Raw genomic sequence first — 115343 nt, 5'->3', positions numbered from 1 at the left:
ATTCACATCGACACCAGTGTCACGACGACCGAGGATGCTGCGAGCGTCATTGTCGACTATCTCCGCGCCCGCGGAACCATTTCTTGACCCGCCTGAACATGAGGAGCCTTCATGCCTGACAGGGCTGAAATCATTTCTGTCGTAGAAGATTACGTCAAGTATCTCGGAAGTCACGATGTTGACAATCTGGTTGCGCTGTTTGCCGCCGACGCCGTTCAACACGAACCGTTGGGTGTCAAGACCTATCGCGGGGTCGACGAGATTCGCGCATTCGACACGGCAAACGCGCAGGTCGACTTCACGGTCAGCCTGCTCGGTCCGATTTCGGTGACGGGAAAGTACGCAGCAATGCAGCTTCGGGTGCAGCGCGTCGGTATGGCCGACTTCGCTGCCTCCGACCTGTTCGAATTCGACGACAACTGCAAGATCGTCTCGTTGAGTGTGGTTCTCGATCCGCAGGCACTGTGTTGAGCGCTCAGGGCCTGCTGGCCGGCAAAGTAGTCGTGGTCTCGGGAGTCGGCCCGGCACTGGGTCGTTCGATCGCAGTTCAGAGTGCGGCGGCCGGTGCGAAGGTTGTCTTGGCCGCCCGCACGTCCGAGCGTTTGGAATCGGTGGCAACCGAGATCCGTGATCGCGGCGGAATCGCTTTGGCGGTACCGACGGATCTCACCGACGTCGATTCGATTGCGTCGCTGGCGCAGACTGCCGTTGCCGAGTTCGGTGCCGTGGATTGCCTTGTGAACAATGCCTTTGTCCAACCGGCGCAGGTCCCATTGCTTGAAGCCGACATGGCTTCCATCCAGTCGGGCATCGACATCAACTTGCTTGCGGCGTTGAACGTCACACGCGCATTGGTGCCGGCATTGACCGAGGCGCAGGGGTCCGTCGTGATGGTCACGTCCATGGTGCTGCGCAATCAGCTTCCCGGGTTCGGGGCATACCGCGTGATGAAAGCCGGACTTCTGGCAATGGCCCGCAGTCTGTCGATCGACCTCGGTCCCAAGGGGATTCGAGTCAACTCCGTTGCCCCCGGCTATATCTGGGCGGACTCGGTCAAGAACATGTTCGAGAAGAAGGCTGCGGCCACCGGAGTCGACCCCAAGGTCATTTACGACGAGATCGCAGCGGGCGCCGATCTGCGCCGGCTACCAGAACCCGATGACATTGCCAACGCTGTCGTCTTCCTCCTGTCCGATTCGGCCAGGGCCATCGCCGGGCAATGTCTCGACGTCAACTGCGGTCACACGCACCACTGATCAACTCATACAAGACCGATCAATTCTCAAAGGACGTGTCATGACACAGGATTACGACGGCATTGGTTCCATCGAGGACTTGCACCAGGCTGCGCGCGAGGTGGCCGGTTACGAAGATTTCGGCAGTGACGGTTACCTCGATGGCCTTCGAGTTCTGCTCGAGTCGTTCCAGCAGGAAGCCGACCTCACTCCGCACGGCAAGGTGATTGCTCGCAAGATGATCATCGGAGCGCTCGCGGGACGACTGACCAGCGAGGCCGGATTCGCGAAATACCCCGAGCACGTCGATGTTCCGATCGAGCGTCCGATCTTCGTAGTCGGGTTGACTCGGACCGGCAGCACCGCGCTACACCGGTTGCTGGGCGCTGACCCGGCGCATCAGGGTGCCGAGATGTGGCTTGCCGAGACGCCGCAGCCGCGCCCCGAGCGCGACAAGTGGTCGGAGAACGAAGATTACGTTCGCTCAGACGCTTTCTACCGAGCCCGTCAGCGCAACGAGGCTGACCTGATGAAGGTGCATTTCATGGGGGCGGAGGAGGTCGAGGAATGTTGGCGCCTGCTGCAGCAGACGATGCTCTCGACCGCGTTCGAGACCGTTGCGTACGTACCGAGTTACACCCGGTGGCTGGCGAAGCAGGACTGGACCGAAACGTATGCGCGGCACAAGAAGAACCTGCAGCTGATCGGGCTGCACGATTCGGATCGACGATGGGTGCTCAAGAGTCCGAGCCACGTCTTCGCGATCGACGAGATCATGTCGGTCTATCCGGATGCGTTGTTCGTTCGCACATTCCGGGACCCGCTGACATCGATGGCGTCCACTTTCAGCCTTGCGGAGCAGGGCGGACACGATATGTCGAAGGCCTTCGACCGTCCGGCCATCGGACGCACCCAACTCGACCTGTGGGCGCGCGGTAACGCGAACTTCAACAATGCCCGTACCCGTTACAACTCCGATCAGTTCATCGACGTCGACTACAAGGACTTCATCTCCGATGCGGTCGGCACTGTCGAGAAGATCTACGCGCAGTTCGACCTGCCCTTCACGGACGAGGCTCGGGCCGCGGTGGATGCGTCGCATCAGGCGAGCCTCGCAGAACACCGTCGTCCGTCACACCGCTATTCGCTCGAGGAGTTCGGCGTGAGCGCCGCCGACGTCGAAGCGAAGTTCGCCGCCAGCTGATTGCTCGAAAAATCTACTAGAACAAGGAGACTCATATGAACGCTACTTGGGAAAAGTTCTGCGCAGATCTGCTCGAGGTCGGGAAGGTCCTCGAAGACGAGATCGTTCCTCAGGATCCGCTGACGCAGGCTGAGGGCGTCCGCTACCTGAGTCGGTTGCTCCGCTACGGCACAATCAACTGTGTCGAGTACACCGATCCGCGGTGGCCGCAGTTCACGTCCGCACCGAACCCGAACATGATGACGAAGATCGGTGCCGACAACCCGGACAACGTTTACATGCGCGCCAACATTTCCGGTAAGTACAGCTACCGGATCATCGGCAGTCGGGGCACGGTTCCGCTGATCACGTTCGGTTCACGCATCAATCGGTACCACATCGACGGCACGATGCTGCAGACCGGCGACCTGCACATCCACGACCTCGAGGTTGACGAGAACGGCCGTTTCGAGTTCATCGCGAGCGTGGACAAGCCGGCGGAAGGTGCCTGGCTGCCGCTGGCGGCCGACAGCAATCTCATCTCCGTTCGACAGACGTATCGGGATCGACGCAACGAGGTACCCGGTGAGCTGAGCATCGAGTGCCTGAACCCGGACGGCGACTTCGAGCCGCTGAGTCCGGAAGAGTTGGGCGTGCGCCTGAGCAAGTCGGTCGGGATCGTGAAGGGGATGGCGGAGACCTTCCTCGAATGGTCGCGCAAATTCCAACCGCACACCAACGAGATCTTCGACTGGGGACAGGACTACTTCCAGAACGCCGGCGGCGATCCGACGATCTTCTACTTGCACGGGTACTGGAAGCTCGCCGAGGACGAGGCGTGGGTCATCGAGACCGAAGTTCCGAACTGCGAGTACTTCAACTTCGTGCTGCAGAACTTCTGGGTGGAGTCGCTCGACTACAACCGGACGAACATCTACATCAACAACCACACTGCAAAGCTCAACGACGACGGAACCCTGACAATCGTGGTGGCGGCAAAGGATCCGGGTTACGGCAACTGGATCAACACCGATTCGCACGCGGAGGGGACCTGGGCGATGCGCTGGATCAAGGCGGACTCCCACCCGATTCCGAAGTCGAAGGTAATCAAGCTCTAAGGCAGGCGACTCACTCGGTCCTGTGTGAACAGTCGTACTACGTGGTCATATCGGCCGCGTAGTACGACGTTCGCCGCGCGGGATAATGTCACTGGTTCATCTTCAGCAGGGGAATCGTATGCACACCACAGTAATTCGGTCCACTACCCGCCTGGTTGCGCTCGGTATTGCCGGCGCGCTTCTGTTGACCGGCTGCGCGTCGAGTAGCGGCGACTCCTCGGATGCGAATCCCCAGACGCGCAGTGGTGCAGCTGGGTACGTCGGCGCACAGGACGCCGGGGAGCCGATAGGCGGGGGTGCTCTCACCTTCGGGTCCTATTCGTTCCCTTCCTCGCTGGATCCCACCAAAACTCAGGCTGCCGGCTCGACCGGCGGGACCGAAATGGCCGCAATCTACGACACGCTTGTGCGCAGCGACTCCGCAAGCGGGAGCTTCGTGCCACAGCTGGCGAAGTCGCTGACGAATAATGCCGACTTCACCGCGTACACAGTCACCCTGCCCGAGGGCTTGACCTTCAGCGATGGAAGCCCGCTCAACGCGGAAGCGGTGAAGTGGAGCATCGATCGATTTGTGGCGGGCAAGGGGGATGTATCGCAGTCTTGGCTGAACATTGTGGAGCGAGTCGATACGCCGAACGAGACCACTGTCGAGTTTGTGCTCAAGCGGCCGTGGCGTCAATTTCCGGCACTGTTGTCGCTCGGCCCCGGAATGATCGTTGCGCGAAGCTCCGACGCAGGGGGAGCGTTCACTCCGATCGGGGCCGGGCCGTTCACCTTGGCCAAGTTCGCGCCGCACGAAGAGTTGATACTCGCAGCGCGCACGGACTATCAGGGAGGTAAACCTCCGCTGGACACGGTGCGTTTTGTTCCCACCTCTGGCGCCCAGGCTCAGTACGAATCGCTGAAGAGCGGTCAGATCGACATGACGTACATCCTTCGCGACGAGGCCGTAATCAAACGTGCTCTCGACGACGGATACTCCGGCTATCTCAGTCCCACCGGTCAGAACGGGATCGGCACGATCAACAACCGCGAGGGCAGGCCAGGAGCCGACGTCCGCGTCCGCCAGGCAATCGCGTACGGGGTGGACCCGGAAGCCGTCAATACACGTGCGAACAACGGATTAGGCACTGCCAGTTCCGAACTGGTACCGGTGTCGTCGCGGTGGTTCAACAACACCGAAGGCATACCGTTCGATTCGTCGAAGGCAAAGACCCTGCTCGATCAGGCGAAAGCAGACGGATACGACGGCAAGCTCCGCTACCTCACGACCTCGGAACCCGGCCAACAGGCCACCGCATTGACGGTGCAGGCGTCGCTGAACGCCATCGGTTTCGACGTCACCATCGACTACGCAACCGACGTCACGGATCTTGTTCGCCGGGTGTACAAAGACCACGATTTTGACATGACCAGGGGCGGCGCTCCGGTCGGGGAGGAAGCGCCGTACATCAATTTGTACAACAGTATGGCCAGTGATTCGAAGAACAATCCTTCCGGTTTCGCAGATCCGGAAATGGACACGCTGCTCACAGCCGTGCAGACTGCGCCCACCGACGACGCTGTCCGCGACGCCATCAGCAAGGTGCAGGAGTACGCCAACGCGGCTGTGCCCTACGTAATCTGGGGCCCGGCAGCGGTATTGACGGCGTGGGACGACAACATTCACGGCGTCACACGCAACATCACGGACATCATGTTCTTCGACGAAGCCTGGATCTCACCGAAGTGAGTTGACTGTGCGAGACGATCCGGATGGCCGTCCCGGTCATCAGGATCAGTCGAGTGATTGCCTGCTGCAAGGCATTACGGTCGGGTCTGACATGTCAGTCGAGTAGCGATGAAAATGGTGGAACGATGAAGTGGTCGTTGGCGGGCGCGATGATCGACGCTCTGGAACTGTGCGAGTTGGCTCAGGTTACCGAAGAGGCGGGCTTCGACGGTATCGCAATGCCGGATTCCGTGTTCTATCCGGAGCAGGTGTCGGCGCCGTATCCGTACACCGCTGACGGCAAGCGGATGTGGGCCCCCGAGACGCCGATGCCCGATCCTTTCATAGCGATGACGGCAATGGCTGCGGTGACGTCTCGAATTCAGTTTTACACCAATGTATTCAAGCTTCCGCTTCGTGATCCGTTGTTGACGGCCAAGCAGGTTTCGACCATGGCGGTGATGTCGGGAAACCGCATCGCGATCGGCGTCGGGTTGTCGTGGATTCCCGAGGAGTTCACCTTCACCGGTACGGAGATGCGTACCCGTGGCGCGCGGACCGACGAAGCGATCGAGATCATCAAGGCCGTATGTGCCGGTCGTGGTCCGGAATGGGTTGAATACCACGGCAAACACTACGATTTCGATGCTCTGATGATCAGTCCGGCTCCGGAGATTCCCGTACCGATCTACATCGGCGGGCACAGCGAACCGGGATTGCGCCGCGCCGCGAGGCTGGCTGACGGGTGGATGTCGGTGAACACCACCAAAGCTGAATTAGCCTCTGCCATCGACCGTCTGACGAAGTTGCGGGCCGAGTTCGGCCGTGCCGACGTCCCCTTCGAGATCAACGTCTCGCCCACCGACGTACGCGACATCGATGGATACCGCGAACTCGAGGAGTTGGGCGTCACGGAAATCAGAGTGTCGCCGTGGTATCGCTACGGCGTAGACCCCGGAGATCGTCAGGGAAGACTCGACTCGATTCGACAATTTGCCGACGAGGTCATTTCCCAGTACTGATCTGCTCAATACTGATCTATCAGCGTCTGCATCGCCCGGCCGTAGAGTTTTGCCACCTTGTCCCGATCTGCGGTCGGCGCGATGCTCTCGGTGCTGAGCGCGCTCAGCAACCCCGACACCTGGGCGGAGACGAGCAGTGCCCGGGTGTAGGCGTCGTCGCCCGGTAAACGGGCGGCGAGGTTGGTGGCAAATGTGCTTGTCATTTCCCTCAATCGTCCGCGGATGCGGGGACTGTCGGATGCGCGTGTCAGCGCCGTGAACACCGACAGCATTCGGGCGTCTGCCTTGCCGAGGAGAAACGATGCGATCTGCTCGCCGAGTGTGTCGAGCGGGCCGTCGAACTGGCCCTCGAAGTAATCCTCGACCGGTGTGGTTTCCAGGAACAGTGCTTCCTTGGATCCGAAGTGTCGGATGACCAGAGCCGGATCGACACCGGCAACCTTCGCGATTGCCCGAACGGATGTGCCGCCGAACCCGTGCTCGCCGAACAGTTGGAATGCTGCGGCGCGAATCGCCTCGGGCGTCGAGGGATGATCCGCCTCAGGCGTCTGTCCACTGGGTGTCACGCTATCGACCTCTGTGCTCGCTCTCACGCCGACCTCGTTGTCAACGCTGTTGACTCTATCGTGTCAACGGTGTTGACTGTTGAGTCTGTCAACGGTGTTGACAGCTAGATGCGGTTAGCGAAAAGAGTGTGAAATATGACAGATACCGACGTCAGGGTCCCGAGCGAAGCGGCGAAGACGACTGATCCACCCACAAACTGGAAGATGGTGGGCGGCGGACTGGCGTTTCCGCTTTTCTTCGTCATCATGTTCTGCCTGTGCTACGTCAGCGCCTTCCACTCGCCGACGCCGAACAACGCGCCGATCGTGGTGGTGGGACCAGCGTCGGTGACCGCGCCCTTGATCGACGGAATCGAAAAAACGTCCGGCGGCAAATTCGACATCGTTGCCACGGATAACGCAGCCGATGCGATCGCTCGGATCGGCAACCGTGACGCCATCGGCGCCATCGAAATCGGTGACACCGTGACCGCGCACATTGCAACCGGTGCCGGTGCCTCCACGGTGTCGGTAGTGACGGGGCTGGCCCATTCCATCGCGGATCAGACGGGGCAGCAGGTGACCTCGGTGGACTCGGCTCCGGTCACCGCGCGTGATTCCTCGACCGTCGGACTGTTCTACTTCCTGATCGTCTGCACCCTCGGTGGTTACCTGACCATGACTGTGCTCAGTCAGGTCGCGCCGAGAATGCGACTGAGAGAGCAATATTCGATTCTCGCCGGCGCGGCAATCCTCACCCCGCTCATCGCCTTCGGAATCACCAGCATCTTCATGCATGCATTTGGCGCGTCGTTCGGTGAGATCCTGCAATTGCTGGGGATTTCGATGGTCTACACCTTCACCGTGGGTGCAGTGTGCATTCTGCTCAACAAACTGCTGGGTCAAGCCGCGATCTTTGCGGTGTTGACGGTACTGGTCTTCATCAACTTCCCGAGTTCGGGCGGCGCTATTCCGGTGTCGTTCCTGCCGGGGTTCTGGCAGCACATTCATTCGTTCTGGCTCGGATCGGCGGCTATGGAGCCCATTCGGTCCGTCATCTACTTCGACGGCAACGGCGCCGGCCAGCACCTGATCGTTCTGGGTGTCTGGTTGGTTGCGGCTCTCGGGTTGACCGGCCTGGTCGCTGCCCGTCAGTCGAAGAAGGCGGCAGCGCAATAAAATTGGTGGGGCCGGGTGCTCCCGGCCCCACCAGATTTCTACTTCAGTCGTACTACGTCCGTGCCGTCTCCGTCGAGCATCGCCGAACCCAGCAGAGATTCCGGGATTCCGAACCCGTCGATCAAGGTTGCGACATGCGGGCGCAGGGTGCGGCAGCGTTCGTTGATGCCGCGCGTGACGGCCTTCGAGCGCTCGACCGACAGATGCCGGTGCTCCATGAACCAGGCTTTGTCTGCTTCGATGACGGAGAGCGCGTAAAGGTCGCACACCTCGCCGAGAAGATCCTTTGCTGTCTCGTCCTCACATGAATCGATGCCGGCAACAAAGGCTTCCAGGATGACGCGCTCGATGTGCGCCTGCGCGGCTTTCAGCACGTGGTCCTGCACGAAGTTGAAGGCGTCGAACGGATTCTCCTCCCTCTTCTGTGCGGCCTGCAATCTCCGTGCGGCGGTGGAAAGCAGGTACTCTTCGCGGTCCTCGAACATCTTCATCTGAGTGCCGCGATTGAAGAGGCTGCCGTCCTCCTCGTTGTCCTGCCGAGTGTCGACAATCGTCTGCAGGATCTGTTGGGCCGCAGTACGTTTCTTGACCACATCGGAGACCGTCGTAGCGGCGAAACGCATCCAGTCGACCGGGCTCATGCCGCGAACTTCGTCGGCGTAGGACGTGAGCAGTTCCTTGGCGACCAACTGTGTCAGCACATGGTTGTCGCCCTCGAAAGTCGTGAAGACGTCGGTGTCGGCTTTCAATGCGGTGAGACGGTTCTCCGCGAGATAGCCTGCGCCGCCGCAGGCTTCGCGTGTCTCCTGAATAGCGCGAGTGGCATGCCACGTGTTGGCGGCCTTGAGTCCGGCGGCGCGACCCTCGAGTTCACGCTGCTCCTGAGGGTCAGGGTTCTCGCTGCTCTGGATGTCATGCATCGCGGCCACCAGTTCGTTCTGTGCGAACTGCAATGCGTACGAGCGGGCGATCAGCGGCAGCAGGCGCTTCTGATGGACGAGGTAGTCCATGATCAGGACTTCATTGTCACTCTTGGGGGCGCTGAATTGCCTGCGCTGCAGGGCGTACCGACCCGCGATGGCCAAGCCGACACGTGCTGCCGCTGCTGCGGAACCGCCCACGGTGACGCGTCCGCGAACCAACGTGCCCACCATCGTGAAGAAGCGGCGGTTCGGGTTGTCGATTGCGGAACTGTACGTGCCGTCCTCGGCAACGTCGGCGTATCGATTGAGTAGGTTGTCGCGAGGGATACGCACGTGATCGAACATGATGCGCCCGTTGTCGACTCCGGGCAGTCCGCCCTTGAAGCCGCAATCCGACGTCGTGACGCCAGGAAGGTCGTTTCCGGCGGCATCGCGGATCGGAACGACGAAGCAGTGCACGCCCTGGCTTTCGCCTCCGGTGATGAGTTGCGCGAACACTGCTGCGACGGTGGCATGTTCAGCGGCCCCGCCGATGTAGTCCTTACGTGAGGACGGAGTGGGGGAGTCGATGACGAATTCGCCGGTGGCCGCGTCGTAGGTCGCGGTGGTCTCGAGTTCCTGGACATCGCTGCCATGACCGGTTTCGGTCATGGCAAAACACCCGAGAAGTTCCAGGTCGATGAGGGGTTTGACGTAAGCCTGGTGGTGTCGTTCGGTGCCGAGGTTCTCGATGGCTCCGCCGAACAGTCCCCACTGGACGCCGGCCTTGACCATGAGAGACAAGTCGGACATTGCGAGCATTTCGATACTGGTGACGGCGCCGCCCGCATCTCCGGTTCCGCCGTGCGCTACCGCGAAACCGTTTGCGGCATAACCGAGATCGGCAAGAACTCGCATCTGTTCGAGGGTCTTGGAGCGGGCGATGGCGAGATTCGGAGTGAAATGCGGAGCAAAACGCTCGTCGGACAGTTCGCCGCGAACTCGCTCCCGCACCTCCCGCCAGCGTCCGTCGAGAGTATTCCTGAGGTGGTCCGCTGTGGTGGCCATGGGATCGACCCTAGCGCGAGGGTGCGACCTGTCAGCAGTTTCCTCAGCAGTTTCCAGCGGCGCCGGCTTCGATTCCTTCTCGGAACAGTTGTTTGTCGGCTTCCGGCATCGCTTGATACGACGGGTCGTTCTCCACGATTTTCAGGAAGTCCGCCGCAGCGTCCGCCGGGGCTCCGCCGCTCTGCGTTTGCTGCGTGACGTAGACCGACACAGCCGAGCAACCACCGAGAAAGGCAGGCTCGGTCCGGGGCACGGCGGGGACCGAACTGACGGACGAATTGGCAGCGGAAGTCACCGTCGTAGCGCTCGGGGCCTCGGTTTCCCCGTCGGAGCTGCAGGATGTGACAAGAATCGCAACTGGAATCAACAGCGTGGTCAGCAGTCGCCTCATAGCCCAAATAGTCCCATAATTGGCCTGTTGGGGCCGGAAAACGCACTTCGGCGCCGTAACTCCTACACCCTGTCGTTGTCAGATTCGACAGAACTGGGACACTGGAGGTCGTGACTGTGTCTTCCGGTGATTTCGACGTGCATGCAACGAACTCGGCTCGGCTCTTCGAGCGTGCCGGCAAGGTTATTCCAGGCGGCGTCAATTCGCCGGTCCGAGCGTTCGGTTCGGTGGGTGGAACACCCCGATTCATCCGTGAGGCGTCCGGTTACACGCTGACCGACGTCGACGACAACAAGTACGTCGATCTCGTGTCGTCCTGGGGGCCGATGATCCTCGGACACGCCCATCCCGCAGTCGTGGAAGCCGTCCGCGAGGCAGCCCTCGGCGGACTGTCCTTCGGTGCTCCCACCGAAGGTGAAATCGCGCTGGCCGAAGAAATCGTTGCCAGGGTCGCCCCCGTCGAGAAGGTTCGCCTCGTCAACTCCGGCACCGAGGCCACCATGAGCGCCGTGCGCCTGGCTCGCGGATTCACCGGTCGCACCAAGATCATCAAGTTCTCCGGGTGCTATCACGGTCACGTCGACGCATTGCTTGCCGACGCCGGATCGGGTCTTGCCACCTTCGGACTGCCCACATCACCCGGTGTGACCGGCGCACAGGCCGAAGACACCATCGTGGTCCGCTACAACGATCTCGACGCCGTCGCCGCGGCATTCGCAGCCAACCCGGACGCCGTCGCGTGTGTCATCACCGAGGCCGCTGCCGGAAACATGGGTGCCGTCGCGCCGCTGCCCGGTTTCAACGAGGGACTGCGCGCGCTCACCCGCGAGCACGGCGCTCTGCTGATCATGGACGAGGTGATGACGGGATTCCGCGTCAGCGCGTCCGGTTGGTACGGCATCGACAACGTCGCCGGCGACCTCTACACCTTCGGCAAGGTCATGAGCGGCGGTCTTCCGGCCGCGGCATTCGGCGGTCGCGCCGACATCATGGGCCACCTCGCACCGGACGGCCCGGTCTACCAGGCAGGCACCCTCTCCGGTAACCCGGTTGCCGTCGCTGCCGGTCTCGCCAATCTTCGCGCTGCCGACGCCGAGGTGTACGCCAAGCTCGGAAAGAACGCCACCACCCTCGGCACGCTCATGTCCGATGCGCTCACCGCAGAAGGCGTCGTCCACCAGGTGCAGTACGCGGGCACACTGGTCAGCGTGTTCTTCTCCGAAAACACCGTCACGAACTACGACGAGGCGAAGGCCGCGCAGACGTGGCGGTTCCCCACGTTCTTCCACGAACTGCTCGCTCGCGGTGTGTACGCGCCGCCGAGTGCGTTCGAAGCGTGGTTCGTCTCGGCCGCGCTCGACGATCGGGCATTCTCGATCATCGCCGACGCTCTGCCGCACGCAGCAAAGGCTGCCGCAGCAGCCGTCAAGCCCTGAGACATGCACGATCCCGCTATTCCTTCAGCCCGTACCTACTTCAGCTAGGACTCTCGACTGTGACCGACGTCGACCATCCAGACCACACGTCCACCCGCACGATCGTGCATGTGCTTCGCCATGGTGAAGTGCACAACCCGCGCGGGATCCTGTACGGACGGCTACCGGGATTCCGGTTGTCGGTGGCGGGTGAGGCGCAGGCACGGGCGGTCGCGGCTGTTCTTGCCGATCACGACATCACCCATGTTGTCGCGTCGCCGTTGCAGCGGGCACAGGAAACCGCGACTCCGATCGCCGAGGCTCACGGCGTCGACATCACGACCGACGACAACGTCATCGAAGCCGGCAACGAGTTCGAAGGCCTCAAGGTTGCCGTCGGTGACGGCGCACTCTCGCGCCCGCGGCACTGGTGGAAGTTGCGCGATCCGTTCACTCCGTCATGGGGCGAGCCCTACCTGCAGATTGCGCATCGCATGCTCGCTGCCGTGAATGCCGCTCGCGTTGCTGCCGTCGGACACGAAGCTGTCATCGTCAGCCATCAGTTGCCGGTGTGGACCTTGCGACGGTTCCTGCAAGGCGAGCGCCTGTGGCACGACCCGCGTCACCGCCAGTGCGGCCTGGCGTCGCTCACATCGCTCGTCTACGAAGGCGACACTCTCGTCGACATCATCTACTCCGAGCCGGCAGGCGCATCCGATCCGAGAGTGACTGGAGCATGATTTTCCGCAAGGTCGCAGTAGCAGTCGCCACGGCTGCTGCAGCGATGCTCGTTCTCTCGTCCTGCGCGACCGGCGACGACGCCGTCGCAACGGGCGGCACGTTCGACTTCGTCTCGCCGGGTGGCCAGACGAAGATCTTCTACGATCCGCCGTCCGATCGCGGCACCATCGGAAAGCTCACCGGGCCGGATCTGATGACTGAAGACGCAACTGTCGCCCTCAGCGATTTCGAGGACAAAGTTGTCGTCCTCAATGTCTGGGGCCAGTGGTGTGGCCCGTGCCGCGCCGAAGCCGACGACTTGGAGCAGGTCTACGAGCAGACGCGTGATTCCGGAGTGCAGTTCCTCGGCATCAACGTTCGCGACGACACCAAGAACAAGGCACAGGACTTTGTCGTCGACAACAAGGTCTCGTACCCGTCGATCTACGACCCGTCGATGCGATCGCTGATCGCGCTCGGCAAGGGATACCCGACATCGGTCATCCCGACCACCATCGTCCTCGACCGCCAGCACCGCGTTGCCGCTGTGTTCCTGCAGGAATTGCTTGCCGAGGATCTTCTGCCCGTGGTCGAACGAGTGGCAGCGGAAGAGCCTGCGCAGCAATGACACTCGCAAGTACTGAAACACTCGGCGCCGGCGTCGGTGAAGCATTTCAAAATGCCGCCTCGTCCGGGCCGCTATTTCTTGCACTGGGAGCCTGCCTGCTCGCCGGTCTGGTCTCGTTTGCCTCACCGTGCGTAGTGCCGCTCGTTCCCGGTTACCTGTCCTACCTGGCCGGGGTGGTCGGTGCGGACGCTCCGGCAATCACGGCAGACGAAGCCAGGACGCGAACCATTGCCCGCAGTAGCCGTCTGCGAGTGGCAGGCGCCGCCGGACTTTTCGTGGCCGGCTTCACCGTCGTCTTCGTGTTGGCGACGGCTTCCGTGTTCGGGGTCATCTCCACCCTGCTGATCAACCGCGACGTGCTGATGCGCGTCGGCGGCGTAGTGACTATCGCGATGGGTCTCGTGTTCATCGGCCTGGTGCCCGCGCTGCAGAAAGACGTCCGCTTCGAGCCGCGTCGAGTGTCCTCCCTGGTGGGCGCTCCGCTACTCGGGGGTGTTTTTGCGCTCGGCTGGACGCCCTGCCTTGGCCCGACGCTTGCCGGTGTGATGTCCGTGGCCGCCGGAACCGAAGGTATGACCGCGGCTCGCGGTGTCACGTTGATCGTGGCGTACTGCATCGGGCTCGGCTTGCCGTTCATCATTCTGGCTCTCGGGTCGGCTCGCGCCTTGAACGGTGTCGGTTGGCTGCGCCGCAACGCGCGAACAATTCAGATTTTCGGCGGAATCATGTTGGTGGCGGTGGGTATTGCCCTCGTCACGGGCGCGTGGGACCAGTTCGTCGGCTGGGTTCGTGACGCATTTATCTCGGAGGTGACGCTGCCGATATGACAGCTGACGACAATCACGACAACTCGACTTCGGCATTGCCTCGGCAGTCGACGATCGGCCGAGTGATCGCGCTCGGACGCAACACGTGGCGCGGTCTCACCTCGATGAAGACGGCGCTCGTGCTGCTGTTCCTCCTCGCAATCGCCGCTATCCCCGGCGCGCTGTTGCCACAGCGTTCCCTCAACGAGGGCAAGGTAGCCGAATACATCGCCGCGCGGCCCACCTTGGGTCCGTGGATGGACAAGCTCGAACTGTTCGACGTGTTCAGCAGTTTCTGGTTCACCGCGATCTACGCCCTGCTGTTCATCTCACTCGTCGGCTGCATCCTGCCGCGCTGCGTCGAACACGCAAAGGCCCTGCGTACCCGCCCGGTGGCGGCGCCGCGCAACCTCTCCCGCTTGCCGCACCACACGTCGGCCGTCGTCCCTGGCGAGACGCCCGAACAGTTGGCGGCGCGTCTGTCCAAGGAACTCAAAGGATGGCGCGTCGAGACCCGCACCGACGACGCGCGGTCGAAGCGCGACGGTGAAATCACGATCTCGGCGGAGAAGGGGTACCTCCGTGAATTCGGTAACCTCGTATTCCACCTCTCGCTCGTCGGGCTCCTGATTGCCATCGCCGCCGGAAAGCTGTTCGGCTACGAGGGCAACCGCATCGTGATCGCCAACGACGGACCGGGATTCTGCACGACGTCGCCTGCCGCCTTCGACTCCTTCATCGCCGGACTCGAGCTCGACGGCACCGGGATGACGCCGCTGTGTTTACGGGTCAAGAACTTCGAGGCCGACTACCTCGAAACCGGACAGGCCGAGATGTTCACCTCGGACATCGCGTACCAGTCGGGCGATGACATCGACTCCGACACTTGGCGCGACACGACCATCGCGGTGAACCACCCACTGCGCATTGCCGGTGATCGCGTGTACCTGCAGGGCCACGGTTACGCACCGACCTTCACGGTCACTTTCCCCAACGGGGAGACCCGCACCGAGACTCTGCAGTGGCGACCCGACGATGCCGTCACCTTCCTGAGCAGTGGTGCGATGCGCTTCGACCCGCCAGGCGGCATGTACCCGGATGCCGACGAGCGACGCAAGAATCAGATCGCCATCGAAGGACTGTTCGCGCCGACGGCACTGTTCCACGGAAATCTGCTGTCGTCGAGCTTCCCGGCGATGAACGATCCGGCCGTTGCCATCGACATCTACAAGGGTGACACCGGACTGGACACCGGTAATCCGCAGTCGCTGTTCGAGCTCAACACCGAACTCATCAATCAGGGCCGACTGGTCAAGCAGGAACGTGTCAACCTGATGCCCGGCGAGAGCGCAACATTGGCGGACGGCACGCAGGTACGATTCGACGGCGCCGTCGACTTCGTCAACCTGCAGGTTTCGCACGACCCGGCTCAGCAGTGGGTCCTGGTCTCGGCACTGACGATGATGGCGGGGCTACTGGTTTCCCTGCTGATCAAGCGTCGCAGAATCTGGGCCCGTATCTATCTCGACGACGAACGACGTACGGTAGTAGAGCTCGGCGGACTTGCCCGTACCGACCACGCCGGCTGGGGCGACGAGTTCGATCGTCTCGCAGAACGACTACTAGACAGCAACTCGACTAACTCGGTGACCACACCGCACGTGCAGGAGAATGCCCGATGACAACCAACGAGACTCTCGCTCAGTACAGCGACTGGGCCTTCAAATCAGCCTTTACGGTGCTGGTTCTGGCGTTTGTGCTGCTGATCGTCGAGTACGCGTCGGCTCGCGCCAAATCCGTTCAGGAGAAGGAACTGGTTGCCGCAGGTGGTGGGGACGCCCTCACTCCGGGTCGCGTGACCGAGCAGCCGGTCAAGCCGCTCTCCGAGCGCTTCGGCGGGATGGGCCGCGCAGTCCTGGTTGTCGGCACCGTTCTGATCATCGCGTCGATCGTGCTCCGTGGATTTGCCACCTCGCGATTCCCGCTCGGCAACATGTACGAGTTTGTTGCCATGGCGTGTGCTGCCGCGTTGTTGGTCGGTCACGTTCTGCTGGCCAAGGCAACGTACCGATCGATGTGGGTCTTCCTGCTCGTACCGGTGCTGATTCTGATGTTCCTTGCCGGAACAATCCTCTACGCCGACGCCGCTCCCGTGGTTCCCGCACTGCGGTCATACTGGCTGCCGATTCACGTGACCATCGTGAGCGTCGGATCCGGCATCTTCATGATCGGTGGCATCGCCAGCATCCTGTTCCTGCTGCGCCTCAAGTTCCCGCCCGGTGAAGAAGGTTCTGGCATCGGTGGCCGGATCGCCGAGCGGCTTCCCGACGCACAGACACTCGACCGCCTGGCGTACAAGAGCACCATCATCGCCTTCCCGCTGTTCGGTGCCGGAGTCATCCTGGGTGCTATCTGGGCGGAAGCGGCCTGGGGCCGGTTCTGGGGCTGGGATCCCAAGGAAACGGTGTCCTTCATCGCCTGGGTGATCTACGCCGCGTACCTGCACGCCCGCGCAACATCCGGTTGGCGTGAGACGAAAGCCGCCTGGATCAACATCGCAGGTTTTGTGGCAATGCTCTTCAATCTGTTCATCATCAACATGGTCGTGTCCGGCTTGCATTCCTACGCGGGGCTGACCTGAGTCGATCCGGTACGGTGGGTTGTCGCCGACCGGTCGGGTTTTGTGCCCGCCCAGTGCAGCTGCGGCAGGGTACACGGTAGCCGGGTACCAGCCACGAAACTAGCTACGCGATAGCTGTATGGTCGTGTCTGTATCGGGCTGGGTGATCGACACGGAACAGATTTCGACAGGGGCGGACATGGCTGACAAGAAGGACGACGCGGGAGCGGGGATCTGGGAACCGGTGCGTCCGGCGCCTGCTCCGCATCAGCAGGCCGCACCGAAGCCTGTTCATGCACCGACTCCTGCATCGCCGAAGGATGTCGATCCGGGAATGCGAAGCTTGTTCGTCGCGCCGACGGACAACACAGCGCCGCGCCCCAACGGCCATGACTCCGTACCGATGTACCCGGCGCCGCCGACGCCCCCGCCCGCTACTACTGCCCCGCCCGCTACTACTGCCCCGGCTGCAGCGTCGAATCCGATGCCGGCCCCGAACTCGATGCCTGTCCCAAATTCGACGCCTGCCCCCAACGCGGGGCGTGTGCCTGCTATTCAGTACCCCGGTGGGCCTCCCGGGCCGGCAAATGGACACTTTGCGTCCGGGCCATTCGCGGCCTCACTGCCGCCGCAAACCTATGAACCGTCGCCTGGGGTCGGCCGGACGAATGGTGCAGGCAATCCGGGTGCGGTGAATCCTGTTGCGGCGCAACAAGCTCCGGCGCCCCGACCGCAGTTTCCGGCTGCGCCCGCACCTTTGGGGCAGATGCCGCCTGCTGCTCGGGTTCCTGTTTCGCCACCCGTGCCCAACCCTCAGATGCCCAACCCGCAGATGCACGTCCCGCGTCCGCCTGCTGCGGGGCCGGCGTCGATCGTGGGAACGCAGCCCGCGCCCGGTCGGCCGGAATCATCGCTGCCGATGTCGGCGCAAGATCTCTCCAACGCGCTGTTGCTCAAGCCTGTGAAGCCCGCTCCGGTCGGCGGGTGGCGCAAGGCGGTGTACACGTTGTCGGGACGGAGTCTCAACCTCGGTAACGGCGCCAAAGATCAGCAGATGCTCGAGTTGACTCACAAGATCAATCAGCCCATGCAGGGCTGCTACAAAGTTGCGGTACTCAGCCTCAAAGGCGGAGTTGGGAAGACAACGACAACAGCGACTCTCGGCTCGACGTTTGCATCCGTGCGCGGTGATCGCGTCATCGCAATCGACGCGAATCCGGATCGTGGAACGCTCAGTCAGAAAGTTCCTCTCGAAACCCCGGCCACAGTCCGTAACCTTCTGCGTGACGAAGCGACCATCGAGAAGTACAGCGACGTTCGTGGTTACACGTCACAGAGTCGGCACCGTCTGGAAGTGCTTGCCTCCGACAGTGATCCGGCGGTTTCCGAAGCATTCAGCGGGGAGGACTACACCCGCACCGTCACCATGCTCGAAAAGTTCTACAGCATTGTTCTCACCGATTGCGGAACCGGATTGATGCACTCGGCAATGACAGCGGTTCTCGAGCAGGCAGACTCGTTGATCGTCGTCAGTTCCGGTTCGGTCGACGGCGCTCGTAGTGCCTCAGCCACCTTGGACTGGCTCGACGCACATGGACACAGCGCGCTGGTCTCCAACGCCGTCGCCGTCATCAATGCGGTACGGCCTGGTTCGGGAAAGGTTGATCTACCCCGGGTAGTCGAGCATTTCGAACAGCGGTGCCGCACCGTTCGGCTGATTCCGTTCGATCCGCACCTCGAAGAAGGCGCCGAGGTTGACCTCGATCGACTTCGGTCCGGGACCCGTGACGCTCTCTTCGAGCTTGCTGCCGCGGTTGCCGACGACTTCCCGCGTTCGCACTACGGACGTCCGCTGCAGCGCTGAAACTTGCACAGGGCGGTGACCCTACAAGCTGCACAGGGCGACCGCCCTACTGCTGTAGGGGCGATCGCCCTGGCGTGGGACCTACAGTGACGAATAGGACCTACTGCGACGAATAGGGCCTACTGCGACGAATCAGTCGGAGCGCCGTCCTGGCCTCCCTGCTGCTTGCGTCGAGTTTGCTGATTTACGTTCCACAGGAACTCGGGATCGTCGTCAGGTCCCTTCACGCCGCCACCCGAGGCTCGGGAAGTGGGGGACGGTCCGAATGCTTTCCACATCAGGACGACCAATGTCACCAAACCTACTAACGCCAACAGATACAGCACGGCGCACCTCCTTCAAGTACAAGGAAGAGCCTACTCAGTCTCGGGTCTGGATCACCAGAATCCCTGGGACGTGGGTGCGGCTTGGTGCGCCGTGCTGTATTCGGGTAGAGCATTTGGGTAGAGCGCGAGCTCCGGTATTCAGTTGGCTTCGGTGGTCAGCGAGCGCAGAAGCTGCATGACCTCGGTCTCGCGGAAGCGACGGTGTCCGCCCGGAGTGCGAAGTGATCCGAGTCGGCCGGCGTGCGCCCAGCGGGTCACGGTCTTGGGATCTACGTGAAACAGAGCCGCGACCTGGCCGGGTGTCATGAGTGCGTCTGCGGCTACGTTGTATGTTGGTGCGCTCATCTGATGTTCCTCCGTCTTGGCGTCGAACATGTGTTTCGAAACAGTAGCTCAAAACCTACGCCGAGTTTGTTTCGGCGGCCCCTGTGCACGTTCGACCTTTTTTGGATTGGTAGCGCAATGTTTGCACAGAGTTGCCCAGTTAGTCGATCCTTAATATTTAGGTAAAGAAAAAGTAAAGGACAAACCGGATAAAGCGGGCCGATTATTTTAGTCGCCCGGAGTAGGTAACCTTGCAGTGTGAGTAAGTTGCCTGAACGTCCGGAAAACCAGCCTTCTACGCCCGACCTGGCCAAGTCGGAGCCCGTTAACTCTGGGCAAGCAATTGCCTCTGGTGGGGTTGTCACGAAGGGGCAATTGGCGAGAGATGTCGTGCTGTACTCGGTTGCCCGACTCGTGCTGGTAGTCGTAATCGGTGCCGTCATCATGTTCGGTGGAAAGGCTGTCGGTGCAGAGGTTCCCCTGCTCGTAGCTGCCTTGTTTGCCGTGTTGATCGCGCTTCCGCTCTCGCTTCTGCTGTTTGCCAAGTTGCGTAAGCGCGTCAATGTCGGCATTGCCGCAGTTGACGCTCAGCGTCGCGAAGATCGCGACGATTTGCGCGCCAAACTGCGTGGTGACCAGCGGTGACGTCGGAGGTGGTCGACGTCTCGCGCCGTAGTGCGAGAGGTTGGGTCGACAACGCGGTCCGACTGATCGAAGCCGACGCTCAGCGCAGCGCCGACACCCACCTCCTGCGGTACCCGCTACCGAACGACTGGCCCGTCCAGCTCTATCTCAAAGACGAGTCGACGCACATCACCGGCAGCCTCAAGCATCGTCTCGCGCGCTCGTTGTTCCTGTATTCCATCTGCAACGGTTGGGTTACCGAACACACGCCCGTTATCGAGGCTTCGTCCGGATCGACGGCCGTCAGTGAGGCGTACTTCGCGAAGTTGCTGGGGCTCGAATTCGTGGCTGTGATGCCCGCTCACACCAGTCCCGCGAAGATCGCCCTTATCGAGGCGCACGGCGGACGTTGTCACTTCGTCACCGACCCGTCGTCGATCTACTCAGAATCCCAGCGGCTCGCGCGCGAGTCGGGTGGGCACTACATGGATCAGTTCACTCATGCCGAGCGCGCAACGGACTGGCGTGGAAACAACAACATCGCCGCGTCGATCTTCACTCAGCTCGAACGTGAGGAAAACCCGGTCCCGGAGTGGGTTGTCGTCGGCGCAGGCACCGGTGGAACGGGCGCGACCATCGGTCGCTTCCTGCGCTACGGCAAATTCGACACCGGGCTGTGTGTCGTCGATCCCGAACACTCGGTGTTCTTCGACGCCTGGCGGGCCGGTGATCCGTCCATAGTCGGTACTCGCGGCTCGCGAATCGAAGGCATCGGTCGACCTCGCGTCGAGCCTTCGTTTGTCGGTCAGGTCGTCGATCGGATGATCAAGGTGCCCGACGCCGGCTCCATTGCTGCCGCACGTCACGCCAGTGACGCGTTGGGGCGCAAGGTCGGTGGTTCCACCGGAACAAATCTGTGGGGCTCCTTCGCCTTGATTGCGGAGATGATGGCGGCAGGACGAAGCGGCAGCGTCGTCACCTTGCTCTGTGACGGCGGAGAACGCTATTCGGGGACGTACTACAACGATGATTGGGTTGCGTCCGAAGGTATTTCACTCGAGACGCCGACAGCGGTTCTGGACGAGTTCATCCGATCCGGGGCGTGGACGGCCGGCGCCTGAGCGTTGGACGGCTCATCGTGATCCTGGGCCATGAATCGAGTCCGGCCGCTTGCTCGTGCGTGCGGATCCGGATGAGATCCGGGGACATCGTGCTCTCGGGTATGCGCTCGAATCCGAGTCGCTCGTAGTAGGGCGCGTTCCAGGGGACGTCGGCAAACGTAGTCAGGGTCACCACGTGGTGATGGTGTGCTCCAGCCCAGTCGGCGATGGAGTCGATCAACTGCGCGCCGAAGCCTTTGCGTGAGTGCAGGGGGTGCACTGATACCTGCTCGATATGAACCCCGACGTCGATGATGTCGACAAGGGCGTATCCGAGAATTGTGTTCGCGGCATCGGTCATCACCCAGATGTGATCGGCTTCGAGGTACTTCGTGAGTTCGTCGAGAGTCGGGGGCGGATCGTCGGCAATGGCGTCCATTCCAACGTCTCGGAAGGGCTCACCCGCGGCTGTTTCGATCAGTTGCAGTGCAGGTAGGTCATCTGGGACAGCCAAGCGAATCACAGAATCCGTTGTACCTCGAGTGTCGAATTTCGCCCAACCGAGTCGCCCGGAATCCCAAACCTACGCAACCGTAGGTTGTGTATCGTTTGGCCTATGGACGCTCCCGAGGTTTCGCTCGACAACTACGAGGCTGTGTACGAGTACTACCGCGGTCACCAGCAGAATCGGTTCGTGGCCAAGCTTGCCTATGCCGCGCTGGCACTGAAATATCGTCCGCGAATTGCTTATGCACCTGGCGCGGAAGCCGCGTTGGCGGCTCTACTCGGGCGTGGGACGCAACTGGTGGTTGCGGTCAATCACCTTACGGAGAGTGACCAATTCACGCTTGCGGCGACGGCGTGGCGCACCCCACTGCGGCGTGTGATCGGGCGGACTCGCGTGCTGGCGAAGGATGAGCTCTTCGTTGATCCAGCTCAGCGCAAGAAGGTCGACATGATGGGCAGCATTCCGGTGTTCCGCAGCAAGAATCACGGACTGCGGGCCGTGTCGGACGCGGGCCGCGTGATGATGGACGTTGCGGCGCAGCGCTTGAGCAAGGGGGACTGTCTGGCGATTTTCCCCGAGGGAACCTGCAATACCGAGGATCCCCGGACGCTGCAGCACGTCAACAGCGGAATCGGCCACATCGTTTCGCGCGCAGAGAAATTGGGATGCTCGCCTGCACTCCTGTCGGTTGGAATCAGCTACGGGCCGGAGGCGGGTCAGGTCAAGAGCGCCCGGGTTTTCATCGGCACTCCGGTAGTCGACCTGGGTGGAAAACCGATGGACATCGCTCGCGTCGTACAAGCTGATCTGCAGCGTGCCGTGGACGGCGCCGTGGCGAGTTACTGATTACTGCCCGTCATTCACCCCAATATGTCAACTTTGGTTGACGCCTGCCGGCTGTCAACCTATATTGACACCATGACCGAAGCGACCTCACTCGCCACCGCCGCGGGCAGTCCCGATCCAGCCGAGGGCTTGCGGGCCGTTCGGGCGCTGCGACGCCTGCTCGAACGACTCGAAGCCATCCAGGTTGCCAACGCGCGCAAGCAGGGATGGTCCTGGCAAGCGATTGCCGAGACTCTCGAGGTGAGCCGTCAGGCCGTCCACAAGAAGCATGCAAGCGCAGAGTCGCAACGAGGGAAAGGCAGGTAGGGAAATGTTCGAGAGGTTTACCGCAGACGCACGCGCGGTTGTCGTCGACGCGGTCGGCAGTGCCGATCAGGTGACTCCCCAGGAATTGTTGGAAGCACTATTGGCCACCGACCGTGGCATCGCCACAGCGACCCTGCGCGAGTGCGGTGTCACCGCCGAATCGCTGCACAGCGAGACTCCGACGAACGATCTTGATCAAGACGCCGATGTGCTGGCGTCGATAGGCATCGACCTGGCCGCCATTCGGGAGAGCCTCGAGCAAGCGTTCGGGAAGGGAGCGCTCGACGAGCCTGCCGTGCCTGCCGGGATCGGTTCGCGTCGTGGCAGATTCGCCTTCCCGCGCTCGAGATTCGAGAAGGACGCGAAGAAGGTTCTCGAACTGTCACTGAGGGAAGCGGTTGCGCACAAGAGCAACCACATCGGCGCCGAGCACATACTCCTCGGCATCCTGCGTGTCGCCGATGGTCCGACGCGCACGGCACTCGAAGCGCAGGTCAGCATCCCCGAGATCCGTAGCCGGCTGGAATCGGCGATGCGCCCAGCGGCCTAGACGCCACGACATGACGGGATCATGTGCCAGCATTCAGACATGACATTTCTGGCACGTCTCATAGTCAACGGAATAGCTATCTGGCTCGCCTCCATGTGGGTCACCGGAATCACCATCGACAGCAATCAAGACGATACGTGGGGAAACATCCTGGTCATCGCCATAATTGCGCTGATCTTCACCGTCGTCAACGCGTTCATCAAGCCGTTGCTGAAGCTACTGTCCCTCCCGCTGTTGATTCTCACGCTCGGGTTGTTCACGCTTGTCATCAACGCGCTCATGCTGATGTTGACGGCCTGGATCTCGACGTCGCTGGACGCCGGCCTGACCGTCGACGGATTCTGGACCGCTGTCTGGGGCGCACTGATCATCTCCGTCGTGAACTTCGTCCTCAGCGCGTTTGTGCCCGAGAATCGCTGATCAGGGCCTTCGCTGATCAAGCTTTCGCTGATCAGGCCAGGCTGAGCGCAACTGCCGTCGTGGCACCCCAGACAAGCATTGCAAGTCCGGTGTCGCGCAGAGCAGGAATGAGAGCCATGCCCTGACCGCCCGAGCGCAGTGGTGCGTTGGCTCGGACTGCAAGTGGCAACGCGAGCAGTCCGAGCAGCGCCCACGGTGTTCGTAGAACAAGCAGCAGTGTTGCGATGAACGGAACAGCCAGCAGGACGACGTGCAACGTGCGGGTCTTCGCGTCGCCGAGGCGGACGGCGAGTGTGATCTTGCCGGATTCGGAGTCCGTCGGGATGTCTCGTAAGTTGTTGGCCACAAGAACCGCACTAGAGAAGGAACCGATGGCAACGGCGCCGGCAAGTCCGGCAAGATCAATGCGTTCCGCCTGCACGAATTGAGTTCCCAGAACTGCGACCAGGCCGAAGAACACAAACACGGCGATCTCGCCGAATCCGCTGTACCCGTACGGCTTCTTGCCGCCCGTGTAGTACCAGGCGCCGATGATGCAGAACACGCCAACCGCGACCAGCCACCACGCCGTCGTAGCGGCCAGGGCAAATCCGGCAACAGCCGCGACGGAGAAGCAACCGATGGCTGCGGCCTTGACGGTGCCGGGGCTGACCAGCTTCGATCCGACCAGGCGAATCGGCCCGACGCGATCGTCGTCCGTCCCGCGAATTCCGTCGGAGTAATCGTTCGCGAAGTTCACCCCGATGATCAAAGCCAGGGAAACGATCAGCGCGAGGAGCGCCTTCCACCACACCGCGTGATCCAGTGACGCTGCTGCTCCGGTGCCGACCAGCACCGGGGCAATCGCATTCGGGAGGGTGCGCGGTCTCGCGCCTTCGATCCATTGAGCAGCTGTAGCCATACAACGATCTTTGCACTGTGCAATACCATCGAACGCGGTGGATCAGGACAAGACTCGAGACGTGACTGGCATAACTCTGCTCGGCCCCGTGTCGATCGGGGCGGTAGATCGGTGGGTCGGAGTGCCCGGGCCGCGAGCGCGCGCCCTGCTCACCGCGTTGGCGCTCGATCCGGGGCATCCATGTTCGCCGCAGAGCCTGATCTCCGACATCTGGGGGTCGGAGCCGCCGCGCTCACCGACCAATGCTCTACACACTCAGGTGTCCAGGCTGCGATCCGCGCTCCCGGAAGGCGCCCTGGAGGTGACGTCGGCGGGCTATCGGCTCACGGTGCCACGAGATCAGGTTGATCTCGCGCGAGCCGAAGACGAGGTTCGAGCGCTTCGCGGTGCTGACGTCCACCCGCGCGAGTTGCTGACGAGAGTCACTGCAGCTCTGAATCTCTGGCGGGGGAGCCCGGGCGACGATGTTGTCGGGCCGGCGGGTGAGCAGTTGGCTTCGCGTGCCAAGAGCCTGCGCCGCGAACTTGTCACACTGCGACTGCGCTCGCTGCTCGAGCTCGGGGATTTCTCCGAGGCACTTCCTCTTGCGCGAGAAGCTCACGCCGACAATCCTTTCGACAACACCGCTGCCGGGAACCTGATGCGATCGCTCGCAGGCTCGGATCGTGTCAACGAGGCGCTCGAGATGTTCGCGGTGCACCGCGAGCGCCTGGCTGACCGGTTGGGCGTTGATCCGTCGCCGGCTCTGGTGGCGCTGAACGCGGACTTGCTCGCTGCGCCGACTGCGTCGACTGCGGCAGCCCGGAGTTCCCGCGCGATCGGTTTGCGCGCGGCACCCAACGCCATGTTCGGCCGCCGAGACGATATCGAGAGAATCGAGGCACTCCTCGAACGGTCTCGCGTCGTCACGATCCTCGGACCCGGCGGCGCGGGAAAAACCCGTCTGGCACACGAATTGGGGTCGCGGGCCTCGGCCCGCACGTCCGTTGTTCTGGTCGAACTGGCGTCGTTGCGAAGCAGCGACGACGTGATCGCGGCGATCGGTAGCACCCTCGGAATCAGTGAAGCCGATCTGGCACCAGGTCGCCTGACAGTCGGGCGAACGCACTCCGCCCGCGAGCGGTTGGTCGAGGTTCTTTCGGCCGGTCCGATGATGTTGATTCTCGACAACTGTGAACATGTACTCGGGGCCTGCTCGGACATCGTTGCCGAGATGATTGCAGCCAGTGCTCAGTTGACCGTTCTGACGACAAGTCGATCACCGCTCATGCTCAGTGCAGAGGTCGTCTTTCCGTTGCCTCCGTTGGAGATTCACGGTGATTCCGGGTCTGCGGTGGAATTGTTCACGGCTCGGGCCAGAGCCGTGCGACCGTCCGTACATCTCGATTTGGTGGCCGTCGGAAAGCTGTGCGCGACGCTCGACGGCTTGCCGTTGGCCATCGAACTCGCGGCGGCCCGCGTGCGGACGATGAGCGTCGAGGAAATCTCGGCGCGCCTGAGTGATCGCTTCGCGCTCTTGCGATCCGGTGACCCCACGTCGCCGGATCGCCATCGCACTCTGCACGCGGTGATCGACTGGAGTTGGAATCTGCTCGGCCCCGAGTATCGAGTGGCACTAGCTCGATTGTGCCGATTCCCGGCAGGTTTCACATTGTCTTCGGCGCGAGCGGTCGCCGAGTGGGACGGCGTGGATGACATAGCCGACGCGATCGAGGCTCTGGTCAACCAGTCGTTGCTTACCGTCGTCGACGGGCCGGACGGGTTGCGCTACCACATGCTCGAGACGGTTCGCGAATACGGCGAGGAGAAACTCGGCGATCTCGGTGAGGGGACGGAAGTTCTTCGGAGACTTAGTGGCTGGGCCGTCGCGATCGCCGGGGACGCTCGCCGACGGGCTCGTTCCGATCAGCTGCGCCTTGTGGGCGAGATCGACGCCGAACATGACAATCTCCTTGCTGTGCTGCGTTGGGCAGTCGACGGCAAAGACGGCGTGACCACAGCGAGTGTCTTCCCGGTTCTCGGAGTGCTCTGGTCGATTCGGGGTGCACACACGGAAGTAGCGAACTGGGCACCGAAGGTGATCGAAGCAACTCGAGATCACGACCTACGTGACGTAGACGGCGACTTGGCGGCCACGACGTTCATGTTGGTGGCGATGCATCTACTGTTCGCCGAACTCAGTCGCGATCACGTTCGAGCAAGGGTTCGCCTCCGAAAGATGCTGCGCGAGCGCGGCGATCTGCGGCCGATGTTCGTGTTTTTCATCCGATTGCTGAATAGTCCCCGCTCCGGGTACGGCGTTGCGCGGTTGTTGGCGGAAGGAGTCCGCAGCGCTGACACCGAGACCCGGACGGCGGCGTTGTTCGCGCGGTCGAACTTGCGCGAGAACATCGGCGATGTGCGGGGTGCACGTAGTGATGCCGAGGATCTTCTGCGGTACGCCCGAGAGATCGGAGACGAGTGGGGCGTCGCGATGGCCGCTCAACACGTCGGCTCGGTCCACAGTCAATCGACGAGATATGCCGAAGCTGCCGAGTACTACGCGCTGGCAGCGGCGGCCAGCGAAAGTCTGGGAGCTCACGAAGAAGCGGTGCAGCTCATCGGGTTTCAGGCAAGCGCGTTGATCGCCGACGGCGATTCCACGGGCGGGCGCGCGTTGCTGGATCAACTGCGGCCCGCGCTGGCGCAGGTCGGCGCCAACTCTGCGATCGAAAATCATCAGCGGCGGTCGGCGATGTCGGCCAATCTTGCCGAGGCAGATCTGGCAGAGGGTCATGTCGAACTGGGTCTACGCCAATACCGAGAGGCGCTGGATCTGCTCGGCGACGCGATGGGCAATGTGTACGGAGATCCGTTTGTCATCCTGCTCAGCGCTGCCGCGGTATGCGCGCATGCACTGGCCGGGCAGTCGGCGAAGGTTGCGGATCACGTACACCGGATGGTCGAGTCGAGTCTGATCAAGTTGCATCCCAACGGATATACCGATCTGCCACTGACGGGTTCGGTTGCGGCGGCCGTCGGTGCCTACGATCTGTCGACCGGGAACGTCGGGCCCGGTACTGAACTGTTGGCCCTCGCCGTCGTGATGCGGGGACGGCAGGATTTTGCCTCGCTGCAGCATGAACGGCTCATCGCATTCGCGCGCGGAATTGTCGGTGACCAACAGTGGTTTGACGCGGTGAACACGGTTTCGAGATACCCACGCGCCACGACCCGCGAAGCAGTTCTTGCCGCGCTTCGCGGATCGCGTGGGTAATCGTCTCTCTTTACGTCTTGCGCATGTACATCCGTACGGTCAGCGGTGCCATCACGGCCACGATGACTGCCGCTCCGACGAGCGACCACACCACGTGAATACCGAAGTGGCCTTCGTTCGCGAGTTCGCGAACTGCGGTCACCAATTGTGAGACCGGATTGACGTTCACGAACTTCTGCAGCCAGCTCGGCATGGTGGCGGGATCGACGAACGCATTCGACATGAACGTCAGGGGGAACAGCACGAGCATCGAAACACCCTGCACCGTAGACGCTTTGTTCATAATCACGCCCATGAGCGCAAAGATCCAACTGATCGAGAACGCGCACACCATCACCAGAATCGCGGCAGACAGGATGCCGATCGCACCGCCGGCCGGGCGGTATCCCATGGCAAAACCGACGATGAACGTAATCGTGGTGGCGATGCCGTACCGAACGACGTCGGCGAGCAAGGCGCCGGACAGCGGAGCGATACGAGCAATCGGCAACGACTTGAAGCGGTCGAACACGCCCTTGTCCATGTCTTCACGAAGCTGAGTGCCGGTGACGATGGAACCGGTGATGACCGTCTGGACGAGGATGCCGGGGATGATCGTCGGCAAGTACGCCGTGACGTCGCCGGCGATGGCGCCGCCGAAGATGTACGTGAACATCAGCGTGAAGATGATCGGCTGGATGACAACGTCGAACAGTTGCTCGGGATTGTGCTTGATCTTGAGAATGCCGCGGTACGCCATCGTGAACGTATTCGCGAAACTCTGCTCGAGACTGATCCGCCGCGGAGCCGAAGTGAGATCGGCGACTGGCGATTTGGTAGTGGTGAGAGTAGTAGTCATGCGGGAATCCGATCGGAGTTGTTGTCGGAATCGGCGTCGTTGCGTCCATGGTCTTCGGGTTGATGCCCGGTGATGGTGAGGAACACTTCGTCCAGGCTAGGTTTCTGCACGTTGATCTCGTCGACGGCGATGCCGCGCTCCCGCAAGCGGATCAGGAGATCGGCGGTTACGGATGGGTCGCTCAGCGGGGCGGTGATCCGGCCGACCTCGGGAGTGACACCTACCTCGACACCGAGCATCGACGCGATAATGGATCGGGCTTCGTCGGTTCGATCGCGCTCGACGAGTTTGAGATGCAACGACGAAATGCCCACCGACGCCTTGAGCTCGTCGGCTGTGCCGTTTGCGATCACTCGGCCACGGTCGATCACCGCGATCCGATCGGCCAACTGATCGGCCTCGTCCAGGTATTGCGTGGTCAACATGACCGTCGAACCCTCGGCGACCAGTCGCCTGATCGTCTCCCACATTTGGGCGCGGGTACGCGGATCGAGGCCGGTCGTGGGTTCGTCGAGGAACAACAGAGGCGGGCGGGCGATCAGGCTGGCCGCGAGGTCGAGGCGTCGACGCATTCCGCCGGAGAAGTTCTTGAGAGGTTTGGCTGCGGCTTCGGTGAGGTCGAATTCCTCGAGAAGCTCGAGTGATTTCTTGCGGGAGTCCTTGCGGCTCAGACCGAGCAGACGGGAGAAGATCACCAGGTTCTCGGTGGCCGTCAGGTCCTCGTCGACGGACGCGTATTGCCCGGTCACGCCGATCAGGGATCGCACTGCCACGGGTTCGCGGCTGACATCGCGGCCGAAGATGCGGGCCTCACCGCCGTCGGGGCGCAGGAGGGTGGCGAGCATGCGAACGGTGGTGGTCTTGCCCGCGCCGTTGGGGCCGAGCACGCCGAACACCGATCCAGTGGGCACGGTGAGGCTGACTCCGTCGACAGCGCGTTGCTCACCGAACATCTTGACTAGGCCCTCGGCCTCGATGGCAAGAGGTGAAGCTGTGTGGTTCATGGGATCAAGCGTGACAGAGTGCGCTTGCATTTGCCTTGCGTGGAACTTGCGCAGCCGTGCGAGGGTGACAGCGGGGTGCGCCGCAGGGCGATTATGCAGCCGCAGGCCCGATCGAGCGCGCGTGTGCTGATTCTGCGCGCGACGGCGTTTTCCACATTGGCAGCGTTATCCATAGCGGCAGCCTTCTCCACAGTGCCAGCGTTATCCCCAGCCGAACATTTGTTGCCGATGAACGCCGATAGAGGCGGCACGCTCGCCACATGGGAATTCTCACGCGGGCACAGGCCCATCGGGACGGCATCAGCGACGCGCAGTTGCAGCGGGCCGTCAGGTGCGGAGAGCTGCACCGAATCGCAGCGGGAATCTACATGCGGGCCGATCACTACCGCGAACTCGATGCGCGAGCCCGTCACCGCCACACCGCCCTCGCCACCGCTGCAGCCTGCGGACCGGGCGCAATCGTCAGCCATGTGTCCGCGGCAGTGATGCACGGTCTGGACTGCGGCGGGTTAGGCCTGAATGTTGTGCACGTGACGCGGAACAGAAGCTCGGGTGGGCGAAAGAGTGCCACCTTCCACCTTCATCCGGTACCGCTGGTTCCGGAGGAGATCGTGCTTGTCGACGGTGTGGCAACGACGTCGCTGGCGCGCACGATTGTCGATATCGCGCGCACGACGTCGTTTGAGAATGCCGTGGTGATCGGCGACTGTGCACTGCGCCGGGGGATGAGACGTGACGATCTTGCATCCGTGCTCGAACGTTTGCACGGCCGCCGCGGAATGAGCCGGGCGCGGGTGGTTGCCGAGTTCATCGAACCCGGTGCCGAGAGCCCAGGGGAGTCCATCAGCCGGGTGCGCATGCGCGCCGACGGATGGCCGATGCCGACCTTGCAGCAGGAGATCCGCCTCGGCGGACGGTTCATCGGGAGGGTCGACTTCTTCTGGGAAGAATTCGGGGTGGTGGGCGAGTTCGACGGCATGGTGAAGTACCGCAGCGAGAATCCGGGTGCGGTGGTGGAGCGCGAGAAACTGCGCGAGGACGCAATCCGAGATGCGGGGTTCGAGGTATTCCGCTGGGTGTGGGCGGATCTGCGGGACTTCGAACGGGTGCGGGAGCGCTTCGATCGGGCGTGCGTGCGCGGCGTCGCGCGCTGAATGTTCGGCCGCGCGGGTGATCAGGCCTGCGGCTGAACATTCGGCCTGCGGGAGCTAGTCGAGCCGTGCGCGAACCAGGCAAAACGTAACATTGCATAGCGCTCCGTAACGAAATTTCGCGAAACCGCCCTTACGGAGCGACTCGCTCTAATACGCTGCTGCCAAGTCGGACGGACTGGCGCTTCCTCGGCTGAGTAGTCGCAGCTCAGTGGATCAGACCAGGGCAGGGCGTCCGAAACATCGCTGTCTACACACAAAAGGACGCGCACGTGAACTTGAAGAGAATTACCCCAGCAATCGCCGCGCTCGCGGCTGTAGGACTGCTCGTGTCGAGCTGTAGCAGCGATAGTGGTTCGGACCCGTCCGAGAACGCCGCGACCGGAGATCCGATCAAGGTAGGTCAGATCGCTCCGATCGAGGCGCCGGGGCTCGGCTCCGCCGCTTACGCCGCCGGCATGGTCGCATCGGTCGACGCTTTCAACGATCGGGGCGGCGTGAACGGACGCCCCCTCGAGCTGATTCAGTGCGACTCCATGGGTGATCCGAACAAGGAGGTCGACTGCGCGAACAAGATGGTCTCCGAGGGGGCCGTCGCGACGCTCGCGGACTTCACTCCGGTTTCGTCGGAGGCGTCGTCGAAGATCCTGCTGGACGCCGGAATCGCCCGCATCGGGCTGAACCCGGTGAACATGGCCGACTTCACCGCGACCAACGTCTACACGCCGTTCTCCGGTTCACTGCTCAACCTGTACGGAATGATCGACATGCTGGTGGCACAGGGCAAGACCAAGCTTTCCTTGATGCGCCCCGACCTTCCGGTGACCGCACAGCTGGTCGGCTTGCTGACCCCTGCGGTGCAGGCCAAGGGGGCGGAGATCGTCAACGACGTCGCAGTGGGTACCGGTGCGACCGATTACACCCAGTTCATCGCGGCGGCGGAGCGCAACGGCGCGCAGGGCGTGATCATGGCGCTGGGTGCGGCCGACGCGAACCCGATCGCGCAGTCGTTCGAGCAGCTCGGATCGAAGCTGACTTTCGCGTTGGGGTCGGCGGGCTTCTCCCAGGCGGACCTGCAGGATCTCGGCACCTTCGCCACGTCCTCGACGTACACCGGCCCGACTCCCGCAGCGTCGTCGAGCACCGACGACTTTCCCGGTCTGAAGGATTTCCTGGCAGACATGGAGAAGTCCGGTAAGGACGAACTGGGGCGCGAGAACCTCAACGGCGACGCGATGAACCCGTGGTTGACGGTGCGCGCATTCGGTGAGGTCGCAAAGGATCTCAAGGATGTCAACAAGAACACGGTCATGCAGGGATTCGAGAATGCCAAGGCACTTGACATGGCGGGCCTTGTGCCCGCTTGGACGCCGAGTGCGGTCGAGCCTTTCGGGATCTTCCAGCGCGTCTCGAACTCGATGATGTACCGGATGACGTTCGACGGTGACGTTGTCATCACCGATCCGGTTCAGTACGACCTGCGCAACCCTACTGCCTGAGCTGAATTCACCCTGGAGATTGACGAATGACTGAGTTCCTACAGTTTGCGATTCTCGGCCTGGGGGCTGGCTCTGCCTATGCGCTCCTGGCGCAGGGCATCGTGCTGGTTTATCGCGGTTCCGGGGTGGTGAACTTCGCGCAAGGCGCGATCGCCATGGTGGGGGCCTACTTCAGTTTGGAAACCCTTCAGCGAGATCATGATTGGGGCCTGGTTCCGGCTTTCCTCGTGGCAACGGTAGTGGCTGGACTGATCGGACTGGCATTTCAGCTGCTGGTGTTGCGGTGGCTCACCAATGCCGCGCCGATCGTCCGGCTGGCCGCCACCCTCGGCTTGATGGTGATCCTGCAGGCCGGGGTGCAGCAGTACTACGGCAGCACCCCGATCCGGGTGCGTGCCTTCCTGCCCGACGACGCGTATCACTGGGGAGGTGTTGTGGTACAGCAGGATCGGATGATCCTGCTGGGTATCGCGGTGGTGTCGACGGCGGCGCTGTGGGCCTGGACTACGTTCACCCGGGTGGGCTTGGCCATTACCGCGGCCGCCGAGCACGAACGAGCGGCCGCTGCGCTCGGCTGGTCTCCGCAGCGTCTGGCAACGTTGACCTGGACCGTTGGCGGAGCGCTCGCCGGTGCCGCGGGAATCCTGGTGGCGCCCTTGACCGGGCTCACTCCGTCGGCGTTTGTGGTGATCGTGACGGTCTCGGCGCTTGCCGCGGCTTTGCTCGGTGGTTTCCGCTCCTTCCCACTCACCCTGCTCGGCGGATTGTTGCTGGGTGTGGGTGAGAGCCTGATCGTCCTGTATCAGGACGGCCTGCGGGATCTCCTCGGGATGGAGACGCTCACCGGCGTCAATCGGGCTGTGCCGTTCGCGGTGATCCTGGTGGTGCTCGTTGTGCGGGGGAAGGGGTTGCCGCTGCGCAGTCATGTTTCCGAGCGGCTGCCCAAACTCGGATCAGGCGAGATCCGTTGGGCAGGTGTCATACTCGGAGTTCTGGTGACTGTCGGCATCATTGCGGCCGGTGGCGACTGGCTTCGGTCCTTGACGCTGACTCTGGCTGCGGCGGTGTTCCTGCTCTCGATCGTGGTCCTGACGGGTTTTGCCGGCCAGCTCTCGCTCGCCCAGTACACCGTCGGTGGCCTTGGTGCGCTGTTCGCAGCGCGGCTCGTCGGGCAGGCCGGTTGGCCACTGGTGCCGGCGGCGCTGGTGAGCGTGGTGGCGGTGATTGTGATCGGGGTGGTGTTCGCGCTGCCGGCGTTGCGAACGCGGGGTGTGAATCTGGCGGTTGTCACACTGGGGCTCGGGTTCACCATCCAGGAGATGGTGTTCAACAATCCGACCTTCACCGGCGACAAGCTCGAGGGTTCGGTGAAGATCAACCAGCTGAGTCTGTTCGGGCTGGAGGTGACGCCAACGCGTTACCCCGAGCGGTGGGCTCTGCTGTGCCTCGTAGCGCTGGTGCTGTGTGCACTGATGGTCGCGAATTTGCGACGCTCGCGCACCGGCAGACGGCTGATCGCTGTGCGGACCAACGAGCGAGCGGCGGCGTCGCTCGGGATCAGCGTGTTTGCCGTCAAGATCTACGCGTTTGCGTTTGCGGCCGGTTTGGCTGCTGTGGCAGGCATTCTCCTCGGTCTACGCAACACCGCGGTCACCTATCTCGAGTTCAACGTGTTCGCGTCGATCAATGCCGTAGTCCAGACGGTGACCGGCGGCCTCGGCTTTGTACTGGGTAGCGTCATCGGTGCGCTGATGGCGCCGGGAGCGCTGTTCAGCCGACTGCTCTCGGGCCTGGCTCTGGCCTCACTGCTCGGCGGTGTGATCCTCATTGTCACTCTGCTCACCAACCAGAACGGTATCGCCGACATGATTTCGCGCGGGCTTCGGTCGGTTCCAGGGCTGAGCACGCTCGGCACCCGCAAAAAGGGCCGTGGTCATCAACTTTCGGATGAATCGCCAACCGGTTCGGTAACCCCGACGCCATTGATCGTACGGGGATTGACGGTGCGATTCGGCGGCGTGGTCGCTGTCGACGGTGTCGACCTCGATGTTGCGCCGGGGCAAGTGGTAGGTCTGATCGGACCCAACGGGGCCGGGAAGACCACCGTGATCGACGCGATCACCGGATTTGTCAGCCCAGCGGCGGGGCGGCTCACCCTGGGGGACGACAACATCACCGGGTGGTCCACTGCGCGCAGGTCCAAAGGTGGGCTCCGCCGCTCCTTCCAGTCGCTCGAGCTGTTCGAGGACGTCACCGTCGGGGAGAACATCCATGCCGGCGCCGACGAATCGACTTGGCGCACATGGGTTACCGATCTGATTCGCCCCGGCCGTCATCCACTCTCGCCGAGTGCGTCGACGGTTGTGCGGGACTTCGAGTTGGAGAACGATCTGGACAAGTTACCGGGCGAACTGTCGTACGGTCGGCGACGGCTGGTGGGCATCGCCCGAGCGGTTGCCTCCGCACCGTCCGTCATCCTGCTCGACGAGCCGGCAGCCGGACTGGACGACGCCGAGAGCCGTGAACTCGCAGTTGCCATCCGGCACTTGGCCGTACAACGCGGCGCGGGGGTGCTTCTCGTCGAACATGACATGGGACTCGTGATGTCCACGTGCGATCGGATCGTGGTGCTCGAAGCCGGCCGGGTGATCGCGTCCGGAACACCGGACGAGATTGCCTCCAGCCCGGCTGTCCGCGACGCCTATCTGGGTTCCGACATCGAGACGACAACGGAGGCAACACGATGACAAGCACCAGTGAGAAGACGGTGGCGGCGGACATTGTCCTCGAATGCCGTGGCCTGAGTGCGGGTTACGCGGGGGCGGTGGTCTGCCGTGACCTCGACATCACGGTGCGATCGGGGGAGGTGGTGGCACTTATCGGCGCCAACGGCGCCGGCAAGTCCACCACCATGCTCACCGTGGCCGGAGAACTTGCCCCGATATCGGGCGAGATCTCGGTACTCGGCTCCAGTCGGCGTTCGTCCCTGTCGTCGTTGGCGCGTCGCGGTCTGAGCTACGTGACCGAGGAACGGTCCGTGATCATGGGCCTGACCGGGGCCGAGAACCTCCGCCTGGCAGGTGTATCCGCAGACGCCGCCTGCGCGATATTCCCCGAGTTGCGCGCTCTCCTGAAGCGTCCGGCAGGCCTACTGTCAGGTGGTGAACAACAGATGCTGACGCTGGCCAGAGCGCTGGCCCGGGAACCTCGTCTCCTGCTGGCCGACGAACTGTCGCTTGGGCTTGCGCCGCAGATCGTGCAACGCCTACTCGCCGTGGTGCGGGAGGCCGCGGACCGCCAGGGTCTCGGTGTACTCCTCGTCGAACAACACGTGCGGCAGGTGCTCGCGGTAGCGGATCGGGTGTACGTCCTGCGCCGAGGCGCAGTGATGATGGAAGGCACCGCAGCAGAGATCGGTGCGGACCTCGACGCCGTGCAACGTGCCTATCTGGCGCAGGGTCCAACGAGCACAGAGCAATAGGCTCCAGTGCGCAGAGCTCTAGCCGAACCTGGCCACCAGAGCCGCCCGGTCGAGTTTGCCTGGGCCACGGAGGGGGAGTGCGTCCACGACGAACAGCTCGCGCGGCGCTGCGGTCACATCGAGCGTGCGCTGAGCGTGGGCGCGCAATTCCTCGAGCGTCGGGGGTGCGCCTTCGGGCACAACGCACACCACGACCCGTTGGCCGAGGCGCGGATCGGCGACGCCGATGACAGCGCACTCCCGAACAGCGGGATGATCAGCGAGTGCGGCTTCGACGACCTGCGGCACCACAGTCAGCCCGCCGGTGGAAATCGCTTCGTCGAGGCGCCCGCTGATGCGCAGAACGCCGTCGACCACCGACCCGGCGTCGTCGGTGCGAAACCAGCCGGGCTCGGAAAAGGCCGGGTGATCCGGGAGTCCACGATACCCGGACGCGAGCATCGGCCCGCCCAGCAGAACTCGGCCGTTGTCGATGCGAATCTTTGCCCCGGACAACGGGATTCCGTCGTACACGCATCCGCCGGCGGTTTCGCTCATGCCGTAGGTTCGCACAACTTCGATGCCCGCCGTGGCGGCTTGCTCGAGAACCGGTACGGGAGTTGCGGCTCCACCGAGCAGTACGGCGTCGAGGGAGGCAAGCGCGTCGACAGCACTGGGATCTGACAGCGCTTTGACCAACTGTGTCGGGACCATCGACGTGTACTTTCGCGGGCCACTCATCGCGGCAACCGCAGCGGGAAGCGCGGCGGGATCAAAACCCGAGCTGACGTCGACGACAACGGGTTCGGTTCCGGCGAGAGCGCTGCGCAGCAGAACCTGCATGCCCGCGATGTGGTGCGGCGGAAGGACAAGTAGCCAGGAACCGGGCCCGCCGAGGTACTCGTGGGTGGCCTCGCCGCTCGCGCGTAGTGCGTCGGCGCGCAGCATCGCTCCCTTCGGAGTCCCGGTGGTTCCCGATGTCGCCACAACCAGGGCAATGCCGTCGTCGATGGGCTCGCCGGGATGCAGAGCGTCGGAGAGCCTGGCTCTCTCGCGCGAATCAGCGGCCGGGACAGGGAGAACGGCGGGGCCTGTGCCGTCGAGTATCCGGGCGATGTGCGGCAAGACTTCGAGGACGGACGCGCCCTGCGGAATCGGTAGTGCTTCGAGGGTATTCATCGTCGAACGTCCGGTCCGGCCAGCGGCCAGCCGCCGGCAGCAAGATGACTGCGGACACGATCGACGTCGGTCTCCAGCGGCATCTCGTTGGTGATCTTGGTGATCAGGACCTGGATGTCGGTCTTCTCGATCGGGAGATCACCGTCTTCGATCAACGCGTCGGCAACCGCGTCGACTTCCGTTTCCGAGAGTCGACGCGTCAGCAGAGCAAACAACGGAATGTAGTCCTGTTCGGGAACGCCGTTGGGATAGCCGGCCCGCAACCAACCGACTATCGAGGTGAGGAAGGGCGGAAGGGCCATGACGTCAGCTCACATCTCGAACTTCATGTTCGGCGTTGTCGTCGAAGACGGGCCACCCGCCTGCGCGCAGACGCGCAGTCACACGTTCGACGTCCTCTTCGGAGGATTCCTCGTGGAGGATCCCCTCGATGATCGCCCGGAGCGTGTCGTAGTCGACGTGCCGATCCGGAACTTCGTGCGCGGATTCGATGGACATCGCGACGACCTGTTCGATTTCCTCGTCGGTCAGTCGTCGACGCAATACGGCGAGCAGCGCAAAATGATCTTTGTCCGGGATTCCTTCGGGGTATCCCGCCCGCAGCCAGTCGAGCACGCTGCGCAATGAATACTTGCTCAAATCCTCGGCCTCTTTTTCGTTTCGGTGGTGGAGTCGGATCGCCCTTGCGCCGGATTCAGAAGACGTTGATTCCGAACGTGCTGGCCAGGAAGTTCTTCATCAGCAGCAGTATCCCAGCGAAGATCGTGATCAGCACGACGGCAAAGCACAGATAGGCTCCGGCTTTGCCGAGTGGAGTGGGCCCGTCGGAGCCGTCGGCGTTCTGCAGACTCAGCGATTTGAGGCCGAGCGCAAAGATCGCGGGCAATCCGGCGCCGAAGAGCAGGCCGACGGCAACTACCTGCCAGAGTGATTCGAGAGTGTCGGTGAGGAGATGCATTCTCGTCTGCCCTTTCAGGAGTTGTGGGTGGTCTCGGGGGTCGGTGTCGGATCTGCGACGGGCACAGCTTGATTCTCGTCCCACTCAGCGGTCACGTTGGCCGCGTCGACAGGTTCTTTACGCGAACGCACGTACATGAAGATCGCAAACGCGATCAGGGCGGCGAAGACGACCAGAACACCGGCGAGTCCGCCGATGAAATGTGCGATGGCCCAGCAGATCGCGCCGACGATTGCGGCCGACGGGAGAGTGATCAGCCACGCGGCACCCATGCGTCCGGCGACGCCCCAGCGAACTTCGGCGCCCTTGCGGCCGAGGCCGGTGCCGAGGATGGATCCGGTGGCAACGTGAGTCGTGGACAGCGGGAGTCCGAGGTGGCTCGACGTAAGAATGATTGCGGCCGAGGATGCTTCGGCAGCTAGTCCCTGAGGTGCGGAAATCTCGACGAGACCCTTGCCGAGTGTGCGAATGATTCGCCATCCGCCGAGGTAGGTACCCAACGCAATTGCGACGGCACACGTGAACTTGACCCAGAACGGCATCTCCGTCTCGGCGGTGATGGATCCGTGAGCCACCAAGGCCAAAAAGATGACGCCCATTGTCTTCTGGGCGTCATTGGTGCCGTGCGCAAGGGAGATCAGTGAAGCGGTGCCGATCTGACCGAAACGGAATCCGCGCTCACGCTCGTCTTCCTTGACGGACGCGGTGATCCGGTAGACGAGCTTGGTGCCGACGCCGGCAACCAGTGCCGCCACCACGGGGGCCAGGAGTGCCGGAACGACAACCTTGGTGAGTACGCCACCCCACTCGACGCCGCCCATTCCGATGGACGCGATCGCCGCGCCGATCAGACCGCCGAACAGCGCGTGGGACGAACTCGACGGGAGGCCGAGCAACCACGTCGCCAAGTTCCAGATGATGCCGCCGACCAGACCGGCAAAAACGATCAGCAGAAGGTCCTGTCCGCTGACCGCGCCCAGGTTGACGACGCCTTTGGCGACCGTCGCCGCAACCTCGACGGACAGGAAGGCACCAACCAAGTTCAGGATTGCGGAGAGTGTGACCGCGACCTTCGGTTTGAGTGCGCCGGTGGCAATGGATGTGGCCATTGCATTGCCTGTGTCGTGAAATCCGTTCGTGAAATCGAACGCGAGGGCGGTGACAACTACCACCAGGAGGATTACGAGCTCTGCGGTCACAACGTGAATTGTGCGTATCGAACGCGTAAATGTACAGCCAACGAGATGTGACGTTCCGTGACATGAGGTAGAGGCGGGCGCGTGGGCTGCGCTACCGCAGCTGAGGGCGTGTTCAGTGACACTGCTCCGAACTCTTGTGTTGCGTTTCACTTTTCCGTCTCACTGACCGGGAAAGCACATTCGTCGCGTTTTGATCGCTGATTACCTACGGCACTGAGCGCGCTGTTCGGCAGCGCACGTGTGTGAGAAGGAGAGTTTCGAAGTGAAGCCCAACAAGACCGCGAAGCTGGTTGTGGCACTGGCCGCAACTGCTGCATTGGTCTCTGCCTGTGCAGGCGACCGCGGTGACGACCCGTCGGCAACGTCGAACGGTGCATCCGTTGCGACGGCCGACGTTGCGTCGAAGAGTTCCGATGCCAAGTTCGGAACCCTGGATTCGCCGTGCGGCGACGGAGATGCGAAGGGCGCGACGGATCAGGGTGTCAGCGACACCGAGATCAAGATCGGCTTCGGCGACGACCGCGGCTACGTGAAATCCCCAGGCCTCAACAAGGAGATGAGTGACGCGGTCAACGCCCTCATCTCGTGGTGCAACGATCAGGGCGGCATCAACGGCCGCAAGGTTGTCGGTACCGACTACGACGCGGCGATGACGCAGGCCAACTCGGTCATGCAGGAAGCCTGCGCCAGCCAGTTCATGTTGGTCGGTCACGGATTCGCGATGGACCAGACAGCAGAGCAGACCCGCGTGGCCTGCAACATGGTTGCGGTTCCCGGATTCACGGTGTCGCCCGACGCCGCCAACGGACCGATGACGTTCCAGGGTGTCCCGTTCCCCGTCGACTACGCCAACGGTTCGCAGTGGTTCCAGATGGCCGAGATGCATCCGGACCTGCTGAACGACTTCGACGTCGTCAACAGCACGATGCCGACGATCATCACCTCCACCAACAAGATTCGGTCCATCGCCCAGGCTGCGGGCTTCAAGCTCAAGGACTGCGGCGTCACGCTGAATTACGAGGGCGAATCCAGCTACGTGCCGTTTGCCGAGAAGTTCAAGGAATGCGGTGCCAAAGGCATCTGGACCTCGCGTTCGGCCAGCCCGGCCGAGCTGAACTTCGTCAAGTCTCTCGATCAGGTCGGCATCGATCCGATCTTCTTCGGTGAGGCCACCTGGTACGGCGAGTCCATCGCCTCCTGGAACAAGGACACCGGCCTGCTCGACAACCTGAACGCCGGCATGACCTTCCAGATGCTCGAGAACGCGGACAAGGTTCCCGCTGTCAAGAAGTACGTCGACCTGGTCAACGAGCAGGGCGGCAAGACGGCACTTCTCGGTATGCAGGCTGCATCGTCGTTCCTGCTGTGGGCCACCGCTGCGGATGAGTGCGGCAGCGACCTGACGCGCCAGTGCATGGTCAACGAACTGTCGAAGATCGACGACTGGGACGGCGGCGGATTGCATGCCGCTACCGATCCGGGCAAGAACATGCCGGCCACCTGCGGCCTCATGACGTCACTGAAGGGCGCCGAGTACTCACAGGCGTTCCCGACGACGGCAGGCGAGTTCAAGTGCGACCCGAAGTACATGGTTGCCACGGACAAGAGCACGTGGGGCACCGATCTGGATGCCGATCGCATCTCCACGAAGTACCAGAACGCGAATGTGATCAAGCCGCAGTCCTGATTCACCTGAGGAAGGTGGCGCGCTCCGCGTATGCGCGCAGCGCGCCACCTTTCCTCCCCTAACGAGGGTTCAGTTATGAACACTTTTGTCACTTTCACGATCCTGGGTTTGGTCCTGGGATCGGTGTACGCGATCGCCGCTTCCGGGTTGGTGCTCACGTACAACACGTCCGGAATTTTCAATTTCGCGCACGGCGCTCAGGCGATGCTCGGCGCGTTCATCTACTGGCAGTTGCGGTACGGCTGGGAACTCCCGACCGTGGTTGCGTTGCTGATTTCTTTGGTTGTGGTCGGCCCGTTGATGGGGCTGGGCCTGTACGTGTTCATCATGAAGGGCCTGCGCGATACGGCGGAGGTCACCAAAATTGTTGTCACGGTGTCGATCCTGCTGGGTATGCTCTCGATCTCGCACTGGTTCTGGCATCCGGAGACCGCGCGCACGATGCAGATGTTCTTCGGTGATCAGTCCAAGATCACGGTGTTCGGTGCGAGCATCCGCTACCACGAGTTGATCTGCATCCTCGTCGCGATCGGTATCGCGGTGGGTCTGCGGATCCTGTTCACCAAAACCCGCGCCGGTGTCGCGATGCGCGGTGTCGTCGACGATCCGGATTTGTTGCGCCTGAACGGTCATAACCCGGAACGCTTGGCGGCGTTGTCGTGGGCGATGGGATCGACGTTGGCGGTGTTGGCGGGTATCTTGATCACCCCGATCAGCGGCGGCACCCTCGAAGCGAACATGTTGACGCTGTTGGTGATCGACGCGTTTGCCGCCGCGATGTTCGGTCGGCTGCGCAGTATTCCGCGCACGTTTGTCGGCGCCGTGGTTCTCGGTCTCGCCGGTACGTACGTGTTGGCGTACTTCCCGACAAGTTGGAGTTGGACGTCGAATTTCCGTGTCTCCCTGCCGATGATCGCGCTGTTCGTGGTGCTGATCGTGCTGCCGCAGGACCGTCTGCGCGGCGCCGTCACCCGTACCCGCGAGCGGTATCACGTCCCGACGGTCCGCAAGGCCGTCATCTGGGGTGTCGCGCTCATTGTCATCGTGTACCTGCTGCGTCTGCTGATGGTGACGTCGGCGATCACGACGTTGACGATCGGGATGACGTTCGCGATCATCGCGCTCTCACTGACGTTGTTGACCGGGTATGCCGGTGAATTGAACTTGGCGCCGGTCTCTTTCGGTGCCATCGCCACCATCGTGGCGTTCCATTTCGGTATCTCCGGTAGCGGGTTGGCGGCGCATCTGAACCTGTGGGGCATCATCGTCGGTGTGCTTGTCACCGCCGTCATCGGTGGTCTCGTCGCGTTGCCGGCGCTGCGTCTGCGCGGGTTGTATCTGGCTTTGGCGACGATGGCGTTCGGTGTGTTCCTCTCCAACATGGTCCTTCGTGATACCACCGAACACGAGATGTTCGGCATCCGGTACTCGCTGTTCAAGGACGGCAACATCGCGATCCCGCCCCTGAAGGTCGGGCCGCTCGATCTCAGTAACGACACGGTGTTCCTGATGACCGTCACCGCACTGTTCTCCGTGCTCGGTGTCGGAGTGATCGCGTTGCGCAACAGCGGTTACGGCCGTCGACTCGCCGCGATGAAGGACAGCCCCGCCGGATCGGCGATGCTCGGCCAATCCCTGGTTCGGCTCAAGCTCAGCGTGTTCATGATCTCCTCCGGCATCGCCGGATTGGGCGGCATCCTGATGTCGAGCGCGATGGGCTCGGTCTCGGGGGAGAGCTTCGCGATCATGGTCTCGTTGTCGCTGCTGATGCTCACCGTCGTCGCCGGAATCGGCTACGTCAGTGGCGCCCTGTTCGGTGGTTTGATGGCGGGCATCGGTTTTGCCGTCATCATGGTCTCGTTCACCAACCTCGCGTCGGCGCAGCCCGAACTCGAGGGAATGTGGCTGCTGCTGGGCAACATCGCGGCAGTGAGCCCGGCGTTGATCGGTATCGGTGTCGGCGCGAACCCCAGCGGCACCATCCACCAGGTCGTCGAAGGGTACCGCCGTTTGATGAACGCCACACCGGTCCTCTACGGCGGCGCCGCCGTGATCGCGGTGACGTATCTGCTCGCCTTGGGTGGGGTGCTCGGGAACTGGTGGTTTGCCTCCATCACCATCGCGGTGGTGTTCCTGTTGCCGGTGATCGGTGAAATGGTCATGCCGGCAGCAGTTCTCACCCCGGAGGAGTTGGCGGCGAAGAAGACGCTGGTCCCGGAAGAGGTCGGGATCGACGTCCCGTACAGCGACGAGGTGCGCGGCGAACTCGACCGTGAACTCGGCATCGACCTCGTCAAATCCGAAAAGGAGTTGGCCGCTCATGTCTGAGACACCTTTGCTCGAAACCCGCGGTGTCACGGTACGTTTCGGTGGCCACGTGGCCGTCAAGGATGTGTCCCTGACGGTGGCCCCGGGAACGGTGACCGGGTTGATCGGCCCGAACGGCGCCGGTAAGACCACCCTGTTCAACACCATCACCGGGTTGCAGAAACCGACGTCGGGACAGGTCTTCCTCGATGGCGTGGACGTGACGAAGTTGGCGCCGCACAAGCGCGCCAACAAAGGTTTGGCGCGCACGTTCCAGCGCCTCGAGTTGTTCGTCTCGTTGTCGGTGCGCGACAACCTGCGCGTCGCCGGCGACATCCACAAAGCGAACAGCGGCAACAAGATCGACGTCGACGCCGAAACGGATCGACTGCTCGAGCTGACCGGCCTGAGCGATGTAGCGGAAAAAGATGTCTCCGACATCCCCACCGGCCGCGCCCGAGTCGTCGAGGTCGCGCGGGCCTTGATGACGAACCCGCGGATTCTGCTTCTCGACGAGCCGGCATCGGGTCAGACCGAGCAGGAAACGGAGGTGTTCGCGCAGATGCTCACCGACCTCGCAGCGGGGGGTCTGGGAATTTGTCTGGTCGAGCACGATATTCCGTTGGTGATGAAGGTGTGCTCGACCATTCACGTACTCGACTACGGAGCGGTGTTGGCCTCGGGTGATCCGGAGAAGATCCGCACCGACCCGGACGTGATCGCCGCGTACATCGGCACCGAGGAGGAAGCAGTATGACCGCAGCAACGATCGACCCGGCAGCGGCCGAAACACCGCGTCCGGAGCCGTTGCTCGAATTATCGGGTGTGCGTGCCGGTTACGGGGCCATCGAAGTCCTCCACGGCGTGGACCTCGTCCTGCAGCCCGGCGCCGTTGTCGCGTTGCTCGGCCCGAACGGCGGCGGAAAAACCTCCACGTTGAAGGTGTGCTCCGGTGTCCTACCGGTCACACGCGGGGAGTTCAAACTCGCCGGACGGGTCGTCAACGGAATCGAAGCGTCCGAACTCGCCCGGTTGGGTGTGTGTTCCATCCCGGAAGGGCGTGGGATCTTCGCGAACCTGTCGGTGCGCGAGAACCTGTGGATCGCCACCGGAACCGGAGCCTCCCTCGCGGACCTGGAAGAGGTTGCGTACACACGTTTCCCGATCCTGGGGGAGCGTCGGGGCCAGTTGGCGGGTTCGATGTCGGGCGGTGAGCAGCAGATGCTCGCTCTCTCGCGGGCGTTGGGAACTCATCCGACGGTGTTGCTGCTCGACGAGTTGTCGATGGGTCTGGCACCTCGAATTGTCTCGCAGATGTACGACGTGGTGGGTTCACTTGCCGCGGAAGGTATTTCCATCCTCGTGGCGGAGCAGTTCGCGCGGGCGGTGTTGCCGATCGCGACGTCGGCGGCGTTGATGTTGCAGGGTCGCGTTACTCGGGTCGGTGACCCGCATGAGATCGAAGAAGAACTTTCTACCAGTTATCTAGGAGGATGACGATGACGACAGTTGAAGATCGCCGTGATGAGTTCAAGAAGAACATCACCGACCTCAAACTCGACAAGGGACAGTCCGGTGGCGACGCGAAAACACTGTTCGGCGGCCTGATCCTGATGGTGGTGGGGGTAGTCGGCGCGTTTGTCCTCTACATCTCCTCGCTCACGGAATCGGATCTGCGCAACATCGCGTCGTACCAGATCTTGGCGATCGCGTTCCTGGCGTTGACGGTCATCGGAGCGGCGATGTTCATCGCCGCGTCCGTCGCGAAGGTCCTGCGGTTGTGGCTGGTGCGTCAGCTGCTCGAAGGCCAGGCCCAGACCGATCAGATCGCACAGGCACTGAACACACGCATCTGAACCCAGCTCAACTGAAAATGCCCGCCACGGAAACCGTGGCGGGCATTTTCGTGCGCTCGGAGACTCGCTCGGAGACTACTGCGGCGTTCGGGAGTCGCGTCGGATCGGATGATCGTCCGGAATCTGCACCATGACAATCGGCGTCCCGTCTGGATCGGCGATCCACATCTCGTGAAGACCCCACGGTTCCTGACGTGCCTCTCGGGCAATCTTGACTCCGGCGAGCACCAGTTCCGTTTGCACGGCCGTGAGATCGCGAACCTGCAGCCAGATCGCGCCCCGGAACCCACCGTTGCCTGCGGCGCCGTGTGCGGCGATCTCGATCAACCCCTGTCCGGCGAAGAACACTGTGCCGCCGGGGTATTCACGGGCGATAGCCAACCCGAGGGTGTCTCGGTAGAAGCTCAGAGTCAGCTCGTAGTCGTCGGGGCGCAATATCGTTCGGCTGCTCAGAATCTCCACGGAACCATCCTTCCACGTCTCGCTCGGCGATATCAGAAATGCTCGGTGATCGGAAATACCCAGTGATCAGAAATACCAGGGGTACGGCGACCAGTCGGGATCGCGCTTCTCGAGGAAGGAATCGCGGCCCTCGACGGCTTCGTCGGTCATGTATGCCAAACGTGTTGCCTCACCGGCAAATAGCTGCTGGCCGACCAGGCCGTCGTCCTGCAGGTTGAACGCGTACTTGAGCATGCGCTGAGCTTGCGGGGACTTGCCGTTGATCTTGCCTGCCCACTCGATGGCAACGTTCTCGAGTTCGGCGTGATCGACAACCTTGTTGACCGCGCCCATCTGGTGCATTTCCTCAGCGGAATAGGTGTCGCCGAGGAAGAAGATTTCGCGAGCGAACTTCTGGCCCACCATCTTTGCGAGGTAAGCGCTGCCGTACCCGCCGTCGAAGCTTCCGACGTCGGCATCGGTTTGCTTGAAGCGGGCATGTTCACGACTCGCGAGGGTGAGGTCGCAGACGACGTGCAGGCTGTGTCCGCCGCCGGCGGCCCAACCGTTGACCAGGCAGATGACCACCTTGGGCATGAAACGAATCAATCGCTGCACTTCCAGGATGTGGAGGCGTCCGGCACGAGCCTTGTCGACGGTGTCGGCCGTTTCGCCTTCCGCATACTGGTAGCCGCTGCGGCCACGGATGCGCTGATCGCCGCCGGAGCAGAAGGCCCAGCCGCCGTCCTTCTCGCTCGGTCCGTTGCCGGTGAGCAGCACGGCGCCGACGTCGGACGTCATCCGGGCATGGTCGAGTGCCCGGTACAGCTCGTCGACGGTGTGTGGGCGGAAGGCATTACGTACTTCGGGGCGGTCGAAGGCGATACGAACGGTGCCTTGACTGACATGCCGGTGATACGTGATGTCGGTGAGATTCTCGAATCCGGGAACGGGGCGCCAAAGCTGCGGGTTGAAGGTCACGTAGGTCACGATAGAGGCAGGCATCGTAACCCCGACGAGTACCTGGAGTAGAACATGTTCCCCCACGCGCTAACGTGCAGGTCATGAGCGAACCCACCGTAGAAGGCAAGGAGACCGTCGTTCCCGACGAGCGTCGAGGCGGTTTCCCGGTCTTCCGCCACACACCTGCAGGTCCCGACTTCGGTCGTTTCGTCGAGGCGATGCGCAGGTTGCAGGACCTGGCGGTGTCGACGCACGTCCCTGACGAAGTTCTCGCGGAGATCGCCACGCAAGCGGAGGAACTTGCCGATCGACTGGCCCCGCACGAGGTGCCCGAAGGGGCGTCGCCTGCAGGCTCGAATATTCAGTTGCCTGGTCGCGGCAGTCTCCTCATGCCGCCCTGGACAATCGAGAGATTCGACGCCGAAGGTGTGCGCAGCACCGGCATGTTCCGCCGCTACCACCTCGGTGGCAACGGCGCGGCGCACGGCGGAATCGTGCCGTTGCTGTTCGACGACATCTTCGGCATGACCACCCACGCGGGTGGCCGCCCGATGTCGCGAACCGGTTACCTGCACATCAACTACCGCGCGATCACCCCGCTGAACACGCAATTGGTGATCGAAGGAAAAGTGGATCGGGTGGAGGGCCGTAAGACGTTTGTCAGTGCACGGCTGACCGACCTCGACGGAAAGCTACTTGTCGACGGTGACGCGCTCATGATCGAGCTACTCCCCGGTCAGCCCTGACATGTCTCCCATCTTCGAGTTGCCGTCGTTCGACGATCTGATCGCCGACGCAGTTGTGGTGAGTTTGCCGATGCGGGTGCGTTTTCGCGGGATCACGACGCGTGAGGCGCTGCTTCTGCGCGGCCCGGCAGGATGGGGGGAGTTCGCTCCGTTTGTCGAGTACGACGACGAGGAAGCCGCGCACTGGCTGCGCGCCGGCATCGAAGCCGCGTGGCTCGGCCCCCCGCCTGCGATTCGGGCCACGGTGCCGGTCAACGCCACGGTTCCCGCGATCGACGCGTCGGCGGTGCCGGAATTGTTGGAGCGTTTTCCCGGATCGCGAACAGCCAAGATCAAGGTCGCCGAAAAAGGACAGTCGTTGGCGGATGACATTGCCCGGGTGAACGAGGTCCGTCGGCACATCCCCAATGTGCGTGTCGACGCAAACGGTGGGTGGAGCGTCGACGAGGCCGTTGTGGCGCTGCGGGCGCTGACCGAAGGCGGTGAACTCGAGTACGCGGAGCAGCCGTGCGCAAGCGTCGAGGAACTGGTGCGGGTGCGCGCAGCGGGGACGGGTGTGCGGATTGCCGCGGACGAGAGCATCAGGCGCGCGGAAGATCCGCTGCGAGTGGTGCGCGCTGGGGGAGCAGACGTCGCGATAGTGAAGGTGCCCCCGCTCGGCGGTATGCGCGCGGTGGTCGCGTTGAGTACTCAACTGGCCGAGTACGGCGTGCCGGTGGTGGTGTCCAGTGCGCTCGATACGGCAGTCGGGATGGCGTCGGGGCTCGCGGCCGCAGCTGCGTTGCCCGAGTTGCCGTTTGCGTGCGGATTGGGCACTGGCGGGCTGTTCGTCCGGGACGTCGCAGTTATCGATCCGGCAATCTCGGGTGCTCTGTCCGTCGGCGCGGTCGAGCCTGATCCGTCGATCCTCGCGCAGCTGACGGCCACGCCCGAACGCACCGCGTGGTGGCTGGGCCGCGTCCGCCGCTGTCATCGGATACTCGATCAACGAGGCGCGCTGAATTTCGTATAGTGTCGGGCCCGACCTGATGAACATCAGTCAAGAATGAAGGGATCGAAAGTGGTTGCAGCTCTGAACGAAACCCTGCTCGAGGATTCACGGCTTCCCGCGGTCGTCGCGGACGTGCAGACCTTGATCGACGCAGAGGTTTCGGATAAGTCGGGGGCCTCAGGGCTAGCTCTCAAGGGCGGCTACGGCGCAGTCAAGAAGGTGAGCCCGTCCATCGTGCCGGACGCAGTCACCGCACTTCTGCCCGAATTCGTGGCAAAGCTCGAGCCGTACTGGCAGGAATTCTCCGCCTCGGGCGGCGGAAGCTTCGCGGAGTTCATCACGGCTCGCGGCGACGCCGTTGCCAACTCACTGCTCCAGGTGACGGACGAGCGCATCGAAGGCAGCGACAAGGCCGTCGTCAAGTCGATGTACTCCAAGCTGCGTGGTTCGGCGCAGAAGCACGTAACGGCCGCACTGCCGCGTCTGGGTGATCTGATCCAGAAGCACGCCGCATAAGTTCGACCAGCACGACACAGAGCGGCCCGGGAGGTTTCACTCCCGGGCCGCTCTTCGTTGTGCCAGATCAGTTCGCAGCGTGGCCGTCGCGCCAGAACCCGGTGAACGTGATGTCGGTTTTCGGGAACTTGCGGTCGTTCACGAGGTGGCGTCGTAGCCCGGTGGTGAGGGCTTGCTCGCCGGCGACAAACGTGTACGACGGGCCTTCGGGAAGTTCGGCCGCGCGAACAGCCTCGAGGGCAAGTGCTCCGGGCTTGGTGTCTGTGTCTTCCCGGATGATCCAATGCACGTTCACGTGAGCGAGCTGCGGGAGGTCCTGCTTGTCCTCGACGTTCGGGATCTCGATGAAGACCTCTGCCCGCAGATCGGCGTCTGCGGTCTCGAGAATTCCGGCGATTGCCGGTAGGGCACTTTCGTCTCCGACCAGGAGTTGCCAGGCGCAGTCGGCGGTCGGGTTGTAGATGCAGCCCTCGTCGAGCAGCGCTACCTTGTCGCCGCTCGAGGCCGTGTCAGCCCACGCGGATGCCGGACCGATATCGCCGTGAAAGGCGAAGTCGATGTCGATTTCCGCTGTGTCGCCGAAGAGCCCGGATCCGGCGGGCCGGTACTCGCGGATCGTGTAATTACGCACCACGGGACGGGTGTCCTTGGACATCACCAGGTACTGCGCATACCAGAGGTTGTTTGCCGCGGACGGCAGTCGCAGCTCACTCTGGCCGGCTTGCGGGATGAAGAGGCGGAACCAGTGATCGGCGCCCATCGGGGTGATGGTGCCCAGCTCCTCGCCGGCAATCGTGATGCGGATGAAGGTGGGACTGATCCGTTTGTTCGCGACAACTTCGGCTGACGTGATGCTGCGTGACACCGGTTTCACGAACTTGGAACGCTTGGCCATGACGGAACCCTCGATCGACGACAGTAGGTCAGGCAATCCTAACTTATCGTTTCGGTCTGCTGGGCCGCTCTTTGACGACAACCTCCGGCGGCAGGCCCCATTCCGAGCGGCCCAACCGACTCAAAGGTGCCAACGCCGCGAACTCCGGCAAGCCGTCGTCGGCCAACGCGTCCGGGCGAACCGCGACGGCAACAACGTCGCCCATCACCACAAACGAATCACCGACCTCGATGACCTGGCGCAACGTACATTCGATCGCAACCGGCGATTCCGCGACCCGAAGCGGGCGCACGCGTTCGCTCGGCTCACTGCGAATACCCAACTCGAGAAACTCGTCGGCGCCGGGAGCGTAGGGGGCCGAACTGTCGTTGATCATGTCGAACAGCGACGCCGTTGCCACGTTGATCACGAACTCGCCGGTCGCCTCGATATTGCGCAAACTGTCCTTGCGGCCAACCGAGGTGAACTGCACCACCGGCGGAGCCGCACTGGCCACGGTGAAGAAGCTGTGCGGCGCCAGATTGCCGACGCCGTCGGCCGAGAGCGTCGACACCCAGGCGATCGGCCGCGGAACCACCGTCGCCGTGAGCAACTGGTAGAACCGGCGGGGCGAGGTGTCGGAAGGATCGAAGAGTGTGCGCACTCACACATGGTGCCGCAGACTCGCCCCTCGGAACGGCCCGGCCCGAACATCTGACACTCTTGAAGGCGTGAATCCGTCCACAGCACAAGCCACAGCCGTCGTCGACGAACTGGTTCGTGGTGGCGTGCGTGAAGTCGTGCTCTGCCCAGGCTCACGCAACGCGCCGCTCGCATTTGCCCTTCAGTCCGCAGACATCGAGGGACGCCTGCGTCTGCACATGCGGATCGACGAGCGGACAGCCGGCTTCCTCGCGCTCGGACTGGCAATCGCAGGCAAGCGTCCGGTGCCGATCGTCATGACGTCCGGAACGGCCGTCGCGAACCTCGGACCCGCAGTGCTCGAAGCGAACTACGCACGAGTGCCTCTGGTAGTCCTGAGCGCCAACCGGCCGTACGAAATGCTCGGAACCGGCGCCAACCAGACCGTCGAGCAACTCGGATTGTTCGGCAGCCAGGTGCGCGCCACCATCAGCCTCGGGCTGGCCGAAGACGATACGACGCAGAACAGCCAGTGGCGTTCCGCGGTGTGCCGGGTACTCGCCGCTGCCCGTGGAACCCGGTCAGGCAACGCCGGGCCCGTGCACTTCGACATACCGTTGCGCGAACCGCTGGTTCCCGACGTGCATCTGCAGGGGCCGGTTCCGGAAGGTCGGCCAGGCGGCGCAGCGTGGACCACCACGCAGAACGCAACACTCGACGTCCCCCTCGACCTGGATCTGACCGCAGACACCGTTGTCGTCTCCGGCCACGGCAGCGCGCTGCGACCCGAACTCGCCGGACTGCCGACCGTCGCCGAACCCACCGCGCCGCTGCACGGAATTGCGTTGCATCCCCTGGCTTTGGCACAACTCAAACCCCGGCAGGTAGTCATCACCGGCCGTCCCACGCTGCATCGTCAGGTGTCCAAGGTGCTGGCCGACCCGAGCGTCGACGTCTATGCGCTTACTACCGGGCCGCGCTGGCCCGACGTGTCGGGCAACGTCCTTGCCACCGGAACCCGGGCCGTCGTGAGCGGAACACCGGACCCGGCGTGGATTGCGCGATGCATGTCGCTGACCGAGCACGCCGACGCGGCCGTCGCCAAGCAGCTGGCTGCCCACCCCAAGGCCACCGGCCTGCACGTAGCCGCAGCGGTGATGGGTTCTCTGGGCGACGGTGACCAGTTGCTGCTCGGAGCTTCCAACCCGGTGCGCGACGCGGCGCTGGTGAGTTACCCGAAGTCGTCGGTGCGAGTGCTGTCCAACCGCGGCGTCGCCGGGATCGACGGCACGGTCTCGGCCGCGGTCGGCGCTGCTCTGGCCTACGACGAGGGACGAACAATCGCCCTGATGGGCGACCTCACCTTCCTGCACGATGCCTCCGGCCTGTTGATCGGGACCGGGGAACCGCGGCCTCGCGACCTCACGATCATCGTCGCCAACGACGACGGCGGCGGAATATTCGAACTGCTCGAGCAAGGCGATCCGCAGTACGCCGGAGTGTTCGAGCGTGTCTTCGGCACGCCACACGGCATGGACCTGGCAGCACTGTGCGCCGCCTACCGCGTTCCGCACACCGCCGTGAGCGTCGACAAGCTCACGGAAGCGCTGGCACAACCCGCTGCAGGTATCCGGGTTCTGGAGGTTCCCACCGACCGCAGCGGTTTGCGGGAACTGCACGCATCAGTGCGAGCGCAACTGTGAGCGACGTGGTTCTGCGCCGTGTCCGCATCGGAATCCTCGTCGTTGCGATCGGCATTTCGGTTCTCGCGGTCATCCTCGTACTCGGTGCCTGGCGGAACGACCGGACCATCGAATCGAACATGGGGACCGCAACCGCCGAGGTGCTCTCCGCCGGTTCGCTGCGGTCCGCTATCAGCTTCGTGACGCCGGACGGCGCGAACCACAATCCCGAACTCGGCGTGCTCTATCCCACCAATCTGACTGTCGGACAACGCATCGAGGTCGAGTACTACAAGACCGACCCCGACCTGGTCCGGGTGGCCGGCCGCAGCGCGAGTGTCGCGCTGATTCCCGCCGGATCGGTCATCGTCGTGACGTGGCTCCTGGCCGGACCCGCCGTCTGGTACCTGCGCAAACGTGAGGCTCTGGTGCGCACGTCAGAGCCCGTCACCTCGAATTAGCCTGCGCTTCACACGAACACGGCACGGACTTTCCCTCGCACTGTCACCGTGATCGGTGTGAGAGTAGCCATCGTTGCGGAGTCATTCCTGCCCAACATGAACGGCGTCACCAACTCGGTCCTACGCGTGCTCGAACATCTCGACCGAACCGGCCATGACGCGATGGTCATCGCGCCGGACGCCGTGGGAAATGGGCACGCCCCCACCCGGCACGAAGGCGTCGCCGTGCACCGAGTGCCTGCCGTCATGGTTCCGAAAGTCAGTTCGCTACCGGTCGGACTGCCACAACCACGATTGACCGCCGCCGTTCGCGCCTTTGCGCCTGACGTCATGCACCTCGCGTCGCCCTTCCTCCTCGGCGCCGGGGGAGTAGGCATCGCCAAACGACTCCACGTTCCTACCGTCGCCGTCTATCAAACCGATGTCGCGGGCTTTGCCGAAAGCTACGGACTCGGCCTCACCAGCAGGGCAGCGTGGGCGTGGACCCGGCGAATTCACAAGAGCTGCACCAGAACCCTCGCGCCGTCCACCTCCGCCGTCGACGCCCTCGAAGAACACGGAATTCCCCGGGTCCACAAGTGGGCGAGGGGCGTCGACGCAGCAAGATTCGCGCCGTCGCGTCGTAGCTCCGCTCTGCGCCGCACCTGGAGCGGGGACAGTGATCGCCTGGTTGTCGGCTTTGTGGGACGGCTGGCACCGGAGAAACACGTCGAACGATTGTCCGCGCTGGCCGGAGATCGCAGCCTGCAACTCGTGGTCGTCGGCGACGGGCCGGACCGAGAGCGCTTGCGCGCGCTGTTGCCCGACGCGGTTTTCACCGGCGCACTCGGCGGAACCGATCTTGCCGAGGCCTACGCCAGCTTGGACGTTTTTGTGCACCCGGGAGAGCACGAGACGTTCTGCCAAGCCGTCCAGGAAGCGCTGGCGAGCGGTATACCCGTCGTCGGGCCGGACGCGGGCGGCCCTCGGGATCTTGTCTCGCATTGCCGCAACGGCTACCTCCTGCCGGTGGACAGATTCGGCGAACTTCTACCCAGCGCAATCGACGCCCTCCGTCAGCGCGATCTGCGAGTGCAGTTCGGTTCGGCCGCTCGGCGGTCGGTCCTGCACCGGACGTGGCCGGCTATCTGCGACGAGTTGCTGAATCACTACGAGGACGTGCACGGTCTTGGCCGGCGAACAGGCGCCCGAGCAGCCTGAACCAGCCCACTTCGCGAGTGTTGGTAGCGTTTGACGTGTGGCGACTACACACGGAACCCGGGCAACTCTCGACAAACAACCGCGCGAGGTCGCGTCGATGTTCGACGACGTCGCCGAGCGATACGACCTGACCAACACCGTGCTTTCCTTCGGCCAGGACAAAGGCTGGCGCAAGGCAACGCGAGAGGCCCTCGATCTCAAGCCGGGCGAGAAGGTTCTCGACCTCGCCGCAGGCACCGGAGTCTCGACCGTTGAACTGGGCCGGTCGGGCGCGTGGTGCGTCGCCACCGACTTCTCCAAGGGCATGCTGCAGGCAGGTCGCTCCCGCAAAGTCCCGATGGTGGCCGGCGACGCCATGTTCCTGCCATACGCCGACGACGTATTCGACGCCGCGACCATCTCCTTCGGTCTGCGCAACGTCTCCGATTTCGAGGCCGGCTTGCGGGAGATCGCCCGCGTCACCAAGCCAGGTGGACGCCTTGTCGTCAGTGAGTTCTCGACGCCCGTCTTCGGGCCCTTCCGCACCGTCTACATGGAGTACCTCATGAAGGCACTCCCACAGGTGGCCCGCGCCGTCAGCAGCAACCCCGACGCGTACGTCTACCTCGCCGAATCCATTCGCGCCTGGCCGACGCAGGAAGAACTGGCACGCAAGATCGAGGCAGCCGGGTGGAAGAACGTCAAGTGGCGCAACCTCACCGGCGGCGTCGTGGCGCTACATCACGCGACGCGCTGAACCTGCTGTAATCAGCCGAACAGCGGACGGGAGTCGATCCTTCGGGATGCGGCTCCCGACGCTCGCCAGGCCCGCGCCGTCAGATCAGCGTCGGCGTCGGTGACGAGGTTGCCCATCACCCTGACCGCGACGGTCATCATTGCCTTCGACCGCATCGCGATCGGGCCGGACGCGGGGAGGAACCGCGGAACCGTGAGCAGCCCGGCAAGACGCCGCGCGACGGAGAACGCCTGCCCGTAATGCTCGCGTAGGACGCTCGGCCACAGTTCGGTCAGATCGCCGTCGCCGAGGTGTTCGACGATCAACCGTCCACCCTCGAGGCCGTAGTCGATACCCTCGCCGTTGAGTGGATTCACACACGCCGCGGCATCGCCGATGATCGCCCAGTTACGGCCGGCGATATTGGATACCGCGCCGCCCATCGGTAGCAAAGCTGAAGCAACGGAATGGATTTCACTGTTCCACTGCCATTCGCCGCGGCGCTGATCGGTGTACAGATCCAGGAGCGGGCGCAACGCTCCGGGGGCCGGCCGCTTGGCTGTCGCAAGGGTGCCGACGCCGATGTTCACCTCGCCGGTGCCCAGCGGGAAAATCCAGCCGTATCCCGCCTGTAGGGTGCCGTCGCCGTCACGCAGTTCCAGGTGCGACGTAATCCAGGGATCGGCGCTGCGGGGAGTTCCGACATAAGCGCGCGCGGCCACTCCGTACGCGGTGTCCCGATGCCACTGCCGCCCCAGCTTCTTGCCGAGCGTCGAACGAACACCGTCGGCGACGATGAGGGTCTGGCACCGCAGAGTGCTGGTTCCCGAGGGGCCGGACAGCACAACTGCACTGACCCGATCACCGTCACGGTCGACGTCGACGGCTTTGGTGCCTTCCAGCATCACCGCACCGGACTCGATCGCGCATCGTCGGATCCGATCGTCCAGCTCGGCGCGGGGGACAGCGCTGCCGATAGAGGGGAACGCTGTGGACGGCCACTCCATTTCCAGCTCTTGGCCGAAGCCTGATAGCCGGAGCCCCTTGTTCGTCGTGTGTGACCTAACCCACTCTCCGAGGCCTAGTCGATCAAGCTCGGCGACGGCCCGCGGAGTGAGTCCATCACCACATGTCTTGTCTCGGGGGAACACGGCCGCATCGATCAGGACGACGTCGCGGCCACTGCGCGCGGCCCATGCAGCGGCCGAAGAACCCGCAGGACCTGCACCGATGACCACAATGTCAGTTTCGGTCGGCTGGGAATTCACGGCGGGGGACTGCTCTTCGGCGGACACACTCACATCTTCCCAGGCTCGTGATCGAGACCGTGGCGAGGCCGTGCCAAGTGCGAACCGCTAGGTTCACTACCGTGGGAACCGAGCCGTCACTGACGACAGGAATGGGTACTGACATCGTGAGCACCGAAAAAACTGCTGCCGACACAACGGCAGTGAGCACCGTCGTAGCGGGCATAGACCTGGGCGACGAGAAGCTTGCTGATGTTGTCCGTAGTGGACTCGCCGATGTCGAAGAGTTGTTGGTCAGCGAGCTGTCCGACGGGGAGGACTTCCTCACCGAAGCCGCCCTGCACCTCGCGCGCGCAGGTGGCAAGCGGTTCCGGCCGCTGTTCACGATCCTGACGGCCCAACTCGGACCCAATCCGACCGATCCGTCCATCGTCACCGCTGCCACGGTCACCGAACTCGTGCACCTCGCGACGCTCTATCACGACGACGTCATGGACGAGGCGGAGATGCGCCGCGGCGCACCCAGTGCAAATGCTCGCTGGGGCAACAGTATTGCCATCCTCGCCGGTGACTACCTGTTCGCTCACGCGTCAAGACTGGTGTCGACGCTCGGGCCCGAAGCCGTTCGCATCATCGCGGAAACGTTTGCCGAGTTGGTCACCGGACAGATGCGCGAGACGATCGGTGCCAGGCAGGAACAGGATCCGATCGAGCATTACCTCAAGGTCGTGTGGGAGAAAACCGGTTCGCTGATCGCCGCTTCCGGTCGATTCGGTGGAACTTTCTCGGGATCCGACGCCACCCAGATCGAACGACTCGAGCGACTCGGCGACGCCGTCGGCACCGCATTTCAAATCGTCGACGACATCATCGACATCTCCTCCGTTTCGGAACAGTCGGGTAAAACCCCTGGCACCGACCTGCGCGAGGGAGTCCACACGCTTCCTGTGCTGTACGCCTTCGAGGAAGAGGGCGCCGACGCGGATCGTCTTCGCGAGCTGCTTGCCGGCCCGGTCACCGAGGATGCTGACGTCGAGGAGGCTCTCGCCTTGCTCGAACGTTCACCTGGAATGACCAAAGCCAAAGCAAAGCTGGGCGAATATGTCGATGCAGCCCTGGCTCAGCTGGCAGAGTTGCCGCAAGGCCCAGCCAACGACGCCCTGGTTCGCTTGATCGATTACACGGTTCGACGGGTTGGCTGACGTTTAACCGCATACACCGTTCGCGTTGCCGCGGGAACCTGAACACCCTTGCTCTTCGTTGTGCTAACGGGTCGGCTGCAAAAGCCGCGAAGTTACACGCGAGCAGTCGAGCTCGTTACGGGTAAGGGGTTGAGCGCTGTGCACGGCTACGCAAACGGAGCCAAGACTTTCGGGCTGCTGCTGGGCATGTCTGCCCTGATCGTGTTCATCGGATCGTTGTTCGGCAACCCGACCATCTTGTGGTTATCCGTACTCTTTGCCGTCGGAATGAATGCCTACGTCTATTTCAACAGCGACAAGCTGGCGTTGCGGTCGATGCATGCCCAGCCCATCACCGAGGTCGAAGCGCCCGTGATCTATCGCATCGTGCGCGAACTGGCGACTACAGCGCATCAGCCGATGCCCAGGCTCTACATCAGCCCGACCAACGCACCGAATGCCTTCGCAACCGGCCGTAATCCGCGCCACGCTGCGGTATGTGTGACCAGCGGAATCATGGGTTTGTTGAACGAGCGAGAACTGCGAGCAGTACTCGGGCACGAACTCTCACACGTCTACAACCGGGACATCCTGATCTCTTCGGTCGCCGGGGCCATGGCTGCCGTCATTTCCGGCCTGGCGAACTTCGCGATGTACGCCAGCATGTTCGGCGGACGAGGCAACGGTCAGGGAAGCAACCCGATTGCATTGCTGCTGGTCTCGCTTCTGGGACCGATCGCCGCCACCGTGGTCAAACTGGCGGTCTCGCGCTCACGGGAGTATCAGGCCGATCAATCGGGAGCCGAGCTCACCGGTGACCCACTGGCGCTGGCGTCGGCGCTACGAAAGCTGGAGGCAGGTGTAGCGGCGGCTCCGTTGCCCCCTGAGCCTCGATTGGCGGCTCAGTCGCATCTGATGATCGCAAACCCGTTCCGGGCGGGGGAGAAGATGAGCAGGCTCTTTTCGACGCATCCGCCGATGGCGGAGCGAATCGAGCGTTTGGAGAAGATGGCGGGCATGTAGGGGCCTTCGGCCCCGGTGCGCCTTTCTGGTCGTCGGAACTACCAAAAAGGCGCACAGGGGCGCAGCCCCTACTACCGGTAGTTCACGAACTGCAGGGCGATCCCGAAGTCCTCACCCTTGAGCAGGGAGATGACGCCCTGAAGGTCGTCGCGCTTCTTGCTGCTGACGCGCAGCTCCTCACCCTGGATCTGTGCCTTGACGCCCTTGGGGCCCTCGTCACGGATCTTCTTGGTGATCTTCTTCGCGTTCTCACTGGAGATGCCCTGGACCAACGTTCCGGACAGTTTGTAGATCTTTCCGGACTGTGCCGGCTCTCCCGCATCGAATGCCTTCAGGGAGATGTCCCGGCGAATCAACTTTTCCTTGAACACCTCGAGGGCCGCCAGCAAGCGCTCCTCGGTGTCGGCGTTCAACGTGATCGTTTCTTCACCCGACCACTCGATCGACGCACCGGTGTTCCGGAAGTCGAAGCGTGTGGTCAGCTCCTTGGCAGCTTGATGCAGGGCGTTGTCCACCTCTTGACGGTCTACTTTGCTCACCACGTCGAAGGACGAATCAGCCACTTCTACACTCCCGCTTTCCGGTAGTCACAACATCGGGTCTGCCCACCTTCCGTGCCGGTGGACACCTCGACGTTATCGGGTCGGCACCGCCGCTCACCACCCGGTTTGCAAAATGGGGGTGGGTTCGTTGTATTCTTCTTTCCGCACCAAGGAAGCCGTTCTTGGCCGCTGCGCGCCGCGATATACTTGCGAGTGCATCGGATCAAGACCTGGTGCAGCACGGCAGATTGCCCGAGCGGCCAATGGGAGCGGACTGTAAATCCGTCGGCTTATGCCTACGTAGGTTCGAATCCTACATCTGCCACACCAAGTCAGCCCCGATCCTGAATCAGGATCGGGGCTGACTTTTTTGTGTTCGGCCCCGGCTGCGCCAGCTCAGTCCGTTCCGGTTCCGATCGCGTCGAGTAGTCGAAGGCGCAGCAGTAGGTAGATAGAGAGTTGTAGATGCAGAGAAGCAGTGCGCTGTCGGCCGAGACGCGGTGTGGTTGTTCTCAGTGTCGTCGTTCTCAGCGTCGTCGTTCTCGGGCACGAACGGCCGTAATTAGGCACGAGTGGCCGTCATTGGGCGGATATCCGTTGCGTCAAAGGCCTCGCCATGGGCTCGGATCGGTGCAACAATGGGCTGCGGCACTGATTTTGCCCCGATGACCTGGCGATTTGGTGCTGGAGCGCGTTCGTGTGTAATCTTTCGGAGGCTTCAAGAGAGCGGCAACGCACTCCGGAAGCCACGCCCCCTTAGCTCAGTCGGTAGAGCGTTTCCATGGTAAGGAAAAGGTCAACGGTTCGATTCCGTTAGGGGGCTCGCTGGATTGTGGTGCCGCGCTTTTTGCGCGACACTCGACACCGAGGCGGTGTAGCTCAGTTGGTAGAGCAAACGACTCATAATCGTTGCGTCGCCGGTTCAAGTCCGGTCACCGCTACACAATATGCATGATCCACCCTGATTGTTCGTAATCAGATACACCCGAAAGAAGGCATCCCGTGGCCTCCTCGACCGACGTTCGGCCCAAGATCACCTTGGCCTGCGAGGTATGCAAGCACCGTAACTACATCACCAAGAAGAATCGGCGCAACGACCCCGATCGCCTGGAGCTCAAGAAGTTCTGCCCCAACTGCGGAACCCACCAGTCGCATCGCGAGTCGAAGTAGCAAGTCCTTAACGGGACGACGATTTTCGCGGAAGACCCTCTTGGGGCCTGCGTCTTCGGGTCCTAGCTAGAAGAGAGTTTCTCCGCGTGACTGATTTGCAAGAGAACAAGGCAGCGGCCGAGGTCCCTACGGACCCGGCCGCTCATGCCGTCCAGATGGTCGGTCACCATTATCGTGTCGAAGACTTCTACGAGGTCGGGCGCGAGAAGGTGCGCGAGTTCGCTCGCTCCGTCCAGGATTCACATCCTGCGCATTACGACGAAACCGCTGCAAAGGGCCTCGGATACGACGGCCTGATTGCTCCGGTGACGTTTGTTGCGATCGTCGGCGGCATTGCCCAACGTCGACTCTTCGAAGAAGTTGTCACCGGCTACGACTTGAGTCAGATTCTCCATACGGATCAACGGATCGTGCTTCACGAACCGATTCAGGTGGGGGATCGACTGTTCTGCGACGTCTATCTGGATTCGTTCAGGCAGGCTGCAGGTAGTGACATCATCGTGACCAAGAACATCATCATCAACCAGCACGGTCGAGAGACCGTCACGATGTGGACAACCCTGGTTGCCCGCACCGGTGGTGAGGTGGACGAGAACATCGCCCACGCAGTCAAGGATGTGATGATGCATGTCGCTCCGTAAATTTTCCGACGTGAATGTCGGCGATCTTCTTCCTGAGAAGACCGTCACCCTCACGCGCGGAAACCTCGTCAATTACACGGGCGTATCGGGAGATCCAAACCCGATTCACTTCAGTGACGAGGTTGCTCGACTTGCCGGCCTGCCCGATGTGGTGGCGCACGGCATGCTCTCCATGGGCATGGGTGCCGGATACGTCACCGAATGGCTAGGGGACCCGGGTGCGGTAACCGAATACAATGTACGGTTTACTAGTCCGGTAATCGTGGCAGCCGACAAGGCCGCCGAGATCGAGTTCACCGCCAAGGTGAAGTCGATCGACGAAGACAGCAAGACTGCAGTACTGGCAATTGTGGCAAAATCCGAAGGTAGAAAAATCTTCGGCCGCGCCACGGCCACAGTCCGTCTGGCCTGATAGCCGGGTAGATTGTGTTTGTTCCGGGGCTTTGAAGTACACTGAGATTTCTGGGATTCCTCAGCGCTGCGCGCTGCCCTGAACGTCGCAAGATGTTCACATCGGGTAGCGCGTATGTTGTGTGATCGCAGAGCGGTTAACCGAACCAGCAGGGCATGAAAGTGCCGGGCTGCGGACGTCAACCAAAGGGGCGTAGCTCAACTGGCAGAGCAGCGGTCTCCAAAACCGCAGGTTGCAGGTTCAAGTCCTGTCGCCCCTGCCCCCGGATGCCAGCGACTGAGAGGAACGACGTGAGCGAGGATCGCGACAAGCGCGACGCCGACGCTTCGGACGCGGAGACTTCACCGTCTTCCGCTTCGAAGGCTGTCGACGACACTGCAGCTGACGCGGCCACGCGTTCCGATCTTTCGCTGGACAAGGGAGACGCCGTAGAGGCGGCTTCCGCATCAAGTGGGGTTTCCAACAAGCCGACCGGCAAGCGCGCTGCACGCGGCGCCTCGGTTGCAGCGTCCACCGTGAAGACTCCGGCACGGACGGCGTCGCCGAAGGCGACTGCAAAGAACCCCGGCAAGAACCCCAAGGCGAAGAAGGACAACCTCTTCAAACGCCTTCGCAAGTTCTTCCGCGAGGTCATCGCAGAACTCCGCAAGGTCATCTGGCCGAACCGTAAGCAGATGGTCACTTATACCAGCGTCGTGCTGGCGTTCGTGGTCTTCATGGTCGCTTTCATCAGCGGCGTCGATATCGCTGTGATCAAGGGCGTTACCTGGCTGTTCGGCTGATTGTCGAATCGTCGGGCGTCTTTGCCTGCGAGCGCGAGAAAGACCCGCACGGGTCCGAGTAACGAGAGGAAGCGAGTGCCCCAGTGAGCACCCCCGAGAACGACACGAATGAGGCCTTGGCCGAAGAGCGTGTTTCTGCCGAGGCGGCAGCCGAAGTAGACGTCGAGGCTGGCGAAGGCACCGATACCGACGCTGCCGAAGACGCTGCAGACGGCACCGAAGCCGCGCAGACCGAGGCAACCGAGGACATCATCTCCGAGGACGCCGAGAACTCCGACGACGCTGCTCCGGCAGCCGACATCGAAGTAGAAGATCCGGTTGCGGAACTGAAGGCTGCTCTGCGCCGCGCACCAGGCGACTGGTACGTCATCCACTCGTACGCCGGTTACGAGAACAAGGTCAAGACCAACCTCGAGACCCGCGTTCAGAACCTCGACGTCGGCGACTACATCTTCCAGGTGGAAGTTCCCACCGAAGAGGTCACCGAGATCAAGAACGGCCAGCGCAAGCAGGTCAACCGCAAGGTACTCCCCGGCTACATCCTGGTCCGCATGGAACTCAACGACGAATCGTGGGGCGCAGTGCGCAACACGCCTGGAGTCACCGGATTTGTCGGTGCCACCTCGCGTCCGTCGCCGCTGTCTCTCAACGACGTCGTCAAGTTCCTGCTTCCTCAGCAAGAGCAGAAGAAGCAGCAGGCTGCAGCAGCTGCCGTCGCAGCAGGCGAGGCGCCGGTCGAGTCCTTCGGTAAGCCCCTCATCGAGGTGGACTTCGAGATCGGCGAATCCGTCACGGTCATGGACGGCCCGTTCGCGACATTGCCTGCCAGCATCAGCGAGGTCAACGGAGAGCAGCAGAAGCTCAAGGTCCTCGTATCGATCTTCGGACGTGAAACTCCGGTTGAGTTGAACTTCAACCAGGTCGCGAAGATCTAACCCCCACACTTGCACTGTTAGACGCAAGACACACACCCAAGCTAGAAACTAGGAACTAGAGATGCCCCCAAAGAAGAAGAAGCTCGCCGGGCTCATCAAGCTGCAGATCCAGGCAGGTCAGGCTAACCCTGCACCTCCCGTGGGTCCCGCGCTCGGTCAGCATGGCGTGAACATCATGGAGTTCTGCAAGGCCTACAACGCGGCGACTGAGTCCCAGCGCGGCAACGTTGTGCCGGTCGAGATCTCGGTCTACGAAGACCGGACCTTCGATTTCAAGCTGAAGACCCCTCCCGCTGCTCGACTGCTCCTCAAGGCAGCCGGCGTAGCCAAGGGCTCCGGCGAACCGCACAAGACCAAGGTTGCCTCGGTAACCATGGATCAGGTGCGCGAAATCGCGAAGACCAAGGCTGAAGACCTCAATGCCAATGACATCGAGCAGGCCGCGAAGATCATCGCCGGCACCGCTCGTTCCATGGGCATCACGGTCCAGGGCTAATTCAGAAGCTCCACAGCATCACGTGGGAGGGCCGGCCAGGCCCTGACCACAACTGAACCATTCACCACTGCATCAAGTAACTCTCTGCAGTGATAAGTAAGGACAGAAGAAATGGCAAAGCGCAGCAAGGCGTACCTCGCCGCCGCTGAGAAGATCGACGCAGACAAGCTCTACAGCCCGCTTCAGGCTGCAAAGCTCGCCAAGGAGACGTCGTCCACCAAGATGGATGCAACCGTTGAGGTTGCAGTTCGTCTGGGCGTCGACCCCCGTAAGGCTGACCAGATGGTCCGCGGAACGGTCAACCTGCCCCACGGCACCGGTAAGACCGCTCGCGTCATCGTGTTCGCCGTTGGCGAGAAGGCAGCAGAAGCTGAGGCTGCAGGCGCTGACGTAGTCGGTGCAGAAGACCTGATCGAGCGCATCCAGGGTGGATGGGTCGATTTCGACGCCGCAATCGCGACTCCTGATCAGATGGCCAAGGTCGGCCGCATCGCCCGTGTCCTCGGACCCCGTGGCTTGATGCCGAACCCCAAGACGGGCACCGTTACCGCGGATGTCACGAAGGCTGTCAACGACATCAAGGGCGGAAAGATCAACTTCCGCGTCGACAAGCAGGCCAACCTGCACTTCGTCATCGGCAAGGCATCGTTCGACGATGAGAAGCTGGTGGAGAACTACGGCGCAGCGCTGGACGAGATCCTGCGTGCGAAGCCCTCGTCGGCCAAGGGCCGCTACGTGAAGAAGATCACGGTTTCGACCACCACCGGTCCGGGCATCCCGGTGGATCCGAACCGTACCCGCAACCTCCTCGAGGATGCTGCAGACGCGTAAGCAGTCCGCTGAACTGAAAGAAGGCCGATAGGGATTACCTCCCTATCGGCCTTCTTTTTGCATTCAGGGAGAGGGCCCAGGGGCGATTTGGTGATGTGTTGCCCGGTGAGGTAGTCTTCAACGCGGAGTTCAGTGCTGGATATGAACTTCACCCCAAAATCATGTTCTACCCAAGACCGTTGGTTATTGCGCTTAGCGATGAGTGCAGTTGAAAGTCCGGAAATGTCCGGCGACCCACGCAGGAGGACGAGGTAAGGGGGAACGCATTCTGTGGTGGTTCTTTTCGCTTCCGATTGTCTCCTCTGTACGCCCCGTGCGCCCTGCGCCGGGGCGTTTTGCATGTCTAGGACTTGTGGCTTGTCAGGTTCTCCTGGTGAGCCGCGGCGGTTCCGAAGTGGGATAACGACTGTCACGAGAGGAGGCGAAGTATGGCAAAGCCTGAGAAGGTTTCCGCAGTTGCGGAAATCACCGAGCAGTTCAAGGGTTCGACCGCTGCTGTGATCACGGAATACCGTGGTCTTTCAGTGGGCAACATCACGACACTGCGACGCGCTCTCGGAGAAGGTGCCACCTACTCCGTCGCCAAGAACACCCTGGTTAAGCGTGCCGCCGCTGAGGCTGGCATCGAGGGCCTTGATGACCTGTTCGTCGGACCGACCGCCATTGCATTCATCAAGGGCGAACCGGTCGACGCTGCGAAGGCACTGAAGAACTTCGCAAAGGAAAACAAGGCGCTCATCATCAAGGGCGGCTACATGGACGGCGCTGCGCTGTCCGTGGACGAGGTCAACAAGATCGCGGATCTCGAATCCCGCGAAATCCTGTTGGCAAAGCTTGCCGGCGCGATGAAGGGCAACTTGGCAAAGGCCGCAGGCCTGTTCAATGCTCCCGCTTCGCAGATGGCCCGTTTGGCCGCTGCACTGCAGGAGAAGAAGGCCGCAGAAGGCGGAGCTGCAGAAGCTCCGGCTGCTGCCGCAGAGGCTGCTACCGAGGCTCCGGCCGAGGCCGAAGCCGAAAGCTGATCCGCACCCGCGCATCACTGCTATAACCCCGCCCGGTCGCGGATCAGCGACATGGGACTTACAGGAAGGACCGCCACAATGGCGAAGCTCAGCACCGAAGAGTTGTTGGACCAGTTCAAGGAGCTCACCCTCCTCGAGCTCTCGGAGTTCGTTAAGGCATTCGAGGAGACCTTCGAGGTCACCGCTGCTGCTCCCGTCGCCGTCGCCGCTGCAGGCGCACCGGCTGCCGGCGCAGAAGCTGCTGAAGAGCAGGACGAGTTCGACGTCGTCCTCGAGTCGGCTGGCGACAAGAAGATCCAGGTCATCAAGGTCGTCCGTGAGGTCGTTTCCGGCCTCGGCCTGAAGGAAGCCAAGGATCTCGTCGAGAGCGCTCCGAAGGCAATCCTGGAGAAGGTTTCGAAGGAAGCAGCTGAAGCTGCAAAGGAAAAGCTCGAAGGCGCCGGCGCAAAGATCTCCGTCAAGTAAGACGGTTTTCTCTGCTGCTCACCTCGAGTAGTCGAAAGAGGGTCACTTCCTACGGGAAGTGGCCCTCTTTTTTGTTTGCCGTATCCGGCCGGAATGCCCGAATCAGCGCAGGTCGGATACGTGTCCGATTCAAGGTGCGTGTTAGTTTGTGCTTCGTACTTACTCGTTAGTAGTATTCGCAGTCACGGGTAACACTTCCATGCGATAGAGTGACCCAACCCACATCGGGTGGATGCATCGGACGGCGCGGAGGTAGTGGTGGGAGTAGAGGTAGCGGTAGACGGGCTGACTAAGTCTTTCGGGTCGCAGAGGATTTGGCAGGACGTGTCGTTGACGCTTCCCGCCGGTGAGGTGAGCGCGTTGCTGGGGCCCTCGGGTACCGGTAAGTCGGTGTTCTTGAAGTCTTTGATCGGTTTGCTCCGCCCCGAGCAGGGTTCCATCGTGATCGACGGCACGGATATTTTGCAGTGTTCCTCGAAGGAGCTCTACGAGATCCGTAAGTTGTTCGGTGTGCTGTTCCAGGACGGTGCGTTGTTCGGTTCGATGAATTTGTACGACAACATCGCGTTTCCGCTCCGTGAGCATACGAAGAAGTCGGAATCCGATATCCGCAAGATCGTGATGGAGAAGCTCGATCTGACGGGTCTGGTCGGTGCGGAGGACAAGCTTCCCGGTGAGATTTCCGGTGGTATGCGTAAGCGTGCCGGTCTGGCTCGCGCGTTGGTGCTCGATCCGGAGATCATCTTGGTGGACGAGCCGGACTCGGGTCTCGATCCGGTGCGTACGACGTACATCAGTCAGACGTTGATCGATATCAATGCTCAGTCCGATGCCACGATTTTGATTGTCTCGCACAACATCAACCTTGCTCGTACGGTTCCGGACAATATCGGGATGCTGTTCCGCCGTCAGTTGGTGATGTTCGGTCCTCGTGAGGTGTTGCTCACCTCGGATGAGCCGGTGGTCAAGCAGTTCCTCAACGGCACGATGATCGGTCCGATCGGTATGTCGGAGGAGAAGGACGAGGCTCAGATGGCGCACGAGCAGGCGCTCGTGGATGCCGGTCACCATGCCGGTGGTGTCGACGACGTCGAGGGCATCGTGCCGCAGATGAAGGCGACGCCCGGTAATCCGGAGCGTCAGGCTGTTCGTCGCCGTCAGGAGCGGGTCCGTCAGATCATGCACACACTGCCGGTGAACGCGCAGGCGGCAATCCAGGACAGCCTCAACGAGGAGGCGGGTCAGTTCAACCACGCCTACGCGGACGCGAGCGAGTACCAGGGGGAGTGGGACGGAAGCTCGCAGGATACACAGGTAATTCCAGCTTATGAGGGTGATCCCTACGGAAACACGACTCACGGACAAGGGTAGGCATAACGAATGGCGGGTACCCGCAACTCGGTTCTGAGTCCTGTACACGGGGCACTGACTCAGGCCGGCAACATCGTCGAACTCTTCGTCGAGGTCGTGAAGAATACGTTCCGGCGGCCGTTTCAGTTTCGCGAGTTCATCGAGCAAGCATGGTTCATCGCCAGTGTCACGATTTTGCCGACTGCGCTGGTCGCGATTCCGTTCGGCGCTGTCGTTTCGCTGCAGACCGGTTCGCTGATCAAGCAGTTGGGCGCTGAATCGTTCACCGGCGCTGCCAGCGTTCTTGCGGTGATACAGCAGGGAAGTCCACTGGTGACTGCTCTGCTTGTCGCTGGTGCTGCCGGTTCGGCGGTCACCGCTGACCTCGGTTCGCGGACAATCCGTGAAGAGATCGACGCCATGGAAGTCCTTGGCATCAATCCCATTCAGCGACTTGTTGTTCCACGTGTGTTGGCGATGGTGCTCATTGCCGTATTGCTCAACGGGCTGGTATCTGTCGTCGGTATCGCGGGTGGCTACTTCTTCAACGTGATCCTGCAGGGCGGTAATCCCGGCGCCTACATCGCATCGTTCTCGGCGTTTGCGCAGCTGCCGGATATCTGGAGTGGCGAGATCAAGGCTGCGGTCTTCGGTGTCATCGCCGGAGTCATCTCGGCCTACAAGGGACTACACCCCTCTGGTGGGCCCAAAGGCGTTGGTGAGGCGGTCAACCAGGCTGTTGTCATCACATTCCTGTTGTTGTTCTTCGCCAATCTGATTCTGACGATGGTGTACCTCCAGATCGTGCCGGCGAAGGGATCCTGACCTACATGACCATCGCACGAGGCCGCGGCGATCAGTTTCTGCTGAAGAGCCGCAAAGTAGCCAGAATGCCGCTCAACGTGCTTGATCGCGCGGGTGAGCAGATGTCGTTCTACGCGCGAGCCATTGCCTGGACACCGCGCACACTGCACCGCTACCGCAAGGAAACTCTGCGTCTACTCGCTGAAGTGACCTTCGGCAGTGGCGCATTGGCCGTCATCGGCGGAACTATCGGCGTCATCGCGATGATGTCCGGATTCACCGGCGTCGTTGTGGGATTGCAGGGGTTCGCGGCGCTGGAACAGTTGGGTAGCTCGGTCCTGACCGGCTTCCTGTCTGCCTACGTCAATACTCGCGAGATCGCGCCGATTGTTGCCGCGCTGGCCCTTTCGGCGACGGTCGGGTGTGGTTTCACCGCACAACTCGGTGCTATGCGTATCTCCGAGGAGATCGACGCGCTCGAGGTCATGGCAGTCCCGTCGGTTCCCTTCCTGGTGACGACTCGCATGATCGCCGGCTTTGTGGCCGTCATCCCTCTGTATATCGTCGGCTTGCTTGCCGCCTATCTGGCCTCGCGCGTGATCAGTACGGTATTCAACGGCCAGTCAACGGGGTCTTATGACCATTACTTCAACTTGTTCCTGCCACCGCAGGACGTGTTGTATTCGTTTGCCAAGGTTCTGGTCTTTGCTTTTGTTCTGATCTTGATCCACTGCTACTACGGATTTCACGCTTCGGGTGGCCCGGCAGGCGTCGGTGTGGCCGTCGGTCGCGCCGTTCGTGCGGCAATCGTGACGATCGCAGTGCTTGACTTCTTCCTCAGCCTTGCAATCTGGGGGACCACGACAACAGTGAGGGTGGCCGGATGATCGAGGCTCCGTCCGTTCTGCGCCGCCGTGTGCTGGGAATTGTGTTCTTCGTTGTGTTGGCGCTGTTTCTCACCTTCACGATCGGGGCGTTCAACAAGACATTCACCGACGTCGTGAAGGTCGATCTCCTGTCCGATTCCGTGGGAAATGCGTTACCTCCCAACGCGGATGTCAAGGTTCGTGGAATGTTGGTCGGCGAGGTGCGATCTGCGTCGACAACCGATGGTGTCGTCACATCGGTTCTCGCGATCGAACCGGACAAAGCCGAGTTGATTCCCTCCGACGCGACAGCTCGTTTGCTCCCGAAGACACTGTTCGGTGAGCGGTACGTCTCGCTGATCATCCCGGAGGGGACAACGGCTCCGCCTCTTTCGGCCGGGACCGTGCTTCATCAGGACAAGAGCGGCAACGCGATCGAGGTTGGCGAGGTCTTGGACGGTTTGCTCCCGTTGCTGCAGGCAATTCCGCCGCAGGATCTCGCGAACACCCTCGGTTCGCTGGCACAAGGCCTGACCGGCCGCGGCGCTGAGTTGGGGTTCACCGTTGACCGTCTCGAGGAGATTTTCCGCGAGGTCAATACCGAACTCCCCGCCGTGCAAGAGGATCTGCGCAAGTTCGCTGACTTCTCACAGACCTATTCGGAGGCCGCGCCGGATCTGGTGAATGCACTCGACACTCTGCGCACCACCGGAAACACGGTGGTGGAGAAGCAGAATCAGGTCAACACCCTGTTGGCTTCGTTGACGGCGACGTCGTCGACCACGGCGGCTTTCCTCGAGACGAATGCGCAGTCGATCATCACTTTTGCCGCAGACTCCCGAGAGGCATTGCAACTGCTCGCGCAGTACTCGCCGACGTTCGGTTGCACCTTCAGAGGATTCTCCGATACTGCGCCGGAGGCGGCGAAGATCTTGTCGGTGGACGCGCCCAACCCAGGTGTCCGCGCGAACATTCAGATTGTGAACCCGAAGGGCCGTTACATCCCCAACCAGGACGAGCCTCGGCTCGTCGACAATCGTGGACCCGTTTGTTATGACAATGTCACCGAGCCCGGTCGTCCTTTCCCGCAGTATCCCGGCGGTTCGTACGGCGACGGCTCCTATCAGGTTCCCTCTCGCAACGGTGGTCCGGAAACGCTCGAGTTCCTGCCCGCTCCAGAAGGTTCGGGACCGCAGATGTTCTCGACCAACACCACCGGTCCGGTGCAGCAAGCCGGATATGCGGGCTCGCAACTCGAAGAGGATACGTTGAAGGTGATCTACGGCCAAGCTAATGGTGTTGCACCGGAGAATGTTCCGTCGTGGACGACCATGGTCAGCGCTCCCGCATTTACCGGTGCGGAGGTGAGCTTCCAATGAGAGGTCTCGCAGCACCGCTGACCAAGCTCATCATTTTTGTCGTCGTCACGATTCTGGCAACAGGCTTGCTGGCGGCGAGTATCGCAAACCTCGGGGGAGGCGGCGGGACGAAGTTCAATGCTGTGTTCTCCGACGTCACCTCATTGAACGAGGGCGACGAGGTGCGGATTGCCGGCGTGCGGGTCGGTCAGGTCGAGAAGATCGCCATCGTCAACGACAACCAAGCCGAAGTGCAGTTCTCGGTTTCCGATCGAGATTGGTTGCCGGCCAGTTCCATTGCCACGATTCGCTTCCGGAACCTGGTCGGGCAGCGTTACATCTCGCTGTCTCAAGGTGAAGGCAGCCAGGGCAAGAAGCTGACCGCAGGCGAAACGCTCCCACTCGAGCAGACCCGACCGGCCGTCAACCTCACGACGCTGTTCAACGGTTTCAAGCCCTTGTTCACGACTCTGAGCGCCGAGGACGTCAACAAGCTGTCGTACCAGATCATCCAGGTTTTCCAGGGTGAGTCGGGAACGATCAGCGAACTCGTCCGCAACACGGCGAGCCTGACAAACACGGTGGCGGACAAGGACGTTGTCATCGGCGCGGTGATCAAGAATCTCAACGAAGTGCTGTCGACAGTCAACGCGAACGACAAGAATCTGGATTCGCTCATCGTCAACACACAGCAGTTGGTCACCGGACTTGCCAACGAGCGCGGAGTTGTCGGCTCCGCCGTGACGTCGCTCGCCGGACTGACGGACGCAACAGCGGACCTGCTGGAGCCGACGCGACCGTCGATCCAAGGATCGATCACGGCGCTGGACACACTGGCGACCACGCTGAACCGTCGTAGTGACGACGTGAACGCAGTGCTCGAGACCCTGCCCGTGAAGCTGGACAAGTTGGCCAGGGTCGCAAGCTATGGATCGTGGTTCCAGTTCTACCTGTGCGGAATCGACATCATTGCGGGTCCCGGCCAGTCGGCAACGTTGAACTTGCCGACCGGGTTGCCGACGGTCAATATGCCGATCTACACCAATGCGGCCAAGCGATGCACTCAAGACGGAATGAAGGAGTTGCAGGGCCGATGAAAAAGCGTCGTAGTCCGGCAATGGCCGGCGCCATAGGCATCGTGGTGGTGCTCCTCGCAACGATGTCCGCCTTCTTCATGGATTCGCTTCCTTTTGTCGGTGCAGGGTCTTCGTACGCGGCGGAGTTCTCGGAAGCTGCTGGGCTCAAGCCCGGGAACGAGGTCCGCATTGCGGGTGTGAAGGTCGGCAAGGTGACGTCGGTCGATCTTGACGGTGACCGCGTTCTGGTCGACTTCAAGGTCAAGGATGCGTGGGTCGGCGATCAGACGTCAGCGTCCATCCAGATCAAGACGATTCTGGGACAGAAGTACCTGGCTCTGGATCCGCGTGGCACCGAGAATCTGAATCCGAAAGATCGTATTCCGTTGCAGCGCACGACGGCTCCGTACGACGTGGTCGAGGCCTTCTCGTCGGCCGCGGACACGGTCGGTGATATCGACACGGAGCAGTTGGCGCAGAGCATGGAAACGTTGTCGGAGGCCTTCTCCGAGACGCCAGACGACGTCCGGGCATCGCTGGACGGCGTGAGTCGGCTGTCGCAGACGATTGCGAGCCGCGATCAGGACCTGCAGAAACTGTTCGAGGCAACGGGAAAGACGTCGCAGATCTTGGCGGACCGGAACAAGGAGTTCACTCAACTGATCAGCGACGGTGCTCTGCTGGTGCAGGAGTTGAACAACCGCCAGCAGGCGATCTCGCAGTTGCTCACCGGAACTCAGCGGGTGTCACAGCAACTCACCGGACTGGTCCGCGACAACGAGGCGGCAATCGGACCTGCGTTGACCCAACTCAACGGCGTCATCGACATCCTGGAAGCCAACAACGAGAACTTGGACAAGGCTCTGAAGCTCTACGAACCCTTTATTCGCCTGTACGCCAACGTCGTCGGCAACGGCCGTTGGTTCGACCAGGTCGTTGTCAACCTTCTTCCGCCTGGTCTGCCACTGATTCCGGGCCCTCGCGATCCGATTCGCACGTTGGGAGGTAACTGATGGCTGATATCACTGAAGCCGAAAGTGGCTCCAAGAAGCGAACTCTGGCGATCATTGCCGCAGCGTTGATCGGTGTGTTGGTGGTTGGCGGCGCCCTGTGGTGGGTGTTCACCCGCGCGGGCACAACAACGATCACGGCGTACTTCGACAAGTCCATCGGTATCTACGACGGTTCCGACGTGCGAGTTCTGGGTGTGAAGGTCGGCACTGTCACCTCGGTGGAGCCGCAGGGTGATCAGGTCAAGGTCGACCTCCGTGTGGATCGTGGAATTGATATCCCGGCGGATGCCAATGCGGCTCAGGTGACTCCGTCAGTGGTGGCGGACCGCTACATTCAGTTGACGCCGGTGTTCACGGGCGGCAACAAAATGACCAGTGGTTCGGTGATTCCGATCGAGCGCACCGCCACCCCGGTCGAGGTCGATCAGTTGTACGCGAGCATCAACGACCTCGCGTCGGCGCTCGGACCCGAAGGTGCGAACAAGGACGGTGCGCTGTCCAAGTTCGTCGAGACCGGTGCCGCGAATCTCGATGGAAACGGAGCAGCGTTGGGGGAGAGCATCACCCAGTTGTCCGATGCGGCTCGCACGTTGAACGACTCGAGTGACAACATCGCGATCACCATCAAAAATCTCAACACGTTTGTCGGAGCATTGGCGACCAACGATCAACAGGTGCGCCAGTTCAACACGCAACTGTCAGACCTCACCGGATTCCTGGCGGGTGAACGCGACGATCTGGGTGCCGCTCTGAATCAGTTGTCGTTTGCTCTCGGTGATGTCGCGAAGTTCGTGGCAGACAACCGCGATCAGCTGGCAACCACCGCAGAAGGCCTGATTGCGCCGACGCAGACGCTGGCGAACAACAAGGAAGGGCTTGCCAATACCCTGACCATGTTGCCGCTCGCCATTTCGAATCTCGTGAACTCGTATGACGCTGAATCCGGTGTTCTCGCTTCGCGTCTGGCGTTCCCGGACTTGCAGAACCCGGCTGAGGTGATGTGCAAGTTGATGGATCTCGGCAAACTGGTTCCGGGTAATCCTCAGTTCGAGGAGTTGGGACGGCAGATGCAGCCCGCCATTGATCAGTGCGTGGCGGTGGCTGCTATGACGGATGCTGCCGACCAGGCCAAGAACATGAATCTCCCGTTCGGCATCCTGGCCGGTCCGGAGCGTCAGATGCAGGTTGTTCCGGGCACGGTGCCGGGTGTCGTGTCGCCGCGACTGAACAGCGGGGAGGGCGAGTGAAGCGCACAGTGATTGCCGGTGCGGGACTTGTGGTCCTGCTCGGTGCGAGTGCCTGCTCGTCGGAGGGCATCTATGCGGTGCCTCTTCCGGGTGGGCCTGACGTGGGATCGAACCCCATGAATCTGACTATTCAATTCGACGACGTTCTCGATCTGGTTCCACAGTCCGCGGTCAAGGTTGACGGCGTTCCGGTCGGTCGGGTCGAGAAGATCGGAGTCGGCCCGGACGGGTGGACCGCCGACGTGGGGATCATCTTGGATTCTTCGGTGGACCTGCCGGCCAACGCCGTTGCGGCCGTGGAGCAGACCAATCTGCTCGGCGAGAAATTCATTCAGCTGTCGGCTCCTCCGAGCGGAGCGGACACCACGGCGAAATTGTCGGACGGCGACCTGATTCCGTTGGATCGCACACGCCACGCCACCGAGATCGAACAGGTGCTCGGCGCATTGTCGCTCCTGCTCAACGGTGGTGGCGTCGGCCAGTTGCAGCCCATCGTCAAGGAACTGGGCGCGGCATTCGACGGCCGCGAGGGAACAACAAGAAGTCTTCTGGAACAGGCGAATACGCTGATCGGAGGCTTGAACGAACAGCGTGAGGACATCACTCGTGCGCTCGACGGTCTCGACGTGTTGTCCAGTCGAGTGAACGAACAGAACGACAAGATCGCCAAGATCCTCGACGAACTGCCGGTGGCAACAGCGGTACTCAACGAGCAGCGCCCGCAGTTGACGCAGATGCTCGCGCAGGTGGACCGCCTCGGAACTGTCGGCACCGATGTCTTGACACAGTCCAAGGACGATTTGATCGCGGATCTTCAGGCGTTGCGGCCCACTCTGCAGGCTTTGGCAGATTCGGGTGACGACTTTGTCGGTGCCCTACCCTTCCTGCCGACCTTCCCGTTCCCGGACGGAGTGGAGAAGATCACTCAGGGTGGATCGGTGAACCTGTTCCTGGCCGTCGACCTGCAAATCGGTAACACGCTCTCCGGACTTGGTGTCGGACAGGGAGATCCCGAGTACCGCCAGCCCAAGTTCGGTGATCCCAAGCCTGTGGTTGATCCGTCGAATCCGTACTACAACGGAAACGGTCCGCGACCGGGGTGGCCAACGGTGTCACTGCTCCCGATTGCGCCGATCCTCCCGCAGTTGCCGGTCGCACCTGCAGTCGGTGCCCCACTCAACCCCATCCAGGGAATGCTGGATCAGTTCGGAATCGGTGGTGGACAATGAGATCGGCTCTGGTCAAGTGGCAGCTAGTGGGCTTCGTGTTGGTTGCGCTCCTAGGGCTTGTCTATGTCGGTGGCAAGTACGTGCGCCTCGACAACCTCCTGGGTTTCGGGCAGTACACGGTCAAGACGGAACTACAGACGTCCGGCGGCATCTTCACCAATGCCGAGGTGACGTATCGCGGTGTGCCGGTGGGGCGGGTCGGTGACTTGTCGCTGACGGATGACGGGATCGAGGTCGATCTGAAGATCGACAACAATGCACCGCCGATCCCGGCGTCGACGAGAGCCGTTGTGGCCAACCGTTCTGCAATCGGCGAACAGTTCGTCGATCTGATCCCCGATACCGATCAGGGTCCGTTCCTCGAGGACGGTTCTGTGATTGCAGTGGGTGACACAGCGACGCCGGTTCCGGTCGAAGAAGTGCTGACCAGTGCCAACGGCCTGGTCCATTCGGTGCCCGTTGACGCCCTGCACACCGTCGCAGTCGAACTCGGGGCAGCTTTCAACGGCAAGGGTGAGGACATCCAGGTTCTGGCCGACTCGCTGTCCGGGCTCTCGCAGTCCGGCCTCGACACCTTGCCTCAGACGCTCGGTTTGATCAGGGACAGCCAGACGGTGCTCACGACCCAGTCCGACCAGTCGTCGTCCATCAAGCAGTTCAGTGCAGATCTCGATGTCATTGCCGCACAACTGCGAACCAGTGACCCCGACATCAGGCGTCTGATCGACAACGGGATTCCGGCCAGCGAACAGATCGGTGCCCTCGTGAACGAGACCGGTCCGGCGCTGACCACGGACCTGACAAATCTGGCGTCGTTCACTCAGACGCTGGCGCCCCGCGCCATTGCGCTGCAGCCGTTCCTGATCTTCCTGCCAGGCTTGGCTGCGGCCGCGCCGACAGTGGCTCCCGGTGACGGAACCGTGCACCAAGGGTTGGTGCTGGAGACAAACAATCCGTTGTCGTGCACCGTCGGGTACGAAGGCACCATGGCGATTCTCGATGACATGAAGCGTCAGGATCCCAACTTCGACGACACGCAGCAGGATTTCCCGTTGAACACGGCGGCGTCCTGTGAGGTCCCGCTGGGCAGCGAGACGGGTGTTCGCAGTGCCAACCGGGTTGTCTACGCCGATCCCGGCACGATTCAGCCGTGGGACTTCAAGCCGAAGGTCGATCCTGACAAGTTGAATCTCAATCCGATTGCTACCCAGTTGGCGCCAGCTCTCGGAGTGACGCCGAAGTAGATGTGCCCCACGGTGTGCTATTGGGTTGGGGCAGTTGAGGATTCGAGGCAACGGAATTGGTGCTGCCAGGATCCGGACAGAACAGGTAAGTAGGGTAGTGAGCGTGATTCAGAAAAGCAGTCCGAAGGGGGTGACGGCGCCGCTTGTTGCGGTCGGCGTTCTCCTCGTAGCCGCACTAGTTGCGCTAGGTGTGTTCGGCGTCCCGTACGTGAAGGCGTTGACCACCGACCGCAACACCGCAGAGATTCGCGACGAGGCGTTGATCGGCGCCCAGCAGGTTGCGATCAATCTCAACAACGCCGACTCGGCGAATCTCGACGCGTCGATCGAGACCATGCGGTCTTCGGTTACCGGTGACGAGATGACGGTGTACCTCCAAAGTGTTCAAGATTCCATCACGGACGAACTGCGGAACTCCGGGTCCAAGGCCGACGCCGAGGTGATGTCTGCTGCGCTCACCGAACTCAACACGGACGACAGGACTGCTACGGCACTTGTGGTCGTGAAGGTCACCACCACCCAGGGCAGCCAGTACGTGAAGAACCAGGTGGGTATGCGATTGGGCATGGTCGAGGTGGACGGTATCTGGAAGGCCAGTTCGGCTGAGCCCGTCGGAAGCCGGATCGATCTGGAGTCGGGCACATTGCCGGGCGCCGACGGCACCGGCAGTTCCGATGGGTCGACGCCGGCAACCGAATCACCAGCGCCCACCGAGGCGCCCGCACCGAGCGTAGGGGGCGATTCAGGTGGCCAGTAGTCAGCCTCGATCAGCCATCCGAAGGAGAAGCGCGTAATGCCACCGAAGCGCAGAGTCGGGATGCCGCAGGCAAACCAGAACCGTCGGCCGAAGATAGCCGGATCAGCCCGCTCGTTGAACGTCCCCGCGGGGACGCCGGCCGAGGAACCAGCGAACGTCGAGGCCGTCGAGACAGAGACAGCCACCAAGCTCAGTCTCGAAAAGGAATCCCCGACCAATCTCGAGAAGGAAGCCCCGAAGCCGAGTCTCGAGAAGGAAGGCCAGCCGAGTCCCGAGACGGCAGCCGAGCCCAGCCTCGCTGAGGAACCGCCAGCACCAGAGCCTGCTCTGTCGAAGGGAGCGAGTCGCACTTCGTGGCCGCTGGTCATCGGGGTTGGCGCAGCAGCGGTGGTAGTCGCAGTGCTCGCGGGTCTCGCCTTCTTCAAGGTCGGCGCCCAGATGGACGACGTGGCATGGGTCGACGAGGGGGCGACGGCTGAGGTGCTGCGGGTGACTCCACCGGCGCTCGAGGCGGTGTTCACCTTTGCGCCCGGCACCTTCGACGCCGATTTCGACAAAGGCTTGCAGGGTCTGAACCAGGCCATGCGTGATCAGCTGACCGAGTACAAGGACACACAGAAGGCCGGCGTCGAACAAACCCAGACGGCGACTACGGCGGATGTCACGGAGATCGGTGTCACCAGGCTCGAGGAGGACCGAGCGCAACTACTCGCGCAGTTGAACGTGAGTTCGACGCAGAGTGGTGTGGCTGCCGGTTCCCGTTCCGGGATGGTTGTCGTCAGCTTGGAGAAGCAGGACGGTAATTGGCTGATCTCGGAGATCCGCGACCGCTGACAAATGTGTACAACGAGCTGGACCGGAAATGGATTCCGGTCCAGTTTTTCGTATCCGGGTCAGTGACTGGCTACACTACCGACAACGGTGTTCGAACCGAGTCGGTCGACTGTTCGAATGCCACGACTTACCTCGGCGCTCTTGACGGGGCGGTTCCGAAGGTCCAGTCTGAGCGGTGAACATGCACGGACGAGTGATCGGCAGTCTCACGTCAGCACCTGAATCAGACCCTCAGCTACACCCGACTCGACATTTCCTGAGTAAGGGTGTACTTTTGGACGTTGCGCTGGCTGCCTCCTGTCCACCCCTCGTCTCAACCGCTGCGAAGTCAAGTACTTCTTGCTTTCTGCGACGGGTTTCGTTCGGGTTGTAACCAGCGAAATTCGAAGCAGATACAGCGGCGGTCGCAACAGTACGGAGCGGCCCGCGTGAGGTGCTGGAAGGACGCATCTTGGCAGTCTCTAGCCAGACCAAGGCAGTTTCCGGAATCCCCGGAGCCCCGAAGAGGGTTTCGTTCGCGAAAGTTCGCGAACCCCTCGAAGTTCCCGGGCTTCTTGATGTTCAAACCGATTCGTTCGAGTGGTTGATCGGCGCGCAGAGTTGGCGCGAACGAGCAGCAGCTCTCGGCGACAATGCAGTGTCCGGCGGTCTCGAAGACATCCTCGCGGAGCTTTCTCCGATCGAGGATTTCTCCGGCTCTATGTCACTCTCCTTCTCTGATCCTCGATTCGACGAGGTCAAGGCCTCGACGGACGAGTGCAAAGACAAGGACATGACCTACGCGGCGCCGTTGTTCGTCACCGCGGAGTTCATCAACAACAACACTGGTGAGATCAAGAGCCAGACGGTCTTCATGGGTGATTTCCCGATGATGACCGACAAGGGCACCTTCATCATCAACGGCACGGAGCGCGTGGTTGTCTCGCAGCTCGTGCGTTCCCCCGGTGTGTACTTCGACAAGAGCGTCGACAAGAGCACCGAGAAGGATCTGCACAGCGTCAAGGTGATCCCGGGTCGCGGCGCATGGCTCGAGTTCGACGTCGACAAGCGCGACACCGTTGGTGTCCGCATCGACCGTAAGCGTCGTCAGCCCGTCACCGTCCTGCTCAAGGCACTCGGCTGGACCACGGAGCAGATCACGGAGCGCTTCGGCTTCTCCGAGATCCTCATGGCCACGCTGGAGAAGGACAACACCGCCGGTACCGACGAGGCTTTGCTCGACATCTACCGCAAGCTGCGTCCGGGCGAGCCCCCCACCAAGGAGAGCGCCCAGACCCTTCTGGAGAACCTGTTCTTCAAGGACAAGCGTTACGACCTCGCTCGCGTCGGTCGTTACAAGATCAACAAGAAGCTCGGCCTCAACGCAGGTCAGCCGATTGTTGCTTCGACGCTGACCGAAGAAGACATCGTCGCCACCGTCGAGTACCTCGTGCGTTTGCACGCCGGTGACACCTCGATGACGGCACCGGACGGCGTCGAGGTTCCCGTTGAGGTCGACGACATCGACCACTTCGGTAACCGTCGTCTGCGCACCGTTGGTGAGCTCATCCAGAACCAGATCCGCGTGGGCCTGTCCCGCATGGAGCGTGTTGTTCGTGAGCGCATGACCACGCAGGACGTCGAGGCGATTACGCCTCAGACCCTGATCAACATCCGCCCGGTCGTCGCTGCGATCAAGGAGTTCTTCGGAACGTCCCAGCTGTCGCAGTTCATGGACCAGAACAACCCGCTGTCGGGGCTGACGCACAAGCGTCGTCTGTCTGCCCTCGGCCCGGGTGGTCTGTCCCGTGAGCGCGCCGGCCTCGAGGTTCGTGACGTTCACGCGTCGCACTACGGCCGCATGTGCCCGATCGAGACCCCGGAAGGCCCGAACATCGGCCTGATCGGTTCGCTGTCGGTGTACGCACGCGTCAACCCGTTCGGCTTCATCGAGACGCCGTACCGCCGGGTTGTCGACGGCCAGGTCACCGATCAGGTTGATTACCTGACCGCTGACGAAGAGGATCGCCACGTCGTCGCACAGGCCAACTCGGCCATCGACCGTGACGGCCGCTTCACCGACGCGAAGATTCTCGTTCGTCGTAAGGGTGGCGAGGTCGAGTTCGTCTCGTCCTCCGACATCGACTACATGGACGTCTCGCCGCGTCAGATGGTGTCCGTCGCTACCGCGATGATCCCGTTCCTCGAGCACGACGACGCAAACCGCGCCCTGATGGGTGCGAACATGCAGCGTCAGGCTGTTCCGCTGGTTCGCAGCGAAGCGCCTCTCGTCGGTACCGGTATGGAGCTGCGTGCAGCTGTCGACGCCGGTGACGTCGTCATCACCGAGAAGACCGGTGTTGTCGAAGAGGTCTCAGCGGACTACATCACGGTCATGGCCGATGACGGAAGCCGCAAGACCTACCGGATGCGCAAGTTCGCGCGTTCCAACCAGGGCACGTGCGCAAACCAGCGTCCGATCGTGGACGAGGGACAGCGCGTCGATGCCGGCCAGGTCCTCGCTGACGGCCCTTGCACCGAAAACGGTGAAATGGCTCTCGGTAAGAACCTGCTCCTGGCGATCATGCCGTGGGAAGGCCACAACTACGAGGACGCGATCATTCTGTCGCAGCGCCTGGTGGAAGAGGACGTCCTGACCTCGATTCACATCGAGGAGCACGAGATCGATGCCCGCGACACCAAGCTCGGTGCCGAGGAAATCACTCGCGACATCCCGAACGTCTCCGACGAGGTCCTCGCTGACCTCGACGAGCGCGGCATCATCCGTATCGGTGCCGAGGTTCGTGACGGCGACGTGCTGGTCGGAAAGGTCACGCCGAAGGGCGAGACCGAGCTGACCCCCGAAGAGCGCCTCCTTCGCGCCATCTTCGGTGAGAAGGCCCGCGAGGTTCGTGACACGTCCCTCAAGGTTCCTCACGGTGAGACCGGCAAGGTCATCGGCATCCGCGTCTTCTCGCGCGATGACGACGACGATCTGCCTCCCGGTGTCAACGAGCTCGTTCGCGTGTACGTGGCCCAGAAGCGCAAGATCCAGGACGGCGACAAGCTCGCCGGCCGCCACGGCAACAAGGGTGTTATCGGCAAGATCCTCCCGCAGGAAGACATGCCGTTCCTTTCGGACGGCACGCCTGTCGACATCATCCTGAACACGCACGGCGTCCCGCGTCGTATGAACATCGGTCAGGTCCTGGAGACCCACCTCGGGTGGATCGGCAAGACCGGCTGGAACGTTCAGATCGCCGATGACGGCACTCGTCCGGACTGGGCTGCGACCCTGCCGGAAGAGATGCTCGCCGCTCCTGCCGACTCGAACATCGCCACCCCGGTGTTCGACGGTGCGAAGGAAGACGAGCTCACTGGTCTCCTCGAGTCCACGTTGCCGAACCGCGACGGCGAGCAGATGGTCGGCCCCGACGGAAAGGCCACGTTGTTCGACGGCCGCTCCGGCGAGCCGTTCCCGTACCCGGTCTCGGTCGGTTACATGTACATCATCAAGCTGCACCACTTGGTCGACGACAAGATCCACGCTCGTTCGACCGGTCCGTACTCGATGATCACGCAGCAGCCTCTCGGCGGTAAGGCCCAGTTCGGTGGCCAGCGCTTCGGTGAGATGGAGTGCTGGGCTATGCAGGCCTACGGCGCGGCTTACACGCTGCAGGAACTGCTGACCATCAAGTCGGACGACGTGGTTGGTCGCGTGAAGGTGTACGAAGCCATCGTCAAGGGCGAGAACATCCCGGAACCCGGCATCCCCGAGTCGTTCAAGGTGCTCCTCAAGGAGCTCCAGTCGCTCTGCCTCAACGTGGAGGTGCTGTCCTCGGACGGCGCTGCCATCACGATGGCGGACGGCGACGACGAGGACTTGGAGCGCGCTGCGGCGAACTTGGGCATCAACCTGTCCAGGAACGAAGCGGCAACGGTCGACGACCTCGCGAACTAGGTTTCGGTCCCCGGGTTGCTCTGTGAAAGAGCGGCCCGGGGGCGTAGTTCACATTTGAATTGGCAGTCAGGTTGCCGGGTGACCGGCAACCGTAACCCCAACGGGGAAAGGAAGTTACGTGCTCGACGTCAACTTCTTCGATGAACTCCGCATTGGCTTGGCCAGCGCAGAGGACATCCGCAATTGGTCCTACGGCGAGGTCAAGAAGCCGGAGACCATCAACTACCGCACGCTCAAGCCCGAGAAGGACGGCCTCTTCTGCGAGAAGATCTTCGGCCCCACCCGGGACTGGGAGTGCTACTGCGGTAAGTACAAGCGTGTCCGCTTCAAGGGCATCATCTGTGAGCGCTGTGGCGTCGAGGTCACTCGCGCCAAGGTTCGTCGTGAGCGCATGGGTCACATCGAACTGGCCGCACCGGTCACGCACATCTGGTACTTCAAGGGTGTGCCGAGCCGCCTCGGTTACCTGCTCGACCTGGCTCCGAAGGATCTCGAAAAGATCATCTACTTCGCGGCTTACGTCATCGTCGGTGTCGACGAGGAGCTCCGTCACAACGAGCTGTCCACCCTCGAAGCCGAGATGCAGGTCGAGAAGAAGGCTGTCGCAGATCAGCGCGACGCCGATCTCGAGGCACGCGCACAGAAGCTCGAAGCCGATATCGCCGAGCTCGAGGCAGAGGGCGCCAAGTCCGATGTCCGCCGCAAGGTCAAGGACGGCGGCGAGCGCGAAATGCGTCAGCTCCGTGACCGCGCGCAGCGTGAGCTGGATCGTCTCGACGAGATCTGGAGCACCTTCACCAAGCTGAGCGTCAAGCAGCTCATCATCGACGAGCTGCTGTACCGCGAGCTGGTCGACCGTTACGGCGAGTACTTCACGGGTGCGATGGGCGCAGAGTCCATCCAGATCCTGATGCAGAACTTCGACCTCGACGCCGAGGCAGAGTCTCTTCGCGAGACCATCCGCAGCGGCAAGGGCCAGAAGAAGCTCCGTGCTCTCAAGCGCCTCAAGGTGGTTGCGGCTTTCCAGACCAACGGCAACTCGCCGATGGGCATGGTCCTCAACGCCGTTCCGGTGATCCCGCCGGAGCTTCGCCCGATGGTTCAGCTCGACGGTGGACGTTTCGCGACGTCCGACCTCAACGACCTGTACCGCCGCGTCATCAACCGCAACAACCGCCTCAAGCGACTGATCGACCTCGGTGCTCCCGAGATCATCGTCAACAACGAGAAGCGGATGCTGCAGGAGTCTGTCGACGCCCTGTTCGACAACGGTCGTCGTGGACGTCCGGTCACCGGACCGGGTAACCGCCCGCTGAAGTCCCTGAGCGATCTGCTCAAGGGCAAGCAGGGTCGTTTCCGTCAGAACCTCCTCGGAAAGCGCGTCGACTACTCGGGTCGTTCCGTGATCGTCGTCGGTCCTCAGCTCAAGCTGCACCAGTGTGGTCTGCCGAAGCTGATGGCTCTCGAGCTGTTCAAGCCGTTCGTGATGAAGCGTCTGGTGGATCTGAACCACGCGCAGAACATCAAGTCGGCCAAGCGCATGGTCGAGCGCAAGCGCGTCCAGGTGTGGGATGTCCTCGAAGAGGTCATCGCCGAGCACCCCGTGCTGCTCAACCGTGCACCTACGCTGCACCGTCTGGGTATCCAGGCATTCGAGCCGCAGCTCGTCGAGGGCAAAGCCATTCAGCTCCACCCGTTGGTGTGTGAGGCCTTCAACGCCGACTTCGACGGTGACCAGATGGCTGTTCACCTTCCGCTGTCGGCAGAGGCTCAGGCCGAGGCACGCATCCTGATGCTGTCCTCGAACAACATCCTCTCGCCCGCTTCGGGTCGCCCGCTCGCTATGCCGCGTCTTGACATGGTGACCGGTCTGTTCCACCTGACGCGTCTCGACGACGGTGTCGTCGGTGAGCTCGCTGCAGCTACGTCCGAGGGTCCGGAGCAGGGCGTGTACTCCAGCCCCGCCGAGGCTCAGATGGCCGTGGATCGTGGCGCGCTGACAGTTCAGTCGCAGATCAAGGTGCGTCTGACCAACCAGCGTCCGCCGCGTGATCGCGAAGCGGAACTGTTCCCCGAGGGCTGGAACTACGGCGACGGCTGGACCGCTGTCACCACATTGGGTCGCGTGCTCTTCAACGAGCTGCTTCCGGCGGACTACCCGTTCGTCAACGAGCAGATGCCGAAGAAGCGTCAGGCAACGATCATCAACGATCTTGCCGAGCGTTACCCGATGATCGTGGTCGCTCAGACCGTCGACAAGCTCAAGGATGTCGGCTTCCACTGGGCAACGCGTTCCGGTGTCACGATCTCCATCTCGGACGTTCTGGTTCCGCCGGAGAAGCCTGCCATCATCGAGGACTTCGAGGCTCAGGCCGACAAGATCGAGAAGCAGTACCAGCGTGGTGCTTTGGACAAGAAGGAGCGCAACAGCGCTCTGGTCACCATTTGGCAGGAAGCGACCGAAAAGGTCGGCAAGGCCATGGAGGCTCACTTCCCCGACAACAACCCGATCCCGATGATCGTGAAGTCCGGCGCGGCCGGCAACATGACTCAGGTTCGTTCGCTTGCCGGTATGAAGGGCCTGGTGACAAACCCGAAGGGTGAGTTCATCCCGCGTCCGATCAAGTCTTCCTTCAAGGAAGGCCTGACCGTTCTCGAGTACTTCATCAACACGCACGGTGCTCGTAAGGGTCTGGCCGATACCGCTCTGCGTACCGCCGACTCGGGTTACCTGACCCGTCGTCTGGTGGACGTGTCGCAGGACGTCATCGTTCGCGAGACCGACTGTGGCACCGAGCGCGGCATCGTCACCACGATCTCGGAGAAGCAGGCCAACGGCTCGATCATCCGCGATGCTCACGTGGAGACCAGCACGTACGCCCGCACGTTGGCTGCTGACGCAGTCGACGAGAACGGCAAGGTCATCGTCGAGCGTGGACACGATCTCGGTGACCCCGCGATCGACGCCCTGCTCGAGGCCGGTATCACGCAGGTCAAGGTCCGTTCGGTCCTGACGTGCACCACCGGCACCGGCGTTTGCGCCACTTGCTACGGCCGCTCCATGGCCACCGGCAAGCTGGTCGACATCGGTGAGGCTGTCGGTATTGTCGCCGCACAGTCGATCGGTGAGCCCGGTACCCAGCTGACCATGCGTACCTTCCACCAGGGTGGTGTGGCCGGCGCCGACATCACCGGTGGTCTGCCGCGTGTCCAGGAACTGTTCGAGGCACGTGTGCCGAAGGGCAAGGCTCCTATCGCGGACGTCACCGGTCGGGTGCAGCTCGAAGACGGCGATCGTTTCTACAAGATCACGATCGTGCCGGACGACGGCGGCGAAGAGGTTGTCTACGACAAGCTCTCCAAGCGTCAGCGTCTGCGTAGCTTCAAGCACAGCGACGGCGAAGACCGCCTTCTGGCAGACGGTGACCACGTCGAGGTCGGACAGCAGCTCATGGAAGGTGCTGCCGATCCCCACGAGGTCCTGCGAGTCATGGGTCCGCGTCAGGTTCAGATCCACTTGGTCAACGAGGTCCAGGAGGTGTACCGGAGCCAGGGTGTGTCGATCCACGACAAGCACATCGAGGTCATCGTGCGCCAGATGCTTCGTCGCGTGACGATCATCGATTCCGGTGCCACCGAGTTCCTGCCCGGTTCGCTCACCGAGCGCGCCGAGTTCGAATCGGCCAACCGCCGCGTTGTCGCTGAGGGCCGCGAGCCCGCAGCAGGCCGTCCGGTGCTCATGGGTATCACGAAGGCGTCGCTCGCGACGGATTCGTGGCTGTCCGCGGCATCGTTCCAGGAGACCACTCGTGTCTTGACCGACGCTGCAATCAACTGCCGCTCGGACAAGCTGATCGGTCTGAAGGAAAATGTCATCATCGGCAAGCTGATCCCTGCCGGTACCGGTATCAACCGTTACCGCAACATCCAGGTTCAGCCCACCGAAGAGGCCCGCGCCGCTGCGTACGCAGTGCCCGCGTACGACGACCAGTACTACAGCCCGGACGGCTTCGGCCAGAACACCGGTGCTGCAGTTCCGCTGGACGACTACGGCTTCAGCAACGACTACCGCTAGCGGTTAGTTCGTGAGAAATCCCCCGCCTCTGATGAGGCGGGGGATTTTTCGTTTCAGGAGTTACTGCCGCTGAGGTCCGGGATGACGATCTCTTGGACGGCCCACTTGTTGCCGTCGGGGTCGGCGAAGTAGATGAATCGTCCCCAAGCCTGGTCGTCGATCGGGCTGATATCGATCCCGCGGCTCTTGAACTCGCGCTCGGCCTCTTCGATGTCCTTGACTACCACCTGCATGCCGGCGACCGAACCGGGCTCGGCGTCGGTGATTCCCTTGCCGATGCAGATGGAGCAGGCGGAACCGGGTGGGGTCAGCTGGACGAAACGCAGGTTCTCGTTGACGGTGTGATCGTGGTCGGCGTTGAAGCCGAGTCGGACGTAGAAGTCCTTGGCGCGGTCGATGTCGGTGACGGGAATGGCGACGAGTTCGAGCTTGATGTCCATAACGTGCCCTTCATGTGATGGTGAATTCCGGCGACAGGTCCAGTGTTGCGGGTATTGCGGTCAGAAACGGTCCTCGATTGCGAATCGGATGAAACTTTCCGAATTCCTTGTTGCTTCGAGAGTGCTTCTTTCACTGCTCGACCGATCCCGAACCCGGAGCGGATACCCCGACTCCGCCGCTCTGACTCATACCCTCGCGCGAGCCGAAGGTGCCGACGCTCTCGGCTACCACCGGTTCTGGGTCGCCGAGCATCACGCGGTTCCGGGTATCGCGAGTGGGTCGCCGGCTGTGCTTCTTGCAGCCATTGGCGCTCACACGCACGACATTCGACTGGGCAGCGGCGGCGTCATGCTGCCGAATCATCAACCGTTGGTTGTCGCGGAACAGTTCCTGATGTTGGATGCCCTGTATCCGGGTCGAATCGATCTGGGTCTCGGCCGGTCATTGGGCTTCACGGAACCGGTTCGCCAGGCGCTACGACGGAGCAAGGACGCGCCGGACACGTTTGCCGCTGATATCGAGGAACTGCGACGCTATCTGGACGGAACTGCCGTCGTCACGGCTCGTCCGGCGTCGCGCGGCGGGGTGCCGATCTTTGTGCTTGCCACGCGCACCGGGTTGAAAGTGGCAGCGCAGCTGGGGCTTCCGGTAGTCGTGGGTGGGCCCATGCTCGAGATCGGTGGTACCAACAGGGTGGAGGCGCTGGAGAAGTATCGCCGGACTTTCCAGCCCAGCGACGCGCACCCCGATCCTTATGTCGTGGTCTCGCTCGAAGTCATGGTTGCCGATACCACCGAGGCGGCCCGTGAGCTGTTGATTCCGGAGGCGTACGCGCTCGCGGAATCGTCACGGACAGGGGAGTTTCCGCCGCTCGTGTCGGCGGAACAGATCAGGGGCGCAGCGCTCAGCGATCGAACCGCCAGGCGTATCGACTCGTTCGTGGCTTCGGCCCTGTACGGGAGCGGGGTCGAGGTAAAGCAGCACCTGAGTGATCTGGCCGAGCGGACGGGCGCAGACGAGTTGCTGGCATCGACGTCGACCTTCGACCGTGCCGCCCTGGAACACTCGGATTACGTACTGCGCGAGGTGGTCTAGCGGGGAACGTGGAACTCCAGCAGTGCGGCTGCGGCGTCGTCGAGCTCTGACCACGGAACGGGCACGGACAACACGGCGATTGCCGACGTCGGAAACTTGTCTCGAATCCGTTGGGCTGCTTCGGAATTCTCGTTCGATGCCAGATCCAGTGCAGTCCACGGAATTCCCGGTTCGTGGCCGATGACCAGGAGCGTGCTGACATTGGCGGACGTGGTCCGGATTGCGTTGATGACGTCGGCCTGGGATCCGCCGTAGATCGACTTGTCGAAGCCTGTCGGGGCGTCGACGGCGGTCGCGGCCAGGGTGTCGACGGTGCGCCGCGACGTCGAGCACAATACGGCGTCGATGGGTGGGACGTTCTCGCGGATCCATTCGCCGCCGAGGCGGGCTTCGCGCAGTCCCCGTGCGGCGAGTGGCCGCTCGTGATCGCGAATGCCTTCGGGATAGCTGGACTTTCCGTGTCTCATGAGAACGAGGGTGCGGTGGTCTGCCATGCGTTCACGTTATCCGCTTTGTCGCTACCAGTGACGGTTACTCTGGATGGTCAGGACCTTGAAGGAGGTTTCCATGGCAGGCAAGAAGCTCGATCGCACGCATGCTCGAACGGCTCTCGAGGTGGTACGGGAAAGCCCTACCATTGCACTCATCACTGTGGCGCCGGCTGTTGTCGTCTTCGGTGTCGTGTGGTGGCTCTTCGGTTTCTGGGCCGCGATCCTTCTCGCTCTGGTGTTCGGCGTTGCGGCAGTAGCTACTCGCAAGCTGCGTTAGAGCGCACTCACCTGTGCAACGGCGCGCAGTGCATCGCCCACCAGGAACCAGACGGTGAGGCGCGAACCTTCGACGTGGCTCCGTAGGACCACGTCGTCGCCGGCGACAAGGGGTGAGAGGTATTCGATCACCGCCCGGTGAGGCGTGCTGCGCAGTGCAGTTCGGGTACTGATCACCTCTTCGACGGCTTGCCAGTAAACGGCGTTGTTGACGTGATCGAACGGGTCGATATCAGTCACACGCAGGGTGAACGGAGTGTCGGTGACACCCGGTGCTTCGGCGTCCGGTGCGTTGTCGGCGATCACACGTTTCCATTTGAGGCGATGTTCGTCAGTGGATTCCTCGAGTGGTTTCATGAAGTCGTCACTCATCCGGGTGGGCATACCGGACTCTGCACTGATGTGGATCCAGAACCCTTCCGTCTCGATCAGCGCACCGTTGCTGCCGTCGAAGCGGACACGCATGTTCGCCCACCTCGTCGAGAATGCGGAGCACCACCGGGTCATGGTCAGATATTCGGGCCAGATCGCCGGACGGATGACGTCGATGACGGTTCGACGCACGATCCAGAGCGGGTGAGTGTCGACGGCTTCGATGGCCTCGATGTTGTCGGTGGCGATGTCTTGCAGGTATCGGGCGACGCCGTCCAACCGGAGCGCTTTGGCCGCGTTGATGTCGCCGGTGCGCACCGGGCGTGTTTTCACGAAAATCGGTCCGCGATCGGGCTGCGGCGCGAGTGTGAGGTCTGAGTTCACGAAAGTGATTCCTGTTCGCCGAGGGGTTGCTTGAATTCTGCCAGGTGGTCTGTCGACGCAGAGATTCGAGCATCGGTGCCGATTTCTTGCGACAATAAGATTCTCTCCTCGCGCTTCGACTACGCACCTTCTGGTGTGGACGGGACTGTCATGACTCGAGCGGCGAGCACAACCTCTGTTACTGCGGTACGCACGACTACAGCACCCACGACTACGGCATCGGAATGTGGCTATTTCGACGCTACGTCCCGGTGCTGGTTCCTTGTTGCAACACCAGCGTCGCATCCGCGATTATGGCGCGAATATCTGGACGGTGCGCGGGAGAACTATCGACATCACGGAGTCGAGAGTGTCGTCGAATACGACGACATAGTGGACGGGCTCTCGACAACGCTGTTCTTCGTGGCTCTCGACGACGTGGGACGTGTTGTCGGCGGCGTGCGCGTGCAGGGGCCGTACATGTGTGCGGACCAGGCTCACGCTGTCCAGGAATGGACCGACCACCCTGGTATCGCACAGGTTTACGCCATGATCGACGGGCGTATCCCAAGTGGTGTGATCGAACTCAAGACTGCCTGGTGCGGGGCGCAAGCGGAGAGACGTGGTGAGCTGACGTCGGCATTGTCGCGCATCGCACCGCATGCGCTGTCGTTGCTCGGAGTCAGGTTCGCATTCGCGACGGCCGCGGGGTACGTACTCGACCGTTGGGCTACCTGTGGCGGCGTCATGGAGGATTCCATTCCCGGGGTTCCGTATCCGGACGAGCGGTATCTGACTCGCATGATGTGGTGGGACAAGCACACCTACGTGGACAAGACGCACCATACTCAGTTGCCGGCACTCCTGGCGGAGGCAGCCCAACTCGAGGGGGCGCGAGTGCCGTCTGACAGCTTCGCGGAAGATGGACTCGGCGATGGTGTCGGCCGGGAATGAGGCGCTCTGGCGAGCGAGAGTGTTCGACGAGCGAGTCGCCGCCGACGTTGCCTCGTTGGAAGAGGTGAGGCGACAACCGGATACGTTGACACTCGACCATCGGGCTCGGTTCCGCGACGAGTTGTCGGGACTTCGCGACCTTCCTGATCGCCGGGTTGTCGACGAACCTTGTCGATGGGTGTACTACCCGTGGCGGCGCGAGCTGGTGGGAATTCTTGGTCCGCAATCATTTTCACTTCTCCGGTTGGACCGGAACCGGAACAAGATCACCCGTGACGAACAGGCGCGACTGAGACGGTTGCGTGTAGGAATCGTCGGGTTGAGTGTCGGGAATGTCATCGCGCAGGCTCTGGCGCTCGAAGGGTTGTGCGGCGAGCTGAGATTGGCAGATTTCGACAGTATCGACCTCTCGAACCTGAACCGAATCCCGGTGGGAATCACTGACGTGGGTGTCAACAAGGCGGTGGTCGCAGCGCGGCGTGTTGCCGAACTCGACCCGTATCTTGCTGTGTCGGTGTTTACGGCCGGGGTGACGGACGCGAGCGTCGAGAAGATTGTCGACGGTCTGGATCTGGTTGTCGAGGAATGTGATTCGCTCGACGCGAAGATGTCGATACGACGGGTGGCGCGTGGTCGTGGAATCCCGGTGATCATGGAGACAACCGATCGTGGGCTGCTGGACGTCGAGCGTTTTGATCTCGAGCCGCAGCGGCCGTTGTTTCACGGGCTTCTCGGGAATGTCGACACAGCAACCTTGGCTGGACTAACGGCCCAGGAGAAGATCCCCCATGCGTTGGCGCTCCTGTCGGCTGCAGAACTGTCGGCGAAAATGGCTGCGTCACTGGTCGAAGTCGGGTCGACACTGTCGACGTGGCCGCAGCTCGGAAGTGAATGCTTCGCGGGGGCATCCGCTGTGGCGACGGCGGTGCGCCGGTTCGGCTTGGGGGAGTCGCTGCCGTCCGGCCGGATCCGGATCGACTCGGGTGCCCGACTGAATTGCCTGCATGATCCGCTGGTCGACGAGGATGGCTTTTCGCAGAGCAATGTTCCTGAAACGAGTGTGGTGGCTGGCGCGGCACCGACAATGCCGGCCGACGGCGTCGAGGCTGTTCTCGAGGCGATCAGGTGGGCGCCCTCGGGCGGAAATGCCCAACCCTGGGCCGTCCAGGTCGATGGGCCGCTGATCCACGTTCATGCGGATCGTGATCGAACGTCGTTGATGGATGTTGAGGGCCGCGCAACCCATGTGGCGATCGGTGCTGCCGTCTACAACGCGAAGGTCGCAGCAGCGGCACACGGAATTCTTGGTGACACAGTTCTTCTTCCCGATCCGGATTCGGTAGATTTGGTGGCAAGCGTCAAGCTGGGAGAAGCGACGAATCAGCTTCTGGCGCAGCACTACCCGGCGATGATGGAGCGAAGTACCAATCGAGGGGTAGGTGTGCAAGCATCGATCGGCCGTGAGCTCGAGGATGCTCTGCGGGGCGCCGCGCGCGATGAAGGTGGTCACCTTCATCTGTACACGGACCCGCGTGATCTTGGTGCGTTCGGGGACGTCGTGGGTGCCGCTGACCGTATCCGATACCTGACGCCGATGCTGCACGAGCAGATGATCGGCGAATTGCGTTGGCCGGGATCGGAAACAGCGAATACAGGGATCGATATCCGCACACTGGGGCTCGCCGACAGCGAGGTGGCATTCCTCGACGTCGTCAGGCGTAGTGACGTGGTGACCCGGCTGGCGCGATGGGGCGCGGGAGAAGTATTGGGGATCAGTGCTCGTGACCGCATCACGTCGAGTTCGGCATTTGGTGTGGTGACTGTGGACGGTTCCTGTCTCGACGACTATGTTCGCGGCGGTTCGGCTGCCGAAGCGGTGTGGGTGTGCGCACAGGAGCACGGATTGGGTGTGCAACCCATGTCACCAGTGTTCCTGTACGCCCGCGACGGTGACGACTGCGCGCGATTGTCCGACCCGTTTGCCAGCGAACTCGATGCATTGCGCCTGCACATGCGAGTGCTACTCGATCTCGGTAGCGAGGAGTCCATTGCCTTGGTGCTGCGCCTGAGTCATTGTCCACCGGAAACAGTGCGCAGTGCGCGACTGCCCGCGAACAGTATTCGACGCTGAGGCACCGTAGAGAAAGTTGCAGGAGAAATCATGGACGGACGTAGCCTCGAACAGTTGGTGACCGACGTTGCCGGTCGACTGATGCCGGCCGATTCGACGACGTCGGTCGCAGCGGCCACTGAGGTCCTTCGCGACCTGGTCGAGTACTTCGGCGTCGACGTCAGCTTCCTGCGGCGCAACGATCACACGATCGGCGCGACGGTGCTGGTGGCGGAATGGCCGCAGCGCCAGGATGTTCCCGACCCCGATCCATTGGGAGTGGTGTATTTCCGGGACGCGGACCCGGTTTTTGCGGCCGCCGAGAATGCGCGCGAAGCAGTGATCATCCGTCCCGAACCGAGCGGGTATCAAGACAGGATCCGAAGCGGCGCAGGTGTCGTCGAGACGTCGATGGCCGCCGTGCCCTTGCTGTCCGGTCCCGTCACCACGGGGGTCCTGGGATTCATCAAGTTCGGCGACCGGGAGTGGTCACCTCGAGAAATCAATGCACTCAACGCTATTGCCACTCTGTTTGCCCAATTGCAGGCGAGGGTGGCTGCGGAGGGGCGTCTGCGCTACCTGGCGGATCACGACGAGCTGACCGGACTGTCCAATCGGAGGATGCTTCTCGGTGAACTCGAACGACGTCTGCAGCCGGGGGAGTCCGGGCCCGTTGCCCTTCTGTTCCTGGACGTCGACCGACTGAAGGTGGTCAACGATCTACTGGGACACAATGCCGGCGATGCGTTCATTCACGAACTCGGAAACCGCCTCGAAGGCAGATTTCCGGATGACGTCGTGGTCCGGCTCGGCGGTGACGAGTTTGTCATTGTCATGTCGGAACCGATGGACGCGAATGAGGCCGAAGTGGTTGCGCGCGAAGCACAGTTGGTTGCGTCCACGCCGATCTCGCTGGGGACCGAAGAGGTGGGCAGAAGCGTGAGTATCGGTATCGCGGTGGCAAAACCGGGAGAGTGCAGCGTGGGCGAATTGCTCCGGTGCGCCGACGAGGCCGTGCTTACCGCAAAATCCGACGGAGGAAATGCGGTAGTGGTGTGCAGCGACGAGATGCGGGCAGCCAACGACGATCATGCGGAGATGGAGATGCACCTGCGCGCGGCAATTCGCGACGGCCAGTTGGAGGTGTACTACCAACCTGTTGTCGACCTGGAATCGGGTGCGATATCGGGTGTCGAAGCGCTGGTGCGGTGGAACCACCCGGTACGCGGTGTGCTTCAACCGGATTCGTTCATCGACATCGCCGAGGCTGCCAACCTGTCAGGGGAACTCGGCCGGCAGGTTCTCCGCGAAGCCTGCCGCCAACTTGCGCAGTGGAATGCGATGATTTCAGGGATACCACTGTTCATGTGCGTGAATGTATCACCGGCGCAGTTGATTACCAGTGACTTTGTGGATTCCGTTGCAATCGAGTTGGAAACGTACGGACTCTTGGGTAGCAGCTTGTGTATTGAAATCACGGAGCGGGCGGTGATGCACGATCTGGCTCACGTGTTGGTGACATTGCGTGGACTGGAGGAACTCGGCGTTCGCATCGCTCTCGATGATTTCGGAACCGGGTACAGTTCTTTGGCTCAGTTGAAGGTGTTGCCGGTCGACACGGTCAAGATCGATCGGGGATTCGTTCATGAACTGGGAATCGATCACGATGATCTGGCGATAGTCCACTCGATCGTCGGACTTGCAGATTCCTTCGGACTGGACGTGGTCGCCGAAGGTGTCGACTCCGGTCGGGCAGCACAAATTCTGCTCGATCTCGGATGCCGATATGCGCAAGGATTTCTCTTCAGCCCACCCGTGAAATCCGAGCGTATCGCTGCGATGCTGCGGGCTGGGCGCAGGTCGTTGCCGCCCCTACGAGTTACAACTCTGACGCCTTCACACCCGTAGTCCGACATCGACTATTGCGCGTGCGACGGCTGATACCGAAGCGTTGCACAACTGTGCGTGAGCTTGGATCAGCGCGTACGCCTCGTCGATTCCGGTGCGCCGCGCATCGGCAGTGATGCCTTTGGCTTGTTCGAGAATGATGCGCACTTTCAACGATTCCTGTAGCTGAGAACGAATCTGCTGCAGTTGATGGCGTTTCGACGCGTTGACGCAGTACCCCGTTGCCATGTTCGCCACCAGGTACGTGAAGACGATGTCGTCGGCGGACCACGGTCGTGGCTCGTGCGCGTACAGACTTACAACGCCGATCGTTTCGCCGTTGATCGACATCGGGACACTCGCAGTAGCTGCGATGTTCAACCGTCTGGCGTTCTCGGCAAATTCAGGCCAGAGATCGTGCCGTTGACGGATATCGGTGACAGCGATCCTCTCGCCCTTCTCGTATGCCGTCCGTCCGGGGCCGGATTGAAGTCCTTCCTGGCATCGTTCGATATCGGCAGCGGAATCGGCAATCGACGTGATGCATCTCAGTTCGCCCCCACTGACCAGGCTGATGCTGCCACCCGACACCCCGAGGACGTCGACGCTGTTTTCCAGCAACTCCGTCATCACGTCGTCCACCACATAGACGGTCGGCAGCAGCTGCACAAAATGTGCAAGAAGATCGGCGAATTCGAGATTCATCGTGGCTACCTACTCGTCAGCGCAGCGAGGACGAGCTGCCGGGAATCAGGGGTAGCTCTGGAGAGGGCCTGCAGCGCTGCCGGGTGTGGAAGGGCAGACTGCCGCCTAGTCGAAAGCTACACCGATCCGGGCCGGTGTGCCATGGAAAGACATCTAGCCATCGACCCGGCAGTGACATCTAGCCATCGACCCGGCAGTGGAGTAACTTTCAATTCAGAGCCGTTCCACCCCTGATTCCTGGTGGCGCGGTGCGTGGAGCTACCCCTGATTCCTGGTGGCTCGTCCGATCTGATGGACGAGTAGGCAGGCCCTCATGAATCACATTCAGCGTCACCTTCACTCTCATTTACCTGACGATTCCGTCGTGCGGCAGATCGCGCGAGTTGTGGAATCCGCGCCCCGCAGCGTCGCCGTTGCCTCAGTGGAAGAAGAGCTCGACTACGGCCAACTACATTCTCGCGCAAGCGCACTCGCCCAAGCGCTTAGATCTGCCGGGGTGGTTCCTGGTGATCTTGTGGCTCTCTGTGTGCCGCGTTCGACGGACTGTGTCGTCGGTGCGTTGGGGATCCTCTCGGCGGGTGCCGGGTACGTAGCACTCGATCCGCGGCAGCCCGATGCGCGACTTCGGTTTGCCGTCCAGGATAGTTCTGCTCGCGCGTTAGTTGCTTTTCCGGACGTTGCTGCCAGGCTCGATTGGGTCGACCCGATCGTTCCGCCGCGCACTGGGTGCGCACCGGTCGACGGCGAGGCTGTCATTGCCGAGACCTTCAGCACCCGACCGACAGATGCCGCTTACGTCGTCTACACGTCGGGTTCGACCGGTGAGCCGAAAGGCGTTGTCGCCGAGCACGGCGGATTGCTCAACCTGATCGACTGGCACCAACGATCATTCGAGCTGACCTCGAATGATCGATGCACGTTGATCGCGAGTCCGGGTTTCGACGCAGCAGTGTGGGAACTGTGGCCGGCTTTGACGGCGGGCGCGTCGTTGCACGTAGTTCCATCGGGATTGGAAAACGATCCGGTGCGGTTGCGTGATTGGCTGGTCTCCGAACGCGTGAGCGTGTGCTTTGTGCCCACCCCCCTCGCAGAATCGTTGATTGCCATGACCTGGCCGGAAAATACCGCCCTGCGGATTCTGTTGACAGGAGGCGACGTGTTGTACCACCGTCCGCCGCCTGGCTTGCCGTTCACTCTCGTCAACAATTACGGACTGTCCGAGGCGAGTGTCGTCTCCGTGTCGGGGGTTGTCGATCCGCTCGCCGGTGACACCCCAGCAGACGCGTTGCCCGCACTCGGTCGCGCGATCGACGGTGTCGACCTCGAGGTAGTCGGTGAGGACGGTTCCCCGGTCCGTGCCGGTGAGGTCGGAGAATTGGTGATACGGGGTGTATCGGTAGCCCGCGGATATCTCGGTCTGCCGGAGTTGACCGCGCAGAAGTTCTCACAGCACGGCGACGACCCCGCACAACGCGAGTACCGGACCGGTGATCTGGTTCGGCTCAACAGATTCGGCGATGTCGAGTTCTCCAGCCGACGCGACGATCAGGTGCAGATCCGAGGTAACCGGGTCGAAGTCGGTGAGATCGCCGGGGTACTCGATCGACACCCGGCGGTGCAGGCCAGCGTGGTGATCGTTCGCGGGGATCGGCAGAATCCATCTCTGGCTGCGTTTGTCGTTCGGGATGACAAGACGGCGGACATATCGGGGCTGCAGACGTATCTCTCGGCCCACCTTCCCGATCACATGTTGCCTCGTTCCATCATCGAACTTGACGAGTTCCCCACCACCGCACACGGAAAAATTGATCGCGCGGCGTTGGAGCGCGCGGCGCACTCGACCATCAGTGTCGACCGAGGCTCCTTGATCGCGCCTCGAAACGAGGTCGAGGCAGCGCTCGCCGAGATCGTCGCCATACGACTGGATCTGCCGGCGGTGGGGATCGACGAAAACTTCTTCGTTCTCGGCGGCCATTCGATGTTGGGCGCTCAGTTGATCATTCGGATAGCGGAGATGTACGGCGTCGAAATGACGTTGCTCGAGCTTTTCGACAATCCCACGGTTCGTGACATGGCCGCCAAGGTGGAACAACTGGTCGTGGAGCAGATATCCGGCATGAGCGATCAGGAGCTTCTCGACGCAGGACGGAGTGAATGATGACCACGGCACCGACCAAGGCTCCCAGTCTGATTCGACTACTCGACCCCGAAGTGCTGGCAGATCCCTACCAGCTCTATCAATCCTTGCGCGACGAGGCGCCGGTGATGTGGGATCCGTACCTACACGCGTGGGTGGTGACTCGTTACGCGGATGTCGCCGACGTACTCACCCGGTTCAAGGCTGATCGCACGCCCACCCCGGCAAAGTTGGCTGAGTTGGGGATGGAGCAATTGGCTCCGGTGGCGCAAGTGATGGTGCGTCAGATGCTGTTCCTCGATCCACCACAACACGGCCGGGTTCGCGGATTGGCGGCTGCGGCTTTCACACCGCGCCGCATTGCGGCCCTGCGCGGTCACATCCAGGAGATCACCGATTCGCTGATCGACGCGGTCATCGACGACGGGGGCATGGAGGTGATGGACACCCTGGCCAACCCGCTGCCCGCTATCGTGACGGCGGAGATGTTGGGAGTGCCCACCGAAGACCATGAACTGCTGAAGAACTGGTCAAGTGACTTTGCCGAGATGCTCGGCAATTTCCAGCACAATCCCGGCCGCGTTGCCGGTGTCCTGCGCAGCGTGGAGCAGATGACGGAATATTTCCAGGCTGCGGTGCGGAATGAGGCCACGCACCCCACCGACGGTTTGATCGGTGCGCTGTGCGCCGCGGAGATCGACGGAGACAGTCTCAGCGAAGACGAGATAGTGGCCAACGTCGTGGTGACCATGGTCGGTGGGCAGGAGACAACCACCAATCTGATCGGCAACGGCTTGCTCACGTTGCTCCGCCACCGCGATCAGTTCGAGGAATTGATCGACGATCCCTCGGGTCTGAGCGCAGCCATCGAGGAACTGCTGCGTTTCGAGAGCCCGAGCCAACACACGGCACGGATTGCTCCGGACGCGGTGGAGATTGCCGGACAACCGATTCCGGCAGGCCAAGCGGTGATCGCCGTGATGGGGTCCGCGAATCGGGACCCCTCGAAGTTCACCGATCCTGGTCGGCTCGACTTGCATCGCGCACCCAACCGTCACCTCGCATTCGGTTGGGCGGGGCACTTCTGCTTCGGTGCGCCGTTGGCCCGGATGGAGGCGCAGGCGGCATTCGGGACGGTGCTGGCCCGGTTGCCAGGACTGGAACTGGAACCGGGACCGATCCGGTGGCGCCCCAATTTGGGATTACGTGGCCTTGCGTCGCTGAACGTGCGGTGGTCGTTATGACCACCCTCGACAACGAGCGCCGGATCGCGGCGCGGAAAGCACTGCTCGAGAATCGATTGCGGGGAGCACAAGCGAACGGCGCATCACCTTCCGTGCCGCGCAGACGGGGGAGTGAGACCGGTGTGCACTACGCGCCGCTGTCGGCCGCACAGTTGCAACTGTGGTACCTCAATCGGTTGGCGCCGAAAGCGCTTGCGTACAACGAACTTGCCATTGTGACCAAGGACGGGGCTTTCGACGTCGAAGCCCTCAGCTGGGCCTTCAACGAATTCATCCGCAGGCATGAAGCGTGGCGCACCACGTTTGCGATGGTGGGAGACGAGCCGCGGCAGGTGATCCATCCGCCGGCGGTGACGGAGCTGCCAGTCTTGGATGTGAGCCACCTACCGTTCGACGAAGCGGTCGGCGTGGCAACAGACCTTGCCGTCGAGCAGACACGTCAGCCGTACGACACGAGCGCGGGTCCACTGATCCGGCCGCAGTTGGTGCGTGTGTCCGACTCATGTCATCGGTTGTACCTCGGACTGCATCACTTGATCTTCGACGGCGTCACGCTGTACCGGATATTTCTTCCGGAGCTGGTGTCGTTGTACAACTCTCGGATCGCAGGCACTTTGCCTGCGCTTCGTGAGTCGCCCGTTCAACACGGCGACTACTCCTCCTGGGAGCGGAAGTGGGTGGAGGGCGATGAGGTGGCGAACAGGATCGAATGCTACCGACGGCACTTCGAGGGGGCGCCGGCCTTGGACCTTTCGCTCGACCGGCCGCGTCCGCCGCGTCAACGGTTTGTCGGGTCTGTTGAGCCGGTTTCGGTTGACGCCGACACGGTGGCGAGATTGCGTTCCTCGGCGGGCCTGCAAGGGGCAACGCTATTCCATGCCTTGGCCGCGGTGTACGGGTACTGGCTCCAGTGTTACACGGGCAGTAGCGATGTCACGTTCGCAACACCGACAGACCTCCGTCAAAGGTCCGAACTCGAGTCAATGGTGGGGTACTGCCTCACTCCGACCGTGTTGCGCGCGCGGCTCAGCGCGCACTGGACATTTGCCGAGGCCGTCGCCGCCATGCGCACCGAAGTACTGGATGCGCTCGGGCGTGTGGTGCCCTTCGAACGGTTGGTCCGGGGACTGGACGTGCCGCGAGATCCGCGTATGAACCCGCTCTTCCAGTCGGTCCTGGTTCTCGAACCCCCGGCGGTTCCCGTCGACGACGAGTGGTCGATGCAGCTGATGGAGAACGCCGTCGGCTCCGGAGTTGGGCAGGTGAAGTTCGATCTGAGCCTCGAGTTGGACGAGCGCGACGACGGCCGGTTGGTGGGCAGAATCAGCTACAACACAGACCTTTTCGATTCAGGAACGGTCGCGTTGATGGGGCGTCATCTGCACCTGTTGCTGCGGCGGTGTGCGGAAAACCCCACCGCCGTCCTGAGCGAGCTGTCACTCGCGGATCCCGAAGACGTGACTCGGCAGCTGAATCTCAATCCTGCCCCTGCCCCTGCCTCTGCCGAGTCGGGACTGATCGGACAAAGCCCTCCGCGAACGATCCACGAGGCAATCGTGAATCGGGCGATCACGTCGCCGAATGCACCAGCGGTGACGGTGGGTGCGATCTGCTTGACCTACGGCGAGCTGGTGAACCGGGCCCGTTCGATTGCCGGACGTCTTACCCGCGTGGGTATCGGTCCGGGAACTGTTGTGGCGGTGTTGATGCCACGCACGATTGATCTCGTGCCGGCGATTCTGGCCGCCTTGATGGTGGGCGCTGCCTATCTGCCGATCGAGCCTAGGCAACCGGTGCGGCGGGCCCGGTTCATGCTCGAGGACGCGCATGCGTCGGTAGTGCTGACTGCCGAATCCTTGGCGGAGGAATTGACGTGGGTCGACTGCCCAGTGGTGACGGTGGACGGCCAGGAGCCCTCTGATCCAAGCACAGAACGGTTGGTCGACGCTCGGTACACGGGGGCAGTTCGGCCTGACGATTTGGCCTACATCATCTACACGTCGGGTTCGACCGGGACGCCCAAAGGTGTTCAGGTGGAACACCGCAATGTGCTGGATCTGATGTCGGCGTTGCCGGTGGCGCTGGGTCTCGATTCCGGCGACGTTGTGCTTTCGGTGGCCTCATACACGTTCGACATGTCGGTTGGCGACTACTTCGTGACTCTCGGGATCGGGGCCGGTCTTGTGGTCGCTACCACCGAGGAGATGCACGACCCGCGTCGGCTTGCGCACGTGATCGAGCAGTGCGGCGCCACGCGGATGAGCGCAACCCCCACCAGTTGGGCAGCGCTGATCGAATCGGGCTGGGCAGGAAGCCCCGGGTTGATCGCGGGTGCGGTTGGTGAACCGCTACCGCAGTCGGTGGCAATGTCGCTGTCCGGTCTCTGCGCCGGGGTGTGGAACGGGTGGGGCCCAACCGAGACGACAGTGTTTGCCGGCGGCGGATCGGTCTCCCCGGATGAACCGGTGACAGTGGGCCGACCGATGCCGGGAACACGTCTGTACGTCACGGATTCGAGTGGGCGGATCCTTCCGATGGGTGTGCCGGGAGAGATTGTGATCGGCGGACCAGGGGTGTCGAGAGGCTATCTCCACCGCACGGGTGAGACGGCGCAACGGTTCGTACCGGATCCGTGTGTGCCCGGAGAGCGCGCCTACCGCAGCGGTGATCGCGGGCGGTACATCGCCGACGGACGGCTGCGGCACCTCGGGAGACTTGATGGTCAGGTCAAGATCCGCGGGTTCAGGATCGAACTGGGCGAGATCGAGGCGACGCTGAGAGAACATCCGGGCGTGGCAACGGTGTCCGTCGACGTCGGCACCGACCACCGCGGACAACCGCAGTTGCTTGCCTACATCGTCCCGGACGAGAATTACTCCCGGCAGAACCAACCGGATGACGACGCGAATCTGCGCGCGTGGACACGGCAACGACTGCCGGAGTACATGGTGCCGGCCGTGATCGTTCGAGTGCCGGCACTTCCCACCTCGGTAAGTGGGAAACTCGATCGCCGGGCCCTGCGCGACCTGGCCGCACGGGTGCAGCGCGAAGGCGCAGACGAACATCGCAGCGCGGCAATCGCTTCCGAGAGGTCTTCTGCACGGGTGTTCACGCCGACGGAGCAGAGGGTTGCCTCTCTGTGGTCGATGCTGCTCGCCACCGAGGTGTCGGATTTGGATCGGAACTTCTTCGATCTCGGCGGGCATTCGATTCTGGCCGCGAATCTTGTTGCGCAGATCGAATATCGGATGGGTGCGCAGGTGTCGCTGGTCGATTTCCTCGACAAGGGAACTACCGTTGCTGGGCTTGCGCGCCTCGTGGACGGTGCGTCGTCGCCGGCCGAATCCCACGCGCCGGCCGTGACGGATCGGCCGCCCGCCTTCTTCGTGTTTCCCGATCTCCCGAGCGCGATGAGTCTGCGGCATCTGCGGACGCTGTGGGGCGACGAGCAGAGTGTGTATCCGCTGCTGCCGCTTGCCGCGTCGATGCGCCCGGAACGCTCGGATACCGTCGAGCAGCTCGTGGAGCCCATGATGTCGGCGATGCGGGCCGTTCAACCGGAAGGGCCATATGCATTGGCCGGCTTCTCGTTCGGCGGGCTTGTGGCGTACGAGCTAGCTCGGCAGTTGGATCGCGATGGGCAGCAGGTCGCATGGCTGGGGATACTTGACACTCCGACGCCGGAAACCGCAGGGCGAGTGATGAAGCGATGGAAGTCGTCGTCGGGACGACTCGAGCGGCTGCGCCAGCCCGGCAGGATCAAGCTGGTGACCGAATATGCCCGCAACCTCAGATGGTCGGGCCGGGAGAAACTGATTGCCGCGGGAGTCATTCGGCGTTCGGCGACGGAGGATTTCGATCTCCGGGGTGTCTGGGACATCATGGCGCGCTACGAACAACGCGGGCACAGCGTGCCACTCGAACTATTTGTCACGTCGACGACGGCGGCGGAAGTGCGAACACCGATTCTGGGGTGGGATACCTTCCACGAAGGTCGGGTGCGCACGCACTTTCTGTGCGGAAGCCACGACTCGATTCTCGACAGCCCACAAATCGAAGAACTGGCAGCGATCATGCTGGCAGGTCTTCACGATGCTCTTCACGAGACAAGGGTGGACCTACCGTGATGTGGAATCGAATCGTCGCGTGTGCCTGCGCGGTTGTGCTCATGACAGGTTCGAGTTGTTGTGCGGCTGGGGCGCGAGACGACCTGGCTACTCTGCAGCAGGTCGCGTCCGGAGGTTTCTACGTCGACCCGAATTCGAGTGCTGCGCGCGCGATGGTCGACTACCCGGAAACCGCCTCGACCGTTGCCAGATTGGCCGACACACCGCAGGCATTCTGGCTCAGTGCAACATCTCCGCCGTCAGCGGTTGCCAACCAGGTGGGGCGCTACGTCGACGGCGCGGCGAGTGCGGGTGCTGTTCCGGTGTTGGTCACCTATGCGATTCCCCAGCGCGACTGCGGTTCCTTCTCTGCCGGCGGGTACAGCAACGGCGCGGACTACCGGACCTGGTCGGACAATGTCGCGGCCGGAATCGGTAACCGTGAAGCCGTCGTCATCGTAGAACCGGACGCGCTCACCGACCGATCGTGCCTGTCTTCGGAACAGGTCACGGAACGAATGGATCTACTTCGCTATTCGGTGAATGCTCTTTCTGCGGAACCGAATACGGCGGTGTACATCGACGGTGGTCATTCTCGATGGCTGGATGCACCCGAGCTGGCGAGTCGACTGGGATCGGCCGGCGTTGATCGAGCCAGGGGGTTCAGTCTCAATGTCGCCAACTTCTACACGACCGCGGAGCAGGAAGCATACGGCGAGTCCGTATCGGCGCTGACCGGCGGAAAGGGCTACGTTGTCGATACGTCACGCAACGGCGCCGGACCACCACCCGAAGGGCCGCTCAACTGGTGCAATCCGCCGGATCGCGCATTGGGGTATGCGCCGACAACACAAACCCAGGCAGCGCACGCGGACGCGTATTTGTGGGTCAAACATCCCGGCGAATCGGATGGCACGTGCAATCGCGGTGAGCCGCCGTCGAGTGTGTGGTGGAATGCGTATGCTGTTGCGATTGTGCAGAATTCGGGACGGCGCAGAAATATTCATACGGCACGCCGTGAAATTGCTCTAGCGTAGGCGCGTCGAACCTGCGGCAGGACTGTCGATTCGGTATAGGCGCGGGCCCTGGTCCTTCCACCGTCAGCCAAACGTGTGTGGAGGGCATGATCGTTGAGCAGCAGTTCCAGTGCCCGGGCGAGTTCGGCGGCATTGCCGGGAGGAACAAGCAGTCCGGATCGATTGTGGTCGATCACGTCCCGTAGCCCGCCGATGTCGGACGCGACAACCGGGGTTCCCGCACTCATCGCTTCGATGGCAACAAGTCCTTGTGGTTCCGCCCATCTCGAGGGGACGCAGACCACGCGAGCCCTTCGCATGGCAGCCATGACCTGTTGGTGTCCGGCGTTGGTGCGCACGATCACTCGGCGTTCGGAGTCGCCGGTCATCGACGGAGTATCGGGGCGTTGCATTCCGATCACGACCAGTGGAATCGGCGTGGGCATGAGCCGCTGCGCGTCCAGCAGTGTCGTGATTCCCTTGTGCGGGCCGATGGCACCGATGAAGAGGAGGTAGTCGGTGGACGGGAGGAAATCGGCTGTGCCATTCCCCAGCCCCTCGTCACCGCAGCCCTCGTCACCGACATCGTCGGGTACAAACGACGGTATTACGGCTACCCGATCCGGATTGACTCCCTCCAGACATGATTCCGCCACTGCTGTGCTGATCGGCAGAAAGAGCCCGACACGATCGAGTAGGTGTTGGCTCTCGGCCAGTCCGAGGACAAGTGGCACGGCTTTCGGTGCCCCGTAGAACTCGCTTGCGCACCGAAGGCACCGCGTGATTCCTGGACCCGGGCATACGGTGTCCAGCGCGTTTGCGGGTACCAGAGTTTTCTTGGCACAGTTCAGTCCGTAGTCGTGGAGAGTGACTACCAGTGCGGTTTGCCGAGGTAAGCGCAATCGCAGGCACGAGTGCAGGATCCATCCGTGGGCATGCACGACATCGGGTTGTAGCTGATCGACAAGGCGCTGGAGGTGCCTCGTCAGTGCGGGATCGGGTGCGGTGGGATGAAATTGGTGGGTGGGGTCGGAGGTGAACGGTCGCAGGAATCGCGTCCAGCCAGGTAGGTGGTGGACCATGACCAGGCCTTCGAGCGAATGCGAGGCTGTGCCGCCTCGGCTGAGTGTGGCGACTGTGACTTCGGTTCCGTCGCCGGCCAATCCGGTGGCCAGTGCATGCACGGCACGTTCGAGTCCACCGGCCGCCGGTGGGTAGCTGTCGGAGACCACGAGGACCTTCACCGGCGAACCCCCTTCACCGAAGAACCCTCTGCTGTGCGGGCACGATGATGTAACGCCACCGCGCCAACGCCCAGAGTGCGCCGAGGCTCTGCGCTGCGAGCCAGCTGATTCCGACAGCAACAATCCCCATGGAGGGCAACAGGATCCAGGAGAGCGCCAGGCACATCAGCAGCATCGACACGTTGAGCGTCATTGCCTCGCGCAGCCTGCCGACTGCACGCAGAACTGCCACCGCGATGTTGGTGACGGCGTCGGGGATGGCAGAGAGGGTGAGCACGATCAGCAGCATTTTCCCGTGGGCACTGTACGACTCGCCAAATACTCGCAAGGCCCAACCACCGCCGATGAGGTAGACGAGGATCAGCGGGCCGAGCAACGCGGCGATGATCCGACTGCAGCGCCGCGCGAGAGCCGGGATGTCTTCGGGATCCGTTGCGGTCTCGGCGAACAGCGACATCGCGATGCATGGACTGATCATGAAGAACACCGCGCCGAGCATCCACGTCGCGTAGAAGTAGGCGCCGTCGGATTCGGACAGTCTGGCGAGCACGATGATCGGCAGCACGAATGACGTGACACTCGCAGCCACAGTCACGACGTGTTGCCCCAGAAGTGACGCACTCATATCCCGGACGTCGGAGACGAGGTGTCCGAACAGTGGCCGCATGCTGTGCTCACCGCGAATTCGTCTGCACCAGAACGTCGAGAACACTACCGATATCACCGCGGACGCGCTCCAGGCCGTCAGAATCTGGTTGTGAGTGCCATTGATGAGCACGGGAAGGAACAGTAACGGAATGCGTAAGCCGGTGAACAGCATGTTGCGCGCGAGGAGCAGTCCGCTGCGGCGTAGCGCAACCGCCACGCAGTCGGCCAGCGTGCCGAGCGCGAAGAATGTGGCTCCCATCGTGAATGCCGCTGCGGCAACGGCGGTGCTCAGCGACGGGAGGGTGTGCAGAACGTATCCCAAGATGAGAACCACGACTGCGGACCCGGACACCGCAGTCACGATCACGACTGTCACTGCGGCGGTGAGTATTCGACGCCAGCGATCAACCGTGAGCGTGCGCGGTAGCCACTCGACCATCGCGGTGGCAGCGCCGACGCTGGCGATCAATGCCGTCGCCTGCATGGCGCTGGTGGTGGCCGCTCCGACTCCGATGTCCGCTGTTGATGTCGTGTGAGCAACAACAAGCCAGAACACATAGCCCATGAGGGAGGTGAGAACGGTGCTCGCCATCATGTAAGAACTGTTGCGCAGCATCGAGTCTTCGGCTATTCGGGTCCGCGCGATCTGGGGGAGAGAGCCGAGTGTCACCTTCATCAGGGCGCCACGGAGAGATAGAGCACGAGGGATGTCGGTCCGACACCGACGGTGTCGGGGGTCTGGGCTATCGCGATGTCGATCGCGACGCGGTACCGGCCGGGCTCGTTCGGTGCGAGGAACGACACCGTTCCGACCTGGGCACTGCGGGCATTGGTGTTGGTGTCGAAGGGCGCGGTCGGTGGTGTCGTGACAAACCGCGGATCGGTCGGTGAGACACCACCGATGGTTGCGGACACGTCCGGCGGCAGGGTGGGAAAGAGGAATCCGTAGCTGTACGATGTCCATTCGATGTCGACCGGAGTACCGGGTGCCACTGCGAGTTGGCCAGCGATGGCAGTGTCGGGGCCGGTGAGAATCGTGTTGACATACCGTTCGGGCTGCGTTGTCTGCATCGCGAGCGCTCCGATCAACGCGCCGACGCACAGGGCCGTCAACGCGAGCGAGACCAGTGCGGTTTTCCCGACTCGGCGCCACGGTACGTCGGGGACTGCGCGCGATTCAGGTTTCCGCGGAGACTGCCGGATGCGAATGGCCAACAGGGACAATATCACCGCTGACACGGCAAAGAGCGCCAGTGCGATGGTTGACGTGGTCAGTTGAAATCCCAATGGTCCAAGTGCCAGAACGGTTTCGAGCAGGATGATGAGGGTGAACAGGGCTGGAAGAAGTACGCGCAGCGGTTTTTCGAGTCCGTCGAAGCGTGTGTCGGTACTACCGGGCGTCTTGCCGAGGATCAGCGCCGCGGCCGCCCACGCCGGTATGACGAGGAGTGCGGCCACTGCACACACCCGAAGTTCCACGGGAGCCCGGAGCAGTACCGCGGCGAGAGACACGGCCGCGACCACGGCGGAAACCCTCACTCCGGTAAGGAGATCGGAGGTCAGGACCACGTCCAGGACTTGGCGACTCCGAGTGGCAATGTCAGTGCGTTTCATGGCGTTCCTGTCAGATCGGTCAGTTCGGTGCCGACGCTCGCCGAATCGAGGCGGTAGACCCGGAGATGCTCGGTCGACATGATCAGCGACGCCCATGGCGCGTGGTCGAGTCGGTCGAGGTACGACGGCGGTGTCGGCAGGCCGGCCAGGGGATCTCCGCTGCCGTAGTTGTCCCCGTTGAAGGGTGGGGAATCCGCCATTCGGGTATCGACGACAAGGTAGTCGTAGGTTGCCCCGGCCAGGTCGGTAGCGAGCTTCGTATCGGGGTCGGTGTCGGTCTGGGTCAGCTCCCACACCGGAAAGTCGGATGACGGTTCGGAGACGTAGAGTTCGCCGTACGCCGCCAGTGCCAGCGTTGTGTATCGGTCGGTCACGACGCGCACGCGACCTTCTCTCAGTCGAATGTGTTCGGCCACCGTCCGAGCTTCGGCGCTCGCGGATCTGGTGTCCGAGCCCCAGAGAAACGGGCCGGGAAAGCGGTACGGATCGTTGAGGCCGGCGCCGACATTGCCGATCAGCAAGACGATCAGGACGGCGAGCGAGATCAGTTTCCGGAACCGGATCACGATGCGTGGCAACCGATCCTGGAACGCGACGACGAGGGCGCACATCACTGCCACCCCGACGTAACTGAACGCCCACGAGCGCCTGGCCCCCTCTGCGCCCGATGGGGCCAGCACAAACAGAACCGACGGGAAGTAGACGGCCCCGATGGCGATGAATGCGAGGGTTGCGGACGTGACTTTGCCCCGCACGCGCGCGATGACCAACAGGCCCAACGCAAATATCGCGGCCACCGCTGCCGGGGCGGCGGCGGTGAAGGCTCGTTCCCAGAGTGGTTGGACATTGGCGGCGAGCAATTCGCGGCCACTCGATTGTGACGTGGCGATGCTGCTCAACTGAGTCACCGAGTTGGCGAGATACGGCGAGAGGTAGCTCACGGTCGGTGATGCGACAAAGACAAGCCAGGCGGCTCCGACGGCCGTGGTGCCGCTCAGCAGAACCCACCATGCGTATGGCCTTTGGTGTGCGCGTACAAACCCGAATGCGGTGACAGTGACGGCGATTGCACCCGAGATCAGGAGCAAGGCGATGGTGGTCAGATGGTGGGTCACGACGCATACGGCGCCGCACGTGACCGCGATCGACAGAAAAGCGATTCGACGACGACGATCGTCCGACCGTGCGGCAATCGAGGTCAAAGCCAACGCCCACATGAAAAATGTGATGGCAACACCCTCGTACGCGAATTGAGTGTCGAAATAGATGGCAGACGGATTGAGGGCGTAGATCAGCGCTGCCACGGCACCTGCACGGGCGGAGCGCAGTAGCGACGTTCCAAGGACGTACGCACCGAGAATTGTCATCACGTGGGTGACGACCATCAACACTTCGCCGGCGGACCAGGCTGAAAGTCCGGTCAGCTGAGCGATAGAGGCGGACAGGGCTGACGTACCCGGGAAGTATTCGACGATCGGGATGATCGAATTGGGTGGGAACAGTTGGCCGCTCGACATGACGTCGACGGATTCACGCCAGTGCGCATACTCGTCGTGATACGACGGACCGAAAGGGTTTCGGAGATACTTCGGGACTGCCGTGAAGAGTCCGAGCAACGCTATCGCGCCGATGCGCTGATTGACTGTTGTCCCGAAAGCCGCCAGTTTGGCTGCCAGCGGAATAACCCCGAGCAGCATACCGACCCAGAAGGTTGCGTAGTAGACATTCGGCGGTGAACCGTCGGACGACATCCGGTACGACACACCGATCAGGAGTATTCCGAGTGCAAGGAGGACGCCTGTCGATGTCCACGACCGCAGCGCCGAGCGTGAAGTGTCGGAGAACCGATGCCGCGGAGCTTGTTCGGCATCGACCGGGGCGAGTGCGATCATGATTGCGCCAACCGTTCGATCGCACGCAGGGTGGTCGACCACGACGTGTGGTCGGTGAATCGTCGATGGCGGTCCGGCGGAATCGACATCAAGGTACGACGGAGTGCGTCGACGTTGTCGGGTTCGACCAGATGGGCGCCTTCGTAGGTGCGAGTTGCTTCGACCAGTCCGCCCACCGCGTAGAGCACGACGTGTAGCCCCGAGTGCATTGCGATCTGCAGCGGACCGCTTGCCGACGCGCGCCGATAGGGAAGCACCACTACGTCTGTATCGCGGAAGAATTGGCCTGCCTCGGCGTCGCTGACGTAGCGATTCACGAAGGTAATGCGCCGACGGTGTGGACTGGCGGATATCAGTGCTGCCGGGGCCTGCCAGTTCTCCCAGGTTTCACCCACGATCGTGAGGTGAAATTGTGCGGCCTGCTCGGCGCTGAGTTGGTTGAAGGCCACCAGGAGATCGTCGAGTCCCTTGTACGGTCTGATGAGGCCGAAAAAGAGCAGTCGGGTTGGCCCACTGGAGGAATCGTGAGAAGCCGGGGAATCGGCGGGGGAATCGGCGATGTGTGTGTACGGTCCGTGGGGTGCTGTTTCGATGTCGAGCCGGTCGAACGGACGCGAGCCGAATGTTCTGCGCAGTAACTCTAAATCATGGTTGTTGTGGACGAGCGCGCCGTGGGCGAGCGACAGCAGAAGGGGCATACCGCGTCGACAGTACGTATCGACGCCCAAGACCAAAGCCTCACTGGTGTCCTGAGTCTCGTGAAACTCGACAACCACACGAATGCCGAGTACCCGGGCAAACAACGCGACGAGGATATAGGTGTGGAGTGTCGCGACAGTCCACCATTGCAGTACAACCAGATTCGGCTTTGTCGAGCGAAGCCGAGCCAGGGCCCCCAATAGGCCGGGAAACCAGTACCAGTCGAGTTCGCCGATGCGAGTGACATTGTTGCCGTAGCGAAGCGCGGTTCCGGTATTCGGTGAGCGACGAGTAGTCGGATACAACCGCCGCGGGATGACCCGGCGAAGCAGGAGCACCGACACATCGTGTTCGCGACTCAGTTCGTTCGCAAGTGTGCAGGTGTAGGCCGACAACCCACTGAGGAAGTGAAAGCCCGGACCCACGAGCACTACCTCGAGTCTGCCTTTCGCGTTCACGCTGCTCACCCCGCAGCCTTCGGCAGATGCAGAACCTTGGGCGGACTGTTGGGTGGATTGTTGGGCGGATCACCCTGTGCTGCTGCGACTACCGAGATCCGGTGCACAACCGGTGCGATGTCCGGTCGGTGCTGCACCCGAATCCGAGTCAGGACGGCAAGGCAGGCAACACCATCTCGCCAGGTGATTTTCTTGCCCTCCGACACGGATCGTCCGTGATACGACACAGGCACCTCGAGAGGTCGGATACCGCACCGCAGTAATCGCGCTGTCATTTCCGTGTCGAGGCCGAAACCGCCCTCCGTCAATGTCAGGGAGCGCAGGTGATCGGTCGGGATGAGTTTGAGGCAAGTGTGCATGTCCGTCAGGCAAGCGTCGTACAACACGTTGGCAAACAAGGTTGTTGCGCGGCCTCCGATGGCAAACCGAAATGACGGAAAGCAGGCGTTGACTCCGCGGACCCTCGCGCCGAACACGTGATCGGAGTATCCGGCCAGTACCGGTGCGATCAGCGACGGAATATCGCTCGGCAGATATTCGAGATCTGCGTCGAGGATGACGAGGTGACTTCCGGCGGCGTAGTCCAACCCGGTTCGAATTGCCGCGCCCTTGCCGCGATTGACCGGATGGGTCACTACGACAATGTCTTTCGATGTCCGAGCGTCTGATCGCTGAGCTTCGAGAATTCGTGCGGTGCGATCGGTGCTGCCGTCGTCGACGACTATCAGTTCCATCCGGCACGGATAATGTACGGCGAATACGCGGTCTATCGCTGCCTTCAGCGTGCGTTCCTCGTTGAAGACCGGCATCAGTATCGAGAGGCTGACCAGCGGCTGGCTGTGCGGAAACGAAGGCTGATTCATTGCGGGTGCCACCTGACTCGTCCGTGCGGGGAGGGACGAGCTACCGGGAATCAGGGGCAGCTCCGAATATCGGTGCGGAAGTACCAGGGAACAAGGGCATGCCGACTAATTCGAACTTACTCCTCGGCGACTCTCCACGCTACGGCTCCCCTCGGAGTACATGTCGGTACACCTGGGCTGTTGCGGTCGCCACGCCGGCCCAGTCAGGCAATACCACGTCGTCGCCGGTGCCGGCACTCAACTGAAGTGCGATCGCACGGGCTATGGACGTGGCGCCTGCAGTCGGTGGGATCAGGACTGCTCCGGTACCGAGGAATCTCCGAACAATCTCACGATGAGCTGGTATGTCGCTCAGGACGATTCGTGATCCTGCCGCAGCCGACTCGAGGGGGGCGATGCCAAAGGCTTCATGCTCGGACAAGGAGATGGACACGTCCGCCGTCCGGAGCCAGCGATGCATGCCGGGAGTGTCCAGCCGTCCCGTGAACCGCACCCGGTCGCCGAGTCCGAGGCGGGCGGAACTGGCGGCCAGTGCATTTCGAGCAGAACCGTCGCCGACGACAACAAGCTGGACGGTGTCGGGTAATTCGACCATGGCCTCGATGATCCGATCCACCCGCTTGTATGGTTCCAATCGCCCGTGAAACAACAGCGTGGCGGTTTCGTCGGGATACGGCGTCGCGGCGCGTACTGCAGCTGCGTCGACGCCGTTGGGAATGACAGTTGTGTAGGTTTCGAGGCCCGGGAAATACGAATGCACCAACTCGAGTTCTGCATCGGAGACACAGACAACGGCCGAGCTCGAGGTGAAGAGCGCTCGGGAGAATTTCCGGTAGAGCGAATGCAGCATGCGGGTGGATCGAGTGTGTCCGGTGCCGTGAAAATGTGGGGTGAAGACGACCGGCCGACGGAACCCGGTCAATGCGGCCAACGCGGAGGATGCGTGATAGCTGTGGACGTGGACGATGTCAAAAGTATTGTCGAGGTGCATGGTTCGCACCAAAAGTCGGGGTGAGACCGACATGGCGGTGGTTGTCCAGGCGGGGTAGCGGTGAACAATCGAATCGCGTTTTTGCGGGGTCGCCGGCGTTTCCGCTCGACGGCTACCGGTGAAAACTTCGACATCGATCCCGGTCGAGCTCAGATGTGTGGCCAACTGCGCGACGTGGTCTTCGACTCCGCCGATGGACGGCGGGAATGCCGGTGTCACCAAAGCGACGCGCATCGATCACACCTTCAGTCCCAGTTCGACAATCGCCCGCGCGACGGACAGCACGGTCGCGTTGTGGCTGCGTGCGCGTCGGCGGATGAGTTGGTATGCCGAGTCGATGGTGGTGTTGTGGTCCTTCGAGATGATCCCCTTGGCCTGTTCGACAACGATTCGGGTTTCGAGTGCATGTTGCAGCTGCGTGGATTCCCGTTCGCGCTCGTGTAGTTCGAGCGACATGAGTATGAACCCCATTGCGACGGTGGTCAGTGCCTGGGCTGCGCTCACATCGTCGTCGTCCCAGATGATCATCTCGTGCGAGAAGACGGTCAGCGTCCCGATCGAGGTTCGGGCGGGGGCCGCGGAGCCACTCGAGATTCTCGCCTCCCGGTAAAACGGAAGCGCGGCCACGGCTTTGACGCCCAGGTGGCTCGCTTGGGCGGCAAAGGCAGGCCAGGCGTATGCGGCGCTCGGCACATCGGTGATCTGCACGCTGTCGAGTCGGGGTAACCTCCCGGGCCCTATCCGAAACTCTCGTTCGCATCGATCGAATTCGGGTGAGCTGACCGACGTGATGTCCGGTTGATCGGGAAGGGTGACGGTGATGCTTGCCGCTGCGGTATCGAATATGTCGGCGATGTAGCACACGAGTTCGTGAAGTGTTTGCGTTGCCCAGTTACCTTCGCGCGGCGGCGACGCGAAATGGGTCAGGGCACAGAGGTACAGGGCGTCATCATGCATGGGTATCCCACCGTAGGTCGTTACCGGTGCCGTGAATTGTCCCCGCAGAAGTGGAGTCTGCGCAGACGTGGCAGATGTTCCGTATCTTGTTCCAGTGCACAAGGTTCGGACATATTTGAATTCAGATGCTCCGAATTCGAGTTCCGAAGGACGAAACCTGACGTCAGAAACAAACTGAAATCCCGATATGACCCAAGCGTACAGACCCAGGGAATGAATGGGAACCCATATGGCCCGTGGTCGACGGCGAATTTCCTTGCGACCCTTGCGAAGCGAGTTTCCATACCTTGCGTCCGGTTCTATCGGCCGGGATGGTCGGACGGCAGGCTAAGGTCGGGAACAGATGATGTCCGATTGCTTTCTCGATGAGGAGTTGCTGTGCGTGCGATGGTTGTTACCGAGTTGTCCGGCCCGCAAGGACTCGACCTCGAGGAGATCCCCGAGCCTGATGCGTCCGGCAAAGTTCTCATCGACGTCAAGGCCAGTGGAGTCTGTTTTCCGGACTTGTTGATCACCTACGGCAAGTATCAAATCCGGCCGGAGCCCCCGTTTGTCCCCGGTGCGGAAATCTCGGGTGTCGTGATCACGGCGCCGGAGGAATCGGGATTCACTGCGGGCGACCGGGTCCTTGCGGCGACCTATCTCGGGGGATATGCGGAACGAATAGCAGTCGACCATTCGCAGGTGTTGCGAATCCCGGACGCTTTGGATTTCGACGAAGCCGCGTCTTTGATCATCAATTACCAGACGATGGAGTTTGCGCTGGCTCGTCGCGCCAAGATCGTGGCCGGCGAAACCGTAGTTGTTCTCGGCGCGGCCGGCGGTGTGGGCACCGCGACCATTCAGTTGGCCAAGGCGCACGGTGCTCGGGTAATCGCCGTTGTTCGACGCGCCGGCGTCGAGGAGTTCCTCCGCGAGTTGGGAGCTGACGAGGTGGTGGCACTGGCGCCGGGGTGGGGTGAGCGGGTTCGCGAGCTGACCGGCGGCAAGGGGGCGCAGATAGTGGTGGATCCCGTCGGCGGTGACGCCTTCGACGAGGCGGTCCGCGTTCTGGCCCCTGAAGGCCGCCTTGTCGTGATCGGATTTGCCGGCGGCGGGATTCCCGAGGTGAAGTTGAACCGGGTGCTGTTCCGCAACATCAGCATTGTCGGGGCGGCGTGGGGTGAGTTCACACGTTCTGATCGCGACGCAGTTGCTGAGGTGCATGCATCGCTGGTGCGCCATGTCGAAAACGGGTTGCGTCCCATCGTCAAGGCTCGATACCTTCTGGAGGATGCGGCCTTGGCGCTCACCGATTTGGAAACGGGCAAAGTTCTCGGAAAGGCCATTTTGGTGCAGGAATGAGTTTCCGAGGGTGATGTTGCTCACCGGAAATCGGGTTGCGCGTTAGTTACGGTTGGGCAATAGTTGCATCCGCACTACTATTCGCCAGGTGATCGCCTCGGATTCTGATGACCTGTTCGGAGCACTCGACGAGTTGTTCACTCGCCTGATGAGCGCCGGTGATTCGGAGTCGATCGATGCACTGATCGAGTTGGATCTCTCGTTCAGTCAGGTTCGTGTGCTGTTTGCTCTCGGCCAGTGCGATGCGCCCGTCCCGATCAACGAGGTTGCCGACGAGCTTCGGCTCTCGGTGGCGGCGACGGGTCGCAATATCGACCACCTCGTGCAGATGGGGTTGGTCGTGCGGCGTGAGGACGAACGTGACCGGCGCGTCAAACGGGTTTCCCTGTCGGAGGCCGGCGTTAAGGTCACGTCCAATCACATCGAATGCAAGCGTGGACAGCTTCGTGATTTTGCGTCGCGCGTGCCCGCGCCGGAACGGCTTCGACTTGTCGAGGCGCTAGAGCCCATTCTCGCGGGTGACTACCTGCGAGCATCTACCCAGGAGACTTCGCGATGACATCGCCGAACGCGCCGGCACCGGCGTCCGACAAGTTAGACGGTGCGGTACTCAAAATCGCATCCGTGGTGGTGCTCGGTGCCATCATGTCGATTCTCGACGTGACCGTGGTGAGCGTCGCGCTGACTACATTTGCCGAGGAATTCGATACGTCCTACGCCACCGTTGCATGGACGATGACGGCGTACACGCTTGCTCTCGCAACTGTTATCCCGGTGACGGGTTGGGCGGCGGACCGATTCGGTACCAAACGGCTGTATATGACCGCGCTCGTGCTGTTCGTGCTGGGTTCGGTTGCCTGTGCGATGGCGTGGGACATCACGTCGTTGATCGGTTTCCGAGTTCTACAGGGACTCGGCGGCGGCATGTTGATGCCGCTCGGTATGACGATCATGACCAAGGCCGCTGGTCCGGAACGGATCGGTCGTGTCATGGCTGTGCTCGGTATTCCGATGCTGCTCGGCCCCATCGGTGGACCGATCCTCGGTGGTTGGCTGATCGAGGTCGCAAGCTGGCACTGGATCTTCCTGATCAACCTGCCGATCGGTGCCATTGCGTTGGCGGCAGCCTTCAAGATTCTGCCTTCGGACAAGCCCCAGCCTTCGGAGTCGTTCGACTTCCTCGGCATGGTGCTGCTGTCGCCGGGCTTGGCGCTGTTCCTCTTCGGTGTGTCGTCGATCCCCGAGGTAGGGACCGTCGCGTCGGCCAGGGTCTTGGTCTCCGCCGGTATCGGTTTGGTTCTGATCATCGCGTTTGTGTTCCATGCGCTGCGTAAGGATCATCCGCTGATCGACCTGCGCTTGTTCAAGAACCGGCAGTTGTCGGTCGCCGTGATCACGACGTCACTGTTCATCGTGGCGTTCATGGGCGCGGGTCTGTTGTTCCCGAGTTTCTTCATCCAGGTGGGTGGCCACACGACCCTCGAGGCCGGCCTCCTCATGGCTCCGCAGGGGCTTGGCGCAATGCTGACCATGCCGATCGCCGGCCGACTCGTGGACAAGATGGGCGCAGGCAAGATCGTGTTGACGGGTCTGCCGTTGATCCTGATCGGCATGGGTGTCTTTACGCAGGTCGCTTCCGATTCCCCGACCTGGATGCTGATGGCTGCCCTGTTCGTGATGGGTATGGGTATGGGCTGCACGATGATGCCGCTGATGACGGCCGCGATCGTGACGCTGTCCAACGAGCAGATCGCTCGCGGTTCGACACTCATGAATATCGTTCAGCAGACCGCCGGCTCTATCGGTACCGCTGTGATGTCCGTGGTTCTCACCAACCAGTTGCTCAATCGTGATCTGACAAGCAATGAAGTCGGCATGGCGCACCTTCCGCCGCCGGTGGGACCGGATCCGTCGACGGTCGATTCGATTCTGAGTTCTGCCGCCGACGCATTCGGCAACACGTTCCTTGTTGCTACCGTCTTGATTGCTTTGACTTTCATCCCGGCATTCTTCCTGCCGCGTAGCAAGACGACGCGAGTTGTAGCCGAGGGTGATTCAGCGGCGCCGATCATGATGCACTGACACGTATTCTTTTGCGCTGAGGGCGGTAAGCACATGGTGTGCCTACCGCCCTCAGTGCTGTTCAGGGTGCGGGAATAGCCCTAGATGGTTGAATGTTAAATTATCTACATGCAGTCGTAGGGATCAACGCCCTGAACAGGAGTAGCCATGCAGTTCGGAATCTTCACAGTCGGTGACGTCACCACAGACCCCACGACAGGGGTCACGCCCACCGAGCACGAGCGCATCAAGGCGATGACCACTATCGCCAAGCATGCCGAAGACGTGGGACTCGACGTCTTCGCAACAGGCGAGCACCACAACAAGCCGTTTGTGCCGTCGTCACCCACCACGATGCTCGGCTACATCGCTGCACAGACCGAGAAGATCACGCTGTCCACGTCAACGACGCTGATCACCACCAACGATCCGGTGAAGATCGCCGAAGACTACGCGATGCTCCAGCATCTCGCGGAGGGTCGCGTCGACCTCATGATGGGGCGTGGCAACACGGCGCCCGTGTACCCGTGGTTCGGCAAGGACATTCGCGCGGGTATTCCGTTGGCCCTCGAGAACTATCAGCTCTTGCGCCGGCTCTGGGACGAGGAAGTGGTGAATTGGCAAGGGGAGTACCGCACTCCGCTGCAAGGTTTCACGTCCACACCACGTCCGCTCGACGGCATCGCACCCTTTGTGTGGCACGGCTCGATTCGCAGTCCTGAGATCGCGGAAATCGCGGCGTATCACGGTGACGGGTTCTTCGCGAACAACATCTTCTGGCCCAAGGAGCACTACATCGAGCTCATCAACCTCTACCGTCAGCGCTACGAGCATTACGGACACGGCACCGCCGATCAGGCGATCGTCGGGCTGGGCGGTCAGGTCTTCATGCGTAAGA

107 protein-coding genes and 4 tRNA genes (2 of these 111 cut by a window edge) are annotated in these 115343 nt (G+C 62.1%); 79 read left to right on the top strand and 32 right to left on the bottom strand.

The window, feature by feature from the left end; genetic code table 11:
• The 7 genes from cysN to CJ178_RS11525 all read left to right on the top strand — a co-directional run.
• On the top strand, positions 1-87 hold the final stretch of the coding sequence (gene cysN / locus CJ178_RS11555) for a sulfate adenylyltransferase subunit CysN (protein ID WP_045063835.1). It extends 1815 nt beyond the left edge of the window; only the last 87 of its 1902 coding nucleotides appear in the window; its start codon lies off the left edge, out of view; it ends in the stop codon at positions 85-87.
• A 24-nt stretch (positions 88-111) separates the two neighbouring features.
• Positions 112-471 (top strand): nuclear transport factor 2 family protein, encoded by a 360-nt coding sequence (locus CJ178_RS11550; protein WP_033235479.1) that lies wholly within the window; start codon positions 112-114, stop codon positions 469-471.
• On the top strand, positions 465-1256 hold the full coding sequence (locus CJ178_RS11545) for an SDR family oxidoreductase (RefSeq protein WP_033235478.1): 792 nt from the start codon (positions 465-467) through the stop codon (positions 1254-1256). The genes CJ178_RS11550 and CJ178_RS11545 overlap by 7 nt, the downstream gene beginning before the upstream one ends.
• A gap of 40 nt (positions 1257-1296) precedes the next feature.
• Positions 1297-2439, top strand: a complete 1143-nt coding sequence (locus CJ178_RS11540; protein ID WP_033235477.1) for a sulfotransferase family protein — start codon at positions 1297-1299, stop codon at positions 2437-2439.
• A gap of 35 nt (positions 2440-2474) precedes the next feature.
• Positions 2475-3536 carry a DUF1214 domain-containing protein gene (locus CJ178_RS11535; RefSeq protein WP_095886730.1) on the top strand — a complete coding sequence of 354 codons (1062 nt, stop codon included), beginning with the start codon at positions 2475-2477 and terminating at the stop codon, positions 3534-3536.
• Positions 3537-3654: 118 nt separating this feature from the next.
• Positions 3655-5268 carry an ABC transporter substrate-binding protein gene (locus CJ178_RS11530; RefSeq protein WP_095887942.1) on the top strand — a complete coding sequence of 538 codons (1614 nt, stop codon included), beginning with the start codon at positions 3655-3657 and terminating at the stop codon, positions 5266-5268.
• Positions 5269-5393: 125 nt separating this feature from the next.
• Complete coding sequence (locus CJ178_RS11525; RefSeq protein ID WP_095886729.1) at positions 5394-6269, top strand: TIGR03619 family F420-dependent LLM class oxidoreductase; 876 nt, start codon at positions 5394-5396, stop codon at positions 6267-6269.
• Positions 6270-6274: 5 nt separating this feature from the next.
• Here CJ178_RS11525 and CJ178_RS11520 read toward each other — a convergent pair whose 3' ends face one another.
• Positions 6275-6835: a TetR/AcrR family transcriptional regulator gene (locus CJ178_RS11520; RefSeq protein WP_095886728.1), complete on the bottom strand. Its 561-nt coding sequence runs from the start codon at positions 6833-6835 to the stop codon at positions 6275-6277.
• A 135-nt stretch (positions 6836-6970) separates the two neighbouring features.
• Between CJ178_RS11520 and CJ178_RS11515 the strand changes: the two genes are divergently transcribed.
• Entirely contained in the window at positions 6971-7993 is a 1023-nt protein-coding gene (locus CJ178_RS11515; protein ID WP_095886727.1) for an ABC transporter permease, read from the top strand.
• A gap of 38 nt (positions 7994-8031) precedes the next feature.
• Here CJ178_RS11515 and CJ178_RS11510 read toward each other — a convergent pair whose 3' ends face one another.
• On the bottom strand, positions 8032-9963 hold the full coding sequence (locus CJ178_RS11510; protein WP_095886726.1) for an acyl-CoA dehydrogenase family protein: 1932 nt from the start codon (positions 9961-9963) through the stop codon (positions 8032-8034).
• 43 nt (positions 9964-10006) lie between these two features.
• Positions 10007-10354 (bottom strand): hypothetical protein, encoded by a 348-nt coding sequence (locus CJ178_RS11505; RefSeq protein ID WP_033235471.1) that lies wholly within the window; start codon positions 10352-10354, stop codon positions 10007-10009.
• Positions 10355-10464: 110 nt separating this feature from the next.
• Here CJ178_RS11505 and hemL point away from each other — a divergent pair, with 110 nt between their 5' ends.
• The 7 genes from hemL (at position 10465) to CJ178_RS11470 (ending at position 18407) form a co-directional block, all read left to right on the top strand.
• On the top strand, positions 10465-11790 hold the full coding sequence (hemL, locus tag CJ178_RS11500; protein WP_095886725.1) for a glutamate-1-semialdehyde 2,1-aminomutase: 1326 nt from the start codon (positions 10465-10467) through the stop codon (positions 11788-11790).
• A 59-nt stretch (positions 11791-11849) separates the two neighbouring features.
• Positions 11850-12509: a histidine phosphatase family protein gene (locus CJ178_RS11495; RefSeq protein ID WP_033235469.1), complete on the top strand. Its 660-nt coding sequence runs from the start codon at positions 11850-11852 to the stop codon at positions 12507-12509.
• On the top strand, positions 12506-13117 hold the full coding sequence (locus tag CJ178_RS11490; RefSeq protein WP_033235468.1) for a TlpA disulfide reductase family protein: 612 nt from the start codon (positions 12506-12508) through the stop codon (positions 13115-13117). Before CJ178_RS11495 ends, CJ178_RS11490 begins: the two co-directional genes overlap by 4 nt.
• Positions 13114-13944 carry a cytochrome c biogenesis CcdA family protein gene (locus tag CJ178_RS11485; RefSeq protein ID WP_033235467.1) on the top strand — a complete coding sequence of 277 codons (831 nt, stop codon included), beginning with the start codon at positions 13114-13116 and terminating at the stop codon, positions 13942-13944. Before CJ178_RS11490 ends, CJ178_RS11485 begins: the two co-directional genes overlap by 4 nt.
• Entirely contained in the window at positions 13941-15605 is a 1665-nt protein-coding gene (resB, locus tag CJ178_RS11480; protein WP_095886724.1) for a cytochrome c biogenesis protein ResB, read from the top strand. The genes CJ178_RS11485 and resB overlap by 4 nt, the downstream gene beginning before the upstream one ends.
• Positions 15602-16564: a c-type cytochrome biogenesis protein CcsB gene (gene ccsB / locus CJ178_RS11475; RefSeq protein WP_045063821.1), complete on the top strand. Its 963-nt coding sequence runs from the start codon at positions 15602-15604 to the stop codon at positions 16562-16564. Before resB ends, ccsB begins: the two co-directional genes overlap by 4 nt.
• A gap of 178 nt (positions 16565-16742) precedes the next feature.
• A complete protein-coding gene (locus tag CJ178_RS11470; RefSeq protein ID WP_095887941.1) occupies positions 16743-18407 on the top strand; it encodes a MinD/ParA family ATP-binding protein in 1665 nt (554 codons plus the stop codon).
• Between the two features lie 119 nt (positions 18408-18526).
• Here CJ178_RS11470 and CJ178_RS11465 read toward each other — a convergent pair whose 3' ends face one another.
• Together CJ178_RS11465 and CJ178_RS11460 are read right to left on the bottom strand one after the other, a co-directional pair.
• On the bottom strand, positions 18527-18733 hold the full coding sequence (locus CJ178_RS11465) for a hypothetical protein (protein WP_033235464.1): 207 nt from the start codon (positions 18731-18733) through the stop codon (positions 18527-18529).
• Between the two features lie 138 nt (positions 18734-18871).
• Complete coding sequence (locus tag CJ178_RS11460) at positions 18872-19078, bottom strand: BldC family transcriptional regulator (RefSeq protein ID WP_033235774.1); 207 nt, start codon at positions 19076-19078, stop codon at positions 18872-18874.
• Positions 19079-19315: 237 nt separating this feature from the next.
• Here CJ178_RS11460 and CJ178_RS11455 point away from each other — a divergent pair, with 237 nt between their 5' ends.
• Both CJ178_RS11455 and CJ178_RS11450 read left to right on the top strand, forming a co-directional pair.
• Positions 19316-19702, top strand: coding sequence for a DUF4229 domain-containing protein (locus tag CJ178_RS11455; protein ID WP_033235463.1), 387 nt, complete (start codon positions 19316-19318; stop codon positions 19700-19702).
• Positions 19699-20802 carry a PLP-dependent cysteine synthase family protein gene (locus CJ178_RS11450; RefSeq protein ID WP_095886723.1) on the top strand — a complete coding sequence of 368 codons (1104 nt, stop codon included), beginning with the start codon at positions 19699-19701 and terminating at the stop codon, positions 20800-20802. The genes CJ178_RS11455 and CJ178_RS11450 overlap by 4 nt, the downstream gene beginning before the upstream one ends.
• On the opposite strand, the gene CJ178_RS11445 is transcribed toward CJ178_RS11450, so the two are convergent.
• Positions 20768-21304, bottom strand: coding sequence for a GNAT family N-acetyltransferase (locus CJ178_RS11445; RefSeq protein WP_045063817.1), 537 nt, complete (start codon positions 21302-21304; stop codon positions 20768-20770). The genes CJ178_RS11450 and CJ178_RS11445 overlap by 35 nt on opposite strands.
• A 93-nt stretch (positions 21305-21397) precedes the next feature.
• Here CJ178_RS11445 and CJ178_RS11440 point away from each other — a divergent pair, with 93 nt between their 5' ends.
• The 4 genes from CJ178_RS11440 (at position 21398) to CJ178_RS11425 (ending at position 23411) form a co-directional block, all read left to right on the top strand.
• A complete protein-coding gene (locus tag CJ178_RS11440; protein ID WP_095886722.1) occupies positions 21398-22135 on the top strand; it encodes a lysophospholipid acyltransferase family protein in 738 nt (245 codons plus the stop codon).
• 72 nt (positions 22136-22207) lie between these two features.
• Positions 22208-22441: an HTH domain-containing protein gene (locus tag CJ178_RS11435; protein WP_033235460.1), complete on the top strand. Its 234-nt coding sequence runs from the start codon at positions 22208-22210 to the stop codon at positions 22439-22441.
• 4 nt (positions 22442-22445) lie between these two features.
• Positions 22446-22991 (top strand): Clp protease N-terminal domain-containing protein, encoded by a 546-nt coding sequence (locus CJ178_RS11430; protein WP_095886721.1) that lies wholly within the window; start codon positions 22446-22448, stop codon positions 22989-22991.
• Between the two features lie 39 nt (positions 22992-23030).
• A complete protein-coding gene (locus CJ178_RS11425) occupies positions 23031-23411 on the top strand; it encodes a phage holin family protein (protein ID WP_033235458.1) in 381 nt (126 codons plus the stop codon).
• Between the two features lie 31 nt (positions 23412-23442).
• Here the strand turns inward: CJ178_RS11425 and CJ178_RS11420 are convergent, their stop codons facing one another.
• A complete protein-coding gene (locus tag CJ178_RS11420) occupies positions 23443-24312 on the bottom strand; it encodes a 1,4-dihydroxy-2-naphthoate polyprenyltransferase (protein ID WP_095886720.1) in 870 nt (289 codons plus the stop codon).
• Positions 24313-24373: 61 nt separating this feature from the next.
• On the opposite strand from CJ178_RS11420, the gene CJ178_RS11415 reads away from it, so the two are divergent.
• Positions 24374-27568 carry a BTAD domain-containing putative transcriptional regulator gene (locus CJ178_RS11415; RefSeq protein WP_257013108.1) on the top strand — a complete coding sequence of 1065 codons (3195 nt, stop codon included), beginning with the start codon at positions 24374-24376 and terminating at the stop codon, positions 27566-27568.
• A gap of 10 nt (positions 27569-27578) precedes the next feature.
• On the opposite strand, the gene CJ178_RS11410 is transcribed toward CJ178_RS11415, so the two are convergent.
• Both CJ178_RS11410 and CJ178_RS11405 read right to left on the bottom strand, forming a co-directional pair.
• Positions 27579-28406: an ABC transporter permease gene (locus tag CJ178_RS11410; protein ID WP_095886718.1), complete on the bottom strand. Its 828-nt coding sequence runs from the start codon at positions 28404-28406 to the stop codon at positions 27579-27581.
• Positions 28403-29410 carry a daunorubicin resistance protein DrrA family ABC transporter ATP-binding protein gene (locus CJ178_RS11405; protein ID WP_033235454.1) on the bottom strand — a complete coding sequence of 336 codons (1008 nt, stop codon included), beginning with the start codon at positions 29408-29410 and terminating at the stop codon, positions 28403-28405. Before CJ178_RS11405 ends, CJ178_RS11410 begins: the two co-directional genes overlap by 4 nt.
• A gap of 260 nt (positions 29411-29670) precedes the next feature.
• Between CJ178_RS11405 and CJ178_RS11400 the strand changes: the two genes are divergently transcribed.
• The 4 genes from CJ178_RS11400 (at position 29671) to CJ178_RS11385 (ending at position 35541) form a co-directional block, all read left to right on the top strand.
• Complete coding sequence (locus CJ178_RS11400) at positions 29671-30564, top strand: type IV toxin-antitoxin system AbiEi family antitoxin domain-containing protein (protein WP_045063808.1); 894 nt, start codon at positions 29671-29673, stop codon at positions 30562-30564.
• A 269-nt stretch (positions 30565-30833) separates the two neighbouring features.
• Positions 30834-32060, top strand: a complete 1227-nt coding sequence (locus tag CJ178_RS11395; RefSeq protein WP_045063807.1) for an ABC transporter substrate-binding protein — start codon at positions 30834-30836, stop codon at positions 32058-32060.
• Positions 32061-32086: 26 nt separating this feature from the next.
• Complete coding sequence (locus CJ178_RS11390; protein WP_095886717.1) at positions 32087-34807, top strand: ABC transporter permease subunit; 2721 nt, start codon at positions 32087-32089, stop codon at positions 34805-34807.
• Complete coding sequence (locus tag CJ178_RS11385) at positions 34804-35541, top strand: ABC transporter ATP-binding protein (protein WP_045063803.1); 738 nt, start codon at positions 34804-34806, stop codon at positions 35539-35541. The genes CJ178_RS11390 and CJ178_RS11385 overlap by 4 nt, the downstream gene beginning before the upstream one ends.
• Positions 35542-35559: 18 nt before the next feature.
• Here CJ178_RS11385 and menE read toward each other — a convergent pair whose 3' ends face one another.
• The 5 genes from menE to CJ178_RS11360 are packed head-to-tail and all read right to left on the bottom strand — an operon-like array spanning position 35560 to position 38856.
• Positions 35560-36699: an o-succinylbenzoate--CoA ligase gene (gene menE, locus CJ178_RS11380; protein ID WP_095886716.1), complete on the bottom strand. Its 1140-nt coding sequence runs from the start codon at positions 36697-36699 to the stop codon at positions 35560-35562.
• Positions 36696-37001 carry a DUF3349 domain-containing protein gene (locus tag CJ178_RS11375; RefSeq protein WP_033235450.1) on the bottom strand — a complete coding sequence of 102 codons (306 nt, stop codon included), beginning with the start codon at positions 36999-37001 and terminating at the stop codon, positions 36696-36698. The genes menE and CJ178_RS11375 overlap by 4 nt, the downstream gene beginning before the upstream one ends.
• A gap of 4 nt (positions 37002-37005) precedes the next feature.
• Positions 37006-37338: a DUF3349 domain-containing protein gene (locus CJ178_RS11370; RefSeq protein ID WP_033235449.1), complete on the bottom strand. Its 333-nt coding sequence runs from the start codon at positions 37336-37338 to the stop codon at positions 37006-37008.
• 55 nt (positions 37339-37393) lie between these two features.
• Positions 37394-37657: a hypothetical protein gene (locus tag CJ178_RS11365; RefSeq protein WP_033235448.1), complete on the bottom strand. Its 264-nt coding sequence runs from the start codon at positions 37655-37657 to the stop codon at positions 37394-37396.
• 14 nt (positions 37658-37671) lie between these two features.
• Positions 37672-38856 (bottom strand): inorganic phosphate transporter, encoded by a 1185-nt coding sequence (locus CJ178_RS11360; protein WP_033235447.1) that lies wholly within the window; start codon positions 38854-38856, stop codon positions 37672-37674.
• A 262-nt stretch (positions 38857-39118) separates the two neighbouring features.
• Between CJ178_RS11360 and CJ178_RS11355 the strand changes: the two genes are divergently transcribed.
• The 5 genes from CJ178_RS11355 (at position 39119) to CJ178_RS11335 (ending at position 44706) form a co-directional block, all read left to right on the top strand.
• Positions 39119-40543 carry an ABC transporter substrate-binding protein gene (locus CJ178_RS11355; protein ID WP_045063800.1) on the top strand — a complete coding sequence of 475 codons (1425 nt, stop codon included), beginning with the start codon at positions 39119-39121 and terminating at the stop codon, positions 40541-40543.
• Between the two features lie 75 nt (positions 40544-40618).
• The gene (locus CJ178_RS11350) at positions 40619-42871 is read left to right on the top strand and encodes an ABC transporter permease (protein WP_095886715.1); all 2253 of its coding nucleotides are present in this window, start codon (positions 40619-40621) and stop codon (positions 42869-42871) included.
• Positions 42864-43607 carry an ABC transporter ATP-binding protein gene (locus CJ178_RS11345; protein ID WP_033236481.1) on the top strand — a complete coding sequence of 248 codons (744 nt, stop codon included), beginning with the start codon at positions 42864-42866 and terminating at the stop codon, positions 43605-43607. The genes CJ178_RS11350 and CJ178_RS11345 overlap by 8 nt, the downstream gene beginning before the upstream one ends.
• Entirely contained in the window at positions 43604-44347 is a 744-nt protein-coding gene (locus CJ178_RS11340) for an ABC transporter ATP-binding protein (protein ID WP_051730716.1), read from the top strand. The genes CJ178_RS11345 and CJ178_RS11340 overlap by 4 nt, the downstream gene beginning before the upstream one ends.
• Positions 44344-44706 (top strand): hypothetical protein, encoded by a 363-nt coding sequence (locus CJ178_RS11335; RefSeq protein ID WP_174557328.1) that lies wholly within the window; start codon positions 44344-44346, stop codon positions 44704-44706. Before CJ178_RS11340 ends, CJ178_RS11335 begins: the two co-directional genes overlap by 4 nt.
• Positions 44707-44781: 75 nt before the next feature.
• Here the strand turns inward: CJ178_RS11335 and CJ178_RS11330 are convergent, their stop codons facing one another.
• Both CJ178_RS11330 and CJ178_RS11325 read right to left on the bottom strand, forming a co-directional pair.
• Positions 44782-45168: a VOC family protein gene (locus CJ178_RS11330; protein ID WP_033236479.1), complete on the bottom strand. Its 387-nt coding sequence runs from the start codon at positions 45166-45168 to the stop codon at positions 44782-44784.
• A 66-nt stretch (positions 45169-45234) separates the two neighbouring features.
• Positions 45235-46128 carry a 1,4-dihydroxy-2-naphthoyl-CoA synthase gene (locus CJ178_RS11325; protein WP_033236506.1) on the bottom strand — a complete coding sequence of 298 codons (894 nt, stop codon included), beginning with the start codon at positions 46126-46128 and terminating at the stop codon, positions 45235-45237.
• Positions 46129-46211: 83 nt separating this feature from the next.
• Here CJ178_RS11325 and CJ178_RS11320 point away from each other — a divergent pair, with 83 nt between their 5' ends.
• The 3 genes from CJ178_RS11320 to CJ178_RS11310 are packed head-to-tail and all read left to right on the top strand — an operon-like array spanning position 46212 to position 48363.
• On the top strand, positions 46212-46856 hold the full coding sequence (locus CJ178_RS11320) for a PaaI family thioesterase (RefSeq protein WP_045071274.1): 645 nt from the start codon (positions 46212-46214) through the stop codon (positions 46854-46856).
• Position 46857: 1 nt separating this feature from the next.
• Positions 46858-47868: an o-succinylbenzoate synthase gene (locus CJ178_RS11315; RefSeq protein WP_095886714.1), complete on the top strand. Its 1011-nt coding sequence runs from the start codon at positions 46858-46860 to the stop codon at positions 47866-47868.
• A gap of 48 nt (positions 47869-47916) precedes the next feature.
• Positions 47917-48363, top strand: coding sequence for a DUF6918 family protein (locus tag CJ178_RS11310; RefSeq protein ID WP_033236504.1), 447 nt, complete (start codon positions 47917-47919; stop codon positions 48361-48363).
• Between the two features lie 67 nt (positions 48364-48430).
• Here CJ178_RS11310 and CJ178_RS11305 read toward each other — a convergent pair whose 3' ends face one another.
• Positions 48431-49258, bottom strand: coding sequence for a siderophore-interacting protein (locus tag CJ178_RS11305; RefSeq protein WP_095887940.1), 828 nt, complete (start codon positions 49256-49258; stop codon positions 48431-48433).
• Between the two features lie 43 nt (positions 49259-49301).
• The gene (locus CJ178_RS11300; RefSeq protein ID WP_045071007.1) at positions 49302-49901 is read right to left on the bottom strand and encodes a flavin reductase family protein; all 600 of its coding nucleotides are present in this window, start codon (positions 49899-49901) and stop codon (positions 49302-49304) included.
• Positions 49902-49968: 67 nt separating this feature from the next.
• On the opposite strand from CJ178_RS11300, the gene menD reads away from it, so the two are divergent.
• Genes menD through CJ178_RS11280 form a run of 4 tightly spaced genes read left to right on the top strand, consistent with a single transcriptional unit; the run spans position 49969 to position 53958 of the window.
• Entirely contained in the window at positions 49969-51582 is a 1614-nt protein-coding gene (menD, locus tag CJ178_RS11295) for a 2-succinyl-5-enolpyruvyl-6-hydroxy-3-cyclohexene-1-carboxylic-acid synthase (RefSeq protein WP_033236476.1), read from the top strand.
• A complete protein-coding gene (locus CJ178_RS11290) occupies positions 51579-52022 on the top strand; it encodes a DUF3592 domain-containing protein (protein ID WP_095886713.1) in 444 nt (147 codons plus the stop codon). Before menD ends, CJ178_RS11290 begins: the two co-directional genes overlap by 4 nt.
• Before the next feature lie 57 nt (positions 52023-52079).
• On the top strand, positions 52080-53222 hold the full coding sequence (locus tag CJ178_RS11285) for a glycosyltransferase family 4 protein (RefSeq protein WP_218833721.1): 1143 nt from the start codon (positions 52080-52082) through the stop codon (positions 53220-53222).
• Positions 53223-53259: 37 nt separating this feature from the next.
• Entirely contained in the window at positions 53260-53958 is a 699-nt protein-coding gene (locus CJ178_RS11280) for a demethylmenaquinone methyltransferase (RefSeq protein ID WP_033236474.1), read from the top strand.
• Between the two features lie 11 nt (positions 53959-53969).
• On the opposite strand, the gene CJ178_RS11275 is transcribed toward CJ178_RS11280, so the two are convergent.
• A complete protein-coding gene (locus tag CJ178_RS11275) occupies positions 53970-55232 on the bottom strand; it encodes a geranylgeranyl reductase family protein (RefSeq protein ID WP_045071004.1) in 1263 nt (420 codons plus the stop codon).
• 104 nt (positions 55233-55336) lie between these two features.
• On the opposite strand from CJ178_RS11275, the gene CJ178_RS11270 reads away from it, so the two are divergent.
• Together CJ178_RS11270 and htpX are read left to right on the top strand one after the other, a co-directional pair.
• The gene (locus tag CJ178_RS11270) at positions 55337-56386 is read left to right on the top strand and encodes a polyprenyl synthetase family protein (RefSeq protein ID WP_095886712.1); all 1050 of its coding nucleotides are present in this window, start codon (positions 55337-55339) and stop codon (positions 56384-56386) included.
• 138 nt (positions 56387-56524) lie between these two features.
• The gene (gene htpX, locus CJ178_RS11265) at positions 56525-57388 is read left to right on the top strand and encodes a zinc metalloprotease HtpX (RefSeq protein ID WP_084703053.1); all 864 of its coding nucleotides are present in this window, start codon (positions 56525-56527) and stop codon (positions 57386-57388) included.
• Positions 57389-57459: 71 nt separating this feature from the next.
• Here htpX and CJ178_RS11260 read toward each other — a convergent pair whose 3' ends face one another.
• Complete coding sequence (locus CJ178_RS11260) at positions 57460-57951, bottom strand: YajQ family cyclic di-GMP-binding protein (protein WP_033236471.1); 492 nt, start codon at positions 57949-57951, stop codon at positions 57460-57462.
• 221 nt (positions 57952-58172) lie between these two features.
• On the opposite strand from CJ178_RS11260, the gene CJ178_RS11255 reads away from it, so the two are divergent.
• The 26 genes from CJ178_RS11255 to CJ178_RS11130 all read left to right on the top strand — a co-directional run bounded on the left by CJ178_RS11255 (position 58173) and on the right by CJ178_RS11130 (position 84477).
• A tRNA-Tyr gene (locus CJ178_RS11255) sits at positions 58173-58255 on the top strand.
• Between the two features lie 425 nt (positions 58256-58680).
• Positions 58681-58753, top strand: a tRNA-Thr gene (locus CJ178_RS11250).
• A gap of 45 nt (positions 58754-58798) precedes the next feature.
• Positions 58799-58871: transfer RNA gene (locus CJ178_RS11245), tRNA-Met, on the top strand.
• A 61-nt stretch (positions 58872-58932) separates the two neighbouring features.
• Positions 58933-59100, top strand: coding sequence for a 50S ribosomal protein L33 (gene rpmG, locus CJ178_RS11240; protein ID WP_003941903.1), 168 nt, complete (start codon positions 58933-58935; stop codon positions 59098-59100).
• 155 nt (positions 59101-59255) lie between these two features.
• Positions 59256-59741: a (3R)-hydroxyacyl-ACP dehydratase subunit HadA gene (gene hadA, locus CJ178_RS11235; protein WP_172936632.1), complete on the top strand. Its 486-nt coding sequence runs from the start codon at positions 59256-59258 to the stop codon at positions 59739-59741.
• A complete protein-coding gene (gene hadB / locus CJ178_RS11230) occupies positions 59728-60153 on the top strand; it encodes a (3R)-hydroxyacyl-ACP dehydratase subunit HadB (protein WP_092801960.1) in 426 nt (141 codons plus the stop codon). The genes hadA and hadB overlap by 14 nt, the downstream gene beginning before the upstream one ends.
• 186 nt (positions 60154-60339) lie before the next feature.
• Positions 60340-60412, top strand: a tRNA-Trp gene (locus CJ178_RS11225).
• A gap of 31 nt (positions 60413-60443) precedes the next feature.
• Positions 60444-60935 carry a preprotein translocase subunit SecE gene (secE, locus tag CJ178_RS11220; protein ID WP_033236468.1) on the top strand — a complete coding sequence of 164 codons (492 nt, stop codon included), beginning with the start codon at positions 60444-60446 and terminating at the stop codon, positions 60933-60935.
• 83 nt (positions 60936-61018) lie between these two features.
• Positions 61019-61870, top strand: coding sequence for a transcription termination/antitermination protein NusG (gene nusG, locus CJ178_RS11215; protein WP_033236467.1), 852 nt, complete (start codon positions 61019-61021; stop codon positions 61868-61870).
• A 61-nt stretch (positions 61871-61931) separates the two neighbouring features.
• A complete protein-coding gene (rplK, locus tag CJ178_RS11210) occupies positions 61932-62366 on the top strand; it encodes a 50S ribosomal protein L11 (protein WP_033236466.1) in 435 nt (144 codons plus the stop codon).
• 111 nt (positions 62367-62477) lie between these two features.
• Entirely contained in the window at positions 62478-63197 is a 720-nt protein-coding gene (rplA, locus tag CJ178_RS11205; RefSeq protein WP_003941982.1) for a 50S ribosomal protein L1, read from the top strand.
• A 428-nt stretch (positions 63198-63625) separates the two neighbouring features.
• Positions 63626-64219 carry a 50S ribosomal protein L10 gene (gene rplJ / locus CJ178_RS11200; protein ID WP_033236465.1) on the top strand — a complete coding sequence of 198 codons (594 nt, stop codon included), beginning with the start codon at positions 63626-63628 and terminating at the stop codon, positions 64217-64219.
• 78 nt (positions 64220-64297) lie between these two features.
• A complete protein-coding gene (gene rplL / locus CJ178_RS11195) occupies positions 64298-64684 on the top strand; it encodes a 50S ribosomal protein L7/L12 (RefSeq protein WP_033236464.1) in 387 nt (128 codons plus the stop codon).
• Positions 64685-64939: 255 nt separating this feature from the next.
• Positions 64940-66055 carry an ABC transporter ATP-binding protein gene (locus CJ178_RS11190; RefSeq protein WP_275586646.1) on the top strand — a complete coding sequence of 372 codons (1116 nt, stop codon included), beginning with the start codon at positions 64940-64942 and terminating at the stop codon, positions 66053-66055.
• A gap of 9 nt (positions 66056-66064) precedes the next feature.
• Positions 66065-66859, top strand: a complete 795-nt coding sequence (locus CJ178_RS11185; RefSeq protein ID WP_033236462.1) for an MlaE family ABC transporter permease — start codon at positions 66065-66067, stop codon at positions 66857-66859.
• Between the two features lie 5 nt (positions 66860-66864).
• A complete protein-coding gene (locus tag CJ178_RS11180) occupies positions 66865-67725 on the top strand; it encodes an MlaE family ABC transporter permease (RefSeq protein ID WP_033236461.1) in 861 nt (286 codons plus the stop codon).
• A complete protein-coding gene (locus tag CJ178_RS11175; RefSeq protein ID WP_095886711.1) occupies positions 67722-69083 on the top strand; it encodes an MCE family protein in 1362 nt (453 codons plus the stop codon). Before CJ178_RS11180 ends, CJ178_RS11175 begins: the two co-directional genes overlap by 4 nt.
• Positions 69080-70159, top strand: coding sequence for an MCE family protein (locus CJ178_RS11170; RefSeq protein WP_092801954.1), 1080 nt, complete (start codon positions 69080-69082; stop codon positions 70157-70159). The genes CJ178_RS11175 and CJ178_RS11170 overlap by 4 nt, the downstream gene beginning before the upstream one ends.
• The gene (locus CJ178_RS11165; protein WP_092801951.1) at positions 70156-71151 is read left to right on the top strand and encodes an MCE family protein; all 996 of its coding nucleotides are present in this window, start codon (positions 70156-70158) and stop codon (positions 71149-71151) included. The genes CJ178_RS11170 and CJ178_RS11165 overlap by 4 nt, the downstream gene beginning before the upstream one ends.
• On the top strand, positions 71151-72398 hold the full coding sequence (locus CJ178_RS11160; protein WP_095886710.1) for an MCE family protein: 1248 nt from the start codon (positions 71151-71153) through the stop codon (positions 72396-72398). Before CJ178_RS11165 ends, CJ178_RS11160 begins: the two co-directional genes overlap by 1 nt.
• A complete protein-coding gene (locus tag CJ178_RS11155; RefSeq protein WP_092801945.1) occupies positions 72395-73627 on the top strand; it encodes an MCE family protein in 1233 nt (410 codons plus the stop codon). The genes CJ178_RS11160 and CJ178_RS11155 overlap by 4 nt, the downstream gene beginning before the upstream one ends.
• Positions 73624-74871 (top strand): MCE family protein, encoded by a 1248-nt coding sequence (locus CJ178_RS11150; RefSeq protein ID WP_092801942.1) that lies wholly within the window; start codon positions 73624-73626, stop codon positions 74869-74871. The genes CJ178_RS11155 and CJ178_RS11150 overlap by 4 nt, the downstream gene beginning before the upstream one ends.
• A gap of 103 nt (positions 74872-74974) precedes the next feature.
• Complete coding sequence (locus CJ178_RS11145) at positions 74975-75628, top strand: hypothetical protein (RefSeq protein WP_257013107.1); 654 nt, start codon at positions 74975-74977, stop codon at positions 75626-75628.
• A gap of 36 nt (positions 75629-75664) precedes the next feature.
• Positions 75665-76462: a hypothetical protein gene (locus tag CJ178_RS11140; protein ID WP_095886709.1), complete on the top strand. Its 798-nt coding sequence runs from the start codon at positions 75665-75667 to the stop codon at positions 76460-76462.
• Positions 76463-76895: 433 nt separating this feature from the next.
• Positions 76896-80402: a DNA-directed RNA polymerase subunit beta gene (gene rpoB / locus CJ178_RS11135; RefSeq protein WP_095886708.1), complete on the top strand. Its 3507-nt coding sequence runs from the start codon at positions 76896-76898 to the stop codon at positions 80400-80402.
• Positions 80403-80520: 118 nt separating this feature from the next.
• Positions 80521-84477: a DNA-directed RNA polymerase subunit beta' gene (locus CJ178_RS11130; protein WP_045070980.1), complete on the top strand. Its 3957-nt coding sequence runs from the start codon at positions 80521-80523 to the stop codon at positions 84475-84477.
• A gap of 53 nt (positions 84478-84530) precedes the next feature.
• Here the strand turns inward: CJ178_RS11130 and CJ178_RS11125 are convergent, their stop codons facing one another.
• Positions 84531-84917 (bottom strand): glyoxalase superfamily protein, encoded by a 387-nt coding sequence (locus tag CJ178_RS11125; RefSeq protein ID WP_092801892.1) that lies wholly within the window; start codon positions 84915-84917, stop codon positions 84531-84533.
• An 88-nt stretch (positions 84918-85005) separates the two neighbouring features.
• Between CJ178_RS11125 and CJ178_RS11120 the strand changes: the two genes are divergently transcribed.
• Entirely contained in the window at positions 85006-86013 is a 1008-nt protein-coding gene (locus CJ178_RS11120) for an MsnO8 family LLM class oxidoreductase (protein ID WP_092801889.1), read from the top strand.
• Here CJ178_RS11120 and CJ178_RS11115 read toward each other — a convergent pair.
• Positions 86010-86507 (bottom strand): SixA phosphatase family protein, encoded by a 498-nt coding sequence (locus CJ178_RS11115; RefSeq protein WP_092801886.1) that lies wholly within the window; start codon positions 86505-86507, stop codon positions 86010-86012. The genes CJ178_RS11120 and CJ178_RS11115 overlap by 4 nt on opposite strands.
• A gap of 73 nt (positions 86508-86580) precedes the next feature.
• On the opposite strand from CJ178_RS11115, the gene CJ178_RS11110 reads away from it, so the two are divergent.
• Positions 86581-86781 (top strand): hypothetical protein, encoded by a 201-nt coding sequence (locus CJ178_RS11110; RefSeq protein ID WP_033236447.1) that lies wholly within the window; start codon positions 86581-86583, stop codon positions 86779-86781.
• Here the strand turns inward: CJ178_RS11110 and CJ178_RS11105 are convergent.
• On the bottom strand, positions 86778-87536 hold the full coding sequence (locus CJ178_RS11105) for an acyl-[acyl-carrier-protein] thioesterase (protein WP_095886707.1): 759 nt from the start codon (positions 87534-87536) through the stop codon (positions 86778-86780). The genes CJ178_RS11110 and CJ178_RS11105 overlap by 4 nt on opposite strands.
• 150 nt (positions 87537-87686) lie before the next feature.
• On the opposite strand from CJ178_RS11105, the gene CJ178_RS11100 reads away from it, so the two are divergent.
• Genes CJ178_RS11100 through CJ178_RS11090 form a run of 3 tightly spaced genes read left to right on the top strand, consistent with a single transcriptional unit; the run spans position 87687 to position 92487 of the window.
• On the top strand, positions 87687-88469 hold the full coding sequence (locus CJ178_RS11100; protein WP_092801880.1) for a hypothetical protein: 783 nt from the start codon (positions 87687-87689) through the stop codon (positions 88467-88469).
• Entirely contained in the window at positions 88438-90600 is a 2163-nt protein-coding gene (locus CJ178_RS11095) for an Rv1355c family protein (protein ID WP_257013106.1), read from the top strand. The genes CJ178_RS11100 and CJ178_RS11095 overlap by 32 nt, the downstream gene beginning before the upstream one ends.
• Positions 90601-90630: 30 nt before the next feature.
• Entirely contained in the window at positions 90631-92487 is a 1857-nt protein-coding gene (locus CJ178_RS11090) for a putative bifunctional diguanylate cyclase/phosphodiesterase (protein ID WP_095886706.1), read from the top strand.
• On the opposite strand, the gene CJ178_RS11085 is transcribed toward CJ178_RS11090, so the two are convergent.
• On the bottom strand, positions 92476-93171 hold the full coding sequence (locus CJ178_RS11085) for a GAF domain-containing protein (protein WP_045070971.1): 696 nt from the start codon (positions 93169-93171) through the stop codon (positions 92476-92478). The two genes, CJ178_RS11090 and CJ178_RS11085, sit on opposite strands and share 12 nt — an antisense overlap.
• 313 nt (positions 93172-93484) lie before the next feature.
• On the opposite strand from CJ178_RS11085, the gene CJ178_RS11080 reads away from it, so the two are divergent.
• From CJ178_RS11080 to CJ178_RS11065, 4 genes are read left to right on the top strand one after another with little or no spacing between them, the layout of a single operon-like run.
• A complete protein-coding gene (locus CJ178_RS11080; protein WP_095886705.1) occupies positions 93485-95329 on the top strand; it encodes a non-ribosomal peptide synthetase in 1845 nt (614 codons plus the stop codon).
• Positions 95329-96552, top strand: a complete 1224-nt coding sequence (locus tag CJ178_RS11075; protein WP_045070969.1) for a cytochrome P450 — start codon at positions 95329-95331, stop codon at positions 96550-96552. The genes CJ178_RS11080 and CJ178_RS11075 overlap by 1 nt, the downstream gene beginning before the upstream one ends.
• A complete protein-coding gene (locus CJ178_RS11070) occupies positions 96549-100679 on the top strand; it encodes a non-ribosomal peptide synthetase (protein WP_095886704.1) in 4131 nt (1376 codons plus the stop codon). Before CJ178_RS11075 ends, CJ178_RS11070 begins: the two co-directional genes overlap by 4 nt.
• Positions 100680-100720: 41 nt before the next feature.
• Positions 100721-101695: a glycoside hydrolase family 6 protein gene (locus CJ178_RS11065; RefSeq protein ID WP_179300740.1), complete on the top strand. Its 975-nt coding sequence runs from the start codon at positions 100721-100723 to the stop codon at positions 101693-101695.
• Here CJ178_RS11065 and CJ178_RS11060 read toward each other — a convergent pair.
• The 8 genes from CJ178_RS11060 to CJ178_RS11025 form a co-directional block, all read right to left on the bottom strand.
• On the bottom strand, positions 101662-102918 hold the full coding sequence (locus tag CJ178_RS11060) for a glycosyltransferase (RefSeq protein WP_179300739.1): 1257 nt from the start codon (positions 102916-102918) through the stop codon (positions 101662-101664). The genes CJ178_RS11065 and CJ178_RS11060 overlap by 34 nt on opposite strands.
• 13 nt (positions 102919-102931) lie before the next feature.
• Entirely contained in the window at positions 102932-104242 is a 1311-nt protein-coding gene (locus CJ178_RS11055) for a lipopolysaccharide biosynthesis protein (protein ID WP_045070964.1), read from the bottom strand.
• On the bottom strand, positions 104242-105180 hold the full coding sequence (locus CJ178_RS11050) for a hypothetical protein (RefSeq protein ID WP_095886701.1): 939 nt from the start codon (positions 105178-105180) through the stop codon (positions 104242-104244). Before CJ178_RS11050 ends, CJ178_RS11055 begins: the two co-directional genes overlap by 1 nt.
• Positions 105177-107072, bottom strand: a complete 1896-nt coding sequence (locus tag CJ178_RS11045; RefSeq protein WP_095886700.1) for a hypothetical protein — start codon at positions 107070-107072, stop codon at positions 105177-105179. The genes CJ178_RS11050 and CJ178_RS11045 overlap by 4 nt, the downstream gene beginning before the upstream one ends.
• The gene (locus CJ178_RS11040) at positions 107069-108238 is read right to left on the bottom strand and encodes a glycosyltransferase (RefSeq protein WP_095886699.1); all 1170 of its coding nucleotides are present in this window, start codon (positions 108236-108238) and stop codon (positions 107069-107071) included. Before CJ178_RS11040 ends, CJ178_RS11045 begins: the two co-directional genes overlap by 4 nt.
• Entirely contained in the window at positions 108235-109092 is an 858-nt protein-coding gene (locus CJ178_RS11035) for a glycosyltransferase family 2 protein (RefSeq protein WP_084703068.1), read from the bottom strand. The genes CJ178_RS11040 and CJ178_RS11035 overlap by 4 nt, the downstream gene beginning before the upstream one ends.
• 139 nt (positions 109093-109231) lie before the next feature.
• A complete protein-coding gene (locus CJ178_RS11030; RefSeq protein ID WP_095886698.1) occupies positions 109232-110317 on the bottom strand; it encodes a glycosyltransferase family 4 protein in 1086 nt (361 codons plus the stop codon).
• A gap of 3 nt (positions 110318-110320) precedes the next feature.
• Complete coding sequence (locus CJ178_RS11025; RefSeq protein ID WP_095886697.1) at positions 110321-111040, bottom strand: ANTAR domain-containing response regulator; 720 nt, start codon at positions 111038-111040, stop codon at positions 110321-110323.
• A 378-nt stretch (positions 111041-111418) separates the two neighbouring features.
• Here CJ178_RS11025 and CJ178_RS11020 point away from each other — a divergent pair, with 378 nt between their 5' ends.
• The 4 genes from CJ178_RS11020 to CJ178_RS11005 all read left to right on the top strand — a co-directional run.
• Entirely contained in the window at positions 111419-112384 is a 966-nt protein-coding gene (locus tag CJ178_RS11020; RefSeq protein WP_095886696.1) for an NADPH:quinone oxidoreductase family protein, read from the top strand.
• Positions 112385-112472: 88 nt separating this feature from the next.
• Positions 112473-112943: a MarR family winged helix-turn-helix transcriptional regulator gene (locus CJ178_RS11015; RefSeq protein ID WP_033236435.1), complete on the top strand. Its 471-nt coding sequence runs from the start codon at positions 112473-112475 to the stop codon at positions 112941-112943.
• Positions 112940-114466, top strand: coding sequence for a DHA2 family efflux MFS transporter permease subunit (locus tag CJ178_RS11010; RefSeq protein ID WP_033236434.1), 1527 nt, complete (start codon positions 112940-112942; stop codon positions 114464-114466). The genes CJ178_RS11015 and CJ178_RS11010 overlap by 4 nt, the downstream gene beginning before the upstream one ends.
• A gap of 147 nt (positions 114467-114613) precedes the next feature.
• Positions 114614-115343: the 5' portion of an LLM class flavin-dependent oxidoreductase gene (locus tag CJ178_RS11005; protein WP_033236433.1), read on the top strand. 365 nt of this gene lie beyond the right edge of the window; only the first 730 of its 1095 coding nucleotides appear in the window; the start codon lies at positions 114614-114616; its stop codon lies beyond the right edge, outside the window.

Origin of the sequence: Rhodococcus sp. ACPA4 (assembly GCF_002300185.1) — a bacterium.
Classification (GTDB): Bacteria; Actinomycetota; Actinomycetes; order Mycobacteriales; family Mycobacteriaceae; genus Rhodococcus_F; species Rhodococcus_F globerula.
This window is presented reverse-complemented; position numbering and strand designations above follow the sequence as displayed.

Bases quoted from the DNA above. Each gene is read 5' to 3' on its own strand.
- CJ178_RS11525 (WP_095886729.1), top strand. From the start codon at position 5,394: ATGAAGTGGTCGTTGGCGGGCGCGATGATCGACGCTCTGGAACTGTGC.
- CJ178_RS11045 (WP_095886700.1), bottom strand. From the start codon at position 107,072: ATGATCGCACTCGCCCCGGTCGATGCCGAACAAGCTCCGCGGCATCGG.
- CJ178_RS11140 (WP_095886709.1), top strand. From the start codon at position 75,665: ATGCCACCGAAGCGCAGAGTCGGGATGCCGCAGGCAAACCAGAACCGT.
- CJ178_RS11505 (WP_033235471.1), bottom strand. From the start codon at position 10,354: ATGAGGCGACTGCTGACCACGCTGTTGATTCCAGTTGCGATTCTTGTC.
- CJ178_RS11365 (WP_033235448.1), bottom strand. From the start codon at position 37,657: ATGCATCTCCTCACCGACACTCTCGAATCACTCTGGCAGGTAGTTGCC.
- CJ178_RS11460 (WP_033235774.1), bottom strand. From the start codon at position 19,078: ATGAGCGCACCAACATACAACGTAGCCGCAGACGCACTCATGACACCC.
- CJ178_RS11535 (WP_095886730.1), top strand. From the start codon at position 2,475: ATGAACGCTACTTGGGAAAAGTTCTGCGCAGATCTGCTCGAGGTCGGG.
- CJ178_RS11540 (WP_033235477.1), top strand. From the start codon at position 1,297: ATGACACAGGATTACGACGGCATTGGTTCCATCGAGGACTTGCACCAG.
- CJ178_RS11100 (WP_092801880.1), top strand. From the start codon at position 87,687: ATGACTCGAGCGGCGAGCACAACCTCTGTTACTGCGGTACGCACGACT.
- CJ178_RS11440 (WP_095886722.1), top strand. From the start codon at position 21,398: ATGGACGCTCCCGAGGTTTCGCTCGACAACTACGAGGCTGTGTACGAG.
- hadA (WP_172936632.1), top strand. From the start codon at position 59,256: ATGGTCGGTCACCATTATCGTGTCGAAGACTTCTACGAGGTCGGGCGC.
- CJ178_RS11405 (WP_033235454.1), bottom strand. From the start codon at position 29,410: ATGAACCACACAGCTTCACCTCTTGCCATCGAGGCCGAGGGCCTAGTC.
- CJ178_RS11120 (WP_092801889.1), top strand. From the start codon at position 85,006: ATGAAACTTTCCGAATTCCTTGTTGCTTCGAGAGTGCTTCTTTCACTG.
- CJ178_RS11055 (WP_045070964.1), bottom strand. From the start codon at position 104,242: ATGAAGGTGACACTCGGCTCTCTCCCCCAGATCGCGCGGACCCGAATA.
- rplJ (WP_033236465.1), top strand. From the start codon at position 63,626: ATGGCAAAGCCTGAGAAGGTTTCCGCAGTTGCGGAAATCACCGAGCAG.
- CJ178_RS11305 (WP_095887940.1), bottom strand. From the start codon at position 49,258: ATGGCCAAGCGTTCCAAGTTCGTGAAACCGGTGTCACGCAGCATCACG.
- CJ178_RS11515 (WP_095886727.1), top strand. From the start codon at position 6,971: ATGACAGATACCGACGTCAGGGTCCCGAGCGAAGCGGCGAAGACGACT.
- CJ178_RS11030 (WP_095886698.1), bottom strand. From the start codon at position 110,317: ATGCGCGTCGCTTTGGTGACACCGGCATTCCCGCCGTCCATCGGCGGA.
- rplL (WP_033236464.1), top strand. From the start codon at position 64,298: ATGGCGAAGCTCAGCACCGAAGAGTTGTTGGACCAGTTCAAGGAGCTC.
- CJ178_RS11160 (WP_095886710.1), top strand. From the start codon at position 71,151: ATGGCTGATATCACTGAAGCCGAAAGTGGCTCCAAGAAGCGAACTCTG.
- CJ178_RS11175 (WP_095886711.1), top strand. From the start codon at position 67,722: ATGATCGAGGCTCCGTCCGTTCTGCGCCGCCGTGTGCTGGGAATTGTG.
- CJ178_RS11410 (WP_095886718.1), bottom strand. From the start codon at position 28,406: ATGACTACTACTCTCACCACTACCAAATCGCCAGTCGCCGATCTCACT.
- CJ178_RS11270 (WP_095886712.1), top strand. From the start codon at position 55,337: ATGGGTACTGACATCGTGAGCACCGAAAAAACTGCTGCCGACACAACG.
- CJ178_RS11335 (WP_174557328.1), top strand. From the start codon at position 44,344: ATGACGATGACGACAGTTGAAGATCGCCGTGATGAGTTCAAGAAGAAC.
- CJ178_RS11110 (WP_033236447.1), top strand. From the start codon at position 86,581: ATGGCAGGCAAGAAGCTCGATCGCACGCATGCTCGAACGGCTCTCGAG.
- CJ178_RS11485 (WP_033235467.1), top strand. From the start codon at position 13,114: ATGACACTCGCAAGTACTGAAACACTCGGCGCCGGCGTCGGTGAAGCA.
- CJ178_RS11375 (WP_033235450.1), bottom strand. From the start codon at position 37,001: ATGGCCCTTCCGCCCTTCCTCACCTCGATAGTCGGTTGGTTGCGGGCC.
- CJ178_RS11165 (WP_092801951.1), top strand. From the start codon at position 70,156: ATGAAAAAGCGTCGTAGTCCGGCAATGGCCGGCGCCATAGGCATCGTG.
- ccsB (WP_045063821.1), top strand. From the start codon at position 15,602: ATGACAACCAACGAGACTCTCGCTCAGTACAGCGACTGGGCCTTCAAA.
- CJ178_RS11035 (WP_084703068.1), bottom strand. From the start codon at position 109,092: ATGAATCAGCCTTCGTTTCCGCACAGCCAGCCGCTGGTCAGCCTCTCG.
- CJ178_RS11050 (WP_095886701.1), bottom strand. From the start codon at position 105,180: ATGAAACGCACTGACATTGCCACTCGGAGTCGCCAAGTCCTGGACGTG.
- CJ178_RS11095 (WP_257013106.1), top strand. From the start codon at position 88,438: ATGGACTCGGCGATGGTGTCGGCCGGGAATGAGGCGCTCTGGCGAGCG.
- CJ178_RS11315 (WP_095886714.1), top strand. From the start codon at position 46,858: ATGTCTCCCATCTTCGAGTTGCCGTCGTTCGACGATCTGATCGCCGAC.
- CJ178_RS11550 (WP_033235479.1), top strand. From the start codon at position 112: ATGCCTGACAGGGCTGAAATCATTTCTGTCGTAGAAGATTACGTCAAG.
- CJ178_RS11350 (WP_095886715.1), top strand. From the start codon at position 40,619: ATGAACACTTTTGTCACTTTCACGATCCTGGGTTTGGTCCTGGGATCG.
- CJ178_RS11070 (WP_095886704.1), top strand. From the start codon at position 96,549: ATGACCACCCTCGACAACGAGCGCCGGATCGCGGCGCGGAAAGCACTG.
- CJ178_RS11125 (WP_092801892.1), bottom strand. From the start codon at position 84,917: ATGGACATCAAGCTCGAACTCGTCGCCATTCCCGTCACCGACATCGAC.
- CJ178_RS11080 (WP_095886705.1), top strand. From the start codon at position 93,485: ATGAATCACATTCAGCGTCACCTTCACTCTCATTTACCTGACGATTCC.
- CJ178_RS11150 (WP_092801942.1), top strand. From the start codon at position 73,624: ATGAGATCGGCTCTGGTCAAGTGGCAGCTAGTGGGCTTCGTGTTGGTT.
- CJ178_RS11065 (WP_179300740.1), top strand. From the start codon at position 100,721: ATGACAGGTTCGAGTTGTTGTGCGGCTGGGGCGCGAGACGACCTGGCT.
- CJ178_RS11400 (WP_045063808.1), top strand. From the start codon at position 29,671: ATGGGAATTCTCACGCGGGCACAGGCCCATCGGGACGGCATCAGCGAC.
- CJ178_RS11490 (WP_033235468.1), top strand. From the start codon at position 12,506: ATGATTTTCCGCAAGGTCGCAGTAGCAGTCGCCACGGCTGCTGCAGCG.
- CJ178_RS11420 (WP_095886720.1), bottom strand. From the start codon at position 24,312: ATGGCTACAGCTGCTCAATGGATCGAAGGCGCGAGACCGCGCACCCTC.
- menE (WP_095886716.1), bottom strand. From the start codon at position 36,699: ATGAATACCCTCGAAGCACTACCGATTCCGCAGGGCGCGTCCGTCCTC.
- CJ178_RS11435 (WP_033235460.1), top strand. From the start codon at position 22,208: ATGACCGAAGCGACCTCACTCGCCACCGCCGCGGGCAGTCCCGATCCA.
- CJ178_RS11010 (WP_033236434.1), top strand. From the start codon at position 112,940: ATGACATCGCCGAACGCGCCGGCACCGGCGTCCGACAAGTTAGACGGT.
- CJ178_RS11390 (WP_095886717.1), top strand. From the start codon at position 32,087: ATGACTGAGTTCCTACAGTTTGCGATTCTCGGCCTGGGGGCTGGCTCT.
- CJ178_RS11530 (WP_095887942.1), top strand. From the start codon at position 3,655: ATGCACACCACAGTAATTCGGTCCACTACCCGCCTGGTTGCGCTCGGT.
- CJ178_RS11180 (WP_033236461.1), top strand. From the start codon at position 66,865: ATGACCATCGCACGAGGCCGCGGCGATCAGTTTCTGCTGAAGAGCCGC.
- CJ178_RS11385 (WP_045063803.1), top strand. From the start codon at position 34,804: ATGACAAGCACCAGTGAGAAGACGGTGGCGGCGGACATTGTCCTCGAA.
- CJ178_RS11025 (WP_095886697.1), bottom strand. From the start codon at position 111,040: ATGCATGATGACGCCCTGTACCTCTGTGCCCTGACCCATTTCGCGTCG.
- hadB (WP_092801960.1), top strand. From the start codon at position 59,728: ATGTCGCTCCGTAAATTTTCCGACGTGAATGTCGGCGATCTTCTTCCT.
- CJ178_RS11085 (WP_045070971.1), bottom strand. From the start codon at position 93,171: ATGAATCTCGAATTCGCCGATCTTCTTGCACATTTTGTGCAGCTGCTG.
- CJ178_RS11075 (WP_045070969.1), top strand. From the start codon at position 95,329: ATGACCACGGCACCGACCAAGGCTCCCAGTCTGATTCGACTACTCGAC.
- CJ178_RS11185 (WP_033236462.1), top strand. From the start codon at position 66,065: ATGGCGGGTACCCGCAACTCGGTTCTGAGTCCTGTACACGGGGCACTG.
- rplK (WP_033236466.1), top strand. From the start codon at position 61,932: ATGCCCCCAAAGAAGAAGAAGCTCGCCGGGCTCATCAAGCTGCAGATC.
- CJ178_RS11425 (WP_033235458.1), top strand. From the start codon at position 23,031: ATGACATTTCTGGCACGTCTCATAGTCAACGGAATAGCTATCTGGCTC.
- CJ178_RS11345 (WP_033236481.1), top strand. From the start codon at position 42,864: ATGTCTGAGACACCTTTGCTCGAAACCCGCGGTGTCACGGTACGTTTC.
- CJ178_RS11340 (WP_051730716.1), top strand. From the start codon at position 43,604: ATGACCGCAGCAACGATCGACCCGGCAGCGGCCGAAACACCGCGTCCG.
- rplA (WP_003941982.1), top strand. From the start codon at position 62,478: ATGGCAAAGCGCAGCAAGGCGTACCTCGCCGCCGCTGAGAAGATCGAC.
- CJ178_RS11320 (WP_045071274.1), top strand. From the start codon at position 46,212: ATGAGCGAACCCACCGTAGAAGGCAAGGAGACCGTCGTTCCCGACGAG.
- resB (WP_095886724.1), top strand. From the start codon at position 13,941: ATGACAGCTGACGACAATCACGACAACTCGACTTCGGCATTGCCTCGG.
- CJ178_RS11510 (WP_095886726.1), bottom strand. From the start codon at position 9,963: ATGGCCACCACAGCGGACCACCTCAGGAATACTCTCGACGGACGCTGG.
- CJ178_RS11430 (WP_095886721.1), top strand. From the start codon at position 22,446: ATGTTCGAGAGGTTTACCGCAGACGCACGCGCGGTTGTCGTCGACGCG.
- CJ178_RS11470 (WP_095887941.1), top strand. From the start codon at position 16,743: ATGGCTGACAAGAAGGACGACGCGGGAGCGGGGATCTGGGAACCGGTG.
- CJ178_RS11115 (WP_092801886.1), bottom strand. From the start codon at position 86,507: ATGGCAGACCACCGCACCCTCGTTCTCATGAGACACGGAAAGTCCAGC.
- CJ178_RS11170 (WP_092801954.1), top strand. From the start codon at position 69,080: ATGAGAGGTCTCGCAGCACCGCTGACCAAGCTCATCATTTTTGTCGTC.
- CJ178_RS11090 (WP_095886706.1), top strand. From the start codon at position 90,631: ATGGACGGACGTAGCCTCGAACAGTTGGTGACCGACGTTGCCGGTCGA.